99 protein-coding genes, 1 tRNA gene, 2 pseudogenes and 1 other annotated feature (1 of these 103 running past the window's edge) are annotated in these 115,343 nt (G+C 53.3%); of the genes and pseudogenes, 39 read left to right on the top strand and 63 right to left on the bottom strand.

The window, feature by feature from the left end:
* The 4 genes from nifJ to ABGT66_RS10515 all read right to left on the bottom strand — a co-directional run.
* Positions 1-3,136: the 5' portion of a pyruvate:ferredoxin (flavodoxin) oxidoreductase gene (nifJ, locus tag ABGT66_RS10530; RefSeq protein ID WP_346690708.1), read on the bottom strand. The gene continues 392 nt to the left of window position 1, outside the view; only the first 3,136 of its 3,528 coding nucleotides appear in the window; it begins with the start codon at positions 3,134-3,136; its stop codon lies off the left edge, out of view.
* Between the two features lie 257 nt (positions 3,137-3,393).
* Positions 3,394-3,669 (bottom strand): GIY-YIG nuclease family protein, encoded by a 276-nt coding sequence (locus ABGT66_RS10525; RefSeq protein WP_346690557.1) that lies wholly within the window; start codon positions 3,667-3,669, stop codon positions 3,394-3,396.
* Between the two features lie 15 nt (positions 3,670-3,684).
* The gene (locus ABGT66_RS10520) at positions 3,685-6,219 is read right to left on the bottom strand and encodes an AMP-binding protein (RefSeq protein WP_346690556.1); all 2,535 of its coding nucleotides are present in this window, start codon (positions 6,217-6,219) and stop codon (positions 3,685-3,687) included.
* The gene (locus tag ABGT66_RS10515; RefSeq protein ID WP_346690555.1) at positions 6,219-7,637 is read right to left on the bottom strand and encodes an alpha-isopropylmalate synthase regulatory domain-containing protein; all 1,419 of its coding nucleotides are present in this window, start codon (positions 7,635-7,637) and stop codon (positions 6,219-6,221) included. Before ABGT66_RS10515 ends, ABGT66_RS10520 begins: the two co-directional genes overlap by 1 nt.
* A 506-nt stretch (positions 7,638-8,143) precedes the next feature.
* On the opposite strand from ABGT66_RS10515, the gene ABGT66_RS10510 reads away from it, so the two are divergent.
* Positions 8,144-9,043: a LysR family transcriptional regulator gene (locus ABGT66_RS10510; protein ID WP_346690554.1), complete on the top strand. Its 900-nt coding sequence runs from the start codon at positions 8,144-8,146 to the stop codon at positions 9,041-9,043.
* 106 nt (positions 9,044-9,149) lie between these two features.
* Here ABGT66_RS10510 and ABGT66_RS10505 read toward each other — a convergent pair whose 3' ends face one another.
* Positions 9,150-10,379 carry an SLC13 family permease gene (locus tag ABGT66_RS10505; protein ID WP_346690553.1) on the bottom strand — a complete coding sequence of 410 codons (1,230 nt, stop codon included), beginning with the start codon at positions 10,377-10,379 and terminating at the stop codon, positions 9,150-9,152.
* A 33-nt stretch (positions 10,380-10,412) separates the two neighbouring features.
* Complete coding sequence (locus tag ABGT66_RS10500) at positions 10,413-10,976, bottom strand: HDIG domain-containing metalloprotein (RefSeq protein WP_346690552.1); 564 nt, start codon at positions 10,974-10,976, stop codon at positions 10,413-10,415.
* A gap of 291 nt (positions 10,977-11,267) precedes the next feature.
* Here ABGT66_RS10500 and ABGT66_RS10495 point away from each other — a divergent pair, with 291 nt between their 5' ends.
* Positions 11,268-11,930, top strand: a complete 663-nt coding sequence (locus tag ABGT66_RS10495; protein ID WP_346690551.1) for a GntR family transcriptional regulator — start codon at positions 11,268-11,270, stop codon at positions 11,928-11,930.
* Positions 11,931-11,935: 5 nt separating this feature from the next.
* Positions 11,936-12,367 (top strand): hypothetical protein, encoded by a 432-nt coding sequence (locus ABGT66_RS10490; protein ID WP_346690550.1) that lies wholly within the window; start codon positions 11,936-11,938, stop codon positions 12,365-12,367.
* Between the two features lie 67 nt (positions 12,368-12,434).
* Here the strand turns inward: ABGT66_RS10490 and ABGT66_RS10485 are convergent, their stop codons facing one another.
* The gene (locus tag ABGT66_RS10485; RefSeq protein ID WP_346690549.1) at positions 12,435-13,364 is read right to left on the bottom strand and encodes a LysR family transcriptional regulator; all 930 of its coding nucleotides are present in this window, start codon (positions 13,362-13,364) and stop codon (positions 12,435-12,437) included.
* A 287-nt stretch (positions 13,365-13,651) separates the two neighbouring features.
* Between ABGT66_RS10485 and ABGT66_RS10480 the strand changes: the two genes are divergently transcribed.
* From ABGT66_RS10480 to ABGT66_RS10450, 7 genes are all read left to right on the top strand, one after another.
* On the top strand, positions 13,652-14,647 hold the full coding sequence (locus ABGT66_RS10480; RefSeq protein WP_346690548.1) for a tripartite tricarboxylate transporter substrate binding protein: 996 nt from the start codon (positions 13,652-13,654) through the stop codon (positions 14,645-14,647).
* Between the two features lie 47 nt (positions 14,648-14,694).
* On the top strand, positions 14,695-15,141 hold the full coding sequence (locus ABGT66_RS10475) for a tripartite tricarboxylate transporter TctB family protein (protein WP_346690547.1): 447 nt from the start codon (positions 14,695-14,697) through the stop codon (positions 15,139-15,141).
* Between the two features lie 22 nt (positions 15,142-15,163).
* Positions 15,164-16,702, top strand: coding sequence for a tripartite tricarboxylate transporter permease (locus tag ABGT66_RS10470; RefSeq protein ID WP_346690546.1), 1,539 nt, complete (start codon positions 15,164-15,166; stop codon positions 16,700-16,702).
* A gap of 2 nt (positions 16,703-16,704) precedes the next feature.
* On the top strand, positions 16,705-17,721 hold the full coding sequence (locus ABGT66_RS10465; RefSeq protein ID WP_346690545.1) for a C-terminal binding protein: 1,017 nt from the start codon (positions 16,705-16,707) through the stop codon (positions 17,719-17,721).
* A gap of 20 nt (positions 17,722-17,741) precedes the next feature.
* Positions 17,742-18,422, top strand: a complete 681-nt coding sequence (locus ABGT66_RS10460) for an RraA family protein (protein ID WP_346690544.1) — start codon at positions 17,742-17,744, stop codon at positions 18,420-18,422.
* A gap of 126 nt (positions 18,423-18,548) precedes the next feature.
* A complete protein-coding gene (locus ABGT66_RS10455; RefSeq protein ID WP_346690543.1) occupies positions 18,549-19,511 on the top strand; it encodes a D-2-hydroxyacid dehydrogenase in 963 nt (320 codons plus the stop codon).
* Between the two features lie 368 nt (positions 19,512-19,879).
* Positions 19,880-20,464: an XRE family transcriptional regulator gene (locus ABGT66_RS10450; RefSeq protein WP_346690542.1), complete on the top strand. Its 585-nt coding sequence runs from the start codon at positions 19,880-19,882 to the stop codon at positions 20,462-20,464.
* Between the two features lie 99 nt (positions 20,465-20,563).
* Here ABGT66_RS10450 and xdhC read toward each other — a convergent pair whose 3' ends face one another.
* From xdhC to ABGT66_RS10390, 12 genes are all read right to left on the bottom strand, one after another.
* Positions 20,564-21,040, bottom strand: coding sequence for a xanthine dehydrogenase subunit XdhC (gene xdhC, locus ABGT66_RS10445; protein WP_346690541.1), 477 nt, complete (start codon positions 21,038-21,040; stop codon positions 20,564-20,566).
* Complete coding sequence (gene xdhB, locus ABGT66_RS10440; protein ID WP_346690540.1) at positions 21,034-21,912, bottom strand: xanthine dehydrogenase subunit XdhB; 879 nt, start codon at positions 21,910-21,912, stop codon at positions 21,034-21,036. The genes xdhC and xdhB overlap by 7 nt, the downstream gene beginning before the upstream one ends.
* Position 21,913: 1 nt before the next feature.
* The gene (gene xdhA, locus ABGT66_RS10435) at positions 21,914-24,208 is read right to left on the bottom strand and encodes a xanthine dehydrogenase subunit XdhA (RefSeq protein ID WP_346690539.1); all 2,295 of its coding nucleotides are present in this window, start codon (positions 24,206-24,208) and stop codon (positions 21,914-21,916) included.
* Positions 24,209-24,300: 92 nt separating this feature from the next.
* Positions 24,301-25,371, bottom strand: a complete 1,071-nt coding sequence (locus tag ABGT66_RS10430) for a DUF4392 domain-containing protein (protein WP_346690538.1) — start codon at positions 25,369-25,371, stop codon at positions 24,301-24,303.
* Positions 25,372-25,386: 15 nt separating this feature from the next.
* On the bottom strand, positions 25,387-26,721 hold the full coding sequence (locus ABGT66_RS10425) for a UbiD family decarboxylase (RefSeq protein WP_346690537.1): 1,335 nt from the start codon (positions 26,719-26,721) through the stop codon (positions 25,387-25,389).
* A gap of 21 nt (positions 26,722-26,742) precedes the next feature.
* Entirely contained in the window at positions 26,743-27,921 is a 1,179-nt protein-coding gene (locus ABGT66_RS10420) for an FAD-binding oxidoreductase (RefSeq protein ID WP_346690536.1), read from the bottom strand.
* A gap of 90 nt (positions 27,922-28,011) precedes the next feature.
* Complete coding sequence (locus tag ABGT66_RS10415) at positions 28,012-28,977, bottom strand: FAD binding domain-containing protein (RefSeq protein WP_346690535.1); 966 nt, start codon at positions 28,975-28,977, stop codon at positions 28,012-28,014.
* Positions 28,978-28,999: 22 nt separating this feature from the next.
* Positions 29,000-29,485: a (2Fe-2S)-binding protein gene (locus ABGT66_RS10410; protein ID WP_346690534.1), complete on the bottom strand. Its 486-nt coding sequence runs from the start codon at positions 29,483-29,485 to the stop codon at positions 29,000-29,002.
* A 47-nt stretch (positions 29,486-29,532) separates the two neighbouring features.
* Positions 29,533-30,744 (bottom strand): electron transfer flavoprotein subunit alpha, encoded by a 1,212-nt coding sequence (locus ABGT66_RS10405; RefSeq protein ID WP_346690533.1) that lies wholly within the window; start codon positions 30,742-30,744, stop codon positions 29,533-29,535.
* Positions 30,745-30,759: 15 nt separating this feature from the next.
* The gene (locus ABGT66_RS10400; protein ID WP_346690532.1) at positions 30,760-31,539 is read right to left on the bottom strand and encodes an electron transfer flavoprotein subunit beta/FixA family protein; all 780 of its coding nucleotides are present in this window, start codon (positions 31,537-31,539) and stop codon (positions 30,760-30,762) included.
* Positions 31,536-33,812 (bottom strand): xanthine dehydrogenase family protein molybdopterin-binding subunit, encoded by a 2,277-nt coding sequence (locus tag ABGT66_RS10395; RefSeq protein ID WP_346690531.1) that lies wholly within the window; start codon positions 33,810-33,812, stop codon positions 31,536-31,538. Before ABGT66_RS10395 ends, ABGT66_RS10400 begins: the two co-directional genes overlap by 4 nt.
* Before the next feature lie 79 nt (positions 33,813-33,891).
* Positions 33,892-35,196 carry a Na+/H+ antiporter NhaC family protein gene (locus ABGT66_RS10390; protein WP_346690530.1) on the bottom strand — a complete coding sequence of 435 codons (1,305 nt, stop codon included), beginning with the start codon at positions 35,194-35,196 and terminating at the stop codon, positions 33,892-33,894.
* Positions 35,197-35,815: 619 nt separating this feature from the next.
* On the opposite strand from ABGT66_RS10390, the gene ABGT66_RS10385 reads away from it, so the two are divergent.
* The 3 genes from ABGT66_RS10385 to ABGT66_RS10375 are packed head-to-tail and all read left to right on the top strand — an operon-like array spanning position 35,816 to position 37,694.
* Complete coding sequence (locus tag ABGT66_RS10385; RefSeq protein WP_346690529.1) at positions 35,816-36,667, top strand: hypothetical protein; 852 nt, start codon at positions 35,816-35,818, stop codon at positions 36,665-36,667.
* A gap of 36 nt (positions 36,668-36,703) precedes the next feature.
* Positions 36,704-37,264, top strand: a complete 561-nt coding sequence (locus ABGT66_RS10380; RefSeq protein WP_346690528.1) for a UbiX family flavin prenyltransferase — start codon at positions 36,704-36,706, stop codon at positions 37,262-37,264.
* 16 nt (positions 37,265-37,280) lie between these two features.
* Positions 37,281-37,694: a hypothetical protein gene (locus tag ABGT66_RS10375; RefSeq protein ID WP_346690527.1), complete on the top strand. Its 414-nt coding sequence runs from the start codon at positions 37,281-37,283 to the stop codon at positions 37,692-37,694.
* 193 nt (positions 37,695-37,887) lie between these two features.
* Here ABGT66_RS10375 and ABGT66_RS10370 read toward each other — a convergent pair.
* A pseudogene (locus ABGT66_RS10370) lies at positions 37,888-39,165 on the bottom strand (IS256 family transposase).
* Between the two features lie 433 nt (positions 39,166-39,598).
* Between ABGT66_RS10370 and ABGT66_RS10365 the strand changes: the two are divergent.
* Positions 39,599-39,856, top strand: coding sequence for a hypothetical protein (locus ABGT66_RS10365; RefSeq protein ID WP_346690526.1), 258 nt, complete (start codon positions 39,599-39,601; stop codon positions 39,854-39,856).
* 95 nt (positions 39,857-39,951) lie between these two features.
* On the opposite strand, the gene yqeB is transcribed toward ABGT66_RS10365, so the two are convergent.
* The 3 genes from yqeB to ABGT66_RS10350 form a co-directional block, all read right to left on the bottom strand.
* Positions 39,952-40,743: a selenium-dependent molybdenum cofactor biosynthesis protein YqeB gene (yqeB, locus tag ABGT66_RS10360; RefSeq protein ID WP_346690525.1), complete on the bottom strand. Its 792-nt coding sequence runs from the start codon at positions 40,741-40,743 to the stop codon at positions 39,952-39,954.
* Positions 40,744-40,818: 75 nt separating this feature from the next.
* Positions 40,819-41,547, bottom strand: a complete 729-nt coding sequence (locus ABGT66_RS10355; RefSeq protein ID WP_346690524.1) for an aspartate/glutamate racemase family protein — start codon at positions 41,545-41,547, stop codon at positions 40,819-40,821.
* A gap of 873 nt (positions 41,548-42,420) precedes the next feature.
* Positions 42,421-43,314 carry a LysR family transcriptional regulator gene (locus tag ABGT66_RS10350; RefSeq protein ID WP_346690523.1) on the bottom strand — a complete coding sequence of 298 codons (894 nt, stop codon included), beginning with the start codon at positions 43,312-43,314 and terminating at the stop codon, positions 42,421-42,423.
* A gap of 314 nt (positions 43,315-43,628) precedes the next feature.
* On the opposite strand from ABGT66_RS10350, the gene ABGT66_RS10345 reads away from it, so the two are divergent.
* Complete coding sequence (locus ABGT66_RS10345) at positions 43,629-44,501, top strand: phosphoglycerate dehydrogenase (RefSeq protein ID WP_346690522.1); 873 nt, start codon at positions 43,629-43,631, stop codon at positions 44,499-44,501.
* A 29-nt stretch (positions 44,502-44,530) separates the two neighbouring features.
* On the top strand, positions 44,531-45,493 hold the full coding sequence (locus ABGT66_RS10340) for a tripartite tricarboxylate transporter substrate binding protein (protein ID WP_346690521.1): 963 nt from the start codon (positions 44,531-44,533) through the stop codon (positions 45,491-45,493).
* Positions 45,494-45,644: 151 nt separating this feature from the next.
* Here the strand turns inward: ABGT66_RS10340 and ABGT66_RS10335 are convergent.
* The 5 genes and pseudogenes from ABGT66_RS10335 to ABGT66_RS10315 form a co-directional block, all read right to left on the bottom strand.
* Positions 45,645-46,922 (bottom strand): annotated as a pseudogene (locus tag ABGT66_RS10335) (IS256 family transposase).
* 152 nt (positions 46,923-47,074) lie between these two features.
* Complete coding sequence (locus ABGT66_RS10330; protein ID WP_346690520.1) at positions 47,075-47,845, bottom strand: SDR family oxidoreductase; 771 nt, start codon at positions 47,843-47,845, stop codon at positions 47,075-47,077.
* Positions 47,846-47,868: 23 nt separating this feature from the next.
* Positions 47,869-48,972 (bottom strand): zinc-binding dehydrogenase, encoded by a 1,104-nt coding sequence (locus ABGT66_RS10325; protein ID WP_346690519.1) that lies wholly within the window; start codon positions 48,970-48,972, stop codon positions 47,869-47,871.
* Positions 48,973-49,006: 34 nt separating this feature from the next.
* Positions 49,007-50,446: a sodium/proline symporter gene (locus tag ABGT66_RS10320; protein WP_346690518.1), complete on the bottom strand. Its 1,440-nt coding sequence runs from the start codon at positions 50,444-50,446 to the stop codon at positions 49,007-49,009.
* 436 nt (positions 50,447-50,882) lie between these two features.
* Positions 50,883-51,680, bottom strand: a complete 798-nt coding sequence (locus tag ABGT66_RS10315; protein WP_346690517.1) for an acetoacetate decarboxylase family protein — start codon at positions 51,678-51,680, stop codon at positions 50,883-50,885.
* 330 nt (positions 51,681-52,010) lie between these two features.
* Between ABGT66_RS10315 and ABGT66_RS10310 the strand changes: the two genes are divergently transcribed.
* Positions 52,011-53,582 carry a helix-turn-helix domain-containing protein gene (locus ABGT66_RS10310; protein WP_346690516.1) on the top strand — a complete coding sequence of 524 codons (1,572 nt, stop codon included), beginning with the start codon at positions 52,011-52,013 and terminating at the stop codon, positions 53,580-53,582.
* Positions 53,583-53,959: 377 nt separating this feature from the next.
* Here the strand turns inward: ABGT66_RS10310 and ABGT66_RS10305 are convergent, their stop codons facing one another.
* The 3 genes from ABGT66_RS10305 to ABGT66_RS10295 all read right to left on the bottom strand — a co-directional run bounded on the left by ABGT66_RS10305 (position 53,960) and on the right by ABGT66_RS10295 (position 57,740).
* A complete protein-coding gene (locus ABGT66_RS10305) occupies positions 53,960-54,472 on the bottom strand; it encodes a nitroreductase family protein (RefSeq protein WP_346690515.1) in 513 nt (170 codons plus the stop codon).
* 180 nt (positions 54,473-54,652) lie between these two features.
* The gene (gene recQ, locus ABGT66_RS10300; protein ID WP_346690514.1) at positions 54,653-56,467 is read right to left on the bottom strand and encodes a DNA helicase RecQ; all 1,815 of its coding nucleotides are present in this window, start codon (positions 56,465-56,467) and stop codon (positions 54,653-54,655) included.
* Between the two features lie 10 nt (positions 56,468-56,477).
* Entirely contained in the window at positions 56,478-57,740 is a 1,263-nt protein-coding gene (locus ABGT66_RS10295) for a tetratricopeptide repeat protein (RefSeq protein ID WP_346690513.1), read from the bottom strand.
* A 158-nt stretch (positions 57,741-57,898) separates the two neighbouring features.
* Between ABGT66_RS10295 and ABGT66_RS10290 the strand changes: the two genes are divergently transcribed.
* From ABGT66_RS10290 to ABGT66_RS10270, 5 genes are all read left to right on the top strand, one after another.
* Positions 57,899-58,804, top strand: coding sequence for a phosphatidylglycerol lysyltransferase domain-containing protein (locus ABGT66_RS10290; protein ID WP_303146895.1), 906 nt, complete (start codon positions 57,899-57,901; stop codon positions 58,802-58,804).
* A 43-nt stretch (positions 58,805-58,847) separates the two neighbouring features.
* Positions 58,848-59,399, top strand: coding sequence for a peptidylprolyl isomerase (locus ABGT66_RS10285; protein ID WP_346690512.1), 552 nt, complete (start codon positions 58,848-58,850; stop codon positions 59,397-59,399).
* Between the two features lie 137 nt (positions 59,400-59,536).
* Positions 59,537-61,177, top strand: coding sequence for a nucleoside kinase (locus ABGT66_RS10280; protein WP_346690511.1), 1,641 nt, complete (start codon positions 59,537-59,539; stop codon positions 61,175-61,177).
* Positions 61,178-61,255: 78 nt separating this feature from the next.
* Positions 61,256-64,312, top strand: coding sequence for a DEAD/DEAH box helicase (locus tag ABGT66_RS10275; protein WP_346690510.1), 3,057 nt, complete (start codon positions 61,256-61,258; stop codon positions 64,310-64,312).
* Entirely contained in the window at positions 64,309-65,289 is a 981-nt protein-coding gene (locus tag ABGT66_RS10270) for an SWIM zinc finger family protein (RefSeq protein WP_346690509.1), read from the top strand. The genes ABGT66_RS10275 and ABGT66_RS10270 overlap by 4 nt, the downstream gene beginning before the upstream one ends.
* A gap of 85 nt (positions 65,290-65,374) precedes the next feature.
* On the opposite strand, the gene ABGT66_RS10265 is transcribed toward ABGT66_RS10270, so the two are convergent.
* On the bottom strand, positions 65,375-67,567 hold the full coding sequence (locus tag ABGT66_RS10265) for a patatin-like phospholipase family protein (RefSeq protein ID WP_346690508.1): 2,193 nt from the start codon (positions 67,565-67,567) through the stop codon (positions 65,375-65,377).
* A 226-nt stretch (positions 67,568-67,793) separates the two neighbouring features.
* On the opposite strand from ABGT66_RS10265, the gene cls reads away from it, so the two are divergent.
* The 4 genes from cls to argH all read left to right on the top strand — a co-directional run bounded on the left by cls (position 67,794) and on the right by argH (position 73,322).
* Entirely contained in the window at positions 67,794-69,377 is a 1,584-nt protein-coding gene (cls, locus tag ABGT66_RS10260; RefSeq protein ID WP_346690507.1) for a cardiolipin synthase, read from the top strand.
* 1 nt (position 69,378) lies between these two features.
* Positions 69,379-70,566 (top strand): metallophosphoesterase, encoded by a 1,188-nt coding sequence (locus ABGT66_RS10255; RefSeq protein WP_346690506.1) that lies wholly within the window; start codon positions 69,379-69,381, stop codon positions 70,564-70,566.
* On the top strand, positions 70,547-71,794 hold the full coding sequence (locus ABGT66_RS10250; protein WP_346690505.1) for a ribonuclease H-like domain-containing protein: 1,248 nt from the start codon (positions 70,547-70,549) through the stop codon (positions 71,792-71,794). The genes ABGT66_RS10255 and ABGT66_RS10250 overlap by 20 nt, the downstream gene beginning before the upstream one ends.
* A 112-nt stretch (positions 71,795-71,906) precedes the next feature.
* Positions 71,907-73,322: an argininosuccinate lyase gene (argH, locus tag ABGT66_RS10245; protein WP_346690504.1), complete on the top strand. Its 1,416-nt coding sequence runs from the start codon at positions 71,907-71,909 to the stop codon at positions 73,320-73,322.
* Positions 73,323-73,414: 92 nt separating this feature from the next.
* On the opposite strand, the gene ABGT66_RS10240 is transcribed toward argH, so the two are convergent.
* On the bottom strand, positions 73,415-74,548 hold the full coding sequence (locus ABGT66_RS10240) for an aldo/keto reductase (RefSeq protein ID WP_346690503.1): 1,134 nt from the start codon (positions 74,546-74,548) through the stop codon (positions 73,415-73,417).
* A gap of 98 nt (positions 74,549-74,646) precedes the next feature.
* On the opposite strand from ABGT66_RS10240, the gene ABGT66_RS10235 reads away from it, so the two are divergent.
* The gene (locus ABGT66_RS10235; RefSeq protein ID WP_346690502.1) at positions 74,647-75,276 is read left to right on the top strand and encodes an SGNH/GDSL hydrolase family protein; all 630 of its coding nucleotides are present in this window, start codon (positions 74,647-74,649) and stop codon (positions 75,274-75,276) included.
* A 67-nt stretch (positions 75,277-75,343) separates the two neighbouring features.
* Here the strand turns inward: ABGT66_RS10235 and ABGT66_RS10230 are convergent, their stop codons facing one another.
* From ABGT66_RS10230 to ABGT66_RS10185, 10 genes are all read right to left on the bottom strand, one after another.
* The gene (locus ABGT66_RS10230; RefSeq protein ID WP_346690501.1) at positions 75,344-76,552 is read right to left on the bottom strand and encodes an ATP-binding protein; all 1,209 of its coding nucleotides are present in this window, start codon (positions 76,550-76,552) and stop codon (positions 75,344-75,346) included.
* Between the two features lie 432 nt (positions 76,553-76,984).
* Positions 76,985-78,427, bottom strand: coding sequence for a Rep family protein (locus ABGT66_RS10225; RefSeq protein ID WP_346690500.1), 1,443 nt, complete (start codon positions 78,425-78,427; stop codon positions 76,985-76,987).
* 428 nt (positions 78,428-78,855) lie between these two features.
* On the bottom strand, positions 78,856-80,025 hold the full coding sequence (locus tag ABGT66_RS10220; RefSeq protein ID WP_346690499.1) for a hypothetical protein: 1,170 nt from the start codon (positions 80,023-80,025) through the stop codon (positions 78,856-78,858).
* Positions 80,026-80,541: 516 nt separating this feature from the next.
* Positions 80,542-81,708: a site-specific integrase gene (locus ABGT66_RS10215; protein ID WP_294192515.1), complete on the bottom strand. Its 1,167-nt coding sequence runs from the start codon at positions 81,706-81,708 to the stop codon at positions 80,542-80,544.
* Positions 81,709-81,932: 224 nt separating this feature from the next.
* A tRNA-Thr gene (locus tag ABGT66_RS10210) sits at positions 81,933-82,008 on the bottom strand.
* 73 nt (positions 82,009-82,081) lie between these two features.
* Positions 82,082-83,716, bottom strand: a complete 1,635-nt coding sequence (locus ABGT66_RS10205; RefSeq protein ID WP_346690498.1) for a class I adenylate-forming enzyme family protein — start codon at positions 83,714-83,716, stop codon at positions 82,082-82,084.
* 76 nt (positions 83,717-83,792) lie between these two features.
* Positions 83,793-84,054: a binding site (T-box leader), on the bottom strand.
* 79 nt (positions 84,055-84,133) lie between these two features.
* Positions 84,134-84,481, bottom strand: a complete 348-nt coding sequence (locus ABGT66_RS10200) for a hypothetical protein (protein WP_346690497.1) — start codon at positions 84,479-84,481, stop codon at positions 84,134-84,136.
* 51 nt (positions 84,482-84,532) lie between these two features.
* Complete coding sequence (locus ABGT66_RS10195) at positions 84,533-84,988, bottom strand: acetolactate synthase (protein WP_294192510.1); 456 nt, start codon at positions 84,986-84,988, stop codon at positions 84,533-84,535.
* Between the two features lie 53 nt (positions 84,989-85,041).
* A complete protein-coding gene (locus ABGT66_RS10190) occupies positions 85,042-86,346 on the bottom strand; it encodes a phenylacetate--CoA ligase (RefSeq protein ID WP_346690496.1) in 1,305 nt (434 codons plus the stop codon).
* Positions 86,347-86,693: 347 nt separating this feature from the next.
* Positions 86,694-87,485: an HAD family hydrolase gene (locus ABGT66_RS10185; RefSeq protein WP_346690495.1), complete on the bottom strand. Its 792-nt coding sequence runs from the start codon at positions 87,483-87,485 to the stop codon at positions 86,694-86,696.
* 403 nt (positions 87,486-87,888) lie between these two features.
* On the opposite strand from ABGT66_RS10185, the gene ABGT66_RS10180 reads away from it, so the two are divergent.
* The 7 genes from ABGT66_RS10180 to ABGT66_RS10150 all read left to right on the top strand — a co-directional run bounded on the left by ABGT66_RS10180 (position 87,889) and on the right by ABGT66_RS10150 (position 92,028).
* Positions 87,889-88,029 (top strand): hypothetical protein, encoded by a 141-nt coding sequence (locus ABGT66_RS10180; RefSeq protein WP_346690494.1) that lies wholly within the window; start codon positions 87,889-87,891, stop codon positions 88,027-88,029.
* 44 nt (positions 88,030-88,073) lie between these two features.
* Entirely contained in the window at positions 88,074-88,913 is an 840-nt protein-coding gene (locus ABGT66_RS10175; RefSeq protein ID WP_346690493.1) for a HisA/HisF-related TIM barrel protein, read from the top strand.
* A gap of 135 nt (positions 88,914-89,048) precedes the next feature.
* Entirely contained in the window at positions 89,049-90,107 is a 1,059-nt protein-coding gene (locus tag ABGT66_RS10170) for an FAD:protein FMN transferase (RefSeq protein WP_346690492.1), read from the top strand.
* Positions 90,104-90,475, top strand: a complete 372-nt coding sequence (locus tag ABGT66_RS10165; RefSeq protein WP_346690491.1) for a NusG domain II-containing protein — start codon at positions 90,104-90,106, stop codon at positions 90,473-90,475. Before ABGT66_RS10170 ends, ABGT66_RS10165 begins: the two co-directional genes overlap by 4 nt.
* Entirely contained in the window at positions 90,475-90,969 is a 495-nt protein-coding gene (locus ABGT66_RS10160) for a Gx transporter family protein (RefSeq protein WP_346690490.1), read from the top strand. Before ABGT66_RS10165 ends, ABGT66_RS10160 begins: the two co-directional genes overlap by 1 nt.
* A 16-nt stretch (positions 90,970-90,985) precedes the next feature.
* A complete protein-coding gene (locus tag ABGT66_RS10155) occupies positions 90,986-91,690 on the top strand; it encodes a phenylalanine--tRNA ligase beta subunit-related protein (protein WP_346690489.1) in 705 nt (234 codons plus the stop codon).
* Positions 91,690-92,028 carry a DUF3795 domain-containing protein gene (locus ABGT66_RS10150; protein WP_294192494.1) on the top strand — a complete coding sequence of 113 codons (339 nt, stop codon included), beginning with the start codon at positions 91,690-91,692 and terminating at the stop codon, positions 92,026-92,028. Before ABGT66_RS10155 ends, ABGT66_RS10150 begins: the two co-directional genes overlap by 1 nt.
* A 19-nt stretch (positions 92,029-92,047) precedes the next feature.
* Here the strand turns inward: ABGT66_RS10150 and ABGT66_RS10145 are convergent, their stop codons facing one another.
* The 6 genes from ABGT66_RS10145 to ABGT66_RS10120 all read right to left on the bottom strand — a co-directional run bounded on the left by ABGT66_RS10145 (position 92,048) and on the right by ABGT66_RS10120 (position 97,358).
* Positions 92,048-92,377 carry a type II toxin-antitoxin system RelE/ParE family toxin gene (locus tag ABGT66_RS10145; protein WP_346690488.1) on the bottom strand — a complete coding sequence of 110 codons (330 nt, stop codon included), beginning with the start codon at positions 92,375-92,377 and terminating at the stop codon, positions 92,048-92,050.
* Positions 92,367-92,627 (bottom strand): type II toxin-antitoxin system prevent-host-death family antitoxin, encoded by a 261-nt coding sequence (locus tag ABGT66_RS10140; protein WP_346690487.1) that lies wholly within the window; start codon positions 92,625-92,627, stop codon positions 92,367-92,369. Before ABGT66_RS10140 ends, ABGT66_RS10145 begins: the two co-directional genes overlap by 11 nt.
* 134 nt (positions 92,628-92,761) lie before the next feature.
* Positions 92,762-94,534 carry a hypothetical protein gene (locus ABGT66_RS10135; RefSeq protein WP_346690486.1) on the bottom strand — a complete coding sequence of 591 codons (1,773 nt, stop codon included), beginning with the start codon at positions 94,532-94,534 and terminating at the stop codon, positions 92,762-92,764.
* A 196-nt stretch (positions 94,535-94,730) separates the two neighbouring features.
* On the bottom strand, positions 94,731-95,438 hold the full coding sequence (locus ABGT66_RS10130; protein WP_294192487.1) for a FadR/GntR family transcriptional regulator: 708 nt from the start codon (positions 95,436-95,438) through the stop codon (positions 94,731-94,733).
* Positions 95,439-95,688: 250 nt separating this feature from the next.
* Positions 95,689-96,561, bottom strand: a complete 873-nt coding sequence (locus ABGT66_RS10125) for a radical SAM protein (RefSeq protein WP_300264396.1) — start codon at positions 96,559-96,561, stop codon at positions 95,689-95,691.
* Positions 96,562-96,728: 167 nt separating this feature from the next.
* Positions 96,729-97,358: an NAD(P)-dependent oxidoreductase gene (locus ABGT66_RS10120; protein ID WP_346690485.1), complete on the bottom strand. Its 630-nt coding sequence runs from the start codon at positions 97,356-97,358 to the stop codon at positions 96,729-96,731.
* A 151-nt stretch (positions 97,359-97,509) separates the two neighbouring features.
* On the opposite strand from ABGT66_RS10120, the gene ABGT66_RS10115 reads away from it, so the two are divergent.
* Complete coding sequence (locus tag ABGT66_RS10115) at positions 97,510-97,845, top strand: helix-turn-helix domain-containing protein (protein ID WP_346690484.1); 336 nt, start codon at positions 97,510-97,512, stop codon at positions 97,843-97,845.
* Entirely contained in the window at positions 97,842-98,372 is a 531-nt protein-coding gene (locus tag ABGT66_RS10110; protein ID WP_346690483.1) for a GNAT family N-acetyltransferase, read from the top strand. The genes ABGT66_RS10115 and ABGT66_RS10110 overlap by 4 nt, the downstream gene beginning before the upstream one ends.
* Before the next feature lie 37 nt (positions 98,373-98,409).
* Here ABGT66_RS10110 and ABGT66_RS10105 read toward each other — a convergent pair whose 3' ends face one another.
* The 13 genes from ABGT66_RS10105 to cbiB form a co-directional block, all read right to left on the bottom strand.
* A complete protein-coding gene (locus ABGT66_RS10105) occupies positions 98,410-99,798 on the bottom strand; it encodes a TolC family protein (protein ID WP_346690482.1) in 1,389 nt (462 codons plus the stop codon).
* A gap of 22 nt (positions 99,799-99,820) precedes the next feature.
* The gene (locus tag ABGT66_RS10100) at positions 99,821-100,954 is read right to left on the bottom strand and encodes an ABC transporter permease (RefSeq protein ID WP_294192474.1); all 1,134 of its coding nucleotides are present in this window, start codon (positions 100,952-100,954) and stop codon (positions 99,821-99,823) included.
* Positions 100,951-101,949 carry an ABC transporter ATP-binding protein gene (locus ABGT66_RS10095; RefSeq protein WP_346690481.1) on the bottom strand — a complete coding sequence of 333 codons (999 nt, stop codon included), beginning with the start codon at positions 101,947-101,949 and terminating at the stop codon, positions 100,951-100,953. Before ABGT66_RS10095 ends, ABGT66_RS10100 begins: the two co-directional genes overlap by 4 nt.
* Complete coding sequence (locus ABGT66_RS10090) at positions 101,937-102,872, bottom strand: ABC transporter ATP-binding protein (RefSeq protein ID WP_346690480.1); 936 nt, start codon at positions 102,870-102,872, stop codon at positions 101,937-101,939. Before ABGT66_RS10090 ends, ABGT66_RS10095 begins: the two co-directional genes overlap by 13 nt.
* Complete coding sequence (locus ABGT66_RS10085; RefSeq protein ID WP_346690479.1) at positions 102,869-103,864, bottom strand: efflux RND transporter periplasmic adaptor subunit; 996 nt, start codon at positions 103,862-103,864, stop codon at positions 102,869-102,871. The genes ABGT66_RS10090 and ABGT66_RS10085 overlap by 4 nt, the downstream gene beginning before the upstream one ends.
* 171 nt (positions 103,865-104,035) lie before the next feature.
* The gene (locus ABGT66_RS10080; RefSeq protein ID WP_346690478.1) at positions 104,036-104,752 is read right to left on the bottom strand and encodes a hypothetical protein; all 717 of its coding nucleotides are present in this window, start codon (positions 104,750-104,752) and stop codon (positions 104,036-104,038) included.
* Between the two features lie 484 nt (positions 104,753-105,236).
* The gene (locus ABGT66_RS10075; protein ID WP_346690477.1) at positions 105,237-106,355 is read right to left on the bottom strand and encodes a hypothetical protein; all 1,119 of its coding nucleotides are present in this window, start codon (positions 106,353-106,355) and stop codon (positions 105,237-105,239) included.
* Positions 106,356-106,370: 15 nt separating this feature from the next.
* On the bottom strand, positions 106,371-106,946 hold the full coding sequence (locus tag ABGT66_RS10070; RefSeq protein ID WP_346690476.1) for a hypothetical protein: 576 nt from the start codon (positions 106,944-106,946) through the stop codon (positions 106,371-106,373).
* A gap of 12 nt (positions 106,947-106,958) precedes the next feature.
* On the bottom strand, positions 106,959-107,126 hold the full coding sequence (locus ABGT66_RS10065) for a hypothetical protein (protein ID WP_346690475.1): 168 nt from the start codon (positions 107,124-107,126) through the stop codon (positions 106,959-106,961).
* 62 nt (positions 107,127-107,188) lie between these two features.
* Entirely contained in the window at positions 107,189-107,470 is a 282-nt protein-coding gene (locus ABGT66_RS10060; RefSeq protein WP_346690474.1) for a hypothetical protein, read from the bottom strand.
* Positions 107,471-107,618: 148 nt separating this feature from the next.
* Positions 107,619-108,626, bottom strand: coding sequence for a WYL domain-containing transcriptional regulator (locus ABGT66_RS10055; RefSeq protein ID WP_346690473.1), 1,008 nt, complete (start codon positions 108,624-108,626; stop codon positions 107,619-107,621).
* A 150-nt stretch (positions 108,627-108,776) separates the two neighbouring features.
* Entirely contained in the window at positions 108,777-109,805 is a 1,029-nt protein-coding gene (locus ABGT66_RS10050; RefSeq protein WP_346690472.1) for an aminotransferase class I/II-fold pyridoxal phosphate-dependent enzyme, read from the bottom strand.
* A 7-nt stretch (positions 109,806-109,812) separates the two neighbouring features.
* A complete protein-coding gene (gene cbiB / locus ABGT66_RS10045; protein WP_346690471.1) occupies positions 109,813-110,781 on the bottom strand; it encodes an adenosylcobinamide-phosphate synthase CbiB in 969 nt (322 codons plus the stop codon).
* A 74-nt stretch (positions 110,782-110,855) separates the two neighbouring features.
* Here cbiB and ABGT66_RS10040 point away from each other — a divergent pair, with 74 nt between their 5' ends.
* Positions 110,856-111,650, top strand: coding sequence for an amidohydrolase family protein (locus ABGT66_RS10040; RefSeq protein ID WP_346690470.1), 795 nt, complete (start codon positions 110,856-110,858; stop codon positions 111,648-111,650).
* Between the two features lie 182 nt (positions 111,651-111,832).
* Here the strand turns inward: ABGT66_RS10040 and ABGT66_RS10035 are convergent, their stop codons facing one another.
* Positions 111,833-114,115 (bottom strand): DEAD/DEAH box helicase, encoded by a 2,283-nt coding sequence (locus ABGT66_RS10035; RefSeq protein ID WP_346690469.1) that lies wholly within the window; start codon positions 114,113-114,115, stop codon positions 111,833-111,835.
* A gap of 228 nt (positions 114,116-114,343) precedes the next feature.
* Here ABGT66_RS10035 and ABGT66_RS10030 point away from each other — a divergent pair, with 228 nt between their 5' ends.
* Both ABGT66_RS10030 and ABGT66_RS10025 read left to right on the top strand, forming a co-directional pair.
* On the top strand, positions 114,344-114,718 hold the full coding sequence (locus ABGT66_RS10030; RefSeq protein WP_346690706.1) for a metal-dependent transcriptional regulator: 375 nt from the start codon (positions 114,344-114,346) through the stop codon (positions 114,716-114,718).
* 192 nt (positions 114,719-114,910) lie between these two features.
* On the top strand, positions 114,911-115,343 hold a 433-nt coding region (locus ABGT66_RS10025; protein WP_346690468.1), incomplete at its 3' end, for a GTP-binding protein.

Genomic DNA, 115,343 nt, shown 5'->3' with positions numbered 1-115,343 from the left:
GCTGGTTCATGTCCGCGCCCATCGCGACCTGCGCGACGTAGATGTTGCCGTAGGTCATGAGCATCGCGCCGAGGTCTTTTTTCGCGACGCGCTTGCCGCTGATGCAGAACTGCGCGACCGCGCCGATCGGCGTCGCCTTCGAGGACTGGCCGCCGGTGTTGGAGTAGACTTCCGTGTCTACGATGAGCGCGTTGACGTTTTCGCCCATCGCGAGCACGTGGTCGAGGCCGCCGAAGCCGATGTCGTAGGCCCAGCCGTCGCCGCCGTACATCCAGAAGGTTTTCTTCGACAGGTGGTCCTTGCCCGCGAGCATTTCGCGCGCCGTCTCCGCGGCTTCGCCCGAGAGCTGCGCCGCGGAAAGTTCCGCGACGAGCGCCGCGCCCGCCTTGGGCGACTCGTCGAAGTCGTCGAAGGCCGCGAGCCAGTGTTTCAGCGCCGCGGCGAGGCCTGCGGGAATTTCCATGCCGAGGAGCTTTTCGGCGCGGAGTTTCTCCGCCTCGCGCTGCTGTTTGACGGAGAGGAACATTCCGAGGCTGAACTCGGCGTTGTTCTCAAAGAGCGAGTTCGACCACGCGGGGCCTTTGCCGGCCTTGTTCTTCGTGTAGGGGATGCCGGGCATCGCGCCGCCCCAGGCCTGCGAGCATCCGGTCGCGTTGGCCCAGTAGACGCGGTCGCCGAAGAGCTGCGTCATAAGCTTCGCGTATGGCGTCTCTCCGCAGCCGGCGCAGGCCGCCGAGAATTCGAGCAGCGGCTGGCGGAACTGGCTGCCCTTGACGGTCCACGGGTCGAAGGCTCCTTCCTTGTCGCTTATCGTAAGGCCGTAGGCCCACTGCTCTGGCAACGACTTCGACTGCTCTATCGGGACCATCTTGATGGCTTTCTCCTTCGCGGGGCAGACGGAGACGCAGCTGGCGCAGCCTGTGCAGTCGTCGCGGCTGACCTGCATCGAGAAGTGGAGGCCCTTGTTCCCCATCGCGGGCATCGTCAGGAAGCCCTGCGGCGCGGCGGCCTTTTCCTCTTCGGTGAGCAGGTACGGACGGATGACTGCGTGCGGGCAGACGTAGGAGCATCTGTTGCACTGTATGCAGCGCGCGGGGTCCCACTCTGGGACGCTGGTCGCTATCGCGCGTTTCTCGAAGGCCGTGAGGCCGAGCTCGACGGTGCCGTCCTCGTAGCCCTTGAAGGCGCTGACCGGGAGGTCGTCGCCCTGCTGGCGGTTGATGGGCTCGAGCAGCTTTTCGACGATTGCTGGCTCTCCCGCGGGGCGCGCCTGCTTCGGCTCGTCCTTCGCCTCGAGCCACGAGTCGGGGATGTCTATGCGCACGAGCATCGCGCCGCCGTCTTCTATCGCCGCGATGTTGTTGTTGACGACTTCGTCGCCCTTCGCGAAGAAGGTCTTGCGCACGGCGTCTTCCATGTAGTGCTTCGCGTCCTCTATCGGGATAAGGTCGACGAGGTGGAAGAAGGCCGACTGGAGCGGGATGTTGACGTGGCTGCCGAGGTGGTGCTTCTCGGCTATCTTCGTCGCGTTTATCGTGTAGAGCTTCGCGTGCTTCCGCGCAAGCTTGCGGCGGATGTCCGCGGGGATTTTCGATTCAAGCTCGTCCGGCTCCCACGGGCAGTTGAGCAGCAGTGTGCCGCCCTCCTTGAGCTCGCTGACTATGTCGTAGTGCTGGATATAGGTCGGGTTGTGCGCCGCGACGAAATCCGCGAGCTTGACGAGGTACGACGAGCGTATCGGCGTGTCGGAGAAGCGCAGGTGCGATATCGTGACGCCGAAGGATTTCTTCGCGTCGTACTCGAAGTAGGCCTGGCCGTATTTGCTCGTGTAGCTGTTGATGATGTCTATCGTGTTCTTGTTCGCGCCGACTGTGCCGTCGCCGCCGAGCCCCCAGAACTTGAAGGAGAGCTGGCGCGCGCCGTCGGGGTTGACGCGCGGGCCGAGCGGCAGCGAGAGGTGCGTCACGTCGTCGTTGATGCCTATCGTGAAGTTGTTCTTCGGGGTCTCCTGCGCGAGGTTGTCGAACACCGCGATTATCTGCGTCGGGTCGGTGTCCTTCGACGAGAGGCCGTAACGCCCGCCGACGATGACGGGGCGCGTGGAGCTGCCCGAGAAGGCGGTGCATATATCCTGATAAAGCGGCCCGCCGTTCGAGCCCATCTCCTTGCAGCGGTCGAGGACGGCGATTTTGCGCACGCTCTTCGGAATCGCGCGGAAGAGGTGCTCGACGGAGAACGGACGGAAGAGATGTACCTGCACGTAGCCCGTTTTGCGTCCCTGCGCGTTGAGGTAATCGACGGCTTCTTCGGCCGCGCCGCTGACGGAGCCCATCGCGATGACGATTTCCTCCGCGTCGGGCGCGCCGTAGTAGTTGAAGAGGTGGTACTCGCGGCCCGTTATCTCGCTTATCTTCGCCATGTAGTCCTCGACTATGCCGGGCAGCGCGTCGTAGAAGCCGTTGTTCGCCTCGCGCACCTGGAAGTAGATGTCGGGGTTCTGCACGGTGCTGCGCATCATCGGGTGCTCGGGGTTCAGCGCCTCGGCGCGGAACTGCGCGAGCGCCTCACGGTCGAGCAGCGAGGCGAGCGTCTCGTAGGGCATCGCCTCGACCTTGTCTATCTCGTGCGAGGTGCGGAAGCCGTCGAAGAAGTGCATGAAGGGGATGCGCCCCTTTATCGCCGCGAGGTGCGCGACGCCGCCGATGTCCATGATTTCCTGCACGCTGCCCGTCGAGAGCTGCGCGAGGCCGCACTGGCGGCAGTTCATGACGTCGGAGTGGTCGCCGAAAATCGAGAAGGCGTGCGTGCCGACGGTGCGCGAGGCGACGTGGAGCACGCCCGGGTGCCTCTGCCCCGAGAGCCTGTGAAGCACGGGGATCATCAGCATGAGCCCCTGCGACGACGTGAATGACGAGGCAAGCGCGCCGGTCTCGAGCGCGCCGTGAACCGCGGCTGCGGCCCCGGCCTCGGACTGCATCTCTATCAAAGTGACGGGCTGGCCGAAGATGTTCTTCTTCCCCTTGGCCGACCATGCGTCGGTCTTTTCGGCCATCGGCGAGGAGGGCGTTATCGGATATATCGCCGCGACTTCGGTGAAGGCGTAGGCGATGTAGGCCGCGGCCTCGTTGCCGTCCATCGTTACCAGATGTCTTTCGTTCAAAACCATGAACCCCTTTCAGATAAGAACTTCTATAAAACGTATATAAATATTCCGTATTCAATCAGATTGTATCACAGAGAAGGAGAAGAGCGAGGGACACGAATCTCGTCATGCCGGGCTTGACCCGGCATCCAGCGGCGTTAAATACCGTAACGTATGGGAACCAAAGACGCTGGATTCCGCGTCAAGCGCGGAATGACGGTTATCATGCGGCTTGTTGGAAATCATGCCCTTCACACTTCCAAGTCGTTCCAATACGGGTTTTCCTTCTCGATGAGCGCGATTTTCCACGCGCGCCGCCACTTCTTCAGCTTTTTCTCCGCGGCTATCGCTTCAAGCATCGTCGGAAGACACTCGTACCAGACCAGCCTATGCACGCCGTACTTTTTGGTGAAGCCGTCGACTATCCCGGCTTTGTGCTGGGCTATCCTCTGCGGAAGGTTCGACGTGACGTCGACGTAAAGCGTCCCGTTCCTTTTGCTCGCGAGGATATAGACGGCCGGCTCCACCTTACCGCTCCGCCTTTACGCCGTCTTCACGGCCGCGGCCTTCTGGAGACCGTATTTCTCGACGGCGTTTTCGCGCATCTTGTACTTGAGGATTTTGCCCGCCGCGTTCATCGGGAAGGCCTCGACGAAGTCCACGTACTTCGGGCATTTGTGGCGCGCCATGTTCGCGAGGAAGTAATCCTTTATCTCCTTCTCGGTCGAGGTCTCGCCGTCCTTCAGGACGATGCAGGCGCATATCTCCTCGCCGAGCGCCTCGTCGGGCACGCCGATGACCTGAACGTCCTTGACCTTCGGGTGCGTGTAGAGGAACTCCTCGAGCTCCTGCGGGTAGATGTTCTCTCCGCCGCGGATAATCATGTCCTTCAGGCGGCCCGTTATCTTATAGTTGCCGTCCGGCGTGCGGCAGGCGAGGTCTCCCGTGTGGAGCCAGCCGTCTTTGTCGATGGCCGCCGCCGTCGCCTCGGGCATCTTGTAGTAGCCCTTCATTATATTGTAGCCGCGCGCGACGAACTCGCCGTTCACGTTGTCGGGCACTTCCTCGTTCGTCTCGGGGTCTACGATGCGGCATTCGATTTCCGGCAGCGCGTGGCCGACCGTCTCGACGCGCACCTCGAGCGAGTCGCCCGTGTCGCTCATCGTGCAGCCAGGCGAGGCCTCGGTCTGTCCGTAGACTATGACGATTTCCTTCATGTTCATCTTGTTGACGACGTCGCGCATCTTCGCTATCGGGCAGGGGCTTCCCGCCATGATTCCGGTGCGCATGTAGGAGAAGTCCGTCTTTGCGAAGTCCTCGTGCTCCATCATCGCGATGAACATCGTCGGCACGCCGTGGAAGCAGGTGATGTGCTCCTGGTTGATGCAGGCGAGCGAGGCCTTCGTCGAGAAGTACGGCAGCGGCGAGAGCGTCGTGCCGTGCGTCATCGCGGCGGTCATCGCGAGCACCATGCCGAAGCAGTGGAACATCGGCACCTGTATCATCATGCGGTCCTCGGTCGAGAGGTCCATGCGGTCGCCGATGCATTTGCCGTTGTTGACGACGTTGTAGTGCGTGAGCATGACGCCCTTCGGGAAGCCGGTCGTGCCGCTCGTGTACTGCATGTTGCAGACGTCGTGGATGTCTACGGCGGCGGCGAGGCGGTGGACCTCCTCGAGCGGCGTCATGTGCGCGCGGGCGACGGCCTCCTCCCACGTGAGGCATCCCTTCATGCGGAAGTCCACGGTGATTATGTTGCGCAGGAACGGCAGGCGGCGGCAGGCGAGCGGCTTGCCGGGCGTAGCGGTCTCCAGCTCTGGGCAGAGCTCCTTCATAATCTCGTCGTAATGCGAGTCGCGGTAGCCCTTGATCATCACGAGCGTGTGCGTGTCGGACTGGCGCAGCAGATATTCGGCCTCGTGGATTTTATAGGCGGTGTTGACTGTGACGAGCACCGCGCCGATTTTCGTCGTCGCCCAGAAGGTCAGGTACCACTGCGGCAGGTTCGTCGCCCATATCGCGACGTGGCTGCCGGGTCTGACGCCGAGCGAAATCAGCGCGCGCGCGAACTCGTCTACGTCGTCGCGGAACTCGGAATAAGTACGCGTGTAGTTCAGCGTCGTGTACTTGAAGGCATACTGGTCGGGGAATTCCTCGACTATGCGGTCGAGCACCTGCGGGAAGGTCTTTTCGATGAGTTTGTCCTTCTGCCACGGATAGAGGCCGCGGCCGCGCTTGCTCTCGTAGAGGCGCTTTGACTTCACCATGCGCGCGGGGCTGCCGAAGCGGCTCATCGTATTCACGAAGTGCAGCGAAATCAGTTCGAGGTTTGCGATGTCCGGCATCCACTCGGGATTCCATTCGAGCGATATAAAGCCGTCGTAGTTCAGCGAGTAAAGTGAGCGCATCATCGCGTCGATGGGCAGGCTGCCCTCGCAGACGAGGCGGTATTCTACGGCGCCGTCTGCGATTTCGGAGTCCTTCAGATGTACGTGCTTGATGTATGCGCCGAGGTTCTTGACCGTCTTTTCCGGCGCTTCGCCCGCGTCGCGGAAGGTGTGCTGCAAGTCCCAGAGCGCCGCCAAATTGTCGCAGGCGTAGGAGTTGAGCACCTCGCAGAGCCTGTCTGTGTCGGAGAATATGCCGATGGTCTCGATGAGCAGCGTCACGCCCGCTTCCTGCGCGCAGGGCAGCACCGCGTCGAGCACGGCTTTGACGGCGTCGCGCTCTTCTTCGTAGCTCTTGCCAGCGTCCTTCGCGCCGAGGCGGACGTATGGAATGCGCAGCCCCTTCGCGGTCTCGACGTATTCTCTTATTTCCGCGCAGTTTTCCTCAAAGGCCGCCGCGTCGGCGATGTTGTGCCACGTGTCGATGCAGGGTATCGAAAGGCCCGCCTCGGTCATCTCGCGGTGCGCTGCGTTCGCCATCGCGGGGTCGAAGATGCTCGTCTTTTCCGAGAGCTTAGGCTCGTGTATGTTGTGTACCTCTATTCCGGCAAAGCCGCCGTCCTTCGCGACCTCGCAGAAATCCTGCCATGTGTAGTCGTGCCACCCGAAGGTGGAAAATGAGAGCTTCATTATCTGTGATTCTCCTCGTACGAAATCTTATTCAGCGCGTTGAAATATGCCATGATGCTCGAGCCGATGATGTCTGTCGAAATTCCGTTTCCCGCGTAGAGCTTGCCGTTCGAGCGGAGCTTGACGAGCGTCGAACCCATAGCCTCGCGCCCCTCAGTTACAGCCTGTATCTGGAAGTCGTCGAGTTCGTAGTGGTGTCCCGTTATCTGCTCAATCGCGAGGAAGGCCGCGTCGATGGGGCCGTCGCCGACCGCGAGGCCGAAGAGGTCCGCGCCGTTCTTGCGGCAGTGGATGTTCGCCGTCGCGCTGATTATGTTGCCGCTGTTTATGACGTAGCTCTCGAGCTCGTAGGTCGGCGGCACCTGAAGGGCCGTAGTCGCGATTATGGCCTCGAGCTCCTTCGTGCCGACGGACTTCTTGCGTGCGACGCTCACGAAGGTCTCGTAAACCTTCGCCATGTCCTCGTCGCTCAGGTCGTAGCCGAGGCGCACGACGGCCTTCGAAAGCGCGTCGATGTCGTCGTTCGCGTCGAGACGCACGTCAGAGCCGTCGGAAATCGCCATGCCCGTGTCGAAGGCGCTCGTGCGGCTGCGGTCCTTGCGCGTTATCCAGTTCATCTGCGCGACTGAGCGGTGCAGCTCCGTGTACTTCAGCCCGCACGCGTAGCCGTAGTCGTCGCCGCGCAGACGGATTATCTGCGCAGCCGCCTCGAGCGCCGGAGCGCAGCCGCCGCCTACCGTCACGTCCACCTCCGCGGCCCCGGCGCGCACCGCCGAAACGGCGCAGGCCGCCGCCATCGACAGCTCGTCGGAGCATTTGACGCCGAGCGTCACGTTCTCAAGCTCCGGCACGTTCGCGTAAAGCTCCTTCACGAAGCTGTTGAACTCGTAGGGCATCATCATGCCCGCCGAATCGCAGACCGTCACCGTCGACGCGCCCGCCGCTATCGCGGCGCGTATCGCGCGGTAAAGGAACTCCGGCTCGCTGCGCGTCGCGTCCACCGCGGCGAATTCCACGTCGGCGCAGAGCGCGCGGCTCTTCGCCACGAGCGTCTCAATCATCTTGATAATCCCCTCGGGCTTCTTGTTGCAGACGAACTCCATCTGCACCGCCGAGAGCGGCGCTTCGACGTAAAGGCGCGGATGCGCCGCCTCAGCGACCGCGTTCCACGCCGTCTCCACGCCCGACTCCTCGAAGCCGACCGGAATCGAAAGCGCGCTGCGCTTCACCGCCGCCGCGACAGTGCGCACGAGCAGCGAATCAATCTTCTCGTTTACAATCGGCGCGAGGCTGATGACGTCGAGGTTCAGCCTGTCGAGAATCTTCGCGGCCTCGATAATCTCCTTGAACGAGAGCGCCCCTTCGCCGCAGCGCGAAGCCTCGCGCAGCGTAATGTCCGTAAACCTGATCTGTCCCATCCTGAAATCTCTCCTTCTCCAACTTCCGGAATCCCGCCCCGGACGGCTATAAAAAAGCCCCCGAGGCACATACATGCCTCAGGGGCGAAAAATTCACTCCGCGGTACCACCCTGATTGCCGCGCGAACGCGGCCGCTCATTAGGGCCTCTGACGCGGCCGGCCGTAGCTCCTTAAAAACGGCGCGCGCCGCCTTAGGGAACTCCGCTCGGGAGCGAGACCGCTCCGCCGCCCTTCGGTTCCGGCTTTCACCTGCGCGCCGGCTCTCTGTGCCCTATCTGCGACGGTCGTAACTCCGTCATCGCGTTTATCGCTATTTACTTTTAAAAGTCTCAACACTCAAATATCAAGACTGTATTTTTAAATATTATTACTACAACTGATATATTGTCAAGAGGGCATACATGTCATTTCTCCGAACCAACGATTAAGTTATAATACAATACAAAAATAAATATACGGAATGTGGGCAAGTGACTGTAAGTATATTGTTAGGTGGTGAGCCGTTATGACAATCCGAAATCTTCAAATTTTTATTGAGGTCGCAAAATCCGGCAGCATGAGCGATACTGCCAAGAAGCTGTATCTGTCTCAGCCTACGATCAGCCACGCTATCTCCAGCTTAGAGCAGGAATACCACACGCGCCTCTTTGACAGATCTCCCCAGCGTCTTTATCTGACGCAGTCCGGACGGCTTTTGTATTCAGAAGCGTATAATGTCATTCAAGCGATCACACATTTAAACGATGTAATGCACGAACAAGAGGAGAATTCGCCTATCAGCGTAGGCGCGTCGGTGACAGTCGCGGTAAGCATATTAGATTCCGTTATAGAAGAATTCAAGAAACATCATCCGCAAATGGAGGTCAAGCTATTAATCAGCAACACCTCTGCTATAGAAACTGCGATGGAAAATAACGAAATAGATTTAGCGATAGTTTCCGGCGAAATACACAATCCTCTTATAGAAACGTGCAAAATCATACAGGATTATCAGGTGTGTGTATGCCGCAGCGACCACTATATGGCGGGTAAGAGCAACGTTACATTGGAAGAGCTGTGCAGGGAGAAGTTCGTCATGCTTCTGAGCGACAGATGGACGCGCGCCGCATTTGAAAAATATGTACACGACAAAGGGTATTCTCTCAACATCATATGCGAATGCTCCAACACAGGATTAGTAAAGGAGCGAATATTAAAGGGACACGGCATAACAATTATATCTGCGCGTGTAGTTGAAAAAGAGCTGCTCGCCGGGCAGCTTTCGTTAATCCATTGCGATGGGTGTTCATGGCAGAGGCCATTTGTGCTCGCATACAGAAAACAGAAATATTTGTCACGTGCCTTTCGTGACTTCATTCAGATTGCAAAGGACTATGACGACAACAATGTGCTGAAGCTAATATAAACTCCCTTACTGCCTTACTGCGCGTAAAAAGTCAGGCGAGTCTGCCTAACTGTGCAAACTCGCCTGACTTCACGTTGTTGGATAACTTTTAGGTATAACTTAGGGTTTAGCGATAAAGCCCCAAGAATCCCCACACGGCGGCAAGAACCGTCGACGCCAGCGCGACGATGATAAGCTGTGTGAAAAGCTTGCCTTTATCCGTTTCTTCATTCGCATTCGCCATAATCAAACCGCCCATGCCGGACATCGGCGAGTATGCGCTGAGATGCGAACCTGTGATAACGGCGGATATCAGCGCCGAAGTTGTAACGCCGCCCACTTCGGATGCAATGCCGGCCGTCGTCGGAATCATAGTCGGCATTACGACGCCGACGGCGCTTGACACCGTAGACATAAGCCCGCCGATAACAGCCATAATCGGCGACGCGGTAACCGGAGTCATAACGCTAGACAGCGTATCAGCTATCATCGCAATGCCGCCGACAAACTCGATAACCGTGATCAGCATATTGACGCCGGCTATCATAAGGAACGTCCCCCACGGAACAGACTTAATTGCTTCGTTCTGCTTCACCAAGCCAAGCGCGGCAAGTACAGTCGACGCGAGGAAAGCCATCAGATAGAGCTCATATTTCATAACGAGCACGCCGATAACAAAAAGCGCTATGACGAGAACCGTTATTTTTTGTTCTTTCGTAATTTCTATTTTTTCCCCGCGGCTCTCGACCTCGTGATTTTTAAGCTTCCAGCCGCCCAGTACGGCATATAGAATGATTCCCTCGATAAAAGCTGCTATCGTCAATCCGCAGAAAATCGGGAAATAACGAGTCACGCCGACTCCTTCGGAAAGAGTGATCGCTACGATGCCTGTCGATGAGAGCGGGAACAGCGTGCCGAAAAGCGCGCCGGAAGCCACCATCGTCCCCATAAGGAGATCGGATATTTTCTCGCGTCTTGCAACGGCCATGCCCATCGGTATCATGATCGAGTTGGCAGGCAGCGGCCCAGGCCCCAGTGCCGTAAGAATTGAATTCGCGAAGAAAAAGAAAATAGGTATAAGACGATTCTTCCCGCGGGACACGCGCTCGATAAACGCGGCGATAAGATCCATAGTGCCGTTCGTCTTTGCCATAAAGAACAGCAGAGAAACGCCTACCAGCCTCAGATAAAGCTGAAGCGGAAAGCCCTTCATTATATCGTTTGCCGACATTCCGGCAAAGAATATGCCTATAAAAAACGCAAATGATATTCCTAAAAGCCCCGTGTTGACATTTCGAAAAAACCCTATAGCGATAGCTACAATGAGCGCCAAAATCGATAAAATTTGTATATCCATAATTTCAGCTCCTATCTATGCCGCTGCATAAACTTAATAATTCTGCGCTATGCCTGCGAACGCCTTAAAAGGATCAAAATTCAGCAAATCTATCTTGTTGATGACCGCAGCTTCGGGAGATCGATATTTTTTCGTCCCGTCCTGCACATGAACCGCAATCATATGCACGACTTCATCCGGCAGTCCGTTCTTTGCCGCGAGACACGAGCCGGAAATGCAGTGGTGCATCAATTTCCCTCTCTCATTCACATATGGACGCCCGTTCTCATCCTTACCATATTCAATAATTTTGCCGACGTCATGCAGCAGAGCGCCCGCCATTAAATAATCGTAGTTCCACTTGTATTCTGGATGTTTTTCGCCGTAGCATGTCTGCATCATCTGATAAGCCTGATTTGTCATATAAGCTACTGAGCGCATATGTTCCCTCAGCGTTATAGTAACGCCGGGGATATTCACAGTGAAGGGAAGTTCTGCAAGCTCTTCCCATGTCCAACCGCCTATTTCACGCGCCTCATCAAACGTTGCCGCCACTTTCATACGCAGTTCTTGGTCGTTCAGGTATTTGATTTCCGGGATAAAGTCCTCCAAGCTCATATACATTGGCTTAACCTCCTGTTGGTAATGGAATATAATCCACATTGTTAAAGTTAACTATTTAACAATGTCATCATTATAGCTTTCGACTGTTATTTAAAAAAATGCTTTATTTTCAATATCCATATTACTATTTATCTATATGTATATGTAAAATCCATAATTGAGCAAACGCTGTCGATAAATATGCAAAAGCTCTTCTTACATATCTATTGTAATTAAATTGCGCTTGAAAACAGAGCGAAACGAGGCTATCATAGTCCAAACGTTGAAGTAAAGGGAGAGACACGATTGACCGCAGAGCGTGACTCGTCGATGCAGAATCAGGCGTACCAATTCATCCGCAAAAAAATCGAGCGCTGCGAATACGCGCCGAACGACATGCTAAGCGAGTCGCTGCTCCGCGAAGAGCTCGGCTTCTCGCGCACGCCGGTGCGCGAAGCGATAGGGCGGCTCGCGCAGGAGGGGCTCGTGCGCGTCTACCCGAAGCGCGGCATAATGGTCTCGGCCATCTCCATCGGCGACATACATCAGATATTCGAGGTCCGCGCGCTCGTCGAGCCCTACGCGCTGGCCGCGCACCACGACAAGCTTGATTTGGCGGCAATCGCGCGCTTCTCAGAGGCGTTCCACGCCTACGGAGGCGGCGGCAGCGGCGACGACATCTACGGCATCGACGACCGCTTCCACGAGACCCTCATCTCCGCGATAGAGAACGACTACCTGCTCGAGCTCTACGACAGAATACACGTCCAGAGCGTCCGCCTGCGCGTGCTGAGCGGCCGGCTCATCGAAAGCCGCATCCGCGACACGATGGCGGAGCACGCGCGCATAGCCGACGCCTGCCTAGCGCGCGACTGGCAGGGCGCGGCGCTCGCGATGACGGAGCACCTCCGCTGCTCGAAAGAATCGTCGCTCGCCGCGATACTGAAAAATTCCGGACAGGAGATATAACGCACATGAACGCACGCAGCGAAGCAGAATGCTACACGCGCTACCGCGCGACGGCGCGGCGCTTTGAACTGTTCGGCGCGGCGATACTCGCCGCCGGAGTCCTCTGCTATACGGCCTTCGGCGATTCCGTAAAATGGCCCGGCGTCGCGCTCGGCGCAGTCGGGCTCTGCGCCTTCGCGCTCGGCGCCGCGAGCCTACGCCCGCACAACGTCGTCAAATCCTTCGCGCTCCAGTGCATGCAGAACCCCAACGAAGAATACGCCCGAGGCCTCCTCAACGCCCTCACCGCCGAGCGCAGAATCCGCCTCACGATGCGCTCCATCCGCATGGTCGAAGGCGCCGTCATAACCTACGCCCGCACCGAAAACGTCGACAAAGAACTAGCCGAACGCCTAGCCGCCGCCCTGCACGAGCACGTGGTGAAGAAGACGTTTTAACATTGACAACACGTCTCAATATCCTAAGTATTATTGGACTATCGGCATAACAATAATATAATTTGCATTAGCTTTTGTTATATATTGATTTTGTTAAATTGATTAATGTATGTATCTGCTTGTTCAAGACGAAATTTTTCCTATATACAACGCCGAACAGGAGTAACTCTTCGGAATGTTCAATTGCAAAGAATTCTACGTTGTCTGGAACGAATTGGGTTTTAGCGCCCATCTCCGGCATAATAGTAAAACTCATAGTGTTAGATACCATATTTAATGCCGTAGACATATTCTCAGTTTGCCAAATCTTACGTGGGCGAATATTTTGTTGGGCCAAAAGCCTATCTGTCGCGACAGTCATATTTTGACCTGGCTGTAAAGATATGAAATGTTCATTTTCTAAAAATGTAATGTCAACATGTCGATATCCGTCTTTTTGAATGGGTATAGAGGATATCGCTTTTTTTACCAAAGGATGTTGCTTATTGCCGACCAAAATGCATTTTTCGCTCCATAGCGTTTCCTGTATAGTCTGACTAGGAAAGTGGGACGGAAAGTTCATGAGGCATATATCGACCTCTCCTTGCACTAAAGCAGTTTCCACCTGAACGGCGCGACCTTCTTTAAGTACAATATCCCATTTCGGATGGTGCTTATGGAAAGCTGGAATAAGTGTCGGCAGCATTATAGCTCCTCTCCATTGAGCAATGCCGACGCGTATTTCCCCCACCTCGTTATTACGAAGACCGCTGAGCTCTTCGCTGAATTGACGATCCATCGCTTGTATTCTTTTTATATATTCATAATAACGTTTTCCTGCATAGGTAAGCTTTAACGGTGATGCGCGATGGTCAAATAGTTCTACGCCTAAGTTTTGTTCCAAACGTTTTAGATATTTGCTGAGTGAGGGCTGCGTGAGGAACAATATCTCAGCCGCACGTGTTATGCTGCCGCATTCAACTATAGTTATAAAATTGTTATAGTTTTTGAAAAACATGATAATCTCTTCTCCTATAACATGACATAAAAGCTATATTTATCATACACTAATTGGCATTTTACGAACAAGAGTTCTCTGATATATCATGAAAATGTAGTCGGAAGAATCTTTGTTCAATTAGGGAAAAATAGCGAGGTGGTTATATGCAGTGAAGTAATGGGCAATCTTCTATTAAATAGTAAATTGTTTGACGCACACACTAGTTAGTTCATCGAATGGGGTTTTTGTTTTTTATAGCAACTTGGAATTTATACCAAAGCTTGAGATACGGAGGGTAATAAAATATGAAAAAGATCATAGCAATATCAGTCGCTTCTTTATTTATGGTAATGAGCGCTATTACGTGTGGTAATGCCGCGGCAAAGGATGATGCAAACTACCCGACGAATACCATTTCACTTTATTGCGGTTATTCTGCTGGCGGCGGTTCCGACCTTATTTGCCGCATTCTCGCTGAAAAGCTGACTGCATATTTTGGACAGACTGTAATCGTAGAGAACATAACTGGAGCCGGCGGTTGGGTTATGTGGACGCAGATGTTCCAGAATGCAAAGCCAGATGGATACAGCATTTATCAGATCAACACGCCGAACTTCAATCTTGGCGCATATGACCCCGCCAATCCGCGCAAATATACCTACAAGGATGTAGACCTGCTCTGTAACTGGGTATCTGACTACAATGCCATCGCCATTCGTAAGGATGAAAAACGCTACACCGACTGGAACAGCTTGGTGGAATACTGGAAAAATAACGAACTGATTTCGTCGGCTTCTGCCGTCGGTATACTGAGCGACGACGCCACCATAGTTCACCGTCTTACCAAATACTATGGAACGAAAGCTTCTATGATTCAGACTGGCGGAGCTGCAGACAACCAGACAATGCTGCTCAACGGCAGCACCGACTTTATGGTCGGTAACGTATCTGAAATGGCCAACGCGCATATTAACGGAGAGTATAAAATTATATGTGTCTTTGCGCCTGAGAGAGACAAAAATCTTGCCGAAGTTCCAACGTTTAAAGAGCTCACAGGAGAAAATATGATAGGAGACTCCTGCCGTGGTTTTGGTATCCCCAAGGGCGCTGACCCGAAGGTTCGCGAAATAATACTGACCGCGCTGCGTGAATGCATCAATGACGAAGCCATGATGGCTAAAATGGCTGAAATATATACGCCTGTCAACTATGTAGAAAATGAAGAATATCAGGCATTAATGCAGGATCGCCTGGAATCTGCCCTTGCGGCGTACGATCGTTCTGACGAACTGAAAAAGTAATCGGTTATGTGCGATTGTCAAGATCGTTTTAGGAAAGAGGGGAAATAATGAGTCCTAGAGCAAAGCAAGATATACTGGTCGCCGTCGTAATATACGCGGTTGTCGGATTCTTGTTTGCCGTTACGACTTCTTTGTCGTCGGATTCCGCTCTGCTTCCTCGCATGGTATTGACGCTCACTGCTATAGTTAATACGGTTGACGTCTGGTATATCATAGCCAAGGATAAGCAACTTCGTGCTGCGGGTGTAGTGGAATCTTCAAGGTTGCCGTTCGGCGATGCAAAAATGCCGATGATCGTATTCATTGGATCAATTGCTTATACGGCGTTGTTTGTTGCGACAGATTATTTTATCGCCACAGCAATCATGATCGTCGTATATATGCTGATTGAAAAGGTTAAACCTAAATGGCTGATTATCGTTATAACAGTTCTGTACCTAGCATTTATATATTACCTATTCGTGGTACAGCTGTCGGTACGGCTAATTCGTTAGAGAGCATAGGAGGGAAATACATATGGATATGTTAGCGGGTGCTTTATCAACGCTATTTACGTCTGAAGTCTTACTTGCTCTCATGGTCGGTGTGGTTGGAGGCATGATTATAGGCGCGATGCCAGGGCTGAGCGCCAGTATGGCCGTTGCGCTTCTGATACCTATTACATACGGTATGAATGCGGCAGCCGGGATTACGATGCTTACTGCTGTGTATACGTCGGCAATTTACGGCGGGTCTATAACGGCATGTCTGCTCCATACTCCAGGGACACCGTCTTCCGCTGCTACTGCAATGGATGGATATGCTTTAACGCGGCAGGGACGTGGCCTAAAGGCTATCGGATGCTCCACTATGTCCTCAATGATAGGGGGAACTTTCAGCGCAATTTGTCTGCTGTGTATAGCGCCGCCGCTGTCGAGGGTAGTTTTGTATTTCGGTTCGCTGGAATATTTCTTCCTCGGTGCCTTTGGACTGACTGTTATTGCCAGCGTTGCGGGCGATAACATGATGAAAGGGTTGATGAGCGGTTTCCTTGGAATTTTGGTCGGTTGTATAGGCCTTGATATCTTTACGGGAACTCCACGTTTTACCTTCGGCAGCATCAACCTAGAAGCTGGAATTCAGCTTGTACCTGCTATGATCGGGCTGTTCTCACTGTCACAGGTCATGATTGCAGTTGAAGACATAGTAAAAGGTAAAAAGAGCATCTTAGACGACGCAGCGTCAAGCCTCAGCGGAGAAATGCTCCTGACGCTTAAAGAGTTGAAGCAGTTAGCATTTACCATTGTGCAGTCTTCCATCATAGGCGTTTTGGTCGGTATTCTTCCCGGTGCTGGCGGAGATGTCGGAAGCTGGCTGTCTTATAATACCGCTAAAAAGACCTCAAAACATCCTGAAAAATTCGGGCACGGTTCTTTGGAAGGTATTTGCGCTTCCGAAACGGCAAACAACGCGGTCACAGGCGGTGCCTTGATTCCGATGCTCACCCTCGGAATCCCCGGCTCAGGCGTTACGGCGATTATGCTCGGCGGTCTGATGATTAAGGGAATGCAGCCAGGCTATAAGCTGTTTACTGAGCAAGGCGATATAACATATTGCATTATCTTGGGATTCTTGGCGGCTAATATTTTGATGGGAGTCATAGGACTTTGCATCGCCAAACAAGTGGTGAAAATCAGCGTAGTACCGATGACGATTCTTTGTCCGCTTATCTTGGCCCTTTCGCTGATTGGTGCATATGCAATTCGCCTGAATGTATTCGATGTTTATGTGATGCTCGCTTTTGGTCTGATAGGCTATTTCATGCGGAAATTCGGTTTTGCCACGGCACCCGTAGTTTTGGGAATGATTCTCGGGCCTATGGCGGAAATGAACTGGAGACAGGCGGTTCTGCTGTTCCGCGGGGATTTCGTCGGTTACTTCTTCTCCAGACCGATTTCGATTGTGCTTGCCATATTGACAATCGCATCCTTATTCTTCCCGCTGATTGTGAAGATTATCAATCGTAAAGCAAAAGCGGCAGAGGATACGCTGAACGATACGGCGTCGGAGGATTAGACATGAGAGCTATAGTTGTAGACAAGGATTATGGAAGTGTCTCTGCGGAGGAGCTGGAACGTGTCCAAAATGCTTATAAACAAGCCGGCATCACGCTCGAATTGGCACATTTTACAAGCGAGGATGAAATAATTAATGGATGCCGCGGGTGTAGCGCGATTCTTGGCACAGGTAATCCTCCTATAACAAGGAAGGTTATGGAAGCGCTTCCCGAGTTGCAATTTATACAGCGCTTTGGCGCCGGTGTAAATTCAATAGATCTGGACGCAGCAACAGAATTGGGGAAGATAGTACTTTTCCTTCCGGGATTTTGCGCGAAAGAACTGGCCGACCTCGCAACTGCCATGATTATGGGACTGGTACGCAACACTGCTTACTATGACCGCAAGATACGCGAAGGGGAATGGCCTAAATGCAGCTATTTGATGCCTGGAGATGTACGTGAAATGACGCTTGGGCTTTTTGGCTTTGGCGCTGCGGGGCATCATCTGCATGACATTTTCCATGGCGGTTTTGGCACTCGTATTATTGCATTTGACCCATACGTTTCCGATGCAGTAAAACGCCAGTATCCGGATGTGGAATTTGTGTCGTTTGATGAATTGCTGGAACAGAGTGATATTATTTCTATTCATTCTGTCTTGACGCCCGAGACAACACATATCTTCAACAAAGAAGCGTTTAAAAAAATGAAAAAGACGGCGATGATTATTAACACTTCTCGCGGTCCTATCATTGATCAAAAGGCTTTGGCGACTGCGCTGTTAACCGGAGAAATCCTTTATGCTGGACTTGATACCATGGAAGAAGAGCCGATTGCAAAAGATGATCCTCTCTTGAAGATGGATAATGTGATCTTGAACCCGCATAGCGGGTCCTATGGGGCCGGTTCTAAAAAGACACAAATTAACATGGTATGCAGCTTGATTCCGCAAGCGGTGCTAACGCATAATATCCCAGCTCGGTGCGTGGCGAACCGCAAGATATTAAATGAAAAAACAGAATTTACTTTTATTTAGTTTCTAGGAGGTAAGTTTTTATGGCAATTGGATGCAAGATTATTCGAGACTTTAAAAGGCCGGCGCCGGAGTTAATCGCGCGCTTTGAAGGTATGCCGGTAGCCAATATCGATGATAACATGGGCAGAATCGCAGCTGTTGATGCAGGTATTGAGCCTATCGGTTACAAAGGGCAGCTGCTTGGGCCTGCGTTTACCATCAAGGTCCCGCAGGGAGATAATTTAATGTTCCATGCTGCAATGGATCTTGCCAAGCCCGGCGATGTCATTGTTATCGATGCCGGCGGCTTTGTGGATAGAGCGATTTTTGGAGAACTCATGGCCACCTACTGCAAGGCCAGAGGAATCAAAGGCATAGTCTGTGACGGTGCCATACGCGATCGTGAGGGCCTCGCAAATATGGAAGGGTTCCATGTATATGCGCGCGCTGCTATTCCTAACGGTCCATACAAAAATGGCCCGGGAGAAATCAACGTTCCGGTCGTTATTGGTGGAAAAATAGTAAATCCGGGGGATATTGTCGTTGGAGACGACGATGGCGTACTATTTATAGACCCTGCGATTGCTGCAGAACTAGCAGACGCAACAGAAGCTACTCAGGACAAAGAAAATAGTATCATGGAGCATATAGTGAACGATAAAACATATATTCGTCCGTGGGTGGATGAAAAGCTGAAAGAAATCGGTTGCGAGATTATCTAGAAAATAGGTACGGTTGAAAGTATTGTCTAATAAATAACTAATAACTTAGGTCCCGTCAGCATACGGGACCTAGTTTTGTTGTTTCTTGGGTAGTTATTTCAAGATATTAGGATAGGGAGAAGTAAGATGAAGATTGTTGTGCTGGATGGTTATGCTTTGAATCCTGGAGATATCAGTTGGGAACGCATGGGAAAAATAGGTTCCTTGACCGTATATGACAGGACTTCTTTAACAGATTATCAAGAGATTGCCGACAGAATAGGCGATGCAGAGATTGTTTTGACAAATAAAACACCTATGCCGAACATTGTGTTAGAAAATTGCCCCAACATAAAGTATATCGGCGTTCTGGCTACAGGCTATAATGTGGTGGATGTCGCTGGCGCTAAGGCAAAAAATATCTGTGTGACAAATATCCCGTCGTACGGAACATCTGCGGTAGGCCAATTTGCTATTGCGCTACTTCTAGAAATTTGTCACCATATCGGACACCATAGTAAACGGGTCTTTGAAGGAGCCTGGGAAAACAGTTTAGATTGGTGTTTTTGGGATTATCCATTAATCGAGCTTGCTGGCAAGACAATTGGTATTATCGGCTTTGGTAGGATTGGGCAAACGACTGGGAGAGTTGCTAAGGCGCTTGGTATGAAAGTTATCGCCTACGATGCGTTCCCTAATGTTGCTGGGCGAGAGATTGCAGAATATGTTGACATTGATAGGTTATTTGCTGAATCGGATGTGATTGCTCTACATTGTCCTCTTCTTGATTCCACTAAAGGGATAATCTGTAAGAAAAATATTGAGAAGATGAAAGATGGAGTTATTATATTAAATAATTCAAGAGGGCCGCTAATTATTGAAAAGGATTTGGCAGAGGCTTTGAATTCAGGAAAAGTATATGCAGCGGGCGTCGATGTCGTGTCTGAGGAACCTATCAAAAAGGATAACCCATTGTTAAAAGCGAAGAACTGCATCATTACTCCCCATATTTCTTGGGCATCGAAAGAATGCCGTGCCCGATTAATGGATATGGCGGCGGATAATCTGATTGCATTTTTAGCAGGTAGACCACAAAATATTGTCAATTAAATTGTAGTTGGCAATAAATCATGAACATTTAAACTTTTAAATTCGTAAGGCAATAATGTTAATAAACAGTTATCGCTTCGTTGAAACACCGAATCGCCCCCCAATTCATACATCTTTTCTTGCGCTACGGAACATGGGTGAACTTTTAGGCATTCTGGCTATATTGTTTTGACGATGTAATTTTGTCTATTAAGATTATAATAACGTTTAACGCCGGACAAGTTAAGATGCCCGGCTTTTATTTTTTCTTTAAGTTCCTTGTTATACTATAAGCTTGGATGATATATATCATTAGGAGTTACTTAAAAGCAACGAATAGTGTATAATTATAAATATCATCCTTTTTAGTATAAATGTGCGGTGAGATAATGGAAAAAGAACTAGGTCAGAGAATAAAAGCAAGGCGTATTGCTCAAAAGATGACACTCAAAAAATTATCTGCTGAAACAGGTTTATCTATTAGTTTTCTCTCTATGGTAGAACGAGGTCAGACTTCTATTGCCATTGTGTCTTTAAAAAAAATTGCAGATGCTTTATCACAAAATGTTACAGACTTTTTTCTTAAAGATACAACAGAAGATGCGTCTTCGTCATATGTTATTAAACATGGATATTCGCCTAAGATTAGAAGTATAAGTGGAAATTATATATATTACAGTATTGGAAGCAATAATCCATCTTTCTGCTTAGATCCCATGTTAATAACATTACTGCCGGGGCAGTGTAAAGAAGATGTTGTCATGCTTGAGCATCGCGGGGAAGAATTTACATATGTTTTAGAAGGAATCGTATCTTTTTTTGTAAATGATCAAGAGGTCACTCTGTATCCAGGAGATAGCTATCATGGGTTAGGGAATTTCCCCCATAATTTTGTCAACTTATCTAACAATATTGCCAAGGTGCTTTATATATTAACACCGCCATTACAATATGGCGAAGAACCTACAATGTAATAATGTGTGCAGTAATAAACAAAAGCATCTGGCTCTTCTTGCACGAACTGATAGCACATCAAGTTGCGCAAGAAAAGCCAGATTGTTATAGAACAAAGTTTATGGCTTGTGAGATTCCTTGACAGCACGTTCTATAGCGTTAATGATATTTTCATACCCAGTACACCGGCATAAATGACCAGATATTAAACGACGAATCTCATCGCGCGTATAATTTTTCCTGTGGCCAACAATTTCTACTGCTGTTAAGATGAAACCAGGAGTACAGAACCCGCACTGTACGGCGGCTTCCTCTATAAAAGCTTTTTGTACGGGATGTAAAGAATTATCTTTATTTCTCAATCCCTCTACGGTAATAAGTTGTTTGTGTTCTGCCCATTCGGTAAGATATATGCAACTATTCACCACAACCCCATCAATAAGAACAGCGCATGCGCCGCATTCTCCAACAGAACATCCTTTTTTAACACTTGTAAGTCCTAATCTAATACGCAAGGTATCGACTAGTAATTCTCCTGGGTTGACCGCAATTTCATAATCCTTACCATTTACATTGAATTCAACGATTTTTAACATGATGAAGCTATCCCTTCTAATGCGCGATATACAGATGTTTTAAAAATCTCTCCAGCAATATGCTCTCTAAATGCTTTGCTGGCACGCCAAGAATCTCTCGGTTTTATTTCGGCACGTACTAAGTCAGGGCCTAATTCTAAAACATCCGCATAGTCTTTACCTCGTAAGGCTTCCTCCGCTTTCGTTAGTCTAATAGGAGTTGGCGCAGCGACGCCATAAGCAATACGAATGTCGTTTACTGTCCTACCATTTTCATTGAGCTTTACTTGTACAGCGCACCCAATTGTGGATATATCCATAGCATTCCTCATAGCGTATTTATAATAATAACCGCAATAACCGCTGTAATCATCTCTCGATATTAGAATATCGGTCATAATTTCGTTATAGGCGAGATCAACCTTCCCAGGTCCGAGATAAAAGTCTTGTATATTTACTGTACGTTTCCTCTCTTTGCTCATAAGTACAAGTTTTGCATTAAGGGTAAATAATGATGGTGCCGTATCTGCGCTTGTCGCACCATTACAAATATTGCCCCCGATTGTCCCGACAGCGCGTATCTGGGGCCCGCCAACGCTCATTGCAGCTTTTGCTATGATTGGAATATTCTGAGCAACAAGTTGATCTGATTCAAGTTCTCTGAACGTAGAAAGAGGACCGATTCTTATTATACCGTCATCTCTGATCGCAGTCCCCTTGAGCTCTGGGATTGCTCCAATGCTGACAAGTTTTGCATGAGGTATTTTCCCTTCCCTTATTTTAATCAGCACATCTGTACCGCCAGCGATGATTTTCGTTTCTGGTTCACTATTTAATATGCATAACACATCGTCAATACTGCGAGCGATATTATTCTGAACAATATCAAGCATTCTATTTTTTCTCCTGTAATAATCCGGCATCCATAAAACTCTTAATCAAATTAGGTGGATTTAATGGCAGCTTATCAATTGCAACACCTGTTGCGCAAAGAACGGCGTTCCTAATTGCGGCAGCGACAGGTATCGTTGGTGGTTCACCGAGTGACTTGTTGCCGTATGGACCACTTGGATCATTCGTTTCAAAGAAAGCAGTTTTTAATTCGGGGATGTCCATTGCTGTCGGTATTTTATAATCTAAAAGGTTTCCGTTGAGTAAATGGCCATTTTTATCATATAGCATCTGTTCGTACATAGCATATCCGATTCCCATCGCCATTCCACCATGTACTTGAGCAGAAGCCAATACAGGATTTATGATTTTGCCACTATCATGAACGTTAATAATATTTTCAATTTTTATGTGCCCCATATTAATATTAACCTCAACTTCTGCAAAGCAACATCCTAGAGCGTATGTATTATCTTTACATTGGTATGAAGATTCTGCTGTGATATGTAGCGCATGATCTCTGCTATAAAATGCTGTCATTGCAAGATCCTTTAATGAAACCACGGGCATATCATTGTTTTTATTGACTATGTGTCCATTTTTGATATCAAGGGTATTTTCTGGTTGAGCCAGCATTTCGGACGCATATTTAATCAATTTATTCTTTAATATTTGACATGTTTGTTTAAGAGCTGCACCGGAAACGTATGTTTGTCTCGATGCATATGCTCCTGTATCAAAGGGGGCATGATCTGTGTCTTGAGTACTTACTACATGTATCTGATCATATGGAATAGAAAGAGACTCAGATGCTATCTGTGTAAATACTGTGTCCGCGCCCTGACCGATTTCTGTAGCTCCCATTTCTACAAGTATTGAACCATCCTGTACAAGAATGACCCTCGCACTGCCGATTTCCATGGCACTAGGATACGCGCCGGACTTATAGCTAAAAATGGCCATGCCGATCCCTTTGCGTAAGTTGCCGGTTTGGTTCTTGTATGAAGCCCTTTTTTGTTCCCAATCAGTATATTTTTTGCCTATATCTAGACATTCGGATAAGCCATTACTGTGGCATATGATGCCAGTCTGTTTATCTAAATCACCAAGCTGCATCATATTTTTTTGTCTAAATATAATCGGATCCATATCGATCAACCGTGCAATATCATCGATGTGTGACTCCATTGCAAAATTTATCTGCGGTATACCATAACCGCGCATAGCTCCACCAGCGCATTTATTGGTATATACAGTCATAGTTTCTTGTTCTAATGCGTCCTGATGATATAAATTACGATAACCGCTAGATGCATTGGCAGCTATTGTATGTCCGTGAGACGCATAACCACCTTGGTTTGATACTACGCGGCTTTTCCTTGCGATAATCTTTCCCGTGTTATCCACCCATGTTGTAAGATAAAAATCAATAGCATGGCGTGTGCGGCTAGAGTGGAAAGTTTCCTCTCTACTCAAAGTTAATGCGACACACTTACCTCCGCATTGCATTGACAGAAATGCGTTAAGCGGTTCATATATGGCATCTTGCTTATTTCCAAAACCGCCGCCTACACATGGTTTTATTACGCGTACTAAACCATAAGATATCCCTAAAGCCTGAGCGATTATGCGTCTTATAATGTGAGGAATTTGTGTAGATGTCACGACAACTATACGTTCACCCTCCATATAAGCAAAGCTACATGCATTTTCAATATGACAATGCTGTACTGCATCTGTCTGATACAGTCCTTCGCATTTTTGTGTAGACTTATTCTCAAGCTCTTTATTGATATCTCCCTCAGAATATGCTGTCTTTTTAAGCACATTAGAGGGATATTCCTCATGTATGATATTGCCGTCATCAGCGTTGATTGCATCTTCGACGTTCATCAATGGGGGATATTCGTCATAGTCTACTTTTATTAACCTTAATGCTTTCTCTGCCGTCAATTCATCAATTGCGACAACGGCAGCAATACAGTCCCCCCAATGCCGTACACGCTGATTCAATAGTTTCCTATCAGCCACGTCCCTATGATCCAAATCCAACGACCATGGATGACCTGGGGTGGCAAATTGAATATCTGGTACGTCAAAGCAAGTAACTATTTTTTCAACACCTGGGAGGCTTGCTGCTTGAGACACATCTATAGATTTAATTAAACCATTTGCAAATGTACTATGCAGAACTTTTGCTACAAGCGCATCTGGAGGAATTAAATCTTCTGTAAACTTTGCTCTGCCTAGAACTTTATCCATCGCATCAACTCGGGGTATACTTTTCCCAATTATCATTTTCTACGCCTCCCGCCGACTTTCCTAAAAACTATAAAAAGTCCCAATGGCTGATAGCGCTATAACACTATACAGCCATTGGGAATGATCTTCTATAGATTTTTAATTACATTTTTACCTGTGCTAATATAACTTCTTGTGAAAATACTTCCTGTTGTTGCATGGCGCACGATACCTCGCAACATTTCAATAATATACATATTTGTTTCTTCTGGCTCTCCATCAACGCGAGGTATCAGCATACCACTAACAGGATCAAGAGCTCCAGCATCAACGCAAGCTCTAATCATACGCTTTTCCAAGCTGCCGTTGTGAAGGACCTCCTCTTCGCCTGCAAGTGCCGCAAGACAAGCACAAATACCATATGCACCCCAATTAGAAATATTACAGATCAGCCCGACATCTGCCGATACATCACAGGCAATACCAGCACCACATTCACAAAGACACTTGCCTCCGTTGGGGATTAACGCTTTTACTTCTTCTTTAACAACTCCCATCCCCATTTCATTGCCTAGGTCACCAACACCTATAGTAAGAATGCCTCTTTTCTGTGCTTCAAGATATAGATAATCCAGTTTCGCTGTAACAGCAGATATATTGTATCCCATGCCGCTGTGGTGCTCACGTTTCTCATTCCAGCCAGGACGCTCGACGGCAATCACTGCCTTGGGATTTAACCTATCCAAGATCTCTATTGCCTGTTTCTGAGCCTCATTATGATCGACCGGGAATCCAAGTACCATAGCTTTTCTTCCACGTCCGCCACGACGTAATTCATCTTCATTATCGCAAACGATCAATCCGGCTGCCTCGGTTGTCTTTTTTAGGTTCTCTTTCAGTATATCTTCTGTAAGAATAACCGGCACTGCCCCCAAGGACAGATCAAGACTGCGCGCAAGCGCTGCGACACCTATAGGGCCGTCTGTCTCTGGCCGATTCCAATTTAAAATAACAAATCCAGAAAGAAGAAGAACTGTATCGCCCTTGTTTACATTTTCATTTAGCAACCTTGCACTTTTTAACGTTAAGGGTTCACCGCCTGCTTTTGCTCTTGCAGCTTCGTATACCTGGGTAAGGGGCAGGCCCTTTAAAATTGTCCAATTTGACATAGGTACCGTTACAAGTCGATCAACGGCTTCTCCAATATATTTTAAATCCATCACATTCACCTCACATCAAGCTTTATAGTAGTCGTCAATATTTATGAGCGCATCCATTTTATTTGTACGGCGACGGTAGATGTGCGCTTTACTTAGTGGCGCAGTTGCATCAATCCCCAATTTACCAATATTCTCATCCTTGACATCTTCTCGCGTATAGGATGATACACCAGGGATCAACATCACGCCGGTTTGTGGACAGCAACGAGTTTGAATAGCCCAGAAAACATCATTCGGTTTTCTGACATCCACATCTTCATCAACAACAACGACAAACTGCGTCCACGCGTATGAAGCAAGTGCGGAAAGAAGGATATTTTTGGGCTGTTGCTCATTGCGCTTTTTCAGCCGGATAAAGCATCCGAATACGAAGGGTGATGCATGCACATCTATGATGTCTTCGGGGTTAGCAAACTTGCGGATATGATTGTAGATTTCTGCCTCTATCGGTAAGGCAAGCAAATTGAGATCTTCTGCCCCTCCTGCAAAAATGTCATGCCAAAACGCATCTTTACGGTGGGTGATTGCTTTGACATGGAATACATGATTTTTCATCACAGGCACATACGAGTCGGTAAATTCACCGAATGGGCCTTCATCTTCCCTGATATGAGGCATGACGATACCCTCAATCACGATTTCCGCATTCGCAGGCACTAGAACGTCGATGGTTTTACAACGCACAACTTCTAACTGTTCTTCGGCAAGGGCACCGGCAAATTCCAGCTCGTCTCGATCTATAGGAATTTTTGAAGCCCCGCTATACATAACGGCTGGGGATGCGCCAAGAACAATTGCCACTTCTAAAGGTTTATCCATTTTTTCGGCAGCTTCATAAAAAATACCAAGATGCTGCGGCGGCATCATGCGTACGCGAAGTTTATCTTTGTCAACAAGCTGGCATCGATTAAATGACGCGTTCATCATCCCTAGCTCTGGATGTCTAGCGACCAAGACTCCACCTGTAATATATCGTCCATTATTTCCATCGCTGTGAATGCAGAGCGGTAAATCAAACAGATTAGGTTCATCTACAATCACATCCTGAACGGGACCAGTGCTAACTATTTTATACGGTAGCTGTTTTTCTTCTCTATGACTCCACTGTTCAAACATTTTGCTCTGATCCATGTTTAGAGATGCTGCTATCCCTTCTCTGGAAGAAAGGGCATAAGTCAAAACAGGAAATTTAGAGCCTTTTACATGTTCAAAGTAGACAGCTTTGCCATATTTTTCATTGATTTTCTTGGCGACAGCGACGAGTTCATATTCAGGATCAACTTCTCTTGTGACGTGTGCAACACGCCCCCTTTTTTCAAGCCATTCAAGCAATGCACGTAAATCTTTCATAATATATCCACCTATTCTTTGTTAAATAATTGCTTTTTCTACAATCAACTTATTCTCTCTAAAGCGGCTAATATTCATAGCGCTAAGATCAATTGACTTATATTCACCGTATAAAATATGTTCCGCTAGCCCTTTACCGGCAGCTGGTGCTTGCATCATACCATGTCCGGAGAATCCGTTAATAAGATAGAAATTGGAAATATCAGGGTGTTTGCCAATGATAGCGTTGAAATCAATTACATTATATTCATAGCATCCACGCCAGGCTTTAATTAGCTTGAGATTATCAAGACTCTCCATCCTATCAGCAAGATCTGGCCAAATCTCAGCTTCGAAGTAAGGAATATCCGGCGTATAATTAAAACCTAATTGAAAATCAAGCTTTGTTTTTCCTGCAAGTAGCGTATCTCTATCTTCATGTTCTCTGTACCACCATGTTGTGGTTGGCAACGTAGTATATGCATGTCCGACGTTTGCATCCATAGGCATCCTTGCAACATAAAGATCATGTGCTAAAGGCTCAACTGGTATTTCAATCCCTATCATTTTGCCGACCTCTTTAGCCCATGGTCCGGCCGCGTTTACAAAAACACCTGCAGAGTACCTGTCCCCAGACTTACATGTTACAGAGCAAATTTTTTCATTTTCCATTTCTATGGAAATTACTTCGTCATTTATTAACTCTGCTCCTAATTCCTTAGCTTTGCGAATATATCCAGTTAATACTGAAGCTGGATCTAAGACGCCTTCACGAGAAGCTACTGTACCACCGACTACGCCAGTCAAATCGGTTTCTGGCAGCATGGACTGCAAATCACTAATACTCAGAAGTTTTATATCGACGCCTTCTTCTTTCTGCACTTGAGCATTTTCTAACGCGACAGGCCATTTACTTTCATCGACTAAGAACAGATATCCTCCCTGGCGAAGATCTATTTCTGGTTTACCAAACGCTTTAGTTTCCATTAACTCGCCGAAATTTTCAAATGTTTCTACACTTGAAAGCGCCATACGAATGTTTGTGCGTTCACTAAACTGCTGGCGTATTCCTCCTAACGCAAGAGGCGTAGCCGCATATTTATACGTGGAATCTTTCTCGATAATTAAAATCTTCATATCCGGTTTCAAGCAAAGCAGGGAATATGCTGTTGCATTTGCCATAATACCGCCGCCGATGAAAATAACATCATAATTCTTCATACATAAAAACCTCCCTGTGTGTTAGTTGATTAGGTATTTAGAATATACACTTTACATGTATATGCATCATCATATATGTGCCAGGCCGCTTTATTGTTTGTGTAACAAACTCTTCCACGCATCATCAACTAATTTCTGCGCAAAAGCCTTGCGGTTTTGCGTGTCAATCCTGCTGTCTCTGAACGGGAAAACCACTCTTGACGCACATTGTTTAACATCTTCTATATAATGCGTTGCCTCGTCCAGCGTTTTGCCTACCAGCATATTTTGTGTTTCAGGTACAAAACGAGGCATTACGCCCGCACTCCCCATAACGATTGTGGCTTCGCAAATTTTCCCATTATCCAGTACAATTGTAATTGCGCACCCAACCAGTGGAAAATCGAAGGAGCCACGTATCGTTTCTCTTGTATACGCGGATACAAGTTTCCCTTTATGTTTGGGGATAATCAGATGCGACAAAATTTCGTCTTTTGCTTTATCCTTTTTACCTGCATCTAAATAGATAGATGCGAGAGGAACTTTTCGTTCACCACTTTTGCTTACAAAAACAGCTTCTGCACCATAAGACATCATTACTGGAGCAACGTCAGACTGAAAAAGCGCAACACACTTTGGGCTTCCTTTGTACTGATAGCATCGATCGCCGCCTAGTTTAAAGCACGGATTTATACGTCTCCAACTGACAGATTGATTAAAATAAATACAGCGATTTTCTTGCAGTACGTTGCCGCCGATGGTGGCCTGGTTGCGTATTTGTGGAGATGCAACTTTTGAACAAGCGCAATTCAGTGCGGCGAAATCAGCGAGGATGTCAGATTCTGTGACCTCTACAAGTTTCGTTAACGCTCCGATCTTGACGTCTCCACTATCCGCTACAGAAATACCGTGCATATCTTTTATTCCCTCAATGGAAACATATACGTCGTGTCGCTCTATGCCTTGATTGACACGCGGTATAATATCAGTGCCACCGGCAACTGGATATGCGTTGGGGTATTCTTCAAATATACGCCATAACTCTTCGAATGTATTCGCTCTTTTTACTCTAAACATATGCTATACCAACCTTCCCCAATTAAGCGTCAGGATACATTTTTTCCGCGGCCAATCTAACTGCATCTACAATCTGCTTATATCCTGTGCAACGGCAAAGATTTCCGGCGAGCGCCTCTTTTATTTCCATTTCCGAAGGATGATGGTTACGATCAAGCAATGCTTTTGTGCTTAATATAAATCCAGGTGTGCAAAAGCCGCAATGTACCGCGCCTGCCTCGATATAAGCTTCTTGTATCGGATGCAACGTTCCCGGCGCGGCTAGCCCTTCTATCGTAAGCACATCTTTGTCCTCTGCCTGTAACGCCAAGACAGAACAGGAATAAACCGCTCGTCCGTTGAGCAGGACTGTGCATGTGCCGCATTCAGAACAATTGCATCCACGCTTAGTTCCAATAAGCCCTAAATATTCTCGTAAATAATCCAGCAAAGTAATATCCTCTGGAATTAAATCGTGTCTTGATTCTCCATTAACACTAATATTTAATGTAACCATATTTCTTTGCATTATGTTTTCTCCACAACATTGTTAAGGTAAAATAGTCCGATGTCGCGTCACTGTCTAGCTTTCACAGCTTCAATCAGCTTGGGAAGGAACTCATAGAGATCCGCCACTATACCGATATCAGCGAAATGGAATATAGGAGCATCTGCGTCAAGATTAATGGCGATGATTTTCTTTGCAGAACTCATCCCTACAGCGTGCTGTATGGCACCAGAAACGCCACACGCTATATAAAGTTTGGGCCCTATAGTTTTACCTGTTTGCCCGACTTGGTGTTCATATGGGATTAGGCCAGCATCAACAACTTTTCTTGACGCTCCGACAGCCCCTCCAAGCGCATCTGCCAATTCTTGAACCAGTTGCAGTCCTCTCTCTGACGACGCACCATATCCTGCGGACACTACAATTTCGGCATCTTCTATAGAGATAGTATTTTCTTGTTTTATATAATCAACGATTTCAGTCAGCATTTGATCGTTATTGGGAACGACATAGTTATTTTCAACAACAGTACCTATCCGTTTAGGATCTGGCTCCAGCGGTATCATAACTTTTGGGCGCACTGTTGCCATTTGAGGCCATGTTTTGGGGCATAATATACTCGCGAAAAGATTGCCGCCAAATGCAGGCCGTGTCTGAATTAAAATCCCATTCTCACATAAAGCAAGCTCTGTGCAGTCAGCACTTAGTCCCGTATGAAGCGCTGCTGCTAGACGTGGAGCCAAAGAACGCCCCATCGCAGTTGCAGAGAAAAGAATAGCCAATGGCATGAATTTATTGACAAGCTGCAGAATATTTGTTTTAAATGGAATGTCCAAAAAGCGTTTGAATATAGGGTTCTTCACAACATAAACAATGTCGGCGCCTCTGGCGATCAGCTGTGTAGCATACTCTTGCATTGAATCACAAAGGAGTACTGCTGCCACCTTGTGGCTACTTCCAGCTACCAGACGACGGGCCTCGCCTAAAAGTTCATAAGTGCATTCAGCAATGACTCCGTCTCGAATCTCAGTAATAACCCAGATATCATGGCATTTTTCTAAATGAGAAGTATCAATCTCAGATATTTTCCCGTTTTCAAAAGGCATGTCCTTTACTATCGCTTTAGCGGGACAATATTCGATGCAATTACCGCATAAATTACATGCATCTGTAATTTCCGGGATATTACCGTCTCCAATTGAAATTGCGTTTATAGGACACACGCCAACACAGACCTGACACCCAACACATTTATCTTTCTGAATAATTATGCCTGCCATTCTAAAATACCCCTCTTAATCTAAGTTATTGACAATATCCAATATCTCGTCAATTTGTTCTTCTGATGTCCCACTCAATATGCGGCATCCGCCCTTGACCTGAGGAGTAAATGTCCTCAAAACCATAGTCGGAGAGCCTTCCAGACCAACCGCACTTTCGTCTATACCTAAATCATTAAGTCCCCACATCGGAATCACTTGTTCTTTGGCCTTTCTCTTAAGCTTAAAAGAGGGTAATCTTGGCGTATTGATATCTTTGAGAACAGTCAACATTGCGGGAAGCTGTATTTTTAAGATTTCTACTCCTGTCTCAACCATCCTTTCACAGATAATGTATTTTTCGTTCACTTCACGAATTTTTTTTACGTATGCAACATGCGGAATACCTAAAATTTCCGCGATCTCGGGCCCTACCTGAGCAGTATCTCCGTCGATTGCCTGCTTCCCGCAAAGAATAAGATCCACATTGCCTATTTTCCGTATTGCTGCGGCTAAAATCTGGGCGGTAGCAAACGTGTCTGACCCCTTAAATGCCCGATCACAAACATGGATAAGACTGTCGGCGCCTACGGAATACGCTTCATACAAAACATCTTTGGCTTGGACAGGCCCCATCGTTATAACGCTCAAAGAGCCGCCGCATTTTTCTTTTATCAGAATACCTTCTTCAACTGCATACGCATCAAAGGGATTCATAATTGCAGGGACATTATCACGTATCAAAGTCCCCGTTTCTTTATCAATCTTAATTTCAACTGTATCTGGAACCTGTTTTACACACGCGATTATTTTCAATTTCTCACACTTCCCTTATGTTTTTTTATGGCAGATAGTACTTTTTGTGGGGTGAACGGTGCATCATTAAGCGTCATACCAGTCGCATCATAAACTGCGTTTGATATCGCTGCGAGGATTGAGACAATTGGCGGTTCCGCCAACGCTTTCGCACCATATGGGCCATGCGGATCCTCTGTCTCAACAAAATCCGCAACCAGCTCTGGGGCATCCAACATCGTAGGCATTTTATATTCAAGCATGGTCCCGCCATAGAGCAATCCGTCTTGGTCAACGCCCAAATGTTCCATTGTACTGAATCCAAATGCTTGCAGAACACCGCCATATACTTGTCCTTCCGCCATTTGACGGTTAAATATTTTCCCGCTGTCATGAACGGCGACGAGCTTCTTTACGTAAATTTTGCCTACGTTCTCATCGACTTCGACTTCTGCTGCTTGAACACCGAAAGGATAGGTCGGAGATAGGTTGCCATAGCCAGTTTCATCTAAAAGAACCGCAGCTGGTCTGTATTCGCCCATTGTAATAATAGGAGCACCGCTGCGCTTTAAACATACCTCTCGCAAAGCATCGCTGAGCGACATAATTACTTCATTGTGGAAAGTAACTATATTCCCATCTTTAATAAAAAGTTGTCCACGGCCCGTGATAAGTATAATTTCATCCAGAATAATCCTTTTTGCCTTATCACATGCGAATAGGACTGCGTTAGCCAATATCGTTGTCAGCTTGCTCCCGTGAGTTCCTGTCGCAAATGGAGAATGTTGGGTATCTCCCATACTAACATAGACCTCAGATGGATCGACTCCAAATTCCTCCGCGACTACTTGAGCCATAACGGTTTTAGCACCTTGACCGAATTCGCACTCGCCAACCCATACGGTCAATTTACCATCCATGTCGCACTGTAATAGTGCGCTGTCACCTGGGAATTCCGGATCGCCGGCTCGGCTGCCAGACGCATGGACGAGCGTCGCACATCCAACGCCGTGTCCATATCCGGCTTTGTTATCGCGGATACCATCCCAGTTGATATATTCTTTGGCTTTAGCCATGCATTCTCTAAGCCCACAGCTACTAATATGATAACCATGAATGCTGATAGTGTTAGGAGAAATATAGTTTTTCAATCTAAGCTCTGAGGGATCCATATGCAGCTCTTTTGCCAACTTATCTATTGTGGTTTCAAGAGCGAAATGTGCCTGCTGATTACCATATCCGCGATATGCGGCTGTTGGCGTCCTATTAAGACGAACGCCTTTGGTCCAGACCTCCACAGAATTAAATTTATAAGAAGTATCAGCCCGATAACTTGCGACACCTAAAACCCATGTCCCAGCGACGCCATAAGCACCGACGTCACCAAGATATTCAGTCTTTCTAGAAAGAAAATGTCCTTCCTTATCGGCTGCGATTGTCACTTTTACTATCATCTCAACTGTCGGGTGAGAATCATAAAAAACTTCTTCACGTGTCCTAGTGAGCTTTACAGGCCGATTGGTCTTCATCGCAAGAATACCAGCCAATATAGCAGTAACCTGCTCTGATTTTCCACCAAAAGCTCCGCCCATAGCCATAGGACGTAAAATTACTTTTCTATCTGGCAATCCGCAACGTTTGGCAATATCCTTTTTAAGTCTGTGCCATGCCTGTGAACCGCAATATACAGTTAGCTCGCCATTGACATAAACAGCGGTAGCGCTATTAGGTTCAAGATATCCTTGTAGTATGTGTGGAAAATGTATAGTATGTTCAACTATAATATCTGCACGTTCAAAGTCTTTGTCCACATCGCCTCGCACGGAATGCAAATCCATCAGCAGATTGGTCGTTGTCCCTGGACATACGATGGGAGCGTCTTCTTTGAGCGCGTCTTCCAAGTACATTACAGCCGGCAAAGGCTCATAATCCACGTTAATTAGTTTCACAGCTTCATTAGCTAGTTCCAGAGTCTCCGCTGCCACTATTGCCACGGGATCGCCAATATAACATGCCTCCGTCTCGGCCAGAATCCACCCTTTTTCTTCTCCTACATTAGCATTGGCATAGTCGGGCAGATCTTGGGCGGTCAGCACTGCATGCACCCCACGAAGATTCTTGGCCTGTGATGTATCTATGTTTTTAATGCGTGCATGAGCATACGGACTATGCAAAATCTTTGCGTACAACATATTCTGGAACTTTATATCGTCGCAATACCTAGCAGTTCCGTTCACCTTCTCGAATGCATCGACACGTCTGACATTTTTCCCAACGTATTTTAGTTCTTTCATTTTTCCACCGTCCTAAAAATATGCGCTTCGTATTCCGGCTATATTAAACAGGGATACGAAGCGCAGGCTAGCACAATATTTACAAATTATCTACCGCGGGTGTACCATCATCAATTCTCTTGCCAACAATACGAACAAATACTACTGCGGCAACGCATCCAACAATCAGCGATATCCAAACCGGGACTCCCATACCTGCCGGGATGAATCCAAAGACTATCGCAATTACACAGCATACAATCGCGTATACCCACTGTGTCGTAACATGGTCCATGTGGTCGCACGCCGCAGACATTGACGACATAACGACAGATTCAGAAATCGGCGATACGTGGTCTCCGAGTGTAGCGCCAGTCAAAACGCCGCCCAGTGTAGCTGCAAAGTTTGCATCAAGTCCGACTGCAGCGGGGAGTGCAAGCGGCAGCACAAGAGCCATGGTCCCCCATGAAGAACCTGTCGCGAAAGCAATAACGCCTGCGATACAGAAAACAGCAGACGGCACCAACCATGCGGGGAAGCTGGACTCGACCAATGCGCCGACCACAAACTTAGCGGTTCCGAGAGAAGAGCAGAAACCGGCTACGGTCCATGCCAAGACTATAAACACTATCGTGAACAATATAGCTTTCATGCCGTTGGTCCAAGTATCAGTAATCTCGGTCACATTCATTATTTTCTGCATTTTCATGAGCACGGCGAGGACGATTGTAGATGTCATGATAGCGACAATCATCATGTTGATTACGTCCGCGCTTCCCATGATTCCCGCTACGCCTTCAGCAGCAAACTTTTCTGCGCCGCCGCCCGTAATGAAGAATCCAATGAATGCGACAATAAAGAAAGTTATTATCGGGATAAAGAAGTTCCTCGCATAAATCGGAGTCCCTTCCGGAATTGTAAATTCTTTCTCGTCCAACCCACCCATCGGAGTAGAATCTGGCCTAAAAACTTGTCCGGTCGTGATAGCTCTGCGTTCTGCATCATACATCTTTCCGAAGTCTCTCTGCATTAACACAATCACGAATACAAAGAAGACGCTAAAGAGACAATAGAATCGATACGGAATCGAGCTTAAGAAAACCATATAGGCGCTGTCCGTAACCCCCATTGTGGCAAGTACTCCGCCGATGACGCCGACTTCGTATGCTGTCCAGTTAGAGACCGGAGCTGTAGCGGAAACGCCGCATCCGCAACTGTCAACTATATAGCTTAACTTTTCTCTGGAAATCCTAAGCTTATCAGTAATTGGGCGGGCCACTACGCCAGAAAGAATTATACTCGTATAATCATCGAAGAATAGTAAAATACTTAACAGGCATGTAGCTACTTGTCCTTTTACTCGAGAATTAACATATTTAATAGCGTAATTTACAAGTCCCTGCATTCCGCCGGACTTACCAAGTAAGCCGATAAATCCGCCTAACAACATCGTGAAAACCAGTATGCTGGCATGTGATGCATTGGCTACACTCTGAACGCAATACATAAGGGTAGTAACAAATGCCGCGACTGGATTCCACCCGACTAAAATTAACGCACCAGTAAATGCACCCAAAAATAACGAGATAACAAGCTGTTTAGTGACGATGCACAACGCAATAGCAACTAACGGCGGTAATAGCGACAAGACTCCATAGTGTTCCATTAAAAATTACACCTTCCTTTTATTAGGTTTTGAAGTACTGCTAATAACTCATTAGGCGTTGCCTTATCCTCCTTTCCCAAACATATAATTGCATTAATATAAAAAATATTTGCCCTTTATTATTGTTATACTGTAATTTTTATTCTACATGTGATAAGCAATTTGTCAATCCATAAATTCAATATTTCAGATATTAGTTGTTGTTATTCCCATTTTTATATTATTTTTATCATATAAAATTAGACAATGACAATTAAGGATTTCGTAAAATTAATATCCACTAATATTGAAATATAATTTAAGGCAATATATACTTCTATGTATACTTCATTTGTTTGTTAAAGGAGGTTGGGGTTCTATGATACTGGAATATATAAAAGTAAATCCAAGTGGAAATACTACGGTTTTTGTTACAACTAAAGTACCGAAATGCCTTTATGCGCCTATTGCAAATATCATAATGTCAAAGGAATATTTGGCCGCGGAGCAGGTTGGCTATATTGTTGAGTCAAACGCTACAGAAAGCGGTAAACGAATGGAGATGATGGGAGGAGAATTCTGTGGCAACGCATCTCGTAGTTTTGCGGCATGGCTAGTTCTTAAATCTTATACCGGTGAACTGGCCCCAGAGGTCTCGGGTAAATACTCTATCCCATTAGATGTATCTGGTTATAGTGGGACTTTGGTTGCTTATGTGGAAAAAACGCCTTGTGATCATTCTTTTTATGTAACTTTAGAGATGCCACTTCCTAGCGATATAAAAATCGGTCATCATAGTATGCTTGGAGGAGACTTCTGTATTGTGCCATTTGACGGTATCACCCATGTGATTTTATGGGATAGGATCCCAAAGTCAGATGATATTGATATCGTTAAAAAATACCTGCAAGATAATGGCATTGCAACGGATGCTTTTGGCGTTATGTTTTTCGACACCAAGACAGATGTTTTAACGCCGGCTGTCTATATTAACGATGTCGGATCTCTTGTCTGGGAAAATAGTTGCGGTTCCGGCAGTACAGCTGTCATTGCCGCTCTAACATACAAAATTAAAAGCGGCATAGAGAAAACTCTTCATCAGCCGGGTGGAGATTTGTTTGTAACATCTACATGGCAAAACAATAAGATGCAGAAGATATGCCTTAGCGGAAAAATCGACTTTACATCTGAGGGCATGTTATTTATTGACGATAATTTATTAGATATATAATGTGACTATAATGCGACAGAAGAAGAGGTATAGGGCATGAAAAACAGACTGGTTATTGGTCTCTCCGGAGCTAGCGGGGCGCCATTAGCTGTAAAATTATTATCTGTCTTGCGTAGCCTTGATGAATATGAAAGCCACGTTGTTATTACCCGTGGCTTCACAGAAACGCTGACTGTCGAAACAAATACCTCCGTGAGCGAATTATATGACTTATCTGATAAAGTTTATGATAATTCTGCAATCGGAGCTTCTATCGCCAGCGGCACTTTCAAGACATTAGGCATGATTGTAGTCCCGTGCAGTATGAAAACCCTTGCTGGTATAGCACATGGATATTCTGAAAATTTATTGTTGCGTGCTGCGGATGTAACTATCAAAGAAAGGCGCAAGCTAGTTCTTGTTGCAAGAGAAACCCCTCTCAATCCTATACATCTAGAAAATATGTTAGCCTTGTCGCGGTTAGGCGTGGTTATTATGCCTCCTATGCTGTCTTATTATAATAGACCGGAATCTATTGACGATATGTCACATCATATTGTGTGTAAAATTCTGGATGTCTTCAATATTGAACCACCAATGTTTAGAAGATGGGTGTAAGGTTGTGAGTAAATAAATGCCATCTTCTAATAGACTATATGTAAAAGAATATCACACTGGGTATGGAAGGACAAAAGTTCTTGCCGTATGTGTTAGCTGTGATAGAGGTATCAATATTTCTATTTTTGGCGGGCAGTCACTGCATGTCGGTGCTGTCGTGATGGCTTTGCCTCGCCAAAGTTTAACTGGAAACGGAAAGATTAGTTCTGATTGTTTTGTGATTCCAGTCCCAGGGCATAAAGATTATATAGTCGCTAATAAAGTCGCACATGAAGTCGCGACTCGTACCAATTTGACTACAGCTGTATCAGCTGGGATTCATAGTGATGATATAGCATCAGAAGAAATATCCTTGATTTTAAACAATATTGACTATATTGTTGCAGAAATGATTCAAGATATTGTTGTATTTCTAAAGAAAGAGTGGTGATAATATACAGCCCATTTCGAGCCTGTGAAGTTCTTTCTGTAAGTTATCCAAGACTGCCGCTGCTGTGGCAGTTGATTTTGATGTGGCGGCGTCTTTTCGCCAGACGCCGTCACGTTTCTACTATAGGGTATAGGCCGCTAAGCGTCAATTTCTCAATTTGACGCCGGTATCGTTTTTTAGCATGAAGTCACGGCTACTCAGGCAGCCTCCCCTCGTACATTATCGACAGTTCTCCGTATATTTTGCCCCAGTCGCGTATTGGAAGCCTCCATTTCTTCGTGGCTTCCATTGTGGCGAGGTACAGCGCCTTGAGTAAAGACTGGTCTCCGGGAAATGAACTGCGCTGGCTGTTCAGACGCCGGTATATGGAATTCAGGCTCTCTATGGCGTTCGTCGTATATATGACGCGTCTTGTCTCTGACGAAAATTTGAAGATTGGAGATATGGCGTCCCAGTTCTTGTACCACGATTTCATCGAGTTAGGATATTTCTGCTGCCATTTCTCAGCGGCTCGGTCAAGCTCGCCAAGGGCGAGTTCTTCGCTGGGTGCGCCGTATATCCTGCGGAGGTCGTTCGCGAACGCCTTGCGGTCTTTGTCGCTTACATATTTCAGCGTGTTCCTGACTTGATGTACAATGCATCTTTGATATTCGGTCTGCGGGAAGGCCGCCTCTATGGCATCCTTGATGCCGGTAAGGCCGTCGGCACAGACGATAAGGATGTCTTTTACGCCTCGGTTCTTAAGCTCGTTAAGGATAGAAAGCCAGTACTTCGCGCTCTCGTTCTCCCCAATGTAGATGCCAAGAACGTCCTTGTGTCCGCTCGCAGATATGCCTAGAACAATATACGCAGCCTTCCTGCGTACGCCTACCTCGTCCCTTACAGCGTAGTGAATTGCGTCGATGAAGACTACCGGATATACATCTTCGAGCGGACGTGACTGCCATTCCTGTATCTTAGGCAGAAGCTTATCAGTAACGTCTGAAATGAATCCCTCTGACACCTCAAAGCCGTATATATCCATGATAGTGTCGGAAATATTGCGTGTCGTCATTCCTCGTGCGTACATGGCGATTATCTTCTGCTCGATAGCGTTGATATCCTTCTACGGCAGACGCCCCCGCATACTGCGCCGGCTGAGGATATTTTTGAATGCGCTCCGCGCAGCCGGCTTGTAATGTCCCTTCTTCACAACCTTTGGTTCAAAGGCTGAGTCTCGATCCTGAGGAACGTCTATAGTGATGCTGCCAGCGCTGCTCATGATTTCCTTTGATTTGTATCCGTTACGGCTGTCGGGGTTGTCTGAATGTTTATACTTCTCGTACCCAAGATGCTCGTTCATTTCCTCTTCGAGCATATCCTTGATGGTGTCTCCGAGAAGGTCCTTGACGGCATCTTGGAGATCCGCCGCCGTCTTGATATCGTACATACCGACGAAATTGCGGAGGAACTTGCGCTTTTCCGGGCTCATCTCGGAACGGCGCTGCCGCCTGGTTTTCTTAGGCTCATCTGAAGAACTCTGCTGTTTGCTGATGCGTGACATAATAAACCATCCTCCTAGCAAGTCTACCATAGCAGGGTGGGATGGATTTCAACTTACAGAATTCTGTTCACACTCTCATTGTCCTTGACAGACACAAAGATGTATTTAGTATTTTGGAAGAGGAAAGCGCAGAATAGGATCTGTCCCACTTTACTGGGTACTGCGCCTCATTACTGAACCGTCTACAAAACAGGCGTAGAAGACATCTTCATAGCCTGCATCAACACGCCCAAAGGAATAAACGCTGTTTTCCAGGATATAGAGATATAGAATTGTAAAGCTGGCTACGTTTTATTGAGCATCATCCATACAACTACGCAACTCTACGAAATACGTCTCGTACAAAAACATCCAAGAACCCATGAATGATCTGAAAGCAGACTGCGCAGCTCCACACAGCAGCCTCTTCAAAAAGCTTTACATTGCGATGATAGATATAAGGGAAAAACTGACATGCCGCAACGTCTACTGTGGCAAGATATACGCGCGTATCCCTCCATGCACTCCGAGTGAATGCCGGAGCAGGAGAAACAACGCTATAACCGTCCCTGAGCCATATGTTGATAACATATGGCTCAGGGACGGTTATGGTTTCAGCATACCAACATTAAAACACTAACAATATATGACTGAAATAATTGAAACTCCATGCCGATTATTGGATTAGGAACGGCTATATAGAACCGTGGACAGATTCTATAACTTTTAAAGACTTCAATTATATTGTAACCATGATACCGCTTCTAACACACCACCGCCAACCGCTAGAACTTTATCGGATAGCGTGTGACAGTATGCTGCCTCCTGTCGCGGGTCTACATCGCCGATTTTTAATCCTTTTTTCACTGGCACTGAATGATGAATTAGACCGCGAATAATGCCATCAAACGGCGCAACAACAGGATTATCATCTATAAAAGCTATGATTTCATTTGCAACGACATGATCTCCAATTCTATGTAGCGGCTCAAGGAAGCCGTTAGATGGAGCGCGTAATACACGTTCTACACCATAACCATTTACAATCCCTGGTATACCTGTGTTAGGAATGGCTTCACCATTATAGATTGCCCTGCCTAAATAATGTCCTCGCTTAGTTTCTATAACAGCATTAACATCATCTGGAGCACGAAAACCAGGGCCTACGCCAATTACAATTGGAGCCATAGCGGATGTGGTACCAGTATTACGTTTTGCCATAATAGCATCGATAAGAATATTAGGGTGTAGTGCCTTGATGCATGTTCCACTAGGATCAATGAACACGTTAACATCGTTAGACATGATATCGATATCTTCAAGGCATTTTATGCGCTTAACATGCATATCTTCAATTTGAATTTCGCCATCAAAAACTGCAGCGGCAGCCGAAACTGTTAGGCGCACAGCCAGTGGCGCTTCGACTTCTAACATTAATATTTTATAATGAGCTTTAAATAAACGGTACGCAATACCTGTTGCGATATCACCTCCTCCGCGAATGATGATCAATTCTTTGTTCTTCAAGATAAACCCCTTCTTAATTTTATATATTCCTCAACAATACCATAGCTTGCGGCAAACTTATTCTGATGGATTAGTTTATAAATATTCGCGTAATAGTATACCACGGTCATTTATCGATATATCGTTGGGAATCGCATGCAACAGCGACCACAGACACGCGATATTACTTGTAACAACAGGTTTGCCAATCTTCTTTTCAAGGCTATCACAAATATGGAACCCTTCAACATTAGTGCAACTTATAAAAACCGCGTCCGCCTCTTTCACATCGGTTGTAACAACAAGCTTTTCTATTGTTTCAACAGATTGTGTACGCAATACTTCTGCGGGCACAATCTGCAGCCCTTTCATTGAAACGACTTCAATCCCATTCTGTTCCAAAAAATCTTTTTCTTTTAAATTTATATCATCCGTATATGGGGTCACAAGAGTAAGCTTTGTTACTCCTATTTGTCGTAAGGCATCAATCATAGCTTGCGAGGCTGTGACCACTGGACACTTGCATTGTTGTTTTATCGTCTCAATAATATTGTTATTGCCATCCTTACCGCTAATGAATGAACCGCTAGTACAGCCATATATGACCGCCTCCGGGTATACTGTCGCCATCATCTCTGCGGCTCTCAATAGATCATGTTCCATAGACTTTAACGTATCTTCTGTTGTGTTATCTAAAAGAACTCTGGTCGCATAAAAATTAAAATGTTTTATTAATTGTTCACATCTATTAAGCTCAGGCTCCATTCTAATATTCACAGACGGTAAAATAAGCCCGATCCTTCTTTTATCTACATCATTATGCATCGAAACTCGCCTCCAAATATAGTATGTCCTATATTACTAGAATATATTATAGTATAACTATAATACAAGCAACCGACTTCATCAAGAGAAAATCTTTATCGTATGTTGTTTTGAGGAAGATAACGAGCCGCGATGAAGCTGCAGAAGCCTACGTCATCAGCAGCGACACGGCATGTAACTATTATCGTGATTCCAACATCTTACTGCATAAAGCATCTGGGAATAATTCATGCAGTTATGTTTTCAAGCCTTCCGAAAGCCAGTCAGGCCAGATATTCTAGACTATGTGTAGATTTGTCAAACATCTATTACAGCGAACATAAAGCGTACGTCATGATTTTCCGGGGAGATTGTCATTCAAGGAGTCTCATCTGGAAGTTGTTGTATCAGCTGTCATGTACTACCAGCTACACGGCAAAATCTTTCAAGAATCTCAGTATATGCGTTATGAATACCGTTGAGCTATACGTGCTGTGTTCTTCAAACGCTTCAACATAGCTGGAACAGCTGTATTCGTCTATAGCAGTATATTGATAAAACTGTTTCCCAACTGCCTCTCCTACATGGCATACCTTCGGCATAAGCTTAACGTACATCTGTACACGCTGTCAGGGGTACTGCATCTGTTCGTAAGGCTGATGAGGCAATCTTGTTATACCTATAAGTTAAGGAAATATACCCCAAACCATGGACAGTATGCCTTATTGTCGCGGCAGCATAGAGAAATTTCTTTATGGCACTTTCATAACTTTTGTTTGTGGAGTTCCGATGGTGTTTGCAAAAGACAGATGTTTGGGTAATGCCAGTGCGAAAACCTGCATTATCTTTCTGAAAGCAGTTGCATAAAACTATTAAAGATAGAATTCTTAAATTCTACACCAGAGCATTGTTGTTTTGTACAAAGTCCACGAAAAGGCTTGCAGTTGTTGATAATTCTTGCCCACGATAAATCACAAAAGAGCGCTGTGCTGTTATGGGTGCCCCTAAGGATGTAACCTTGCAAGAGAGCAAATTTTTTTCTTGTGGTATCTGCTCCATATTGCAGAACAACAAAGTCACTGATAGATTGTGTCGTGTCCAAAATAAAGCTTGATTTCTAGTTGCAGCACCACATAAACAGCGAGGAGTAAAACCGCTTTGTTTACATAGGTTGTTGAGCTTGTTTTTTAACCCTATAGTGAAACTCAAGGGAATATCTTTTAATTCTGCTATATCAATAGAATCCCCGACTGAATTAAACCAAGTGGTATCCCTTGAAAAGTAAGCGACTAAGACCTCTTCCACAACAAATAGATGTTTTAAATTTGTTGGCAGGTTCTCAGAAAGACGTATAAAAGCGATGTCTAATTTATTATCAAGTAACATGTCGATATTTTTTGACGACGTGTTTAATGTAATCTCAAACCTTATTCCGGGATATTCTGCATGAAACATTAAAAGCAATGATTCAATATAGGAGTCAACAGCGGCATGCGTTAACCCCAACCGGAGTATTCCGCTGTGTCCAATTGCGATGGAATGGAGTTCCTTTTTTATGGAGTTTTCCAGAGAGCATATATTTTTCGCATATTCATAAAACACACTCCCTGCTGTGGTAAGTCCCAACTTCCGACTGCCTCTGTCAAGTAATCTGGCCCCATATTCAGATTCTAACGATTTAACTTGATTGCTGAGCACTGGCTGTGCAATGAGTAATTTTTGTGCAGCAGCCGAGAAAGTTCCATTGTCAACAATAGCAATGAAATTGCGATAATACTCAAGATTCAAAGGGATCTCCTCCTTGCACATAAAGCTTCTCTTAAAATATTATAAGTGATTATTCTGATTTTATATATTAACTACATTAAAACGATATTTTTCGCAGGAGCTAATTTCTGTTATATTACAATAAAAGATTTTCAAGCTCTGTATTTACACTAGAAACATATCTTAACAGAAAAGGAGGTAGTGTGATAATGAGCAAAAAAGTGCTTTTCTCTATGCCATACCCCCCGATCATTGTGTCTGATCTTGACCAATTCTTAGAGCAGCTGCGAGAGCATGGTTTATAGCCAATTGTTAGTGAAACCTGCGGTCGTAGAATGACCGAAGATGAATTAATACAGGCATGGACCGATGTTTACGCCCATATCTGTGGCGCAGATCCTATGACCGAACGGGCTATTTCTTCATCCGAAACGCTAAAAATCATCTCTCGTATCGGCATTGGCAGTGATTCCGTAGATATTCAAGCAGCAACAAAAAAGCGGGTCGCTGTTTGTGTTACACCTGGGGCAGGCGCGGAGGCGGTTGCAGAACATACATTTGCTATGATATTGGCCTTGTCTCGTCGCATAGTTGAACAAAATAATCTAGTCAAGGGGGGCAATTATGGGAAAAAAGTCGCTGGTTATTCTTTATATGGGAAAACATTGGGGATCATTGGTTTAGGTAACATAGGGAAACGCCTTGTTCTCAATGCTGCCGGTTTCGATATGCGTATTCTGGCGTATGATCCTTACTATCAAGATGAAAGCTTTGCTAAAAAAAATAATGTAATCTATTGTGATTTAGACACAATATATCGTGAGAGTGATTACATTTCTGTGCATTTGCCACTAACGGATGAAACACGCGGCATGATTTCTGCCAATGAAATGTCTGTAATGAAAAATAGTGCGCAAATTATTAATTGTGCTCGTGGCGGCATAATTGACGAAGTCGCTTTATACCACGCTGTCAAAAATGGTAGCATTTCAGGTGCAGCATTAGATGTTTTTGCAGAAGAACCAGTCAACATGGAAAATCCGCTCCTAACTCTTGATCGCATAATTGTTTCCCCTCATAATGCTGGGACATCCGTAGAAGGCAAAAACAAAGTTGTGGGCATGGCTGTGCAAAATGTAATCGATGTATATGAAGGAAGATGTCCTCGCGGTTTACTAAACCCAGAGGTTATGTCCCTACATCACTAATTCTAAAAAACGAAATGGAGGAATAGTTAATGAAAAAGAAAATCGTTTTATTGCTAATCGCAATGTCTCTCTTTACCGTTTATACAACGGAAGCTGCGTTTGCGTCTATTGACGCATCCTTTTACAAAGGGAAAAATATCGTCGTTAATATTCCCGGCAGCCCAGGCGGTGGCACGGATATACCGACGCGCTTGTTCTTCGCTTACATTGATAAGGAACTGGGATGCACAACAGTCCCCACTAACCTCAACGCCGCTGGTGGCATTGTCTGTTATATGAAAACGGCGCAATCTAAGGCGGATGGCATGACTATTGCCTGCACTAGTTGTCCTGTCTTTCTTAGTTCTTATCTAACAGGGGACTTAATGGCAAACCCTGAAGAGGACTATGATTATGTCGGAGGCATTTCCTCCAGCGCACAAGTTATTTGCGTTCCAAACAATAGCAAATGGGGTAGCTTAAAGGAAGTACTAGAATTTGCGAAAAACAACCCCGAGGAACTTTGCTGGGAAGGCACTGCAGCATATGGAGTGAAACAGCTGATTAGACTTTCTCTGCAAGAAGCATCAGGAGCTTCTTTCCGCTCTTTAGACACGGACGGTGACAATGATCTTGTTGTTGACTTAATGGGAGGGCATATTGACATTGCCGCAATTTCCATTAGTACTGCCGCAGGTTATGTAAAATCCGGTGAGGTAAAAGCATTGGCCGTTACTGGGTCTAAGCGTTCAGATGACTTGCCGGATATCCCTTGTTTGGCGGAATTAGGCTACGCGATTCCAATCAATGGTACAACACAGATTTTCGTCATGCCCAAAGGCGTGCCCCTTACCATTTTGCAGGAAATGCGAGATGCTTTCACTAGAGTTTGTGCTGACGAGTCTTGGATTAATGAAGCCAAAAGCCATAACTTAACACCTGAGTATATGTCAGCAGACGAGTGTATTGCTTACGTGAATAAAAAACAAGAGCCTGTGAAGTTCTTTCTGTAAGTTATCCAAGACTGCCGCTGCTGTGGCAGTTGATTTTGATGTGGCGGCGTCTTTTCGCCAGACGCCGTCACGTTTCTACTATAGGGTATAGGCCGCTAAGCGTCAATTTCTCAATTTGACGCCGGTATCGTTTTTTAGCATGAAGTCACGGCTACTCAGGCAGCCTCCCCTCGTACATTATCGACAGTTCTCCGTATATTTTCCCCCAGTCGCGTATTGGAAGCCTCCATTTCTTCGTGGCTTCCATTGTGGCGAGGTACAGCGCCTTGAGTAAAGACTGGTCTCCGGGAAATGAACTGCGCTGGCTGTTCAGACGCCGGTATATGGAATTCAGGCTCTCTATGGCGTTCGTCGTATATATGACGCGTCTTGTCTCTGACGAAAATTTGAAGATTGGAGATATGGCGTCCCAGTTCTTGTACCACGATTTCATCGAGTTAGGATATTTCTGCTGCCATTTCTCAGCGGCTCGGTCAAGCTCGCCAAGGGCGAGTTCTTCGCTGGGTGCGCCGTATATCCTGCGGAGGTCGTTCGCGAACGCCTTGCGGTCTTTGTCGCTTACATATTTCAGCGTGTTCCTGACTTGATGTACAATGCATCTTTGATATTCGGTCTGCGGGAAGGCCGCCTCTATGGCATCCTTGATGCCGGTAAGGCCGTCGGCACAGACGATAAGGATGTCTTTTACGCCTCGGTTCTTAAGCTCGTTAAGGATAGAAAGCCAGTACTTCGCGCTCTCGTTCTCCCCAATGTAGATGCCAAGAACGTCCTTGTGTCCGCTCGCAGATATGCCTAGAACAATATACGCAGCCTTCCTGCGTACGCCTACCTCGTCCCTTACAGCGTAGTGAATTGCGTCGATGAAGACTACCGGATATACATCTTCGAGCGGACGTGACTGCCATTCCTGTATCTTAGGCAGAAGCTTATCAGTAACGTCTGAAATGAATCCCTCTGACACCTCAAAGCCGTATATATCCATGATAGTGTCGGAAATATTGCGTGTCGTCATTCCTCGTGCGTACATGGCGATTATCTTCTGCTCGATAGCGTTGATATCCTTCTACGGCAGACGCCCCCGCATACTGCGCCGGCTGAGGATATTTTTGAATGCGCTCCGCGCAGCCGGCTTGTAATGTCCCTTCTTCACAACCTTTGGTTCAAAGGCTGAGTCTCGATCCTGAGGAACGTCTATAGTGATGCTGCCAGCGCTGCTCATGATTTCCTTTGATTTGTATCCGTTACGGCTGTCGGGGTTGTCTGAATGTTTATACTTCTCGTACCCAAGATGCTCGTTCATTTCCTCTTCGAGCATATCCTTGATGGTGTCTCCGAGAAGGTCCTTGACGGCATCTTGGAGATCCGCCGCCGTCTTGATATCGTACATACCGACGAAATTGCGGAGGAACTCGCGCTTTTCCGGGCTCATCTCGGAACGGCGCTGCCGCCTGGTTTTCTTAGGCTCATCTGAAGAACTCTGCTGTTTGCTGATGCGTGACATAATAAACCATCCTCCTAGCAAGTCTACCATAGCAGGGTGGGATGGATTTCAACTTACAGAATTCTGTTCACACTCTCTGGTTATTTTATTATATAACCTCCATCGACAACAATCTCAGCCCCTGTTGTATAGCTCGAGATATCGCTTGCAAGATAAATTAACGCGCCTTGCAGTTCTTCTGTTTTACCAAGTCGTCCAATAACTGTTTCTAGCTCGCAGTCATGTTGATATGTCGCGCGCCACTCGTTTGTTAACATGCCCGTGTCTATATTACCAGGACTTATAGAATTAACGCGAATGTTGTATTTCCCCCACTCATTTGCTAAATCATGCACTAATGTCAATAATCCCCCCTTACTTGCTGAGTATGCACAACTTGGCGCTTTGCTAGCTTGATGTGCACTAATTGACGTAGTAAAAATTATAGAGCCTTTTTTATGTTTAATCATGTAATGTGCTGCGGCTTGTGCGGTATAAAAAGCACCTGTTAAGTTGACATTAATTATTTTACTCCATGTTTCAGTAGACATGTTCTCTGCAGATTCGGAAATAAAAATCCCTGCATTAGCAACGCAAATATCAATACTACCATACTTCATATAAATTTCAGACATCAATTCTGCTGTTTTTTCTTGCTGTGTGATATCAACTGCATATGAAGAGGTTCTTACATTATATTTACAAGCGATTTGTTGTGTCGTGTTATAGACGTTTATTTGATCCGTATCTACAAGGCAAACGTTGGCACCGACTGAAGCCAATGCCTCAGCAAACGCTTTTCCTATATTGCGCGCAGCTCCTGAAATAACGGCTGTCTTCCCATTCAGATTCGTTTTTGAATAAAAATCCACTTGCAATCACCTCTGCACTCATATCACATATAAACAACTGGTTTAATAAGACCTTGGGGTTTATCCTTCATTAAAAAAAATGCTGTTTCAATGCTATCAAAACCTGTAAAACGATGTGTTACCAGTGCTGTAGGATCAAATCTACCGTTCATGACCATACGTGCCAAACGTTCCATTCTCATTCGTCCGCCGGGGCATAATCCCCCTCTGATAATCTTATCGGACAGTCCAGAATTCCATTCTCTTCTAGGAATAGGTATTGTAGGAACACCTGTAAAATAATTGAGGTTTGCTACTGTGCCTCCTGGGCGCACAACCGATAAACCAATGCCTAAAATATTTTCATCTCCGCCAGCGAGGATTGCAGAGTCAACCCCCTTTTTATTTGTTAAATTCATTATTTGTTCTATAGGGGAACATTCAGAAAAATTAACAACTTCATCTGCACCAAATTCTAAAGCAAGTTGCATCCTTTGCGTATTGTTATCAACAATGATTATTCGTCCAGCACCTTTAAGTCTACCACCGGCAACGGCCATTAATCCTACAGGCCCTGCTCCAAAGACGACCAACGTACTACCCAGCTGAATATCCGCCATTTCTGCACCCCAGAATCCAGTTGAGACCATATCTGTACACATCAGTGCTGCGTCTAATGTCATTTTGTCTGGTAGGTGAGCTAAATTCATATCTGCTAAATTAACGTGAAAATATTCCGCAAATGTCCCATCTTTTTTTAGGCTGAATTGTTGTCCTGATGAGAATCCTTTAAAATGTTGTGGCGGAAGCCCCCCCTGTAGTTCGTACGTCAAATAATCAGAAGTGATTGCAGGTACGATAACTTTATCGCCTATTTTAAAATCTTTCACCATACTGCCAACTTCTACAATGCATCCTAAGACTTCATGTCCCAATGCTAAACCAGCTAGATCCCCTCTGCCTCCATCTATCCCGCCATACACCATGTGGACATCCGACGTACATATAGCATGGGCTATAGGTTCGCATATCGCATCCAAAGGGCCACAAACTGGTCGTTCTTTACACATCCATGCCACTTCATTTAGAGCTTTTATACAAAAGGCTTTCATTTTTCTGATATGATCCTTTCTGGATATTATTTCCATAATGGTAAAATTGCGCAGAACAATAGTGTATCCATTATATCTTTTCTGGCGCTTTATCAATGTGACGTGTGAGGTAACTTACTATAAAAATAGCTGCAAATGCTGCGATCATGCCAGGGCATGTTTCAAAGACGATTTTTCCTAATCCGGCACTATACCAAATTGACGTCACCAATGCACCTACCACCATACCAGCTATAGCTCCCCATTTATTAATGCTACTAGGCCAAAGCAATAGCACCATTATCAGTGGCCCGAAAGCTGCTCCTAATACGCTCCAAGCATATACAACCAATAGGAATACGGTGTCTATATTAGCGACGGCCAGAAGAATTGATACAACGCCCAATAACACCATTGTCATCCTTCCCAGCTTTACGGCGCCAGCTTCCGATAGTGGCTCTCGTCTGAAACTATTAGTTAAATCGCTTGCAATAGCCTGTACATCAACAAGTAGCAGGGATGAGTATGTCGATTGAATCGCTGCGAAAATGGCACCAACTACTATACCGGCAATTATAGGATGAAAAGAAGCTTCAACCATAGCTGGGAATATATATTCTGGATCTGCGATGCCTGGCATGCGAATTCTTCCTGCTAAACCAACAATATTTGATCCAACCATCATTACGTTAAACCATACTGTAGCAATAATTGATCCTTGGCGTAATGTCTTGCTATCTTTTGCTGACAAAAAACGTTGTAAAATATGAGGTTGTCCTATTGATGCAGCACCATAAAAAAGATAGCCTACGATAATACCCAATAATGCTGAGCCTGTTGCGCCTGCACCAGGTGAGACTAAGATTGGATCAATTGCAGCTACTTGAGTGAAAAACGAAGTGAAACCACCTGACGATGCAATAAGGTAAATTGGAAAAACACCTAACACAATAAGCATGAGAGTTCCTTGAACAGTATCAGTCCATATTACAGATCGATATCCGCCCAAAAAACAATATGCCACAACAAAAATTGCACCAGATACTAAGCAGGTATTATAATCCCATCCGACAATCGTGCTTATTGTTTTTCCAGCAGCAGTTAATTGCGAAGCCATATATGGTATAAAAAATAGTATTACAACGATACTCCCTACAATTCTAATTGTATTGCCATCTCTATCTAAACGTTTATTTAAAAAATCGATTACACTTAAAGCTCCTATTTTCTTACCCTGTCTACGTAGTTTAGGCCCCAACAGAAACCAGTTCAATCCGTATCCAACGATAAAACCTGGTACCATCCAGAGCACAGAAGCACCAGCTACAAATGCCCAACCGCATGCTCCAATAAATACCCAACCACTTGAGTCTGTAGCACAAGCACTCATTGTTGTTGACCAAAAACCGAATTCTCGATCCCCAGTGTAAAATCCTTCCTCACCCTTGACTTCTCTACGTCCTGCTAAATGTCCAGTAATGAAAACGATAGCAAGATATAAGAATAAAACAATCATAATTGTTGTGTTCATTAAATATCATCCTCCTCCGGAATAATTTTTACCATGATTATGGCATTAAGAACCGATAATAACGGTAAGATCCAATACAAAAAATGAACAATAAAAGGAATCTTGCTCACGACCGACACCTCCACTTATGAATGTTGTTAATAAAAAATAGCCTCTCCACTAAATTTTCTATACTAAATGTAATGGAATATAACGGTTTAATTAAATAACAAGAAAAATCTAACGTGAGGCGTTGAATATTTTCTATATATACGTGAGGCAGAATCATAATTTTAAGGTATGATACTACCCCACGTATTAAAACAATATAATAAACATTGAGCAGAACTACCTGAGCTTGACAAAATTTAGCGAGTACTAATAAATTAGCGTTGCATTATTTGTCTTTTAAGTAATAGCTCATAGTAGAGCCAAACTCTTGTTAAGTATAATTGTTTTATTCTTTTGGTGCCGGCACAGTTGTCCCAAGGTAAAATGACCAGCCATTTTTTTCTGTAGCATAATAGTCACCTTTTTGAAATGTTCCACATATAACTTCAGCTGAAGCAAACTCATCCAGAGGGTCAACTCCACAATTCTTTAGTACCATGCTTGCATTACAGACCTGAAAGGACTTTGTAATATAGTCAGGCGTTGTATCTCGTCCGATCACTCTCTGGTAAAGTATCCCAGGCCCAATGTCATTAGGAAATGTGTGTAGCAGTAGGTGCGGAGAAAACTTTGTGTCCGGTTGTTTTTGTTTAGCTTCGTGTAATAGGTCGAGCTCTAGGTGAATAATTTCTATCCCATCTTTGACCGCCGAACATACAACTTTTTCTATTGATTCCGACATTGAAATATCTGCATATTTTTTGGGATATCCCCAAAGTTCTCTGCCTGCCGCAATGCTCCAGTCAACGTCTTCATATTCAAATAAAAAAACACCACCTATGGTATCTCCATAACGACCAGCAACAACTAAGCCCGCATCCCAAAATCCATGGCTACAACCATCACTTGAGTTAGTATTTTTGAAGTCAGAAATATAAAGTAAAATTGTATTGTCTACGTACTCAAATGGCGTTGGTGCGAGATACTTTTGCACTAATTCCGGTTCAGTCCTGGCAAAAACATTTACGTGTCTGCAATTTTTGCATTGATATGGCACAAAAGGCGTGGGAATTAATGGATTTTGCACAGGAACATTATTCCCTAGTTCTCTTATTGTAAATGGACGCTGGATTCGATCATTCATTGTAATATCCTCCTTTTAGTCTAGATATTTTATTTGAATATATGGCGCTGTAAAAATTATGACTAGCTGTAGTTTAACCTTAGATTAAAAAATAGTATATATTTTATAATAATAATATTAATATGTATTAATAATGCATAAATTACAATGAAGATTTACGTTGTGACTATATGAATTTGTATATTTGTATTATTAATACAAGCTGCAATTTATATCTTATGCTAGAACAATAAAATTAACGTTCTTTTATAACAGCATTGGCAATATTATGTTAATATGATTATTACAACTTGGCATAAATCATTCTATATGATGTAAAGAGGTGTGATAATGGCAGATGTAAAACATTTTATTGATACAATGAGTAAATATCACTTTATAGTTGCAAATATTCAAGAAAATAATACTGTATTTTCTCGAGTTGAACGTCTTAGCCAATGTAATAATAATTTTCTGCCTCAAGTTTTATACATTGGTAATGCCAGCCAAATTGCTACTCTTAATGTAGAAGTAAAAAACGGTCTTTTTTTATTAGTCAATGATGTGCAAAATACATTACAGAATACTTTTTTAAGGTCAAACACAATTCTTTTATCTGAAATTACATCAGATGCAGAATTACTTTATGCCCACACTGTTGAATGGCTCATAAAATATACAACTTTTTTAGAAAATATTAATCGATTAATGCAAATATTTTGTTCGTGTTACGACACGATGCCTCCTAATATATTTATAGAAAAAGTTGCAACAATTATAAAAAATCCGATTATAGTATTAGACGCAAATTTCAAGATATTATTCTCTTCTTCTATATACGAAGTAGAGGACTTGCTTTGGCAAGAAAATATTGTACGTAGATACTGTACGTATGAACAAATTATTGAAATGCAGAACATCTTAGGTTCAGCAAAAAAACAAAACACATCCGTTATTTTTTCCACATCCCCACTTTCAACAAGCAGATTATGTTTTATTACATTGCACCACAATCGTACAAATTTAGGGGTATTGATTATCTTTGAAGTAAATACATCATTTTCAAAAATGGATAATAGATTACTAGGAACAATATCTAATTTAATATCCTTGTTAATATATAGTTATTATGAAAAAAATAAAATGCTGAACGAATATGCTGAAGATAATATTTTTATAGAATGTCTTTCTGGAGAACTAAAAACATATACAGCATTTCGCGAAAGAATTCGTGGTACCATATTTAGCCAACATAGTAGTTACTCAGTAATAGTTGTTGATGTGGAACATTTTGAAAATTTTGATCCACGTAAAGAGGTTTTAAGGTCTTTTTTCGCCCAACTTTTTAAACGCTCATGGACTCTGTGGTATAACGGCAATGTTATCGTTATTGTTGACCTCCACTTTGTAAGTGGTGTACAGCAAACATTAAGCAAGGTAACAAATTTTTTCAAAGATAAGCGATTGCGGTTGGGTATCAGTGATACTTTTGATGATATATATTATACTGAAAGATACTACCACCAAGGAGTGCGTGCGTTAGAGTTATCACGAAATGATATAGAACCACCGATTTTTGCATACTATAACGACTATAAATTCAATGATCTTATCTTGACTGCACTTAGCGAAAAGATTAACTTGATGAATTTTATAGATGATATATTTTTTGAAATTTTAAGATATGATAAGAAGAATGGCAGCGATTATCTCAAAACTACATTGTGCTATTTTAATACAGGTAAGAACTTGGGCGAAACGTCTGATATCTTGCACGTTCATAAAAATACTGTGCTATATAGAATCAATAAGGTAAAAGAAATCTTTGCTCTAGATCTACATGAATCATCTACCATGTTTAGGTTGCTATATTCGTCATATATTTACCAATGTATTGCTCAAAATGATCAAGAAAGACATTAGCTTTTACTCTATACGTCATCTTATGCTATTGATATGTATGTGTAGGATAACGATAATTGTTATATGGGGAAAAACTGTTCCTAGTATCATAAAGATATCTCATTATCTCATTACAGTAGATACACCTACTTGTCTAACTATTTTTTTGATATACCATTTCACGATATCCTTCATCGCGTGCGGTTTCCCGTCTTTCAGCGCTTCGAGAAAAGGTCTCTGCATTTCGTAATATTTCGGGACAGGCATCAGATTACCCCCGTTACGGCAAATTTATGTTTTTCGCATGTAACGGGATAATTATAGCAAAGCGCACGACAAACAAAAAACGCGGAGCCCGTGTTTCGGAGCTCCGCGCCGGTTTTATTACGCTTCTGGATTTATTCCTTCCACGCCGACTCAAACACAAACTTTGCGTCGGCTTGTCCGTGTTCCTTATGTTCCTCCGCCGCGTGTCCTATCACAGCGATGCCTGCGCATTCCGCGCCTTCGGGGAGGTTGAGCGCGGCGCGGACTTGGGGCTCTTTGGCGGCGCGGCGGTAGACGCCGTACCAGAGTGAGCCGAGGCCGAGGGATGTTGCGGCGATGAGGATGTTTTCGAGCGCGGCGGATGCGTCTTCGAGCCAGCCCGTGCCGCCGGTGTAGCCGCGCGTGTCGGCGCAGACGGCTATCGCCCACTGCCCCTGCTCGAAGGGCTGCTTCTGGTCTATCGTTTCGGCGAGCTTCGCCATGTCGTGCTTGTCCATCAAGATGAAGCGGACGGGGCGGAGGTTCATCGCGCTCGGCGCAGCGGCGGCCGCGTCTATGAGCTGCATGACGGTCTCTTTCGTTACCGGCTCGCCGGTGAATTTCCTGACGCTTCTGCGTTTCATGATCGCTTCTATGGCTGTCATTTCGTTCGTCTCCTTTTGCGGCGTTTCCGTAAATCGCGCGGCGCGCGAATGTCTTCCTATTTTATATTGAACGTGTGAAAAGACAAAGTTCTGCCCTCTTGCGGCGCGCGGAACGGGGCCGGCGAAAACGCTGAAACGCGTCGCGGGCTTTCGGAAGTCAGCGCCGTTTTACCGGACGGGTCAGGCCCTGTGCTTCCATTCGCGAACTACGGCGAGGAACGCTTCGCCGTAGCGTTCAAGCTTCGCCGCTCCGACGCCAGGGATTTCGAGGAAGTCGTCTTCGTCTTCCGGCATCGTCTCGCATATAGCGGCAAGCGTCTTGTCGGAGAATACGACGTATGGCGGCACGCCGTTTTCCGCGGCTATCGCGCGGCGCAGCACGCGCAGCTCTTCGAAGAGGCCCTCGGAGGCCGAGGCGGAGATTTCGCGTGTGCGCTTTTTTATACGTTCGGCCTTCGCTTTGTCGCTTTCGCTGACTCGCATGACGAGCGGCGTCGGGTTTTTGAAGAACTGCATCGTGCGCGGCGTGAAGGAAAGCGTCGGGAATTCGCCGCCGACCTGCAGATATCCCTCGGCGATGAGGAAGTCCGTCATTTCGCGCACCTCGCGCGCGCTTCTGTCTTTGAGCAGGCCGTATGTAGATATTTTGTCGAAGCCGGGCGCGAGCACCTCCGCGCGCTGCGAGCCGCGAAGCACGTCGACGAGCATCGAGATCCCGTAATGTTTCCCGCCGCTCGCCTCGGACATGCGGTAGACGCAGGAGAGTATTTTGAGCGCCTCGGTCGTGATTTCGGCGCGCTCGGTGTTTTCGGTGCAGTTGCCGCAGGCGGTGCATTTCTCGGGCACATCGTGCTCGCCGAAGTAGTTGAGTATGAAGGCGCGCAGGCAGCCGGAGGTGTGGCAGTAGTCTATCATCGCGCGCAGCTTTTTGTTAGCGGCGGCGCGTGTGTCCTCCGGGCTCTGCGAGATGAAGAATTTCGCGGTGACTACGTCGCGCGCGCCGTAGAAGAGCAGGCAGTCTGAGGGCAGTCCGTCGCGGCCCGCGCGCCCGGCCTCCTGGTAGTAGGCGTCGAGGTTCTGCGGCATGTTGTAGTGCAGGACGTAGCGGACGTTGGACTTGTCTATGCCCATGCCGAAGGCGTTTGTCGCGACCATGACGGGCGCGCGGTCGTGTATGAATTCCTCCTGATTGCGCGCGCGCTCCGCGTCCGACAAGCCCGCGTGGTAGCGCACGGCCTTGACGCCTTTTTTGCGCAGCCGCTCGCAGACCTCTTCGACGGTCTTGCGCGTGGAGCAGTAGATTATTCCAGAGGCGTGCGGGAACTGGCCGACGTAGCGCATCATCGCGGCGTTTTTGTCGTCGGGGCGCTCGACGTGGAAGAAGAGGTTTTCGCGGTCGAAGCCTGTTGTGAGCGAGAACGGGTCGCGCAGCCCGAGCTGTTCTATTATGTCGGCGCGCACCTCGGGCGTGGCGGTCGCGGTGAAGGCCGCGACTGGCGGGCGCGCGGGCAGGCTGTCCATGACGGGCGCGATGTTGAGGTACGAGGGGCGGAAGTCGTGGCCCCAGTGGGAAACGCAGTGCGCCTCGTCGACGATTACGAGCTTCGGCGCTGCCTCGCGCAGGAAGTCGCCGAAGCCGCCTTCGAGCCGCTCGGGCGCGACGTAGAGCAGGCGGATTTTTCCGTTTCTCGCGGCGCGGAATACCTCGGCTGCATCTTCCCAGTCCATAGCGCTGTTTATCGTCGCGGCGCTGACGCCGTTCTCGCGCAGCGCGTCGACCTGGTCTTTCATCAGCGATATGAGCGGGGAGACGACGACGGAGAGGCCGCCCGCCATTATCGCCGGTATCTGATAGCAGAGCGACTTGCCCGCGCCCGTCGGCATGACGCCGATCGCGTCGCGGCCCGAACCTATCGCCTCGATGAGCTCGAGCTGGCCTTTGCGGAAGCTGTCGTAGCCGAATACTTTTTTTAGGATTTCGTGCGGCGTCGCCATTCCGCCGAATTTAGCCGGCGGCGCCGAAGGTCATGAGCGAGAAGCCGTTTACGCCGTCGATGCTGACGTCGCCGCGGTGGACGCGCAGCTTCGTCTCTTCCGCGGAAGCGCCGTCGGGGGCTAGGCCGTAGGCGTAGAAGGTCAGCCCGCCGCCCTTCGCGAGGCAGACAAGGACGCTGGCGCGCGTATCGCGCTTCCATTTAAGCTTGTCTTCGTTCTTCGCGAGCAGGAAGTTCGACAGGCCGAGCCCGTCCTCGGTCTTGTAGAGCGGAGAGGCGGTCTCTATCTCGTGGACCTCGCCGTCTATGAATATTATGCGCATCGCGCGCGAGCCGTCGTAGCGCCATATCTCTACGGGACGGTCGGCGATCATCGAGTTCCCGCCGACGGTGCCGAATTCCTTCGCGTCTGGCGAGCGACCGTCCATCGCGGCCTTAGCCTCGGCCTTCGTCGCGCCGAGCTTCACCGCGCCGAGCGCTTCGCCGGGCGCGATTACGAGCCGCGGGTTCGTCGGCAGGCCGAGCATCGCCTTCGCTGCGGCGAGGCCGTGCAGCGGCGCTTTGTCGTCGGGCGCGGCCTTCGCCGCGAGCTCGTAGGCGGTCATCGCGGCGCGGTAGTCGCCTATGCGCAGCAGCGCTTTGCCGCAGGCCATGATGTCCTCCGCGCTTTCGCCCATGTTCGCAGCTTCGAGCCACGCGGCGGAGGCTTCGGCCTTGTCGCCCGCTTTCTCGGCGGCGTCAGCGGTCAGCCGCCAGAGCGCGGCGTCCTTCTTCTCCTGCCTCGCCGCCTCGCGGAACCATTTCAGCGCCGCGTTGTAGTCTTTGCGGTCGAGGTAGAGCCAGCCGAGGCGCACCATGGCCTTCACGTCCTCGGGCTCGCTTTTGAGGTGTTCCTCGTAATATTTGACTGCGCCGGCCTTGTCGCCCTGCCGCTCACGGCAGTAGGCCTTGTAGTAGAACAGGTCGCGCCGTTCGGGGCGCAGCTTCTTGATTTTATCGAAAAGCTCCTCCGCGCCAGCGAAGTCCTCGGCTTTGAAGAGCTGCGTCGCGCGCATGTAATATTCCTCGGGCAGCACGTTCGTGCGGTAGTACCACCAGCCGCCGCCCGCGAATGCGGCGAGCAACAGAAGCGCCGCCGCGATAAAAACCTTCCTCGGCACGCGCGGGCGCTGCGGCTTCTGCGCGCTCCAGCTCCGCTCCGCCTCGGTCAGCCCCTTCTGCTCCTCCGGCACGGTCTCCGGACATTTTATATCTTCGTCATCGTTCAACGGCATCGTCAGCAATTTCGGGCCGCCGCGCAAATATTCCGGTAGTCGCGGCCCTCTTCCTTTCCTCCGCAGATTGTAGCAGAAATTATATATTTTTTGGCTATGACGCTTTCTATAAATGGAGTAAAATCTTAATGCTAACGAATGAGCCGGAGGTAATTTGTGTGAATCTCGAATTTCACGATATAACGTTAGACGAAGCGCCGCACTACCTGGAGCATTGGAACATGTGCGCCCAGCGCACGTCCGACTACTGTTTCCCGATAATCTGGAGCCTCGGCCCCGACTACGGGACGAAGATAGCCTACGACGAGGAGAACGACCTCTACTGGCTGCACCAGCGCAAGGAGGGGCTCAACGACCTCGCGCCGGTCGGCCGCTGGGAGCGCGACGACTGGCCGCGGATTCTGCGCGCGCACTACGGAGACGAGATAGAGATAGACCTCGTGCCCGAGACGCTCGCCGCGATATGGACGCGCGAGCTCGAAGGCTGCGCCAAGGTCGAGACGACGGACGACCGCGGCACGTGGGAGTATCTCTACGACATCCACGCGCTCGCGACGCTGGCCGGGAACAAATACATGAAGAAGCGCAACCGCGTGAACCAGTTCCGCAAGAATTACGACTACGTCTACGAGCCGCTGACCGACGCTATTCTCGACGAAATAATCGAATTCCAGCAGTCGTGGTGCCAGATAAACAACTGCGGGCAGAGCGAGGGGCTCGTCGAGGAGGACCACGCGATTCACCGCATCCTGCACCACTGGCACGACATACCGAACCTCTGCGGCGGGGCCATCCGCGTCGGCAAAAAAATCGAAGCCTACACCGTCGGCGAGCTCGCGGGCAACATGCTCGTCGTCCACTACGAGAAGGCGAGCCTCGAATACGGCGCGGCCTACCAGGTCATCAACAAGGAATTCCTCTCGCACATGGTTGCGGAGCACCCGGAGCTCGAAATAGTGAACCGCGAGGAGGACATGAACGACGAAGGGCTTCGCGCCGCGAAGATGTCCTACCTGCCGACGGGCTTCCTCAAGGAATGCCGGGTCAACATCAGATTTATATGATAAAATGCAGGAGCTGATCAACATGACGAAACGGAGGACTACCATGATGAAAATTCTTGCTCTCAGCGCAATGGTCGCGGCGGCGGCGCTCGCCCCCTTCGCGGCGAAGCCGGCGGAGGCCGCCGAGGCCGCGAGACAGACCGCGGTGTTTGAGACGAACTACGGCACGTTCAAGATCGAGCTTTACAACGACCTCGCGCCGAACACGGTCAAGAACTTCACCGACCTCGCGGAGAAGGGCTTCTACAACGGGCTCACCTTCCACCGCGTCATCGACGAGTTCATGATCCAGGGCGGCTGCCCGAAGGGCAACGGCACCGGCGGCCCGGGCTACGTCATCAAGGACGAGTTCGGCAAGGGGCTGCGCCACGACAAGCCCGGCGTGCTCTCGATGGCGAACGCGGGGCCGGACACCGGCGGCTCGCAGTTCTTCATAACGCTCGTGCCGACGCCGTGGCTCGACGGCAAGCACGCGATATTCGGGCAGGTGAAGGAAGGCATGGAGGTCGTCGAGAAGATAGGCAAGCTTCCGACGGACTCGATGGACCGTCCGCTCAAGAAGGTCGTCATCGAGAAGCTGACGATCGAGGGCTAGTTTCACCGAAATCATAAAAAACGCATGGGCGGCTCGCTGCGAGCCGCCTCTTTTTTGTGCAAATCGCGCGGCGTTGTGCTAAAATGCTTAAATGTAGTCTGATGCCTGATACTTCGCAGGCAATTGGAGGAAATGCCGTGAGCTTTGAAATAAAAATAAAAGACGCCTGTACGCTCAGCAGCGACAAAACCATTACGGCCCGCGAGGCGCTCGCCCTCTCGAACTTCCCGAAGAAGGAGGCGGTCGTGGCCTGCCGCGTGAACCGCGAGCAGCGCCCGCTCTCCTGGGAGCTCGTGATGGACTCCTACATAGAATTCATAACCACGGACAGCATAGAGGGCATAGAGGTCTACACGCGCACGCTGGCCTTCCTGCTCACCGCCGCGGCGACGCGCGTGCTCGGCGTCCGGCTGCACCTCACGCAGTCGATGCTCTACTCGTATTTCTACGAGTCGCCGGAGCGCGAGCTGACCGAAGAGGACTGCGCCGCGCTGCGCGCCGAGATGCGCCGCATGGTGGAGGAGGACGAGCCGATACGCCGCGAGGTCTTCCCGATAGACGTGGCGCGCGCGATGATGTCGGCGCTCGGCTACAGCGACAAGGAGGAGCTGCTGCGATACGCGGGGACGGACCCCGTGATTCTCTACAGATGCGGCGGCGTCTACGACTTTTTCGGCGGCGCGCTCGCGGACCGCGCCTCGCTCACGCCGACCTTCGAGCTGCATCCGTACCGCGGCGGCCTTTTCATCTCCGGCCCGACGCTCTCCGACCCGTGCAAGACCATGCCCTTCTCCGAATCGCCGAAGCTTTTCAGGCTCATACAGGAACACACCGCGTGGCTGAAAAATCTCGACGTCAGCACATGCGCGGGAATTCATAAAATCGTCACGGACGGCGGCTCGCGCGACCTCATCATGCTCTGCGAGGCTCTGCACACGAAGATGCTGAGCCACATCGCAGAGGAGATAGAGGCGCGCCCCGAGGTGCGGCTGCTCTGCCTCGCGGGGCCGTCTAGCTCCGGCAAGACCACCTCGTCGCGCCGGCTGCGCGTGCAGCTGCTCGCCTCGGGCATACGCTCGAGGACGCTCGAGCTCGACAACTATTTCGTAGACCGCGAGCGCACGCCGCTCGACAGCGACGGCAGGCCGGACTTCGAGGCGCTCGAAGCGCTCGACCTCGAGCTGGTCAACGAACAGATTTCCGCTTTGCTTGCGGGCGAAGAGGTGGACGTTCCGAAGTTCGACTTCCTCACCGGCAAGCGCACGAAGGGGCGGAAGATGCGCCTCGCGCCGAACGAGCTGCTCGTCATCGAGGGCATCCACGGCCTCAACAGCAGGCTGACGCAGAGCGTCCCCGCGGATAAAAAATACAAAATTTTCATCTGCCCGCTGACGGGCACGAACATAGATTTCCACAACAGGCTCGGCACGACGGACACGCGGCTCATCCGCCGCCTCGTGCGCGACGCGCGGACGCGCGGACATTCCGCCGAGGCGACGCTGAAGCAGTGGCCCTCCGTCGTGCGCGGTTCGTTCCGGCACATCTTCCCGTATCAGGACAACGCGGACGCGATATTCAACACCGCGCTCGCCTACGAGATTCCCGTGCTCAAGGGCTACGTCGTCCCGCTGCTGAAGACGGTGCCGGAGGATTCCCCTGTATACGGCGAGGCGCAGAGGCTCCTCGCGATGCTTCATTTCGTCCCCGTCATTCCGTCGGACGACGTGCCGAACCTCTCTATCATCAGAGAGTTCATCGGCGGGAGCTGTTTTGAATAGGTAAATAACGAAGGCGCGCGGCGCGGAAGAGCCGTCCGCCTTTTTTATGCAGCGAGGTTTCAGATGCTGATTCTACATTTGGCGTACGAACAGAATTCAATATATCTCTGGGGCGAGGTCTCCTTCGACAGGCTGCGCCGTCCGAAGCCCGGCGAGGACGGATACGCGGCGCTCCCGTGGGGCGCGAAGCCCGCGGAGCTGCGCGCCGCGCTCAAGGAGACAGGCGTGCGGAACGCGCGCAAGACCAACGAGCTCGCGACGCACATATACATATTGCTCCCCGCGAAGGACGGCGTCCCCGCGCCGTCGGACGGCATACTCGGCGACGCGCCGCAGCCAGCGGGCGAGGCGAAGCTCGAAATTTTCCGCGTTCCCGCGCTTCCGGTCGAGTTCGCGGAGTTCGCCGCGATGCTGCGCATGATGCGCGAGTGCGGCGAAAGGATACCGGCCCCCGGAATAATCCTCGCCGACGATTTCAAATACCTCTGCCGCGCGCTCGAGTACGCGGCGGCGCTCGTGCAGCGCGGGACCTACATCCCCGACATGGAGCCGTTCCTGGAGACCTACGCCTCGCAGTGGCGGCCCGTCATACTAGCGAAATATCAGGACGAATTCTCGGCCTTCGCTAAGGCCATGCCGCCCGTCCTCTGCGGCGTATTCCTCGACGAGCCGCAGGAGACGCCGCGCCGCAAGCGCGAGAACGCGATGCTGATACTCGAGGGGCTCATCGACTCGATGATACGCGCATCGCAGCACGGCGCCTCCGAGATGGGGCGGCGCATAAACTCCGGCAACCCGCACGAAATCTGGATACGCTCGCTGATATGGAAGCGCGCCCCGCTGCTGCAGTGGCACGACGAGATGGCGGCGCTCTATCCGCAGATACGCGACTGGGCCGACTCGCTCAAAGCCGTCACAGCGCAGCCGTGGCGTCTCTTCATGCGCATAGAGGAGCCCTCGACCGACGAAAACGTCTGGCGGCTCTCGTGGCATCTTCAATCGACGCAGGACCCGTCGCTGATAATCCCCGCAGAGCGCGTGTGGAGCCCCGGCGACGCGGAGCGCGCGTGGTTCGACCATACGCACACGAATCCGCGCCGCTACATGCTCCAGATATTGGGGCACCTCGCCTCGCACATACCGGTGATAGCCGAGAGCCTCGAAACGCCCTTCCCATGCGAATGCAGGCTCGACGCGGACGACCTTTTCGACTTTTTACAGAATCACGTGACCTCGATAATAGACCAGGGCATTCAGGTGCAGCTCCCCTCGGCGTGGGGGCAGCTCTCCGACCGCCCGCGCCTCTCGGTGCGCGCCGAGCTGCGCGACGCAAACGCATTCGTCCCCGGCGGGCAGATGAGCCTCGACGACATGCTCGATGTCGACTGGTCCGTCGCGCTCGGCGGAGACATACTGACGCAGGAGGAGCTCGCGACGCTCGCCGAGCTCAAGACGCCGCTGACGAACCTGCGCGGGCGCTGGGTCATCATCTACCGCGACGAAGTGGAGAAGATAACCGCGGCCCTCAAGAAAATGCCGCAGAAGATAGAGCGCCGCGAAGCGCTGCTCTCCTCGCTGCGCCAGGACTACAACGACGCGCCGCTCTCCGCCGTCACGGGCTCGCCGTGGATAGACTCGGTGCGCGCGCTGCTCTCGGGCTCCGCGCCGCTCGAGGAGATGGACGCGCCCGAGGGCTTCTGCGGACGGCTGCGCCCCTATCAGGCGAAGGGGCTCGCGTGGCTCGTGCGCCTCATACGCCTCGGCATGGGCGCGTGCCTCGCCGACGACATGGGCCTCGGCAAGACGGTGCAGACGCTCGCGCTCATCAAAAATCTGCGCGTGCGCGGCGAAAAGCGGCCGATACTGCTCATCTGCCCGACCTCCGTAATGGAGAACTGGCGGCGCGAGACGGAGAAATTCACGCCCGGCACGAAAACGCTGATACACCACGGCATAAAACGCAGCCGCGGCAACATCTTCACGGACGGCGGCCTCGAGGATACGCTCGTCATATCGTCCTACTCGCTGCTCCACCGCGACAGCGCGCTCTTCTCGAAGATAGAATGGGCCGGCGTCATACTCGACGAGGCCCAGAACATAAAGAACCCCGACACCTACCAGTCGCGCGCCGCGCGCTCGCTCAAGGCGGACTGGCACATAGCGCTGACTGGCACGCCGGTCGAGAACCACGTCGGCGACATGTGGTCGCTGATGGAATTCCTCATGCCCGGCCTCATGCCGAACCGCGCCCGCTTCGCGCGCGAAATCCTGCGCCCCGTGCAGGCCGGCGAGAAAAAGGCGATGGACCGCGTGCGCCGCATGACCGCGCCCTTCATCCTGCGCCGCCTCAAAACGGACAAGGAGATAATCGACGACCTTCCGGAAAAAATAGAGACGAAGGAATTCTGCACGCTGAGCCGCGAGCAGGCGAGCCTCTACAGCGCCGTCACGACCGCGCTCGCGCAGGAGCTCGAGGGCGCGGAGGGCATCAAGCGCAAGGGCGTAGTCCTCGGCGCGATAACGGCGCTCAAGCAGATATGCGACCACCCGCTGCTCTACGTCAAGGACAAATCCGACTACAAAAACCGTTCCGGCAAAATGGCGCGCCTCGCCGAAATCGCGGAAGAAATGCTCGCCGCGGGCGACCGTGCGCTCATCTTCACGCAGTACGCCGAGATGGGCGCGATACTCAAAAAATTCCTCCAGGAGATGTTCGGCCGCGAGGCGCTCTTCCTGCACGGCGGCGTGCCGCGCGAGAAGCGCGACGAAATGGTGCGCCGCTTCCAGGAGGATGAGAACGCGCCGCCCTTCTTCATACTCTCGCTCAAAGCGGGCGGCACGGGGCTGAACCTGACGCGCGCTAACCACGTCGTCATGTTCGACCGCTGGTGGAACCCCGCCGTCGAGCAGCAGGCCGTCGACCGCGCGTACAGGATAGGCCAGCGCAGCAACGTGCAGGTACACTACTTCTGCTGCCGCGGCACGCTCGAAGAAAAAATAGAAGCTTTGATTGAATCGAAAAAAGAGCTCGCCTCGATGCTCGTCGGCACCGGCGAAAGCTGGCTCACCGAAATGAGCGACAGCGACCTTTGCGAGCTCTTCTCGCTCGAAAAAGAGGCGGTGGAAAGCATATGACGCAGTTCGAACGCGAAGAAAAATTTTACCGCTACAAAAAACCGCGCGAAACGCGCTGCGGCATAAAGTCGCGCACCGCGCGCGGACACGCCTACGGCACGAACTGGTGGTCGCGCCGCTGGGTCACCGTCATAGAACAGTGCATCGACGCTGCGCGCATATCGCGCGGCAAAAGCTACGCGCGGCGCGGGCAGGTCGTCAGTATCTCCATAGAGCCCGGCCTCGTCACCGCCTTCGTGCAGGGCACGCGCAAAACGCCCTACCAGATACGTCTGGGCTTCGAGACCGTGACGCCAGACGCGCGCGAGCTGATACTCTTCCGCTTCCGCGAGCGCGCCGCCTTCACCGCGCAGCTGCTCGCGGGCGAAATGCCCGACGAAATAGAACAGATATTCAAGGAATCCGGCACGCCGCTCTTCCTCAACAAAAACGCGCTGCGCCGCTTCAAATGCTCCTGCCCCGACGACGCGACGCCCTGCAAACACATCATCGCCGTGCTGCTGCTCCTAGGCGAAGAGCTCGAGGACGACCCCTTCATCCTGCTCAGGCTGCGCGGCCTCGACAAAGAATCGCTGATAAACCTGCTCACGCTCGAAAGCCCGCGCGACGACGGCCCGCTGCCCATCGACGAGGACGACGCCGAGCCGTGGAGCGCGGAGGCAGGCGAAGAGCCCGAAAGCGTCACGGGAGGCGCGGAAACGCCCGAAGAGGACGAAAGCGCCGCCGTCTCCGAAGAGCCGCCGCAGCCCGGCGAAAGCTGGTTCGCCGCGGGCGACTTCACCTTCGAACAGCCCGAAGCCGACCGCACGCGCCGCGCCGCCGCCCTCGACGTAATGAACGATTTCCCCTTCTGGCGAGGCGAACACCCCTTCCGCCAAATGCTCGCCCCCTGCTACGAACAAGCCGCCATCTTCGCCGGCGAAATCCTCACCGGAGAAAAGAAAAAACCCGTCGGCAGGCCGCGGAAGCTGATATAGAAAATTTGTCGGCAGCGCATTGTGGGCATATAAAAAATCCCCGTCCGAGATGGCGGGGATTTTTCGTATCTTTATGCCGCGCGCTTTACGGCAGCGGGCCGTCCCAGAATCTTGGGAGGCCGACGGAGTAGCCGACGGTGAAGCCGCCCTCCTGGTCGTAGACGAAGATGAGCTTCGAGTTGAAGTTGTTGGTCGGGACAGAGAAGGCGACGCCGGCTTCCCAGCGGCTCTGCTCGTCGTGCATTCCGCCCATCACTCGGCCGTAGTTGCCGAAGAACTCGATGTTTACGCCGCCCCACCACGAGCGGTTGAAGACGCGCTCTATGCCGAGGTGCAGCCAGTAGGCCTGGTCGCCGGCGAGCGGGTGCTGGCCGAGGCTGTAGAGCTCGTTGTGTATGCCGAGCATCGCGGCGTATGAGAGCGAGTCGCCGTCGCCGGTTTTGAAGCCGCCGCCGAAGATTACTTTGTTGTCCTTCATTATCGGGATGTAGCTTGTGAAGCGCGTGCTGGAGACGACTTCGCGCCCGAAGGGGAACCACACGTCGCTCGCGACTTCGAAGCCGCGCGTCGGCAGTATAGGGTCATCGAGGTTGTTGAAGGTGAAGGAGAGGTACGGGCCGTGCTCGCCGTCGTCGTCGGGCGCGTAGGAGGTTATCATCTCGCCCGCGTAGCCTACGCCGACTCTCATGCGGTCCGTTATCGTCTTGTACCACGCGAGCTTCGCGACGTATCTTTCAAGCTCCGTCTCGCCGTTCGAGGCGAAGGGCTCGTATTTCTCGCGCCGCGCCGCGAGCGTCAGCCCCCACTGGTCGCGGTTGACGCTGACGGGCGTGAAGTAGCGCAGCATTCCGCCCCATGTGGTGCCGAGGCGCACTTCGGCCGCGGCCGTGTCGCCGTCCATGAAGGTGTCGCGCGCCGTGCCGCTGACGGAGAACCAGCGGTTCGCGTTGAGGTTGCTCGCGTAGCCGTCGAAGCCTATTTCGTATTTCGCGGGGCGCTCTATGCGGAAGACGACCGCGACCGTGCCGCGCGTTATGCGCTCGGTGTAGCCGTCGACGGAGCGCACGTCGTCGTATTTCGACATTTCGGAGACTGCGTCGGAGACGGCCTGCATGTCGAGCGGCTCGTCTATCCATTCCGAGTATTTTTTATAAAGCCTGTCCGCTATGCCCTGCGGCACGCCTTCGAAGCGCACTTCTGCGACGGTCGGCGGATGCGGCGGGCGGCGCAGCTCGAGCTCGTGGTCCCATACGCCGCACTTTTCTTTCACGAGCTTGTGGAGCGCCGCGACTTTTTCCTCGGCGGCCTTCGTGCCCTCGTCGATTATTCGGTCGTAGCCGCCGGCCTCGAAGGTGCTGAATTTCTTCACGTCGGGCGTGATTACCAGGTCCGCGGCAGCGGCGTTGTCGCGTATCTGCTGGATCATGAGTATGTCGAGCGTCTGCCCCGCCACGTCGAACATCGAGCGCATCTCGCTGTCTTTTTTCGTTATGTCCTCGGGCGAGAGGTTGACGGCGACTATCGGATGGCCGGGGAATATTTTCTTCGCTTCGAGCACTGGGAGGTTTGCCTTGAGGCCGCCGTCGACGAGCAGCATGTCGTCCATCGGCCACGGGTCGAAGACTATCGGTATCGACATGGAGGCGCGCAGCGCGGAGGCGAGGTTTCCGTTGCGCAGCACGACGGTGTCGCCGTTGAGCAGGTTCGTCGCTACGGCCGCGAAGGGGTATCTGAGGTAGTCGAAGTCGGTCACGGTCACGTCTGCGGTCAGCTCGCTGAGGAAGGCGTAGAGGTTTTTCGCGTTGAGCGCGGCTCGCCGTCCCTGCGTCTGGTTGTCGCTGTTGACCGTGACGGAGAAGAGCGCGTCGTTCGGCGAGGGCGCTCTGTTGAAGGCTCCCTTGTCGCCCTCCATTACGGCGCGGCCTGACATTATCTCCATGAGGTCGACCTTTGCGAGCAGCTCGCGCATTTCGGCGGGGGTGTAGCCGGCGCTGTAGAGCCCGCCCATTATCGCGCCCATGCTGGTGCCTATGACGGCGGCGACGGGGATGTTTTCGCGTTCGAGCACCTCGAAGACGCCGATGTGCGCGAGCCCCTTCATGCCTCCGCCGCAGAGGACGAGCACGACGCCGTCCTTGTGCGGGAAGCCCCAGCTCATGAAATGGTCGCGCGTCTCGGGGCTGCGGGCGGGGTAGCGCGCCGCGAAGGACGCGGAGGGCGCGAGCACGGCTATGAGCGCCGCGCATATAAGCGCTGTGATTTTTGACGGTACGGACAACGAACTCACCTCTGGCGCGGGCTGCGAAAAATGAAAAAACAAAACCATTCGGGTTTAAGCCCTGCTTTGATATAGCAACGATTATACCATTGCGCGGCGAAAAAAGCGGAAAGCAGTTTCCATTATACGCGCGGCTGCGCCTCCGTCGCGCGGCGCGCGCGTTTGGAATATAATAGCGTCGGGCGCGCGTGCGCTCTCACTCTGCGAAACGAAAGGCGGCGGCTTTATGCACAAGATCGGACGGTGGATTCTTCTCGCGCTGTTTGTCGCTTTCCTCGCCGGCCTCATGCCGACCATCTTCGAGTGGTGCGACAGGTTTTTCGTATTCACCGAAGAGGGGCTCGGCGTCACGCGCCACTTCACGCATACGGTCGATTCCGTATTCCTCACGCTCAAGGACTACGCGTGGCACATCACTATAATCTACGCCGCGGTCATCGCCTTCGTCATATTTATGGAAGGGCAGAACCCCGACCGCACGATACTCTGGATGCTCGCGCTCATCTTCCTGCCGGTCTTCGGCGTCGTGCTCTATCTCGTCATCGGGCCGGACTTCCGCAGCCTGCGCAAGCGGAGGCTCTTCCGCCCGTCGAAAAGATACGGCTTCGACGACACGCCTTTCCCGAAGGACATGGAGGAGCAGTTTTTCATCGGGCGTATGCTTCACGCGTGCAGCGGCGCGGAGCTGCTGATGCGCAACCGCGTCGAGATACTCATCAACGGGGACAAGACTTTCCCAGCGATTGAAAAGGCTTTGCGCGAGGCGAAGAATTATATCCACATGGAATTTTTCATCGTGCGCAGCGACGAGCTCGGCGCGCGCATCGGCGCGCTGCTGAAAGAGGCGGCGGGCCGCGGCGTCAAGGTGCGGCTGCTCTACGACGCGGTCGGGAGCTGGAGCCTCAAGCGCTCGTTCGTCAAGGATTTGGAGGATGCCGGCATCGACTGCCGCTCCTTCATGCCCGTCGCGCTGCCTATATTCCGCCGCCAGATGAATTTCCGCAACCACCGCAAAATCGTCGTAATCGACGGCGCGGTCGGCTTCACGGGCGGGCTCAACCTCGGCACTGAGTACGAGGGCAAGGGACCGCTCGGCTTCTGGCGCGACACCTTTGTGCGGCTCGAAGGCGAGGCAGTGCCGGAGCTGCATAAAATTTTCCTTAACGACTGGTGCGTCAGCTCGGGCGAGGAGCCGCGCGAGGGCTGCGAATGCGAGCGCGATTTCTACGACGGCGGCGCGGAGGGCCGCGGCGCTCTGCCGGTCCTGCCGGTGCAGGTCGTCGCGAGCGGCGTGGACAGCGTCTGGCATTCCATTGCGAAGGGCTATTACGGCATGATTTCGCGCGCGAGGGAGCGGGCGTGGATAACGTCGCCCTACCTCGTGCCGGGGCCGGAGCTGATGAACGCGATGATAGCCTCGTCGCTTTCGGGCGTGGACGTGCGCGTTATGATTCCCGAGAAGAAGGACCATTTCCTCTCCTTCTGGGGCAGCCGCAGCTACATCGAGCCGCTGCTGCGCTCGGGCGTCCGCGTCTTTATGTATCAAAAGGGCTTCATACACACGAAGTCCGTGCTCACCGACTGCTGCTGCGCCTCGGTCGGCACCTGCAACATGGACGTGCGCAGCCTCGACATAAATTTCGAGAACCAGCTTTTCATCTACGACAGGAAGATCACGGCGTCCTTCGCGGAGCAGTTCGAGCGCGACATGGAGGACTGCCGCGAGCTGACCATATCGGAATGGGAGGAGCGCCCCGTGTGGCAGAAGGTGCTGGAGTCCTTCGGCCGCCTCTATTCGGCGCAGATATAGCATGACGGACAGAGTTTACGAAAAACGTTTCTCCGAGCGAGGGGCCTTCTGGGGGCTCTGCGCGGCGCTGCTCTCCGCCGTAGTCATATACATCTATATAAAGATATTCGAGGAGAGCTATTTCCACGCCGCGGCTGGCGCTCTGTGGGTCGCGCTCTGCGCCGCGGCCGCCGCTATGACGTTCGCGGCGCGGCGCACGAATCTGCTCGCGCGCAGGCCGAAGCTGCGCCTCTTCGCGGACTGGACGGGCGGGCTGTGGCTCGTCTTCGTCATGTGGACCTTCGCGATATTCATGATTTTGACCGCGGCGGACGGCCTTCTCGGCCTCGGGCTGACGGACGGGACGGGCGCTGCGCGGGCGCTCGCGGCTTCGTTCGCCGCCGCCTTCTGCGTCGTCGCGGCGGGCGTCTACAGCGCGCTGCACCCGGGGCCGACCTTCATAAAAATCGAGACGGACAAGCTTCCGCCGGACGCCGGCAAGCTCCGCATCGTGCAGCTCACCGACCTGCACCTCGGCCCGTCGTCGGGCGCTTTCCTGCTCGCGCGCGTGCTGCGCCGCGTGCGCGAGGCGAAGCCGGACATGGTAGTCGTCACGGGCGACGTGACGGACGGCAGCCTCGAGGGGCGCAGGCGCGAGACGGCGATGTTCCGCCGCTTAAAGCCGAAGTACGGCGTTTTCGCAGTCACGGGAAATCACGATTTTTACGACGATATAGAAGAATCCCTGAAGTTCATGCGCATGTCGGGCATGACGGTGCTGCGCGGCGAGGCGGCCGAGGCGGGGGGAATCGTCGTCGAGGGCGTCGACGACGGTGACCATCTCGCGGAGGACAAATGGGGGCTGACGCGCTCCGAGACGCTCATCGTGAACACGAAGAGCCGCTTCCGCGACAAATTCATCCTGCTGCTGCGCCACCGACCCGTCGTCGAAATCGGCACCGAGGGCTTCTTCGACCTGCAGCTTTCGGGCCACACGCACGGCGGGCAGGTCTTCCCGATGTTTTCGTCGCGCCTCTTCGTGCGCGGACATTCGCGCGGCTTGAAAAAGCTCAAGCGCGGCAGCCTGCTATACACCAGCAACGGCGCGGGCTACGTCGGCCCGCCGGTGCGGCTGCTCGCGCCGCCGGAGATAGTCGTGATAGACATAGTGCGGAAGGAAGGCGCGTCCGGTGCCGCGTCCGCGCGGTAAATTCGACTCCGAAAGATTTGAAAAAACGGGCGGCGCGCCGGAGCCGCGCCCCGCGCCGCGCGAGACCGTCCTGCCCAAAGAGCTCGACGTTACGGGGCTGCCCGATGGCGAGTGGACGGCGCGCGGCGTTTACCGCATGGAGCGGCGCTTCCGCTACGGCTCGGCCTACGGCAGAAACGTGCTGACGCCGCCGCAGGAGAGCGGCGCGGCGCTGAAACTCTGGGGCGGCAGCGAATGCCCCGTATTCCTCGACACGGAGACGACGGGCCTATCGGGCGGCACGGGGACCTACGCCTTCCTCATCGGCCTCGGAATATGCGCCGAGGACTGCCTGCGCGTCGTCCAGCTCTTCCTCGCGGGCCCCGCGTGGGAGCGCGCGTGGCTCGAAGCCGTGGAGAACGAGCTGCCGCGCGGCTGCGGCCTCGTCACATACAACGGCCGCGCCTTCGACCTGCCGCTGCTGCTCACGCGCTACACGCTCGCGCGCAGCGTGCCGTCGTGGCGTTACGCGCCGCACATGGATCTGCTTCTGCTCGCGCGCCATTTTTACCGCGGGCGGCTCGCCTCATGCTCGCTCTCGTCGATGGAGCGCAACGTCCTCGGCTTACAGCGCGGCGGCGAGGACGTGCCGGGCGGCGAAATCCCGTGGATGTACACGCAGTTCCTGCGCGACTCCGACGCTTCGCCTCTGCGCGGCGTCTTCTACCACAACACGCTCGACATAGTGTCGCTCGCCGTGCTCCAGCGCAAAATCGCCGCCATGGCCTCCGGCGACTGCGCCTGCGCCGCCGACATGGTGCGCGCCGGGGACCTATGGGCCGCGAAGGGCTGCGCCGGCAAGGCGCGCGAGACGTGGGAAGCGGCGCTCGAATTCACGCGCGACCGCCACGTCGCGCTGCTGCGCCTCGCCGAAAACGAGCGCGCGGCGGGCAACTACCGTGCCGCCTACGACTACTACAACGAGTCGCTCGCGACCGAACGCCGCCCCGTGCGCACGCTCGAGACGATGGCGAAGATAGAAGAGCACCGCTTCCGCCGCCCCGCCGACGCGCTCGTCCACGCGCGGGAGGCTCTGCGCTGGCTCGAACGCCACAGAATATTCAAAGACAAAAACTGGGAGGCCGACCGCGCCTCGCTGCGCCACAGAATAGAGCGCCTCGAAAGAAAAATCGCGCGCGGCCCCGGCGAGGAACAGGGCGAAATCGGCCTGGACGGCGAAGAAATCTAACGCCGCGGCGTCCGCGCGCACGAGAAAACGCCGCGCCGCCGAAAAATGCTATAATTGCGGACGAATATACAAATTTAATACCGGCTGATTTATCGAAAGGGGAAAACATAAAATGTGGAAGGGACGTTTCTCTCAGGACATGGACGCGGCGGTGCTCGGCTTCACGCAGTCGCTCGACCTCGACTGGCGCATGGCCACGGCGGACATACGCGGCAGCATCGCGCACGTGCGCATGCTCGGACACACGGGGCTGCTCAGCAAGGACGAGGCCGAGACGATAGAGAAAAACCTGCGTGAGATAGCGGAGGAGATAAAGAGCGGCGAATTCCAGCCGAAGCCCGCGCTCGAAGACGTACACATGAACATCGAATCGCGCCTCATCGAAAAATGCGGCGCGACCGGCGCGCGCCTCCACATGGGACGCAGCCGCAACGACCAGGTCAACACCACAGTCCGCCTCTACCTGCGCAAAGAGCTGCTCGGGATATGGGACGGCCTTGAAACGCTGATAAACGTCCTGCTCGCGAAGGCCGAGGAACACGCCGACGTCGTCGTCCCCGGCTACACCCACCTCCAGCAGGCGCAGCCCGTCTCCATGGGCCACTTCTGGATGGCGCACGCGCAGGCCTTCATGCGCGACGCCCGCCGCCTGCTCGCAGCCTACGACGCGGTGGACGAATCGCCGCTCGGCTGCGGCGCGCTCGCCGGCTCCACGCTGCCGCTCGACCGTGAATACACGATGCGCGACATGGGCTTCCCGCGCCTCACCGAAAACAGCATGGACACCGTCGCCCACCGCGACCACTTCCTCGACATACTCTACTTCGCCGCCGTCTTCGGCGACCACGTCAGCCGCCTCTCCGAAGACCTCATCATATACTTCACGACAGAATTCGGCTGGGTCAAGCTGCCCGACTCCTTCTGCACCGGCTCCAGCATCATGCCGCAGAAAAAGAACCCCGACGTGCTCGAACTGCTGCGCGGCAAGGCGGGCCAGCTCACCGGCGCGCTCGTCGACCTCCTCACGATGATGAAAGGCATCCCGCTCACATACAACCGCGACCTCCAGGACGACAAGCGCGGCCTCTTCCGCACGCTCGACTGCCTCAAGCTCATCTTCTCCGTCCTTCCGCCGCTCCTCGCGCACGTCGACGTCGACGAAGAAAAGGCGAACCGCGGCTTCGCCGACGGCCTCATCCTCGCGACCGACGTCGCGGAATACCTCGTACTGCGCGGCGTGCCCTTCCGCAGCGCGCACGAAAAAGTCGGCCACGCCGTCCGCTGGTGCATAGAGCACGACCGCCCGATGCACAAGCTCACGCTCGCCGAATGGCAGGCCGTCATCCCCGAGGTTGGCGAAGACCTCCTCCCGCTGCTCTCGCCGCGCCGCTCCATGGAACGCAGAAACACCTACGGCGGCGCAGCCCCCGAGCAGGTGCGCGGACAAATCTCCCGCGCGAAAGAAAAACTCGCGGGCTTTGAGCGCGAGATAAAAGAATACAAAGACGCCCTGCCGGATATGCTGTAAAGCATAATCACGGCGCGAAGCATAAAACAAGCGGCCCGGCGATGTGTCCGGGCCGCTTGTGTGTTCTTTATGAAGGGCTGCGCGCTTCGCCGCTATTTCTTCTCGTTCAGCAGCGCGTCGAACTTTGACATGACTTCGGAAATTTTTATCTGCTGCGGGCAGACCTGCTCGCAGCTGCGGCAGCCGACGCAGGCCGAGGGCTTTTTGTCGTCGGCGAGTGACGAGAGCGCCATCGGTGCGATGAAGCCGCCGCCCGTGAATACGTGCTCGTTGTAAAGCTCGAGCAGCCACGGGATGTCGAGCCCCTGCGGGCAGTGCGAGACGCAGTAATGGCAGGCCGTGCATGGAGCCGTTTCCGCGCCCGCCTTCATAATCTCGTCCGCCGCGCGCATGAGCAGCGCCTGTTCGTCGTCGGTCAGCGGCCTGTCCTCGGCGAATATCCTGAGGTTCTCCTTCATCTGCTCCATGCTCGACGCGCCGGAGAGCACGACTGTGACGCCCGGCACGCTTTGCAGGAAGCGGTAGGCCCATTCGACCGGCGGCATGCCGCCGAGCAGCGCGGCCGCCTTTTCGGGCAGGTTCGCGAGCAGCCCGCCGCGCAGCGGCTCCATCACCCAGATGGGCAGGCCGCGGCGGTGTATCAGCTCGGCTTTCTCCTTCGCCTTCTGGAAGCTCCAGTCTACGTAGTTGAGCTGGAGCTGGCAGAACTCCATGTCCTCGCCGTAAGCGTCGAGGAAGCGCTCTATCACTTCGAGCGAGCCGTGCGACGAAAAGCCGAGGTGCCTGATGCGCCCGTTCCTCTTCTGCTCCATGAGATACTTGTGTATGCCGAACCTCTCGTCGAGATAGCCGTCTATGTTCAGCTCGCAGACGTTGTGGAAGAGGTAGAAGTCGAAATATTCCACGCCGCACTTCTTGAGCTGCGTCTCGAATATCTCTTCGACCTTGTCCATGTTAGCGAGGTCGTAGCCGGGGAACTTGTCCGCGAGGTAAAACTTTTCGCGCGGGTGCCTCGCGAGCGCGCGTCCCATCACGAGCTCGGAGTTCCCTCCGTGATAGCCCCACGCCGTGTCGTAATAGTTCACGCCCCGCGCCATCGCGAGGTCCACCATCTCGAAGGCCGCCGCCTCGTCTATCGCGGCGTCGTTCCCGTCAACGACGGGCAGCCTCATCGCCCCCATCGCCAGATTCGACAGCTCGATATCCTGAAATTTTTTATAAATCATCTTTTCCCCTCCGATATAAAAATTTTTCCGAACCGCACAGCGTAATTATATCCGACATAATAGTATGATAGTGGCAGATGCGGAAAGGGTGATATCAAATGATTAACATTCTGTGCTTCGGAGATTCCAACACAAACGGCACGAACCCGGCGGGCGGCCGCTGGCCGCGCGACAAACGCTGGCCCGGCATTCTTCAGCGTCTGCTCGGCGAGGATTATTACGTTATAGAGGAAGGCTGCGGAGGGCGGACCACGGTTTTCGAGGACTGCATCGAGCTCGACAAAAACGGGCGCACGCAGCTGCGCGTGGCCCTGCGCACCCACCGCCCGCTTGATCTGGTCGTCATCATGCTCGGAACGAACGATATGAAGCAGCGCTTCAATCTCCTGCCCGCGGACATAGCCTGCGGAGCTGCCGAGCTGGGCAAGCTCGTGGAGAGCTTCGACTACGGCGCGGGCTTCCCGACGCCCAAGGTGCTGCTGGTCAGCCCTATTCACCTGGGCGAAGGCATTGAGAACAGCTGCTACACAGGCTTCGCCCCCGGAGCCGTCGCCGTCTCCAAAGCCCTCGCCCCCTATTACAAAGCGCAGGCCGATGCGCACGGCTGGCTCTACTTCGACGCTTCGACCGTTGCGGGGCCGAGCGAGAAGGACAAGCTGCACATGGAAGCGGAGGACCACGAAGCGCTGGCGAGAGCCTTCGCAGATATCATCAAGGAAAACTTATAAAGAAGCCCGCCCGGCGGCGCGTCAGGCGGTTTGACGCGCTGACAGACGGTTTACCGGCGGGCTTCTTTTACAGCGACGCTCGTCCGGTCAGCCAGTCAAGCGCATATATCTGCTTGATTCCGTTGTGCGAGACGACGGGGCCATAATCCATCGTCAGGAGGAATTTCGGATTGTGGTCTCTGATTGAGTCGAGCGGCGCGAGCTCGCGTTCCAGCGTTTTCCTGTCGGCGTCCACGAGAGTATAGGCTACCTGGTAATACTCTTCGCCCTCATCGCCGATGGCCACGAAATCAACCTCCGCGGCTCCGACCTTGCCGACGTAGACCTCGTACCCGCGGCGCAGCAGCTCAAGGCACACGATGTTCTCCAGTATATGCCCGGCGTCGGCCATTTTCGCGCCAAGCACGGCGTAGCGCAGCCCGACGTCGGCGGCGTAATATTTGTCGCCCGTTTTCAGATACTGCCGCCCTTTAACGTCGTACCTGCCGATTTTGTAGAATATAAAGCTCTCCGTAAGGGCGTCCAAGTAATTTTCGACGGTGTGCACGGATATCTTTCTTCCTGCGGAGGTCATCGTGTCGGCGATCTTCTTCGTAGAGGTTATATTGCCGATATTGTCGAACATGAATCTGGCGGTACTCTTAAGCATTTCGACGTCGTTGATGCGTTTGCGCGTTATGATGTCCTTGACGATTATCGTATTGTATATGCCGTCGAGATATTGCCTGACATCTTTCGGCCTGTTCAGCTCAAGCGCGTATGGGAACGAGCTGTTGTGAATATAGTCCTGATACAGACGCTCCGGTGCGAGATTCTCTCCGCGTGCCGCGGCATACTCCTTGAAGGAAAGCGGCAGCATCTTTATCTCGACATAGCGCCCCGAGAGCAGCGTCGCGAGCTCGCCGGAGAGTAAATATGCGTTGGAACCAGTGATATATACGTCGCAGTTCTTCTTTATATACAGTGCGTCCACGGCCTTCTGGAATTCTTCGACGCGCTGCACCTCGTCGAGGAAGATGTAGTTCATCCACCCGCCGTCCAGCCGGGCGTTCACGTAATCATAAAGAGCCCTGCCGTCGGCGATGTCGGCAAATTCGCCGGCCTCAAGATTGACGGAGATGATCTGCCCTGCGTCGACGCCGTGCGTGAGCAAATAATCCTGATATAGCTCGAACAAAGTCGACTTCCCGCATCTCCTGACGCCGGTGACGACCTTGATAAGCCGCTTATCCTTGAAGCTGATTAGATTGTCCAGATATTCGTCTCGTGGTATCATGCCGGCCCCTCCATTTGCAGTCATTATACAATAATATGTTTATGACATAAAGTTATTGCGGTGTAATGCAAATAAATGAGAGGCGTCCATGCCTATGATTGGGCGGTTGCTGCGCCGGCAGGCAAATTTTTTGCGGAATTTTGTTTTAGGTGGGTTTGAATAAAAGATATAGAAAAAGGGTTTTCGAGAACATCCCGAAAACCCTTGATATCTCTGGAGCCGGCGAGGGGATTCGCAACAGTCCGATGGATAGTGTATATTACTGATGTTGGATAGTCAAAGATAATTTTATAGTTACAGTTATAGTGTAGTTTTTACCTTATATGTACCATAAAAATGAGCCTATATGCCTATTTAATTTTACACCAACAATTAAAAAGTTTACCTGAGCAAACGATGAAAGAATAAATCATCTATCTGATTCAGTCGCTTTCAGTCATATGTTATCTTTACAGGTTTAGGATCTTGTTTGTCTTTACACTCTGCTTCTTGCTTGGGCTTAACATCTGGCTCAGGCTCTGGCGTAAGTGCAGTATCGATTATTTCGCACCGCCCCCAGCCCTCTGCGTCAAGTTCGTCGTCAGCCGCCTTTAGCATTGCCGCATAATCTACCCCTGCATCCTCTTCGGGCGGAATTAGAGAGTTAATCTTGGCAATCGCAGGAGCTAACATTTCCGCCTCGCGTTCTCGCGCACGAGGCTCATATATACTAACTGGTAGCCCTTTGTATTTATTTCTCAGTTGCCACATACCACAGACGAAACGCATTGTCTCGGCGAATTCCATATATTCCTGATTCCCGACAAGCCACCCTTTATTCATCAACATGACAAAATCGGACAAATCAAGCCGAAAAATGACAGGGAAGCGGCGATATGACTGTGTACGACTTTCGCTCTGTACCAGATTCCCATACTTATCCTGATATTGTCCCGCCAGACCGTCCAAAAAGGTCTCATAAGATGTGACCGTAGTGAAGATATTTATGCGATTGACTAAATTTACGACGCCATACTTGATATTTTGTAGCGCCTCTGTTGGATGCGAATCTAGCACTTTTAGCAGATTATCTCTGTCACCAAGGGTCTCCAGCAGTGTAGGGACGCGCGCATCGTCCCAAATGACAACCGGCTGTCCAGTGTATCCATCAAAAGGAGTCTTAGTCGACCCAACAACATGATAGCAGTCACGGTCTCTAATACCCGGAAACATACTACGCGCCAGAGCTTTCGCTAACGTAGATTTCCCCATCGAACTATCACCGGTAATAGCAAAGTTTAGACGTATCGCGGGAGCGGGCAAAGAACGCAAATACTCACTCTGCGCGTTGCGCAACTTTTGCAAGTTTAAGATATATAACACGCTATCTTGATCGCGACAAGCGTCAAGGCTCAGTTGCCCCTGCATAATATCCTTAATCCATCCCTCAACAATCACGCGGCGGCTATCCAGCGAAGCACAGCTAGGCGACGAAACGAAGGAACGCCAGTCAAAGTTGGCGTGGACAGCTTCGTCGGGATACGTCCCTCTTTCGGGAAATTTTTCGTGCGTAAGATATGCAACACAGTCGCGAAAATTGTCCAGACCTCGCCCCTTATGACCTTTAGGTACGTCGACAAAATTATCGGCTATACCAAACCAGCGGGCAACGTCGGACGTATCCTTGACCGTGCTGCCCAGGTACAGCACAATATGATAGTGTAACGGTTTAATCTTGCCAGTATCGTCAATGTCATGATCATGGGTTATCCATGCCCATTGCTTGATACTCCGGTATTTATCCAACGCAGATTTAATTCTCTCCTCTGTGAGAAGAGCCTCACCTGTATCCTTGTGGCAAGCGTATTGCACGATATTAAAGATTCTACTCCGCATCGTTATATCCTCCGTAGACACAATTTATTGGGATAAAACGAACATATCGGAAAAATTATCTGTGTCCAAAATGGCTTTGTCTGCCTCGCCTGCCGCTTCGCGGGAGCGGCGAGGGAGCGACAAAATGTTGCTATCACTGGATTCGCAAAAGCGGACACAGAAAACACAATTAGACACAGCACCAAACACAAGCCCAGTTTGGTGCTGTGTCCTTGAAAAGTATTGGTATTACTGGATTTATAAGATAGGTATATTTGTAGACACAGAAAACACAGTTTTTTAATGTGTTTTTTTGCCTGATATATCAGAGATATATTTGTGTCTGGATAAAAAATAGAGCGGCGACGGGTCTGCCTACCGTCACCGCTCACAACCTTAAATAATTAAAGGAGTATTATCATTATAGTGGGAAATTTATTTGCTTTCTATTAGCGACCGTAGTCGCGCCAGTCCAAATTATTTATTTCGCGCTCCGCTTCGCTTGATACATCTCTGAGATAGTCTTGATAGTGTTCCCAGAGACTTTCTCCTCCGTCGTCAAGCTGCCATTTCATATAATTCTCCATGCTGTTTTCTCGGTCTGTGCCTGTTTTCCGAAAGATCTTTGCTACAATATCGTGGAATTGCTGTTTTATAGTTGCTTGCCAGTCCTTTATTTCAGCAATCATCGATTTTAGTTTTTTGTGTTCATCTAGCGTAATAATTGCCAGCTTGTTAACATTAGCTTCTTTCTTGGCGAGATCTGATTCTTTTTGTTCTAGTACCAGTTCTTTACTTTGTAGATCTAATTCTCTCTTTATCAGTTCATCGGTCTGCTGTTGCAAATCTACTTTTATCCGTTCCGCTTCTGCCTTCGCTTGCTCTAACTTCTCCTGCTCTTGCTTCGCCTTATACTCGTCTAGTGACAGCCCTGTCTTAGATTTTTCAAGCGGTTCAATCTCAATTTCAATACCATAAGAACGGCAAACCTCTATTAAGTGCTGACGACAATCGCGCGTGTATGTCATTTTCGGATTGTTGTAACGATTCTGAGGCTTGCTAAGATCAGGACGTTCAATTCCCATTTCTGCAAGAGCGCCGTTTTGATTCACTCTTAGATTCCCGTTTGGATCATGCGCAATCCAGACCTTGCGCGCATGGACATGAGGCGCGCCTTGCTCATCTAAGTGCAAGGCATAGTTAAGAATCCGAACGTTAGGATATGTCTTAGCCTCCCACGCAATTTGCTTCGCAACTATGTTGCTTAATAACTGAGGCGAGATTGTGTCGTCCTTTTTCCCGATCTGGTAAATTGTTTCTTCCGGGCAAGTTCTTGGGCTACGGCGATACTCGTCCATTGTTTTCTGATCCCGCTTGTTTCGGTTCTTTTGATATTTTGCATTCTGACAATCGAGAAATGCACGGAAGTGCTCTTCATAATATTTTTTCTCGGATTCTTCGAAGCTGATCCCTGTCCTTGTCCATTCTCCTGTGATGTTCTGACTTGTCTTCTCTTTATTGATATGTTCGGCATTATTCAAATCAAAATTCCGATCATTATGCTTAGCCGAGAACGTTCCGTCTTTTCCAGTTCGTGCATTATGAGATGTCGCCCTCACTTTCAACTCCCTCCATGTTCATGCTATAATCAAACAAATAAATAGCTTTTGTTTCCCAAAGATGTTCATTGCTTCTAAATAGTAAGTATAATAATACCCCGTACAAAATTACCGCTACGCAGTAATTTCACGGGGCCCGGTTGCTGCGCCCGGGACCAGCTCGCAGACGGAGAACCCGTCTGCCATGAGCCTTCGGCTCATCAATTTTCTACGCTCGCATTTGCGCGGCTCGCTCCGAAAATTAAAAACAAAAACATAAAACCAAACTCAAAACATATTTATTTCTTTCTCTCTAGTTACAACAGCAAGCGTAGCGTAGATGATACCTTGCTACTGTCTCTAAAAAAATATATTTGAAAAAATTAGAGAAAACAAACAAAGCCGGGAGATTGGAGTGCGCTATCGCCGCCGAGATAATCCCGACAAGCAGGATTTTCCCGGCGCTCCAATTCCGGCATAATTAAGGCTTGCGCCTGTTGGCAACCTCTGGGGTAGCCGTGAGTGCTTTTGTTCTGACTATATACCGTTCTTCGTTGCGAGTCGATCTAGTTCATCAGCATACCACTGCATCATCTTTGTTCTTTCCGAAAGCATTTTCGCCTCATTGTATGCCGCCCGCACTGAGTTGCTTTCAACATGAGCGAGCTGTAATTCTATAGCGTCAACATTCCACAAACCGGATTCGTTTAACAACGTTGACGCCATTCCCCTAAAGCCGTGAGCCGTCATGTCGTCGGCTCCGTATCCAAGAATACGTAAGGCCAACCGGACAGTATTCTCACTCATACAACGTACCGAACCTCTCTCAGAGGGAAAAACATATTTTCCAGCAAGCCCCGATTTTTCAAGACATATTTGTTGATTCTTAAGTAGATCAATCACTTGAGATGCTAAAGGCACGATATGCGCACGTCTCATTTTCATCTTTTCAGCTGGTATTTTCCAAATAGCTCTATCTAGATCTATTTCAGACCATTCGGCGCGCCGTATCTCGCCCGGGCGACAAAAAGTATATGCAGACATCAATAATGCATTTCGAACTCGTGGACGAGGATATTGTAAGATTGCATACATGAGTACACCAACATCACGAGGATCTGTCAGTCTCGCGAAGTGTTTAGTTTTTCTCGGAACAAGTTTTCCGGCAATAGCAACTGTTGGATTTGTCTGCACATAAAACGGCATTGCATAATGGAATATCTGACTATAGAGATTCAATACTCTATGAGCAATTTCGTGCATGCCTTCATTCTCGATTGCCCTACATACTTCAAGAATTTCCGGGCTTGTAATGGAATTTATAGGACGGTTCTTGAACTTCGGTAATATATAATTATTCAGCCATCTGCGCACACGTTTTTTATATCCGTCGGAGAAGTTAGATATTTTTACCCTAAACCATTCTTCCGCTATCTCCGACATGAGCACATCTTGGACTTTAGGCGATAGCGCCGCTATTTTTGTTTCTCTCTTTGTCGTAATAAGAAGTTCCCTAGCGTCTTTCAGCGATAGTTCGGGCCATTTGCCTAATAGTTTTTTCTTACGTTTCCCATTGATCTGGGCAAAATACCACCAATATTTATGCCCCGCCGGTACGACTTCGATATAGAGTCCGTCTTTGTCTGCCTTCATATAGCGTTGAGTTTTAGGCTTCAAGTTTTGCACTGCTAATTCAGTCAACATCTATGTTTTCCCCCTTTTTGTTACTACAAAATCCACGATAGTAACAGATTTACCAGATTGTAGTGACACTTTTGGCTTGACTAACTTTGAATAGCTTTGGATAGTCAAAAATAGCTTTGGATAGTCAAAGCCGTCGTTAAGATGGATTATAACAGGATTTTTGAATAACTTTGGATAGTCAACGAGCAAAAAAAAGAGCCCCTAAAGGGGCTTGGATAGTCAAATGGAGCCGGCGAGGGGATTCGAACCTCCGACCTACTGATTACAAGTCAGTTGCTCTACCAGCTGAGCTACACCGGCATCGGCGCTCCGAAAGAGCGACGCAAAATATTATAGCTGATTTGATTGCCTTGTCAAACCGCGCGCGGCGGCGCTAGGCGTTCGTCTGGCGCGCGACGAGGTTGTCGGCGCGGTACATCTGGCGCAGCTTCGGCTTTTCTATTTTGCCGGTGGGGTTGCGCGGGATGTCGGCGAAGATTATGCGGCGCGGGCGCTTGTAGCGCGGCAGCGCCATGCAGAAGTCTTCGATGTCGGCCTCGGTGCACTGCGCGCCGGGCTTGAGCTCTATTATCGCGGCGGCTATCTCGCCGAGGCGCTTGTCGGGAAGGCCGATGACGGCGGCGTCCTTTATCGCGTTGTTGGCGCGCAGGAAGTCCTCTATCTGGACGGGGTAGATGTTTTCGCCGCCGCTGATGATGACGTCCTTCTTGCGGTCGACGAGGTAGATGAAGCCGTCCTCGTCCTGGCGCGCCATGTCGCCGGTGAGCAGCCAGCCGTTTTTGAGGACGGCGTCGGTCGCCTCCGGGTCGTTGTAGTAGCATTTCATGACGCCGGGGCCTTTGACCGCGAGCTCGCCGACGCTGCCGTCGGTGATCGCGTCGCCCTTCGCGTTCACTATCTTGACGCGCCAGCCGTAGCCGGGGACGCCTATCGCGCCGACCTTGTCGATGTTGCCGATGCCGAGGTGGACGCAGCCGGGGCCGATGGATTCCGAGAGGCCGTAGTTCGTGTCGTACTTGTGGCGCGGGAAGACGCGGCGCCATCTCGATATGAGGCTCGGCGGCACGGGCTGCGCGCCGATGTGCATGAGCCGCCACTGCGAGAGCTCGTAGTCTTCGAGGTTGATTCTGCCGTCGTCTATCGCGTCGAGGATGTCCTGCACCCACGGCACGAGCAGCCATACGATGGTGCATTTTTCGTTGGATACGGTCTCGATTATCGTCTTGGGGTCTGTGCCTTTGAGCAGGATGCCTTTGCTGCCCGATATGAGGCTCCCGAACCAGTGCATCTTAGCGCCGGTGTGGTAGAGCGGCGGTATGCAGAGGAAGACGTCGTCGTGCGTCTGCCCGTGGTGGGCCTGCTCGACCTTCGCGGCGTGCATGAGCGCGCGGTGCGTGTGGAGTATCGCCTTCGGGAAGCCCGTCGTTCCGGAGGAGAAGTATATCGCCGCGTCGTCGTCGTCGGAGAGCAGTATGCGCGGCGGGTAACTGGAGAGGTTCGCCGCGAGGTGCATGTAGTTTTCCGCGAAGCGCGGGCAGCCGTCGCCGATGAAGAAGCGCAGCTTGACGCGCGGTATCTGGTCGCAGATGTCTTCGACGCGGCCGATGAACTCGGGGCCGAAGAAGAGCGCGTCGACGTCGGCGAGCTCGAGGCAGTATTTAATCTCCTCCGCGGTGTAGCGGAAGTTGAGCGGCACGGCGAGCGCGCCTGTCTTGAGTATTCCGAAGTAGAGCGGCAGCCATTCGAGGCTGTTCATCATGAGGATGGCGACCTTGTCGCCCTTTTTGATGCCGCGCGAGAGCAGCAGGTTCGCGCAGCGGTTGGCCTTCTCGTCGAAGACGCCCCACGTTATTTCGCGGCGGTAGCTCTCCGTCGGGCTGGATTCTATAAGTTCATATTCTTTCCACGTGACGCGGCGTATTTCTTTGACTTCGGGGTTGATCTCGACCAGCGCCGTTTCGTGGCAGAATTCGTGCGCGTTCCTCTCAAGCAGGTCGGTAATAGGCATTTCTGTTCTCCTCCTAAAAGTTTTCTTGTTCTTCTTTTTCTGGAGCGGCGGCAATAAAAAAGCCCGCCCTCCCTAATCAGAGGACGGGCTTGGATTCCCGTGGTACCACCTCAGTTTGGCGCTCCCTCGCGGGACGCGCCCTCGTCGGGTACGGGCCGGAGCCGGATACCCTGTCCGCTTTTACGGGCGGACCCGTCGCAGCCTACTGAAATTCCGTGATTCGTTCGGTGCGCCGCTCTTGGAATGTATTTCGGCCCGTCCCTCCGCCGCCTTACACCGACCGGCGGCTCTCTGCGGGAGCGGATGCGGACTTACTTCTTTCCCGTCATTGCGTTTGGCCTATATCACCGGATGATATTCTTGCGCGTAATGGGCGGAATGTCAAGTGCGGCGCGCGGGCGAAAACTGTGCGGGATTTTAAAATTCAAAGGGTTCTCTGAGGTTGTGGCGGCGGATGATTTCGTCTTCAAGGCGGAAGTATGCGTCCATGTCTTCCGGCTGCGCCGGGATTCCCTTTTCCCAGTACATACCGCCGTAATATAGGCTCATTGCCCAGAAGTACGGATACTCGTGGCTGAAGAGGCAGGCTGACATCGCGTCGGCGATGGGCTCTGCGAGGTGCGAGCCGTCCACTAATTTTGAGGCTTCCGCATACGAGGCGCCGGCGTAGTGGACGAGCAGATGTTTTATAAGCTCGCAGAAGCTGTGTTGGTTTACCGTGACTTTTCCTTCGTTGTTTTCGAGAACGACGCCGTCTTTCAGCATGGGTTCATACGAAAAAGCCCCGCCTCTGCGCGAGGCGGGGCGGGGCGTGCTTTACAGCTTGTATATATCGTCCTGAGCGACGATTTTGATGTTGTGCTTTTCGAGGAGCTTCACGGCGTCGTCGATGGATTTGTCCGCGACGCGGAAGACCATGTATGCGCCCTTGTCGGTGCGCGTCGTGAAGGCGTAGGTGTATTCTATGTTGACGGAGCCTTCGCGCATCGCTTCGAGCATCTCGTAGAGGGCGCCGGGCTGGTCGGAGACGGCGACGGCGAGGACCGGCGTGACGGAAGATATGAAGTGCGCCTCTGCAAGCACCTGCTGCGTCTTGTCGGGGTCGTCGACTATGACGCGCGCAATGCCGAAGTCGGAGGCTTCCGCGAGCGAAAGCGCCCTCATGTCTATGCCGTGCCCGCGAAGAACTTCGACGAATTCGGCGAGCTTGCCGGGCTTGTTCTCAAGAAAGACGGAAATCTGTTTGATTGTCATCTCTTTTTCCCCCTTCATGATTTTGTTCCTCCTTTATTATATTCAAAAAAGTCCCTGTTGTGTCCCGTCGGTTATATTTTGCGCTTGTCGATGAGGCGGACGGCCTTGCCTTCGCTGCGCGGGATGCTCTTCGGCGCGACGAGGTGGACTCTCGTGTATATGCCGAGGAAGCCCTTGAGCGCGTTGACGAGTTCTTTCTCGCGCGCGGTGATTTCGCCGAGGTTGTCGCTGAACATGTCGGGGTTCATCTCGACGTTGATGTCGAGCGTGTCGGAGTTGTTGACGCGGTCGACGACGAGCTGGTAGTTCGGCGAGTAGCCGTGCTCGATGAGGACGGTTTCGACCTGCGACGGGAAGACGTTGACGCCCTTGATGATGAGCATGTCGTCGCTGCGGCCCATCGGCTTGGACATGCGGACGTGGGTGCGGCCGCAGGAGCATTTCTCATGCGAGAGGACGCAGATGTCGCGCGTGCGGTAGCGCACCATCGGGAAGGCCTGCTTGTTGAGCGAGGTGAAGACGAGCTCGCCCTTCTCTCCGTCGGGAAGGACTTCGCCGGTGTTCGGGTCTATTATTTCCGCGATGAACTGGTCCTCGCAGATGTGCATTCCGCGCTGCTCGCAGCACTCGTAGCTGACGCCCGGGCCTTCGAGCTCGGTGAGGCCGTAGATGTCGTAGGCTTTGATGCGGAGGTTCTTCTCGATGTCGCGGCGCATCTCTTCGCTCCACGCTTCCGCGCCGAAGATTCCGGCCTTGAGCTTGATGGTGTCCTGAAGGCCGCGCTCGACTATCGTCTCGCCGATGTAGGCGGCGTATGAGGGCGTGCAGCAGAGTATCGTCGAGCCGAGGTCCTGCATGAACTGTATCTGGCGGTCGGTCGAGCCGGAGGACATGGGCAGCGTCAGCGAGCCGAGCTTATGCGAGCCGCCGTTGAGTCCCGGGCCGCCGGTGAAGAGGCCGTAGCCGTAGCAGACCTGGACGACGTCGTCGGGGGTTCCGCCCGCGGCGACTATCGCGCGCGCGCAGGTCGCGTCCCAGAGGTCGATGTCGTGCTGCGTATAGAAGGCTATGACGCGGCGTCCCGTCGTGCCGCTCGTGGACTGGATGCGGACGCAGTCGTGCAGCGGCATGCAGAGGAGGCCGTAGGGATAGGCTTCGCGGAGGTCGTCTTTGCAGATGAAGGGCAGCTTTGTGATGTCGGCGAGGCTCTTGATGTCCTCGGGCTTCACGCCGTGGTCGTCCATCTTTTTGCGGTAGTAGGCGGAGTTTTCGTAGGCGTGCTTGACCGTGCGGATAAGTCCCTCGGTCTGCCATTTCGTGATCTGTTCGCGCGACGCGCACTCGATCTCGGGCTGGAAGTAGTTCTGCTTTTCCATTTTTCTCTCAATTCCTTCCGTGAATATTTTGTTAAAGTTATAAAAAAAGCAGGCCCCGCATCAAACTGCGAGCCCTGCTTCTACGACAAATACGCGGAGTGCGATTCCGAAGGTGCTGTGTTCAGAATCAAGCCGATTTCGCGCAGATCCCGTGAAGAGGACCCGCGCCGGTAAAGGAGAACCGCGTGACATGAATATCGTCAAGCCTCTTATGCATTTCTGTCATGTCCGTGCCTCCCTTTGCCGTTCAAGCGGCTGCATCATCAAACGCGGAAAATTTTAGTTACAAAATTTTGCGTTGTCAAGCCCGCGCCGCGCGAATGCGTATTTTACGCGGCGCCGCACGTTCACGCGCGCTTCGGCGCGAAGGCGTCGACGGCCTCTTCAGTCGTCTCGAATCTGAACTCCGCCTCCGGCAGCAGGCGGCCCACCGCGGCGAAGCGCCCGCGCCCGAAAGCGGCCTGCGCCTTCATGTCGCTCGCCGTGTCGCCGAAGAATACCGGCGACGACGCGCCGATGCGTTCGCAGAGGATTTCAAGCCCCTTCGGCGACGGCTTCTCTATGCCGTGGTCGTAGTGGATTATGCGGTCGTCCGGGAAATCTTCCCAGCCGAGGCTCTTCTTCGCCAGCTCCCACTCGTAGGCGTTACGCCCCGAATATATTGCAACGGGCAGGCCAAGCTCGTCCCAGCGGCGCGACAGCGCGGGCTTCTCCAGCTTGTAGAGGCCGCGCTCCGGGTCGCCGTAGAGCTCCGCGCACATCGCGCGGCTCTCGCTCCGCGGCACTAGGCCGCCGTACTTGCCGAGCACCCATTCGACGAGCGGCGCGCGAAAGTCCGCGAGCTCCTCCGTAAGCCGCTCCGGCGACGGCAGCGCGTGCGAAAGCAGCTTTTCGCCGCTCGCCGCGGTCATGGAGAGCAGCGTCCACGCGAGGTCGTAGTCGTCGTTGAAGCTGCCGTGGCGCTTCATCACCCACTCGTGCTCCGGGCCGTAGCCCGCGCAGTCCGTCACGCCGCCGCAGAATTTCTCCCAGCCGTCCGCGACGCAGCGCCGTATGACCTCGGGGAAGGATTTCGTAACGTCGAGAAGCACCCCGTCGATGTCGAAGATCAGCGCGTCGGCCTTGAATTCGTCTTTCATGTTTATTCCTCCGTCGTCGTTTGCAAAAATGACAAACCCGTGATATTATAAGGCCCGTGATGAAAATCATCAAGCTAGCACTTTAACAGAGCAAAGCTTGAAGGAGGATGGGAAAATGAAGACGCTGTACAAATTTTCGGCTTCTGCAAAACGCACGGAGGAGCGCCGGCTCCACGTTTCCCGCCATCATCACACGCCGCGACATTGCGGGCCATGCGCCGCCGCCTCCCGCTAGGGACGCGCTGGCACAGCATGGCGAAAGCTTTTCTTTTACGATAATTTCACAGTTTCTTAATATTTCCTGAAAACGCCGCAGCGCCGCGCGCCATATCAGCGCGCCGCGATTTTTGCGGCGGGGTGCGCCGGAGCCCTCCGGCGCGCGAACGAAACGGGGAGAGATAAAATGACGGACTGCGGCGAAGCGCGCCGCCTCCGCCGCGCCATGCGTCCCGCGCCGCGCTCAGCGCGCTTCGGACGCGCCGCGGCGCTCGGCGGGACGATATTCGGAAGCCATCGCGGCTTCGCGAATCCGCGCGGAATTTAGGCGCCGCCGCCGGAGCTGCGGCGGGCGGATGAAACGTAAAACTTTTGAAAAATCTGAGAAAGGTGATAGATATGTTCGGTAAAAAGATAATTCCATGCGTGAAGGTAATAAACGGAAAAACGGCGGAAGGTCCGGTCTACTGCGGAAAGCGCGGCGCAGGCGACCCCGTCGGGTGCGCTGCGGCCTACGCGCGCGCTGGCGCGGACGGCGTGATGTTCCTCGACGTTTCGGCGCGCGGCGAAGGCGTCGCGGAGGTCGTGCGCCGCGCGGCGGCGGAGCTCGTCGTCCCAATCGCGGCGGGATGCGCGGGAAGCCCGCGCGAGCTGCGCGAGCTGCGCGAAGCGGGGGCCGACGGCGTCGTGCTCGGCGACGCGGCGGTGCGCAACCCCGGCCTCGTGCGCGAGGCGGCGGCGGTGTTCGGCCGCGGCGGCGTCACCGTCGCGATATGCGCGCAGCAGCGCGGCGAGGGCTACTGGGAGGTCTGCACCGAGGGCGGCGCGAAGGCCGAGCGCATGGACGCCTACGGCTGGGCGCTCGCGGCCGAATGGCTCGGCGCGGGCGAGCTGCTGCTCGTCAGCATGGAGCGCGGCGGGCGCGTCAAGCCCTGCGACGCGGACTTCGTGAAGCTCATCGCCCCCGCCGTCGGCGTGCCCGTAGCCTCCGCCTGCGGAGCCGCCGACTGCCGCGAGCTCTACGGCCTGCTCTCGTGCGGCATGGCCTCGTCGGTCGTCTCCTCGACGCTCTTCCGCCGCAGCGAGACCTCGATACTGACGCTCAAACGCTTCCTCAGCACGATGGGGCTGAGCGTGAACGGCGCGGAAGAGCTGCTCTGCGGCGACGTTTCAGCCGACGCGCCGGAGCTCCGCCTCTGCGCCGAGGCGTAAAAAATCGTCCTTACAACGCTTTCGGGGCCGCCGTCCTTTGCGGGCGCGCGGCCTTTTGTATGCCCGCGCGCGAAAGGGTGCGCCTTTGTAATATAATTGTCGCATGACGATTTTTTTCGGAGGGGGCGGAATTTTATGACGAAGCGCACGCTTTGCCTGCTTGCCGCCGCCGCGGCGCTTCTCTGCTTCGCGGCGCTTTTCGTCTCGCGCCCGGGCGGCGGCGCAGAGCCCCCCGTCTCCGAGAATTTCCGCCTCGGCACCTTCGTCCGCCTCTCTCTCTACGACTGCGGGAACGCGGACGAAGAGCTTGCGAAGGGCGACGAGCTTATAAAATCCCTTGAAAACCTCTTTTCCGTCAACATTCCTACGTCGGACGTCGCACTCCTGAACGCGGCGGGCGGCGCGTGGACGCGCATAGACGCGCGGACGGCGGAGCTGCTCGAGACCTCGCTCGCGCTCGCGGAGCTGACGGGCGGCGCTTTCAGCCCCGCGCTCGGCGGCGTGACGGCGCTGTGGAGGATAGGCACGCCCGAGGCGCGCGTGCCGTCGGACGGCGAGATAGCCGAAGTGCTGAAATATACCGACTATTCGAAGATAGAGCTGCGCGTCGAAGACGGCGCGCATTTCGCGCGTCTGCCGCGCGGCATGAGGCTCGACCTCGGCGCGATAGCGAAGGGTTACGTCGCCGACGCGCTGAAGTCGCGCTTCGCCGCGGACGGCGTGCGCCGCGCGATGATAGACCTCGGCGGCAATCTCGACTTCGTGGGCGAGTCGCCGCGCGGCGGGCCGTGGCGCGCGGGGCTTCAGCAGCCGGACAGGCCGCGCGGAGAGTATTTCGGCATAATCGAGGCCGAGGATGTCTCCGTCGTCACCTCCGGCCCCTACGAGCGCTATTTTGAAAAGGACGGCGTGCGGTATCATCATATAATCGACCCCGCGACGGGCCGCCCCGCGCGCTCGGGGCTGTCGTCGGTCACGGTCGTTGACGCGAACTCCGCGCGCGCCGACGCGCTCTGCACGGCGCTCTTCGTCATGGGCTCGCGCCGCGCGCCGGAATTTCTCGAACGCCGCGGCGACGTCATGGCGGTCCTCGTGACGGACGACAAAAGAGTCTTAATCACTCCATCGGCTGAAAAGATATTCCGCCTCACGGACGAGAGCCTCGCGCTCTCCGTCATAGGAGCGGGCGAATGAAGCGGCTCGACCGCGCCGCGGCGCTCGCGACGGCCGCGGGGCTCGCGCTCTGCGCGCTTCTCGCCTTCGTCAATAAGGACGCGCTCGATTCGCCGGAGGTTGAAATCGTCGTAAACGGCGAGGTCGTCGAGCGCCTTTCGCTCGCGGGCGAGCCGCGCGACATAACGGTACGTGCGGGCGGCGGCTTCAACGTCGTGCGCGTCGGGGAGGGGCGCGCCGCCGTCGTCTCCGCGGACTGCCCCGACCGGACATGCGTGAAAAACGGCGAAATTTCTCGCCCCGGCGAGGGCTCCGTCTGCCTGCCGCACAAACTCGTCGTCCGCGTGACGGGCGGCCGCGGCGGGGAAGTGGACGCGGTGAGCCGCTGATGAAAACGCGCCGCCTAGTCCTCACCGCCCTGCTGACCGCCTGCGCGCTCGCCGTAAATCTCGCCGAGAGCGCGCTTCCGATGCCCGCGCCCGGAATCAAGCTCGGCGCGGCGAACGTATTCTCGCTCGCGGCGCTCGTCCTCATGGGCGCGCGCGAGGCCTTCGCCGTCACGCTGCTGCGCGTCTCGCTCGCGTGGCTTGCGACGGGAAACGTCTTCGCGCTCTTCTGCGGCCTCGCGGGGGGCCTCGCCGCGACCGCCGCCATGACGCTTATGTATAAACGCTGGCGCGGCGCGCTCTCGCTGCCGTGGGTCAGCGTCGCGGGCGCGTGGGCCTTCAACATAGGGCAGGTCGCCGTCGTCTCGTTCATAGTCGGAGACCCGCGCGTCGGCCTCTACATACTGCCGCTCTTCGCCGCCGGCAGCGCGGCGGGCTGGGCCGTCGGCTGGCTCGCCGGTAAAATCTGCGCGCGGCTCGGAAACGGCGGCTTATAAGAAAGGATTTGAAAAAATGAAAATCTCGATAGACCCGAAAATCCTCGAAAGCTTCCCTGACGCGAAAATCGGCTGGCTGCGCGCGGGCGTCGCAAACGCGGGCGGCGCAGCGCACGTGCGCGCGCTCAAGGCGGGCCTCGAAGCGCGGCTCAACGACATAGGAATATCCGCCGACACGATGATGATGCACCCCGACGTGCGCCGCTGGCGCGAGGTCTACTCCGCGATGGGCGTCAAGCCGAGCAAATACCGTTCGTCGCTCGAAGCGCTGCTGCGCCGCATCTTCAAGGGCGACCTCTGGGAGGTCTCGCCCGTCGTAGACTGCTACGACTGCGTCTCCGCGCTCAGCCTTCTGCCGATGGGCGCGCACGACATGGAAAAGCTGCGCGGCGGCCTCACGCTGCGCTATGCGAAACCCGGCGAAAAATTCTACCCGCTCGGCGCTGGCGACTCAGTCGTAGAATGCGCGGAACGCCACGTCGTCTACGCCGACGGCGAAAAAGTCTGCTGCTGGCTCTGGAACTACCGCGACACGCGCGACGCGAGCGTGGACGCGGAGACGAAAGAGGCGCTTTTCCTAGTCGACTGCGCCTTCGAGACAGAGTGGCGCTCCGTCGAAGAGGGGCTTTCGGCGCTCGCCGCCGAGCTGTCCGCGATAGGCTGCACGGTGCGCAAAAGCGGCGTCGTCAGCGCCGCCGCGCCCGAGGCGGAGACGGAATAATGGCGAACACAGGCTGCTGCGGAATGGACTGCGACGGCTGCGAGGCGCGCCGCGCGACCGTCCGCCGCGACAACGAAGCGCTCGCCAAAATCGCCGCGCACCTCGAAAGCGCGGGGCAGGGCTCCTTCATCCTCCCCTCGCGGCTGCGCTGCACCGGCTGCCTCGCGCCCGGCGTCAAAAGCGTAAACTGCGCCGAATGCGCGATACGCGAGTGCGCGCTCGAAAACCAGATCCCGCACTGCGGCTTCTGCCCCGAGTTCCCCTGCGAGCTCGGCTCCGCCGTCTGGGAAGCCGTGCCGGAATATAAGCATAATCTGGAAGTGCTGAGGAGCAGGTAAAAAACGCTCCGAAACGGCGCTATTCAGCCTGCTCTCCGACGTCAAAGAGTATGCGCATATAGTCGCGACGCCCGTGCAGTATGCGGTCGATATAGACGCAGCCGCCGAAGCTTCGGTAAAAGAGTGTGTAGCCGCGCACTGCGATAAAGCGGTAATCGCTTTCCATGTCCGTGACGGCGCGCAGCGGCGTTCCCATGTTCGGAAAATCTTCAAGCTTTTCCGCCGCGTCGAGAATGCCGCCTATAACGTTCCTCGCCGCGGCGGGGCTGCAAAGCTCGCCCGCGATGTATTCGTTTATCTCCTCAAGGTCCGCCGCCGCGGCCGGCGAGTAGAGAAGCTTATATTTCATCTTCGGCGCGGAGGAGGCGCGCCCTGACAGCCTCGGGCGAAAGCCAGCCTTTTTCCTCTCCCGAGCTCCTGCCCTTCGCCAGCTCGTTCATCAGCGCGGCTGCCGCGTTCGCCTTCTCGTAGTCGCTTATGTCCAATATCGCGTAGCGTCCGCGCCCGTTTTTTGTGAGGAACACCGGCGAACCGGCGGAGACCTCGCGCAGGACTTCGGAGTAGTTGCGCAGGTCGGATATAGGCTTGATGTTCGGCATGAGAGATTCCCCCTTCCGTTCCTGCGTCAAGCATATAGTCTTTTGCTGTAAAATTCAACATAAAATTTTACAGCAAAGCGCGCGGCGCTGCGCGGAGACGAAAATCGCGGCGCTTGCGCGCCGCGACGCTCGGGTCAGTTTTTTACGAACTTCTTGACGTATCGTTCGAGCAGGTAGCAGACCTGCGAGTTGAGGAAGGAGACCGCGGCGGGCTCGCCGTCGTTTTTGGCTACGTAGACGGCGGAGCCCTCTTTTACTATCAGGTCGATGGTCGAGAAGGGCATCGAGGCGCGGCGAAGGACGCGGTAGTTCGCGCGCTCGAAGGCGAGGCGGTCTAGCGCCGCCATGTGCGCGGCGTATTCATCGGGCGTGTACGAGGCGGAGAAGCCCGCCTCCCAGGGCAGCGCGAGCTGCGCCTCGCCGGAGTCTATCTCCCGCTGCGTAAGCTGCGGAAATATCTCCGTGACGCCGACGTGCGATAGCGAGTCGAGGAAAACGGCGCGGCGCGTTTCGTATCGGCGCTTCAGCAGCTCGAAGCATTCGCGCGAGGGCGCGACGCGCGCGAATATGCGCTCCGCGAGATTTTCCGGCATCGACTCCATCGTAGGGCGGCGCGTGAGCTTTATCACGTCGCCGTCCGCGCCGCGGCAGTTCTCGGCGGCGGAGTAGAGCCTCTCCGTGTCCTCTTTTCTGAAAAATGTGACGAGCGGCTTCGAGTAGGCGGCGAGCCCCTCGACCTGCTCGCGGACGAATGCCGCCTCCTCGCCGCTCTCGGAGAAGAAGGCGCGCGGGCGCACGGAGCCGCCGCGCAGCGTCGAGAAGCGCACGGAGCAGTTTCCCGCCGCGCCCATGAATTCGCTGAAGAGCGAGCGGTTCGGCCTCGTCAGGTAGCGCGCCTCGACCTTGCCCGTGAGGAAGAGCGGCAGCCACGTCTCTATCATTTCAAAAATTTCGTCGGCGTCGAAGCCGATGTTGTGGACGCTCGTTATTTTATGTCCGCGCTCCATCATGCCGCGCATCAGCTCCGCGCAGGCTTCCGCGAAACGCGGCTCGCGCGAGAACCAGCTGAGGTACGAGGTGTAGACGTAGACGTCGCGCGGCCTGCCGTCGCCGCCCGCCTCTCGCGCGAACTCGCCGACCGCGGCGAGCAGCCCCTCCGCGCCGGAGTAGACGCGCCCGCCAGTCTCGACGCCGCCTTCTGCTGCGGGCGCGGCCTCGCGCGCGGGAGCCGCGGCAGAATCCGCGCCTTCGAGCAGGCCGCGCGAGAGCCACGGCCTTTTTGCGGAATCCTCGCATATCCATTCCAGAAGCCGCGCCGCGAGCGCCTCGCACTCGCCGCAGCCGCCGTCCGAGGCGTTCAGCTCTCCGGCGAGGGCTTCCGGCACGCCGCGCGATTTGCATAGTACGGCGAAGTATGAGCAGAAGCTGCGCAGTATCGGGTCGTCGCTGCGGACGCTGCGTTTGCCGCTGCGGTAGCGAGAGACGGACGAGCCGTCGAGGTTCGCGTAGCGCGCGAGCTCGGCGTTCGATGTGCCGAAGGAGTCCATGAGCAGCGCGAGCTTCGCGGCTATGCCGACGCGCGCCGCGGGCGCGTGCGTCTCCTGCGGCTTCTTCTCGCGCAGTCCGGAATCGGGCGCGTTGAGCCACCGCTCGACCGCGTCCGCGGTTTTTTCGTCCGCGCGCGCACCGGCCGCCTCGCGCAGCGCGTTCAGCTCCCTGCCGCCGGGCGCGAGCGCAGCCGCGGCGCGTGACAGCCGCGTCACGGCCCCGCCGCCGCGGAAGGGCGAGTTCTTCGCCGAAAGATAGCGGCAGACGCACGACGGGGCGAGCCCGGCCTCCCTCGCGAGCGCCGTCCCCGTGACGGAGATTATTTCTTTTATCAAGGCAAGTTTTTCGTGAAAAAGCATCGCGGCATCCTCCTGTGCGAAACAATTATCACGTGAACGCGCTGAAAAAACAACGCGGAATTGCGTGCTTCGCGCCAAACGGCAGTGCCGCGCCGCGTGTCCGCGCAATCGCGCAAGCTCCGGGCCGCGGCGCAAAAAAACGGGAAGCGCATCCGTGTCTCCCGTTCTTCTCCGTTTTTGCAACGCTTCCGCCGATTTACTCGCCGCGCCGTTCCTTCGCGCCCGCGGAATCGCCGAGCGTGCGGCGGAAGGCGCTCATAGATTTCTCGACGGCTTCGTCGAGGCCGTCCGTTTTGCCGGAGCAGAATATTTCGAGTATCTTTCCGTGATTTTCGAGCGCCGTCTCGTCGAGCATCCCGCTGCTCTTGGTCATGTGCGGGCGGCAGAGCTCCATTATCATCACGCCCGTCTTGATGATGAACTCGTTGCCCGTCGCCTCGAGAATCGCGAGATGGAAATCGCGGTCGAACTCCTCCGCGCCCGGGAGCGACTCGCGCTGCGCGCGGCTCAGCCCCTCGAACGCCTCCCGCGCGCGCCGCTTCAGCTCCTCCGTCGCGCGCGAGGCGGCGAGGCGGATGTAGGCGCGGTCGAAGAACAGGCGGAATTCGTAAAGCTCGTCGGCGCTCGTGCGCAGCAACATCATGTCGAGCAGCAGCGGGCGCAGAATCTGCGGCCCGACGGAGCGGCGCAGGTACGTCCCGCGCCCCTGCGCGGTCTCTACGACGCCCAGGACCTGCAGCATCTTCACCGCCTCGCGTATGCTCGACTTGCCGACGCCGTAGCGCTCCGCGAGCTCGCGCTCCGAGGGCAGCGCCTCGCCGGGGCGGAACTCGCCGTCCCTTATCGACTCCTGTATGCTTTCGAGTACGAGCTGTGAAAGAGTCCCTTCTCTTTTCAGCGTCATAGCGACCCCTCCCCGCTGCCGCACGCCGGGGCTCGGCGTTGAGAAATAGATATTTTAGTTACGATAATATGATAGCATATAATAGTAATAAATTGTAAAAAAACGTTCCGCACGCGCGCGGAAAAGGCGGGGACTTTGCGCGCGGCGGCGGAGCGCGGAGCCGCGGCATAAAAAACGCGCCGCGCCCGCGCCGCTCTGCTGCGGCTTGGACGCGGCGCTTTCGCCGTCAGTCTGCGAAACGGCGCAGGCCTTACGACGCGTAGACGACGTACATCTCCGCGCGCTCGCGCTTCCGTTCTATCTCCATGTCGAGGCGCGCGAGCATCCTTTCGCGGTCCTGCGGCAGGCGCCCCTTCGTCCGCACCTCCATGTAGTCGTGCAGCCCGTCGTAGAAATCGACGGGAACGGCCAGCAGCTCCAGAAGCCTTCGCTCCTCGAGCATATTTTCGAGCTCCGTCGCGGGGGTGAAGCGTCCGCTCTCGATGTCCGAAAAGAGCGGCGCGCTGCGGTGGATGAATAGCGACGTGTTGACTATCCTGTGCGGGCCGGTCTCGTTCAGAAAGCGCGCCGTCGCCTCGGCGTTCTCGATTCCGCGCCCCGCGCCCGCCGTGCCGCACATTATGTGCGCGCTGTACATAATCCCGGCCTCCCTGAGACGCGCTATCTGCCCGCGCGCCTCTTCGGAATTGTGGTCCTTCCGCATAAACGCGAGCACGTCCTCAAGGCCGCACTCGATTCCTACGTAGAGCTCGCTCACGCCGTTATCGCGAAGCGCGCGCAGCTCTTCGCCGCTCTTCTCCGAGACGTTCGTCACTGTCGCGTCCATGCTCACGTCGCGGCAATCGGGGAAATATTTGTGAATCAGCGCGAGCACATCGAGCAGCCGCTCCGCGCTCAGGCCGAACGGGTTGCCGTCGCCGAGGAAAATTTTCTTCGGGCTGCCGCCGAGGTTCTTCACGCGCAGAAGCTCCGCCTCGACCTTGTCGAGCGGAAGCTCGCGGAATTTCAGATGCTTGAAGAGCGTGCAGAAGCGGCAGGCGTTATAGGAGCAGCCGACCGCGACCGGCAGCATGAACCTGCCTATCTCCATCGGCGGCTTGCAGATCTGTCCTTCGTAATCCATCGTCAACACCCCTTCCTTATCCCTTTATTGTAGCGGCACGCGCCTCCGCCCGCCAGCGGCGCGGGACGGCAATTTTGAAAAATTTCACAAAAAGCGGCGGCTTCCGAATCCGCGCGCCGCGCCGCGCGCGTTCGGAGGCCGCCGCAGATTCGCCGCGGGCGGAAATTTTACTCCGCGTACACCGATATGCGCTCGTCCGCGTATTTGCCGCTCTCTATCACGTCGAGCATCGCGGAGGCGTAGTCGGCGTAGCTTATGAAGCTCTCGCCCTTCGCGTTCGTCGCGAACTCCTCGCCCGCGAGCTTGTAGCGGCCCGTGCGCTCGCCCTCGGCGCGGAAATCGGCGGCGGGGGATAGGTACGTCCACGTTACGTCGCGGCGTCCGCGCAGCTCGTCGAGCGCCGCGCCCATGTTCGAGGCGAGCGGCTTGTAAACGTCGGGGAAGTTCGGCGCGTCCATCAGCCGCGTCTTATGCTCCGCGTCGAGGTACAGGCTTCCCGCGCCGCCGACGACGTAGAGGCGCGCGGACGAGCCGGCGAGAACGCCGCAGATTTTGCGCAGCGACGTAACATGATGCGGCAGAGCCTCGGGCGTCCACGCGCCGAAGGCGTCTACGACCGCGTCGAAACCTTTCAGGGCGTCCGCCGTGAGGTCGAACAGGTCCTTGATTATCGCGCTCTTCGCCGCGCTGCGGTTCTCACCGCGCACGACCGCCGTCACCTCGTGGCCGCGGCGCGCGGCCTCCTCGACGATAAGCTTGCCCGCTTTTCCGTTGGCGCATATAACTGCAATTTTCATGAGAAATTCCTCCAGGTTTTTCAATTTCGCCGAAGTCCCTTGCGTTCCCCTCGACGCCGTTATAATATGTCCGTAGGGAGAATTTATAAAGTAAGCACAAATTTGTGCCGTAGTAACCTAAACGATACTATTGTGAAGGAGACCGGATAAATTGGATAAAACACTGCCCGCCTGCCCCGTCGAGACGACGCTCTCGCTCATCAGCGACCGCTGGAAGGTTCTGATAATCCGCGACCTGCTCGGCGGGACGAAGCGTTTCGGCGAGCTGCGCAAATCGGTCGGCAGCGTCTCGCAGAAGGTGCTGACCGCGAACCTGCGCTCGATGGAGGAGGACGGCCTGCTGACGCGCCGCGTCTACGCCGAGGTGCCGCCGCGCGTCGAATACACGCTCACAGAGACGGGCATGAGCCTCCGCCCCGTGCTCGACGCGATGCAGTCGTGGGGCGAGAGCTACAAGGAGAAGCGCGCGGGAGGCGAAACGGCGTGAGGTTCGAGCGGCTGACCGATACGCATGACGAGAGATACAACGCGGCGCGCGCGCTGTACGCTGTGAGCTTTCCGTACCACGAGCAGCGCGGCGACGGCGCGCAGGCCGCGGCGCTCGCTAGCGCGGACTACCGCTTCGAGCTGATTTACGACGGCGATGAGTTCGCCGGGCTGATGTTATGCTGGGAGACGGAGGATTTCATCTACGTCGAGCATTTCTGCACCGCGCCGGAAATTCGCGGGCGCGGCATAGGCGCGGCGGCTCTCGCGCTGCTCGCGCAAAGCGGCAAAAAAATAATTCTCGAGATAGACCCGCCGGTTGACGAAATCTCGCGCCGCCGTAAAAATTTCTACGAGCGCGCTGGCTTCGCGGAAAACCCCTTCGCGCACGTCCACCCGCCCTACCACGCGGGCTTCCCGGGCCATCCGCTCGTCGTCATGTCCTGCCCGCGCGCGCTGACGGACGCGGAGTATCGCGCGTTTGACGGTTATTTGAAGGACGTTGTGATGAAAGACGTGAAAATATAAAAAGAGCGGCGGCTTCGCAGGGCCGCCGCTCTTTCGTCTATTTCCCGACCGCGTAAATCAAATCCGCTTCGGCGGTCTTTATGTCGTAGAGCGCCGCCGCCGTTTCGGAGAGCGCGTTTACGAGCGCTACTCGCGAGTCGGATTCTTCGAGCGCCGTGCCTACGTTTTCCTCGTAGCGGCGCACGGCTATGCGGTAGTCCTCGCGCGCCTGCTCCGTCTGGCGAAGCGCGACTTCCAGGCGGCTGCGCGCCGAGGCCAGGTTCTGCTCGGCCTGCACGATCTCCATGCGGACGGCGTTTTTCATGTCCTCGAGCTGGAAGAGCAGCTCCTTCGCCTTGGCCTTGGCCTCGCGCGTCTTTGCGCGCATCTCGCCGCCGTCGTAGAGGTTCCAGTACATTCCTATCGCGGCGACCGCCTCGCCGTCGCCGGGGAAGAAGCTGTCGTCGGCCGCTACGTAGCCCGCCGCGCCGAGAATCTGCGGCAGCGTCCGCCCCTGCGCGGCGCGCGCGAGCTTTTCGGCCTGTTTGCTCAGCAGCGCGTAGGCCTTGAGCTCCGCGCGCGCTTCAAAGGCCTGCGCCGTCCTGTCTCCGCTCGGGACGCGAGGCAGGATTTTCGCGAGCTCCGTGTCTCCGTCCTCCGAGAATAACTTCTGCGCGAATATGTCGGGCGCTTCGAGCTCGGCTTTAATCAGCTCCGTGCCTACCGCGCGGCGCAGCGCAGTCAGCGCGTTGGCCTCGGCGCTCTGCGCGCGTATCAGCGCAAGCTCGGCCTCCGAGACCGCTACGCCGCCGCGCAGCACGTCGTTCTTCGCGACGACTCCGGCCTTGAAGAGCTTCTCCGCGCGCGCGAGATGTTCCTTCGCGAGCGACAGAGCCTCGCGCGCTACGCGCGCCTTGGCCTGCGCGGCGCGCAGCGCGTAGTAGGCGCGGCGGACGGAGTTTTCGACCGCCTGTTCGGTGCGCAGCTCCTGCGCCTGCGCCGCGCCGAGCGCGAGCCGCTCCGCCTCCTTCTGCGCCGTCAGCGAGCCGCCCGCGTATATGACCTGCGACAGCCCTATCGCGGCGGCGTATGTGTTAGAGCCGATTACATTGACGGATGCAGGCAATGTAATCGCGCCGAGGGATACGTTCGGGGTCAGTGTCACGCCGTCCTCCTGCCACAGGCCGCCGAGCCCCGCGAATACGTCCGGCCCGAGTCGCGCGGCGGCGGCCTCGACCTTCGCGCGCGCCGCCTCGGTGCGCTGTTTCGCCGCGGCTATCTGCGGGTTCTCCTCGCCCGCCGCGATAAGCAGCTTCGCGAGCGCCGCGTCCTCTATGTAGTCGATTTCGACGATTGGCGAGGTTTCCGCCGTTCCGGCTCCCGCGCAGGGCGCGCAGGCGAGCGTCAGCGCGGCGAGCGCGGATATAAAAATTTTCATCTTCGGCATTTTTATCATTCCTTTCACGCGCCTACGGCACGAAGCGGCGTTTGAACATCACGACCGAGGCCGTGAACATCACGGCGATGTAGGCCGCGAGCGCGAGCGTGTCGCGCCACACGTATTCGAGGCCGCCGCCCTTGAGGATTATCTGGCGCGAGATATTTATGTAATAGGTTATCGGGAAGCACTCGCCGAGGTAGCGGAAGCCCGCGGGCATCGATTCGAGCGGGAAGACGAAGCCCGAGAGCAGGACGCTCGGCAGTATGATGAATACGGACATCTGGAGCGCCTGCGTCTGGTTCTGCGCGAAGCAGGAAATCATGATGCCGAGCGAGAGGCTGGCGACGACGTAGAAGAAGGTCAGCGCGTAGAAAAGCGTCATGCTCCCGAGGAACGGCATGTTGAATACGAAAATCCCTATGACTATCGAGATGAATATCTGCACGTAGCCGACGATGATATAGGGGATTATCTTCGCGGTCAGCAGCTCCCATATCTTCATCGGCGTCACGAGAAGCTGTTCGAGCGTGCCCTGCTCGCTCTCGCGCACAATCGCCATCGACATCATCGATATGAGCGTCAGCGTCAGCAGCAGCCCCATGATGCCCGGCACGATGTACCACGAGGTTACGAAGTCGGGGTTGTACCAGAGGCGGATGCGCATGTCTATCGCCTGCCCCGGCACGCGGATGCCGAGGCGCGAGAATTTCTCCGCGAGTATCTCCTGCGACTTGAGCATCCCTATCGTCTGCGCCGCCGAGAGCGCCGACGAGGCGCTCAGGTTGTCCGTCGCGTCCACTATGACCTGCACGGAGGTCTGCCGCCCGCCCTGTATGTCGCGCGCATAGTCGGGCGGGAAGACGATGCCGACCTTCGCGCGGCCCGACTCGACGTTCTCGTTGACCTCGCGCACGCTCGCGGCGAACTTTATCACGTCGAAGTAGTTGCTCGCCGTGAGGCTGTTTATCATCTCGCGGCTCTCCTGCGTCCGCGACTGGTCGAAGACGACCGTCTTCAGGTGCTTTATGTCGGTGTTTATCGCGAAGCCGAAAATCAGAAGCTGCGCGAGCGGCATGAACAAAATTATCGCGAGCGTTATCTTGTCGCGCATGACCTGGATGAACTCCTTGACGATCAGCGCGCGCATACGGTCCCAGTTCATTTCTTCGCTTCCTCCTTCGCTGCCTTCGCGTTCGCCGCGGTCGCGCTTCCTAGCCCCGATATGCGCCCCGCGCCGAGGTCGTCGTGCGCGTGCGACTTCACGAGATATACGAAAACGTCCTCCATCGACTGCTCTATGCGCGCGACGCGGCAGCCCTCGAAAATCCCCTCTGCGCGCAGCTCGCGGCCGGCCGGCGCTAAAATATGCACCTTGTCGCCGAAGAAGTACGAGTCGATGAATTCTCCGCCCGCGCCCTCCTGCACCTTCGCGAGCAGCTCCATCGGCGCGGGGCATGAAATTTCGTAAAGCCTGCCGGGCAGCTTCTGCTTCAGGTTGTCGGGCGAGTCGTCTGCGATGAGCCGCCCGTAATATATGAATGCGACCTTGTTGCAGTGCTCGGCCTCGTCCATGAAGTGCGTCGTCACCATCACCGTCGTGCCGTTCGCCGCGAGGTCGTAGATTATCTCCCAGAAGAGCAGGCGCGCCTTCGGGTCTACGCCGCTCGTCGCTTCGTCGAGGAACAGGATTTTCGGCCTGTGCAGTATCGCGCAGCCGAGCGCGAGCCTCTGACGCCAGCCGCCCGAGAGCGAGGCCGTCGGCACGTTTTCGCGCCCCGTCAGCCCCGCGAGCTCCAGCATCTCGCCGATGCGCTTTTTCTTCTCCGCGCCGCGCAGGCCGTAGAGGCCGGAATATAGGTTGAGATTTTCGATGACGGACAATTCGGGGTAGAGCGAGAACTTCTGCGACATGTAGCCGATTTTCTCCTTGAGCTTCTGCCCGTTCGAGGCGAGGTCCATCCCCAGGACGAGGCCGCGCCCCGAGGTCGGAGCCAGCAGGCCGCAGAGCATCCGTATCGTCGTGGACTTCCCAGCGCCGTTAGGGCCGAGGAAGCCGTAGACCTGCCCCTCCTCAATCGACATGTTGATGTCGTCGACGGCGGTGAAGGAGCCGAACTTCTTCGTAAGGTGCTCCGTCTGCACGACTACCGGGGGCATTGCGCCGCGCTCCTTCCCGCGAAGGCCACGAACAAATCTTCGAGCCCCGGCTCGATTTCGCGCATCTCCGGCATTTCCGCGCCGTGTTCGCGGAAGGCCGCCGCCGCGGAATCGCGCGCGCCCTGCGCGTCGTCCGTGACGACGTGGTACTTCGAGCCGAACATATTCGCGTCCACGATGTGCGCGCGCCCCGAGAGCCACGCGCCCGCCTCGCGCGCGCCCGTCGCGAGGCTCATAATCTTGTACGGATAGCGCGAGAGCAGCTCGCCCGTCGTGCCTATGTCCAAAATGCGCCCGCCGTTCAAAAACAGTTTGCGCGTGCAGAGCTCCGCCTCGTCCATGTAGGGCGTGCTGACCGCTATCGTCAGCCCCTCGTGGTTGAACTGGTAGAGCAGCGCCCAGAATTCACGCCGCGCCACGGGGTCTACTCCCGTCGTCGGCTCGTCGAGCAGAAGTATCTCGGGCGTGTTCAGCAGCCCTATCGCGAGGGCGAGCTTCTGCTTCATGCCGCCCGACAAATTTCCCGCGAACCTGTCGCGGAAGCCCCAGAGGCCGACGCGCGACAAGATGAACTTCGCGCGCTCCTCGACAGCCTTTTCCGGCTTGCCGTAGAGCGAGCCGAAAAGCCGTATATTCTCCATGACGCTCATATTCGTGTAAAGGCTGAAAAGCTGCGGCACGTAGCCCGCGCGGACGCGCGCCGCGCGCCTGTCCGCCGAGCCGAGCAGCAGGCATTCGCCCCCGTCGGGGTTGATGATGCCCATCGCCATGCGCATCATCGTCGTCTTGCCCGCGCCGTCCGGCCCGATGAATCCGAAAATTTCGCCGCGCCGTATCTCCAGCTCCACGCCGTCGAGCGCGCGCGCCGCGCCGAAGCTCTTCGTCACGTTATGGTAGGAGAGGACGACCTCCGCCGCCGTCATAATATCGTAACGTCCGCCGGCATTCCGGGCTTTATGACGCCCTCCGTATCCTTTATTGAAACTTTAATCCAGAAGACCATGTTCGCGCGCTCGCTCTGCGTCAGCGACATGCGCGGGTTGTACTCGGCCTGCTGGTTGATTTCCGTCACCGTCGCCTCGAACGCCTTGTTCGGGAACGGGTCCACGAAGACGCTGCATTTAGCGCCGAGCTTGACGAGCGACAGCTGCGTCGAAGGAATGTAGAGCTTTACCCAGCAGTCCGTAAGGTCGCCGAGCGTCGCGACGGGCGCGCCCGCCGCTATCACGTCGCCCTCCTCGTAGTTCTTCGTCAGCACAGTGCCCGCGACCGGCGAATAGAGCGTCTTGTAGCTCACGAGCGTCTTGGCCTTCTCGTATGCGGCCTCGGCGCGCGCTGCGTTCGCCTCCGCTGCGGCTATCTGCTCCGGCCTCGGGCCGTTTTCGAGCAGACGCAGCTGCTCGGCCGCGGCCTTCATGACGTTGTAGGCGGCCTTCGACTGCTCCGACGCGAGCTCCGCGTCGCGCGCCGCTACGACGCCGTCGGCCGCGAGCGCAGCGAAGCGCTCCTCGTCGCGCTTCGCCTGCTCGTACTGAGCGCGCCGCGCCGCGACCTCGGCCCTCGCGCGCGCTATATCCTCTTTACGGAAGCCGCTGCGCAGCTCCGCGAGCTGCGCGCGCGCCGCGGCGAGCGCCTGCTCCGCCATCATCACGTCGTCGTCCGCGCCGTCCATCGAGAGGCGCGCGACGAACTGCCCTTTTTCAATTTTGTCGGACTCCTCAATCGCGAGCTCGAGAATGCGCCCGCCCGCAAGCGGCGCGAGCTGCACCTGCGTCACCTCGACCGTCCCCGACGCGCGCACGTGCGACGTGTCCGGCCTCTCTTTAAGATAAATCGCCGCCGACGTGCCGACTATCAGCAGCGCGGCCGCCGCGGCTAAAATTCCCTTGCCTGTGAAAATTCCGGAAAGCTTCACAACATCGTCCCCCTTTACAGGTACTTACCGTATTATCCTCGCAGCGTATGAAAAAGTCAAAACGCGAAGGCAAGGCGAGCCCCGCCGCGCGCACAAAAAACGGCGGCCTCCCCGAACGTGGGTAAGCCGCCGTAATATCGTACTTGCAGCCTTATCGCAGTGTGACAGTCTCTAGCCTCTCAGCCGCGCGTCGAGATACGGCTTCCACTTGTAGGCGTAGAAGTCGCAGGCAGAATCGTCGGTGTCGCTTTCGACGAAGATTATGTGCCGGACTATACCGTCGAGGCTGCGCAGCTCGCCTGCGGCGAGCCGGTCAAGGTACTTTTCCTTGATCGCGTCGAAGGACACGCCGGACTCCAGTTCCGCGATAAGGTCCGAGCGCTCCGGCTCGCCGAGCATCTCTTCGTCAATGTCTGTCTCCGGGGCGAAATATCCGACATGCGCTCCTATCGCGTACAGCGCGCATATCCTCGCCGCGTGCTCCTCTTCGCTCTCGCCGTCGCGCCTGCTTAGAACATAGCTCACAGTACCGCCCGACTTGCCGCAATCTTCGCCGTCGTCCTCCTTTTCTTCGTCCGTGAAAGTCTCTTCGTCGTTGTCGAGCAGACCGGAGCCGCCGAAGGTTTTCTGTTCGTCCTCATCGTTGTACTCCGAACGCGAGCCGAAAGCGGCCCGCATATTTCGCCGCTCCTCTTCAAGACGCTCGCGCTCCCTCGCTATTTCGAGCCATGCGGCTTTCTCCTCCTCGAGCCTCGCGCGCTCTTTTTCCGCTTTCTCCTCGAACCTCTTGCGTTCCTTTTCCGTTTCCTCCTTGGCCGCAGCGTCCGAGCCTACTACGCCGAGCACCAATCCTAAGAATCCCGCTGCCAACAACGCCGGTAATGGCATATTTCATTCCTCCTGTGTGTGACTTATTTTCTATACGCGGCTCCGCCGCGTATATCTATCAACCGCTCTGCCGCAGCTTGCGCGCGCTGCGTCCGCTTTCGTCCTTCGCCGTCATTCCTCCCCTCCGTTTTGCAATTTACTGACGTCCGCCATTTGACCTCATTATAAAAATAGCCCCGGACAGAAGTATGTCCGGGGAAAATAGCAATATATGTTATTTAACTTCATTCGGGAAACTGTTCTCACGTCATGCCGGGCTTGACCCGGCATCCAGCGGCGTTAAATACCGCAGCGCGTAGGAGCTTGAAGACGCTAGATTCCGCGTCAAGCGCGGAATGACGATTAACAAGCGTTTCCTTAAAAAATTGAATGAATGTAATTTTTGATTAGCGTGCTTGCTGCTGACATAAAAAACGGCCCCGCTGTGAAAGCGAAGCCGTAAATTGAACAAAAATTGTAAAATATTGTCAGAAATCAGCTTTGGTTAAATGCGATAACCGTACTGAGCTAGCTTCTCGTTGATTTCGTCTTCTTCTTTCTTTAATTCGTCGCTTAAAGTCTTCTCTATAAATTCGGCGCGAATTTGGCGAATCTTTGCCGTGTCTGTAAAGAGCCGCCACAAAGCGACGGCTATGCCCCCTATGTCAAGCTTACGGAAATCTTTAGTGACAGCCACATACCCGGCATTCAGCACGGACGCAAGCGTATTGGAATACACGATTATTTTTCTTGTCCTCACCTCGTACAGGCGCTCGTTGTCGCGGTTTGGGTCGAACCATAGACGGTGGAACATCTCCACAAGCTTGTTGATAACCATCGCTAGCACGGCGCCTTTTGTAACGCTCCAAAGGTCTATACGCGCGTTCGGCCCCATCAAGATCCGTGAGGCCTCAGGCGATACTAAGTTTATCACCGGGAGCGGAAGCCCCTGCCTAGTAAATACGTCGCTTCCGAAATGGACAGCTTGCTTTAGGAACGATATGCCGATTATCTCCGGCTTATTGGAAAATTCATCCTTTAGATTCGACATAATTTCCGGCATACTCGTCTTTTCGTCAATCTGATTTACAGAATTGATATAATACGACGGATACAGCAGTTCCCAACTGTTCAGCGTCATGGTATTTGTTGCGATGTTGGCGGTCCCGAAAATCCACCCTGCTAACGGGTCGTGCCCAAGCGTCTTAAATCTGTGATTTGCTCCGCTTATTCCGACCGATTCTCCGGGATATTTAAGCATGAACTGCCCCGAACGCTGTATAGCGTCATACGGAACAGGACCGGCTACAACGTCGTAAACGCTTTCGGGCAAATATCCTTTTACCAGCTTGTCAGCCTGCGCCGCAGAGTCAAATTTCAGTCTTTCGTTCGATAGAATCGCCCAGCGAAGCACCTGCAAGCCCGCGCAGAAAGTTAAAACGCTCAAATCCAATCCGGTCAGCGCGGTCTTTTCCTTGAACTCCGCGACCAGTTCGTCGTAGCGTTTCATGTACTTAGCCGTGGCAAGCCCAACCTCTTTTTCTGTCGGGAGCAGTATTTCATCTAATGTTCTGTGGTGCCTGTCACTGCCAAAAAATTTTCGCACATCGGACATATCAGCCATGGCGCGCAGCCCCCTCTACACTCTGTCGTTGTAATAAGGCTTCCATATCCTTGTATAGAAACTGCTTACGTCGCTGCCCCTTCTGCGGAACGCTTCAACAAATTCTTTTATTATCGCGTCGCAGTCTTTTAGCCCTTCAGCGTTAATTTCATTCAGATATTTTGTTGTAATCACCTTTATATCTGCTTGTTTCATGTTGATCACTTTGTCTAACTCTGCCCGTACATATTCAGGCTGCATCTTATGACTGCCAAGCACTTCAACGATAACAGCAGCATCGTCTTTGTCGAACCTATTATCCATTAAGGCCATATAGAACCCTAGCGCATACATGCCGCAGACTCTTGCTATATGTTGGCTTACCGTCTCATAGAATTTCTTTTTCATATCGATATAGCATTGCCTGTAACCGTGTTGAAATCCTTTCTTCTCACCTTCGCGCTCAGCGTCCTCCAGCATACTCCCTATAGTCCCTAACGCAACAACACCTGCACCAATATAAAGTACCGGGGCAGAAGTAATCACAGCCCATGCACCAGCGGCCGCACTTCCTACGGTTGTCAAAGCAGCTATTATGAACGGTAATGGCATTTTGATTTCCTCCTAATCTTTTTTACTGACATTTTTGTCAGTATCTTTAATCATATTTCCGCTCTCTTCTTTATCCTGCTTCTTATTGTTGTTGCTCGCGTTCCCTGCGTTAGCCGCGGCAACAGCTGCAGCTGCACCTGCCACGGTCGTCATCGCGGCTACTATGAATGGTATCGGCATTTCTGTATCCTCCTTAACAAACTAAAAAATAAACCTTCCGGGGCCGTAGAGCGTTTTTTAAGTTATCTTTCCCCATTAAATTCCCCCTTGCCGTATCGCTCTTTCAGACTTTCGCAGCACCTCATGTTAAGCCGTATGTATTCCTCATACGTGTAGGCGTCTGCAAAATATTTGTACATCTTCTCTACGTTGCATTTCTCCGGCCTGTTCGTGTAAATCGTGCAGAGCTTCGTCGTCCTGTCGAAGTATCTGCATACGCCCGTACCGTCGTCCAGGTCTTTGTATAATTCCGCCCCTTTCAGGGACTGGCAGCATATTCCGCATTTGTCGCAAACAAATTCCATCTTGTTTCTCCAAGCTTCGCAATACAGCCTTTGTATTTCTTTTCTGATTTATCAAAACTACTACACAATCGGTGATTATAGGCTCTTTTATCTTACTGTGCAAGTATATGTTCATCTCTTGCGCGTGTATCTTTACTTTTTAAACTTATCAAATGTTTGTTCCGTTGTTCGGGATTTCCTGTCTTTCCGCGTACAGCGCGCTCATCGCCGCAATTTCTTTTTTCATCTCTTCTGCAAACTCGTCGGGCGCGGTTACTTTTACCCAGCTGCCCTGGCTTAGGAGCCACATTTTTATGCCGTCGCCGTAGACTTCGGCTTCGAGCGTGTATTTGCCGCCGCTGCGTTCGATTATTTTCGCGGTCGGCAGTTTGTCGAGGACTGCCTGCACGGAGGGGCCGGAGAATTCGAAGCGTATCGTCCTGAGTTTTCCGGGCCACATGAAGAGGCTGCGTTTGCGGAGGAGGCCTTCGTCGAATTCCGGCGTTTCTTCTTCGTTCCGCGTCCCGCGGTGTTCCACTATGCGTTTTATGCGGTCTGCTCGGAAGTATAGGGGCTTGTCGCGTTCTTCGTCTTCTCCTGCGAGGAAGGCTATGAGGTAGAAGTAGTAGTCGGTGAACATGACGGAGGCGGGGCGGATGCGGTGCGTTTTGCAGGCGCGGTCCATGCGGTAGTATTCTATGGTTATCTCGCGTTTTTCTGCGATGCAGCCGACAAGCTTCCACAGCGTTTCCTGTACGCTTTCGCAGTCGTGTTTGACTTCCGCGTAGTGGTACAGCTCTTTGCGGATGAGTTCGTTGAGCTTCGGGCGGTCTTCCGTGGTGGTGAATTTTTTGAGCTTGCCGGTGAGGGTGAGGAGCTCTTCTTTGGAGAAGGCGCGCGCGCCGATCATTACTTCGACGAGCGCGAAGAGCTCTTTGTTTGTGAGGAATTCGTCCATGTAGAGCCGGTAGCATTTTTCCTGGCTGCTGTATTCGAGCTCCGTGTTGCCGGCGAGTTCCCGGTGGTCTGCGAGAAAGGCTTTGAGGTCGCCTATGTCGCGGCTGACGCTTTTCGTAGATACGCCGTATTCCGCGGCGAGTTTTTTGACGGAGAGGTCTTCCCCGCGCAGGCTTCGGAAGAATATTTCAAGCAGCCTTCCCTGTTTCGTGTTGTCCATCCCATGCGCCCCCGTGTTTATCGTATGAGGACATTATACGTAACGGACGGGACAGACGGGTGTCCGGGCAAATGACGAGGGGGAAATTAAATTATACGTGGATAATGTTTTATATTTTTTAGTTGTTTATATTATGATTATAATTTAACTTTATTTTATATTATGGGCCGCCGCGTACTCGCGCGCCGCGGCAATCAGCAAATCGTCCTCGTCCTTTGTCCGCGCCGCTATGCGGACGAACTTTCCGTCGAGGCCCGCGAAGTTCCGCGTGTGGCGGACGACGATGCCGCGTTCGAGCATGAAGCGTATGAAGTCCTCGTCGTCCGGCGCTTCGACAAGGAAGAAGTTCGCGCAGGTCGGGCGCACGGCGTAGCCGGCTTCGCGCAGGGCCGCGGTCAGCCGCGGGATTTCGCGCGCGTAGTATCCGCGCGTGCGTGCTTTGAGCGTTTCGTCGCCCGCGCGCCAGAGCGCCGCCTGCTGCGCGAGGCCGCTGACGCTCCATTCGGGCTGGCGCGCCTTTATCTTTTCGACGGCGGCCTCGTGCGACACGAGCGCGCCGACGCGCGCGCCGCAGAGGTCGTATATCTTCGTCAGCGAGCGCAGCCGCACGACGTTGGGCAGAATTTTCGGCGCGACCGGAAGCTCCTCCGTCCAGACGAAGTCGCGGTAGGCCTCGTCGATTATGAAAATCGTCTCGGGATTGCGCTCCGCCGCGGCGTCGAGCTCCGCGCCGGGAATCAGCGCGCCGGTCGGGTTGCAGGGGTTGCAGAGCCAGACGGCGGCTCCGCGCGCGCCCTCGGCCTCCGCGAGCGAAAAGATGTTCCGCGTCCGCGCGCCGTATCCGTCGAGCGCTTTTTTGTATTCGCCGTAGACGGGCTGGAGGATGAGATTTTCGCGCGCCGCCGCGTAGGAGGCGATTATGTAGATGGCTTCGTTGGAGCCGCTCGAAACCAATATGTTTTTCGCCGGTGCGCCGAACTCTCGCGCGAGCGCCTCGCGCAGCGCGAGGCAGTCGCCGTCGGGGTAGTCCTCGAGCGCGGCGCGCAGGTCGGGAACGAAGCCCTCGCGCTGCGGCACGGCGTTGGTGTTGGTGCTGAAGTCGTAAATTTTCGCGGGCGTCGGAAGGCCCGCGGCGGCGTAGAGCTTTTCGGGGTTCGCCCCGTGCGCGCGGAATTCCATTATTTTTCTACCTTATCGCGAAAATCAGGACGGCGCATATCGCGACCGAGATGTTGAGAATGTAGTGCGCGCGGAAGATGTCGTCCGGCTCCGGCTCGCGCAGGTCGTCGCCGAGCGTGGGCCGCGGCTCCCACTCGCCGCCGTAGAACGCGCCGCCGCCGAGCTGTATGCCGAGCAGCCCCGCGAAGATGCTTTCGCCGTGCGCGCTGTTCGGGCTTTTGTGGTTGTGCCTGTCGCGCAGGAAGATGCGCCACGCGCGCTTGTAGTCCATGTTCGCGAGCGCGCCCGCGGCGACCGCTATGACGCCGCCGAGGCGCGCGGGGATGAAGTTGAGCGCGTCGTCGAGCTTCGCCGCCGCGTATCCGAAATCGTGATAACGTTCGTCGTCGTAGCCTATCATCGAATCCATCGTGCTCGCGGCCTTGAAGAGCCACGCGAAGAGCGCCGCCTGCCCGCAGAGCGAGCCGAGCGCCATGTAGAAGAGCACCGATACTATGCCGTCGATGTAGCTTTCCGCTATCGTCTCGACCGCCGCGCGCACGACGCCGCCCTCGGAGAGCCTGTCCGTGTCGCGTCCTACGATGCGCCCGACCTGGCGGCGCGCGCCTTCTAGGTCGCCCTCGGAGAGCAGCCGCGCGACGGGCGCGGATTCGTCCTTGAGCGACTTGAAGGCTATCGCCGCGTAGAGCAGATAGATGTTGACCGCCGCGTATGCCCACTCGCCTATGAAGGCCGCGAACGACAGGACAAGCGACACAGCCGCGCCCACGGTGACGAGCACCGCTGCGCAGAGCATCGCGCCGCCCGCCTTCGAGCCGCCGCGCCCGTAGAAAAATTTCTCGTAAAAGCTTATCAGCCGCCCGATGCCCGCGACGGGGTGCGGAATACCGCGCGGGTCCCCGAAAATCGCGTCGAGCAATAAAGCCATGATTATCTGCAAAGCGACACCTCCGAGCCGGAATTCTTCGTACCGCATTATATTACAACAGCCGCGTAAAAAATTCCCGCGCGGCTGCGTCGTTGGCGCGAAAACGTGGTATAGTTTTTTGCATGATTATAGATTTTCATACTCACGTGTTCCCCGATAAGCTTGCGCATCCCGCGATGCTGAAACTCCACGAGCAGAGCGGCGTACCATATTCGTCCGAGGCGGCGGTCTCCGACCTGCGCGCGGCGATGAAGAGCGCCGGGATAGACAGGAGCGTCCTGCTGCACATAGCGACGAAGGAAAGCCAGCACAGGCACGTGCTGGAATTTGCAAAGGAGACAGATAAAGACCCGTTCATTTCCTTCGGCTCCGTCGTCCCAGGCTCCGAAACCGCGCTCGAATACATCTGGCGCATATCCGACGAAGGGCTGCGCGGCGTAAAATTCCACCCCGCGCTCCAGCGCACGGACGCCGACCTTGAAAGCGCGATGCCGATGTACGACCTCATCCGCGCGCTGAACCTCGTGGTAGTATTCCACGCGGGATGGGACGCGACCTACCGCGACGAAGAGCGCTGCTCGCCGCGGATGCTGCTGCACATCCTGAAAAACTTCCCGGGCATCAAGATAGTCGCCGCGCACATGGGCGGCCTGCACATCCAGAACGAAGTGATGGAACAGCTCGCCGGCAAGGCCGATTTGTATTTCGACACCGCCTACACCGCCGACCCGTGGATGGATAAGGCGACGATGGAAAAGATGATCCGCTTGCACGGCGCGGACAAGATACTATTCGGCAGCGACTTCCCGTGGCACCTGCCGCTGCATGAGCTCGAGTTCATTGACAGCCTCGGCATCAGCGCCGAAGAAAAAGAGCTGATAACGGGCGGCAACGCGCGGCGGCTGCTGGGAATTTAGCCGGAGCCGCAAATTCCGGAGAAAAACGAAAAATCGCCGCCCGCGCGTGAAATCTGCGCGGGCGGCGGTCTTTTATGCCTGATTCAAGCTTTGCAGCTGCGCCTGTGCCGCCGCTGCCTCCGTCATAGAACGTCAGAGACGGCAAAGCGCCTTATACGTTCCATTTCTGCCTTTCATATTTTTTATTTCTGCCTTCCGCTCAGAATTTCTTCCGCGAGCGAGCGCACCGCGCCCTTTACGTCGTATTCGCCGCCGAAGACGCCGACGCAGGCGGGGCAGCCGTTTTTGCACTGGCAGGCGTTCAGCATCCCGAGCGCGGCGCGCACAAGCTCGTCCTTGACTTCGAAGGTCCCTTCGGCGAGCCCGACGCCGCCGGGAATGTTGTCTATTATGTATATTGCGGGACGGCGCAGCTGCGGATCTTTGACGCGGCTTGTCACTCGGATGTCGCCTCTGTCGCACATGAGGAATAGCGGGGCTGCGTTGCGCAGCAGGTGCTCCAGCCCCTCCATCGCGACTTTCAGCTCCGCGTCCTCGGCGCGGCTCTCCGGCATCATTATCCAGCATGCCGTCGTGTGCATCTGCTCCTCGGGCAGATTTATCTGCCCGAAGCCCGCGTTTTCATGAGTTGCGAGCTTTATCTTCTTGAATATCGTCGGCGTCTCCGTCACAAGCACCTCGCCCCAGCCGTAATTTCCCTGCGTTTCGAAATCGTCGGTGATGTTGATGCGCAGCGCGGCGTCGCCGTCCGTATAGTATTCCGCGTCTATTTCGCGGATGAAGCACTGCATCTTCTCCGTGTCGAGGCTTTCGACGATGTAGGAGCGGCCGCCGTGGAAATATATCGCGTCGGGGAATATCAGCGTCGGCGCGGAGCGGCGGTCCATCGTGCCGACGACCTTCGGCTTCTGCGGAATCGTGATGTCCGTTATCGTGTAGTTCTCGCTCGTCGCGCTGCGCAGAGAGAGGCCGGAGGCGGGGTAGGAGTCGTCCTGCCAGTAGTAGCGTCCGCCGTCGGCTTCGGAGACCTTATGCAGCACGCCGTGCTCCGCGAGGTAGTCGAGTATCTCGTCGACATTCTGAGCGCCGAACTTTTCGCCCGCCGCGAAGGGCAGCTCGAAGGCCGAGCACTTGACGTGGCTCACCTGTATATAAGGATTGTACGGGTCGATGCGCGCCTTCTCCGCGGGCGCGCCGTAGAACCACTCGGGGCGCGATGCGAGGAACTGGTCGAGCGGGTCGGCCGACGCTACAAGCACCGCAGCCGAAAGGCCGCCGCGCCGCCCCGCGCGCCCTATCTGCTGCCACGCGGAGGCGATGCTGCCCGGATAGCCGTGCAGCACCGCGAGGCCGAGCGAGCCGATGTCTATGCCGAGCTCGAGCGCGTTTGTCGAGACGACGCCGCGGAGCGCGCCGCTGCGAAGGTCGGCCTCGATTTTGCGCCGCTCCTTCGGCAGGTAGCCGCCGCGGTAGCCCATAATCATCATCGGGTCGGCTCCGCGCTTCGCTAGCCCGCCGCGTATCGAGGTCAGCAGCAGCTCGACGTTGAGGCGCGAGCGCGTGAAGACGATCGTGCTGATGCCGAGCGAGAGCGCCTCCGTCGCTATGCGCGCCGTCTCGAAGAGCGACGAGCGGCGCATACCCGTGTTGTAGTCGACAATCGGGGGATTATATATAATGAGCTCCTTTTCGGAGAGCGGAGCGCCGCTCTCGGTTATCAGCTTCATCCTGCGCCCCGTCAGAGCCTCCGCATGCTCGGCGGGGTTTGCAATCGTCGCGGAGCAGCATATAAATGTCGGGCGCGAGCCGTAGAATTCGCAGATGCGCGCGAGGCGGCAGAAAAGGTTCGCGAGGTGCGAGCCGAAGATGCCGCGGTAGGTGTGCAGCTCGTCGACGACGATGTATTTGAGATTCTGGAAATAGTCGGACCATTTCGTATGGTGGGGGAGGATGCCGGAGTTCAGCATGTCGGGGTTCGTGATGACTACGTGCCCCTCGGTGCGCGCGAGGCGGCGCTTCACCGGCTCAGTGTCGCCGTCGTAGACGAAGCCGTGAATCTTGCCGTCCGCGAACGACGAAAGCTCGCCGAGCTCCGCAAGCTGGTCCTGCGCGAGCGCCTTCGTCGGGAACAGATAGAGAGCGCGCGCCGAAGGATTTTGCAGCACTGCGTGCAGCACCGGAAGGTTGTAGCAGAGAGTCTTGCCAGAGGCCGTCGGCGTCGCGATGACGCAGTCCTCGCCCGCGAGCGCGCAGGCGACAGCTTCGCTCTGATGCGAATAGAGCGCCTCGACGCCGCGGCGCTTCAGCGCGTTCACTATCCTTTGGTCGAGCGCGCCGAACGAGCCGAAAGCCGCGGGCCGCGCCGGAAAACGCTTCACCGCGGGCCGCCGTCCTCCGAGCTCCGTCACATAGCGCACGATGTCCTCAACGTCCGGCTTCTTCTTTGAAAAATAATTCTCAAGCATAATTCATCCCCCGTTCCCCGCCTCAAGTATAGCCCAAAAGCGCGCGCGGCGCGCGCCGCCGCCGCGCCGCAATTCACATTTATGCGTAAGCCGCCGCTTATGCCGAAACGCGGTTTTTCCAGTTAGCGACTGCATATCTTTGCCCTTCGCCGTTGCGCCTGCGGCGGCGTTTAGGTTAGAATAAAGCCGTGTCGTCGATACGATGGGTGAATTTATTGAACGGCGGTGATTTCAATGCAGGAATCCGGCGAGATGTATCTTGAAACCATATTGGTACTTAAAACTAAAAACGGTTCGGTCCGCTCCGTCGACGTCGCGCGCGCCCTTTCGTTCAGCAAACCCAGCGTGAGCCGCGCCATCGGCATACTGAAGGACGACGGATATGTAAAGGTGGAGGACAACGGCGAGCTCAGCCTCACCGAAGCGGGCCTCGAACGCGCTGGGGCCATCTACGAGCGCCACCGCTATATAACGAAGTTCCTTTCCGAGGTTCTCGGCGTCCCACACGAGACGGCCGAGGCCGACGCCTGCCGCATAGAGCATATCGTGAGCCAGGAGACTTTCGAAAAAGTAAAGGAATACCTCGCGCGCGGCAACTATTAAGGTATTGCAAGAAGAATAATTGTAAGCTATAATCCCTGTACATATCTTGTAGAGATCCGGCTCTGTCTCCCGGGTCTCTTTTGATGTTGAGATATGCGGAGCGGGAGCGCGGCTTTCGCATCCGAAGACGAATACGAGCCCCAAAGGGGCATAACAAAACGTAGAAACAAATACAGGGAGGCATTCTCAGTTATGGCAAAGGAACATTTTGTACGTAATAAGCCGCATCTTAACATCGGTACGATAGGACATATCGACCACGGTAAGACGACGCTGACGGCTGCGATCACGAAGACGCTCGCCCGCCACGGCCAGGCCGACTTCACGCCGTTCGACATGATCGACAAGGCGCCTGAAGAGAGAGAGCGCGGCATCACCATCAACATCGCGCACGTCGAATACGAGACGGCGACACGCCACTACGCTCACATCGACTGCCCCGGCCACGCCGACTACATCAAGAACATGATCACCGGCGCCGCCCAGATGGACGGAGCCATCCTCGTAGTCTCCGCCGCCGACGGCCCGATGCCCCAGACCCGCGAGCACGTCCTTCTCGCCCGCCAGGTCAACGTTCCGGCCCTCGTAGTCTTCATGAACAAGTGCGACATGGTCGACGACCCCG

Source organism: uncultured Cloacibacillus sp., assembly GCF_963926575.1.
GTDB lineage: Bacteria > Synergistota > Synergistia > Synergistales > Synergistaceae > Caccocola > Caccocola faecigallinarum.
This window is presented reverse-complemented; position numbering and strand designations above follow the sequence as displayed.

Excerpts from the sequence above, each read along its gene's own strand:
- xdhC (WP_346690541.1), bottom strand. The coding sequence starts at position 21,040 with ATGTTAAAAATCGTTGAATTCAATGTAAATGGTAAGGATTATGAAATT.
- ABGT66_RS10410 (WP_346690534.1), bottom strand. The coding sequence starts at position 29,485 with ATGCAAAGAAATATGGTTACATTAAATATTAGTGTTAATGGAGAATCA.
- ABGT66_RS10485 (WP_346690549.1), bottom strand. The coding sequence starts at position 13,364 with ATGTTTTTCAAAAACTATAACAATTTTATAACTATAGTTGAATGCGGC.
- ABGT66_RS10225 (WP_346690500.1), bottom strand. The coding sequence starts at position 78,427 with ATGCGGAGTAGAATCTTTAATATCGTGCAATACGCTTGCCACAAGGAT.
- ABGT66_RS10195 (WP_294192510.1), bottom strand. The coding sequence starts at position 84,988 with ATGAAGGGGGAAAAAGAGATGACAATCAAACAGATTTCCGTCTTTCTT.
- xdhB (WP_346690540.1), bottom strand. The coding sequence starts at position 21,912 with ATGCTTGATATTGTTCAGAATAATATCGCTCGCAGTATTGACGATGTG.
- ABGT66_RS10140 (WP_346690487.1), bottom strand. The coding sequence starts at position 92,627 with ATGCCGAACATCAAGCCTATATCCGACCTGCGCAACTACTCCGAAGTC.
- ABGT66_RS10135 (WP_346690486.1), bottom strand. The coding sequence starts at position 94,534 with ATGCTTTTTCACGAAAAACTTGCCTTGATAAAAGAAATAATCTCCGTC.
- ABGT66_RS10095 (WP_346690481.1), bottom strand. The coding sequence starts at position 101,949 with ATGCCCCCGGTAGTCGTGCAGACGGAGCACCTTACGAAGAAGTTCGGC.
- ABGT66_RS10160 (WP_346690490.1), top strand. The coding sequence starts at position 90,475 with ATGAAAACGCGCCGCCTAGTCCTCACCGCCCTGCTGACCGCCTGCGCG.
- ABGT66_RS10055 (WP_346690473.1), bottom strand. The coding sequence starts at position 108,626 with ATGGACAACACGAAACAGGGAAGGCTGCTTGAAATATTCTTCCGAAGC.
- ABGT66_RS10315 (WP_346690517.1), bottom strand. The coding sequence starts at position 51,680 with ATGAATGATCGAATCCAGCGTCCATTTACAATAAGAGAACTAGGGAAT.
- ABGT66_RS10515 (WP_346690555.1), bottom strand. The coding sequence starts at position 7,637 with ATGGGACAGATCAGGTTTACGGACATTACGCTGCGCGAGGCTTCGCGC.
- ABGT66_RS10470 (WP_346690546.1), top strand. The coding sequence starts at position 15,164 with ATGGATATGTTAGCGGGTGCTTTATCAACGCTATTTACGTCTGAAGTC.
- ABGT66_RS10425 (WP_346690537.1), bottom strand. The coding sequence starts at position 26,721 with ATGAAAGATTTACGTGCATTGCTTGAATGGCTTGAAAAAAGGGGGCGT.
- ABGT66_RS10090 (WP_346690480.1), bottom strand. The coding sequence starts at position 102,872 with ATGACGGCGGCGGAGGTCGTCCTCTCCTACCATAACGTGACGAAGAGC.
- ABGT66_RS10390 (WP_346690530.1), bottom strand. The coding sequence starts at position 35,196 with ATGCAGGGACTTGTAAATTACGCTATTAAATATGTTAATTCTCGAGTA.
- ABGT66_RS10475 (WP_346690547.1), top strand. The coding sequence starts at position 14,695 with ATGAGTCCTAGAGCAAAGCAAGATATACTGGTCGCCGTCGTAATATAC.
- ABGT66_RS10340 (WP_346690521.1), top strand. The coding sequence starts at position 44,531 with ATGAAAAAGAAAATCGTTTTATTGCTAATCGCAATGTCTCTCTTTACC.
- ABGT66_RS10080 (WP_346690478.1), bottom strand. The coding sequence starts at position 104,752 with ATGCCATTACCGGCGTTGTTGGCAGCGGGATTCTTAGGATTGGTGCTC.
- ABGT66_RS10415 (WP_346690535.1), bottom strand. The coding sequence starts at position 28,977 with ATGTTTAGAGTAAAAAGAGCGAATACATTCGAAGAGTTATGGCGTATA.
- ABGT66_RS10215 (WP_294192515.1), bottom strand. The coding sequence starts at position 81,708 with ATGTTGACTGAATTAGCAGTGCAAAACTTGAAGCCTAAAACTCAACGC.
- ABGT66_RS10395 (WP_346690531.1), bottom strand. The coding sequence starts at position 33,812 with ATGAAAGAACTAAAATACGTTGGGAAAAATGTCAGACGTGTCGATGCA.
- ABGT66_RS10165 (WP_346690491.1), top strand. The coding sequence starts at position 90,104 with ATGAAGCGGCTCGACCGCGCCGCGGCGCTCGCGACGGCCGCGGGGCTC.
- ABGT66_RS10200 (WP_346690497.1), bottom strand. The coding sequence starts at position 84,481 with ATGCTGAAAGACGGCGTCGTTCTCGAAAACAACGAAGGAAAAGTCACG.
- ABGT66_RS10190 (WP_346690496.1), bottom strand. The coding sequence starts at position 86,346 with ATGGAAAAGCAGAACTACTTCCAGCCCGAGATCGAGTGCGCGTCGCGC.
- ABGT66_RS10125 (WP_300264396.1), bottom strand. The coding sequence starts at position 96,561 with ATGGATTACGAAGGACAGATCTGCAAGCCGCCGATGGAGATAGGCAGG.
- ABGT66_RS10375 (WP_346690527.1), top strand. The coding sequence starts at position 37,281 with ATGCCATCTTCTAATAGACTATATGTAAAAGAATATCACACTGGGTAT.
- ABGT66_RS10480 (WP_346690548.1), top strand. The coding sequence starts at position 13,652 with ATGAAAAAGATCATAGCAATATCAGTCGCTTCTTTATTTATGGTAATG.
- ABGT66_RS10465 (WP_346690545.1), top strand. The coding sequence starts at position 16,705 with ATGAGAGCTATAGTTGTAGACAAGGATTATGGAAGTGTCTCTGCGGAG.
- ABGT66_RS10035 (WP_346690469.1), bottom strand. The coding sequence starts at position 114,115 with ATGCTTGAGAATTATTTTTCAAAGAAGAAGCCGGACGTTGAGGACATC.
- ABGT66_RS10430 (WP_346690538.1), bottom strand. The coding sequence starts at position 25,371 with ATGGATTTAAAATATATTGGAGAAGCCGTTGATCGACTTGTAACGGTA.
- ABGT66_RS10355 (WP_346690524.1), bottom strand. The coding sequence starts at position 41,547 with ATGCATAATGATGTAGATAAAAGAAGGATCGGGCTTATTTTACCGTCT.
- ABGT66_RS10130 (WP_294192487.1), bottom strand. The coding sequence starts at position 95,438 with ATGACGCTGAAAAGAGAAGGGACTCTTTCACAGCTCGTACTCGAAAGC.
- ABGT66_RS10230 (WP_346690501.1), bottom strand. The coding sequence starts at position 76,552 with ATGATACCACGAGACGAATATCTGGACAATCTAATCAGCTTCAAGGAT.
- ABGT66_RS10500 (WP_346690552.1), bottom strand. The coding sequence starts at position 10,976 with ATGAGCTTGGAGGACTTTATCCCGGAAATCAAATACCTGAACGACCAA.
- cls (WP_346690507.1), top strand. The coding sequence starts at position 67,794 with ATGCACAAGATCGGACGGTGGATTCTTCTCGCGCTGTTTGTCGCTTTC.
- ABGT66_RS10150 (WP_294192494.1), top strand. The coding sequence starts at position 91,690 with ATGGCGAACACAGGCTGCTGCGGAATGGACTGCGACGGCTGCGAGGCG.
- ABGT66_RS10505 (WP_346690553.1), bottom strand. The coding sequence starts at position 10,379 with ATGGATATACAAATTTTATCGATTTTGGCGCTCATTGTAGCTATCGCT.
- ABGT66_RS10345 (WP_346690522.1), top strand. The coding sequence starts at position 43,629 with ATGACCGAAGATGAATTAATACAGGCATGGACCGATGTTTACGCCCAT.
- ABGT66_RS10180 (WP_346690494.1), top strand. The coding sequence starts at position 87,889 with ATGACGGACTGCGGCGAAGCGCGCCGCCTCCGCCGCGCCATGCGTCCC.
- ABGT66_RS10385 (WP_346690529.1), top strand. The coding sequence starts at position 35,816 with ATGATACTGGAATATATAAAAGTAAATCCAAGTGGAAATACTACGGTT.
- ABGT66_RS10325 (WP_346690519.1), bottom strand. The coding sequence starts at position 48,972 with ATGGAAATAATATCCAGAAAGGATCATATCAGAAAAATGAAAGCCTTT.
- ABGT66_RS10100 (WP_294192474.1), bottom strand. The coding sequence starts at position 100,954 with ATGAACTGGGACCGTATGCGCGCGCTGATCGTCAAGGAGTTCATCCAG.
- ABGT66_RS10060 (WP_346690474.1), bottom strand. The coding sequence starts at position 107,470 with ATGGAATTTGTTTGCGACAAATGCGGAATATGCTGCCAGTCCCTGAAA.
- cbiB (WP_346690471.1), bottom strand. The coding sequence starts at position 110,781 with ATGCGGTACGAAGAATTCCGGCTCGGAGGTGTCGCTTTGCAGATAATC.
- ABGT66_RS10255 (WP_346690506.1), top strand. The coding sequence starts at position 69,379 with ATGACGGACAGAGTTTACGAAAAACGTTTCTCCGAGCGAGGGGCCTTC.
- ABGT66_RS10285 (WP_346690512.1), top strand. The coding sequence starts at position 58,848 with ATGATGAAAATTCTTGCTCTCAGCGCAATGGTCGCGGCGGCGGCGCTC.
- ABGT66_RS10065 (WP_346690475.1), bottom strand. The coding sequence starts at position 107,126 with ATGCCGATACCATTCATAGTAGCCGCGATGACGACCGTGGCAGGTGCA.
- ABGT66_RS10145 (WP_346690488.1), bottom strand. The coding sequence starts at position 92,377 with ATGAAATATAAGCTTCTCTACTCGCCGGCCGCGGCGGCGGACCTTGAG.
- ABGT66_RS10310 (WP_346690516.1), top strand. The coding sequence starts at position 52,011 with ATGGCAGATGTAAAACATTTTATTGATACAATGAGTAAATATCACTTT.
- ABGT66_RS10050 (WP_346690472.1), bottom strand. The coding sequence starts at position 109,805 with ATGGAATTCCGCGCGCACGGGGCGAACCCCGAAAAGCTCTACGCCGCC.
- xdhA (WP_346690539.1), bottom strand. The coding sequence starts at position 24,208 with ATGATAATTGGGAAAAGTATACCCCGAGTTGATGCGATGGATAAAGTT.
- ABGT66_RS10305 (WP_346690515.1), bottom strand. The coding sequence starts at position 54,472 with ATGACAGCCATAGAAGCGATCATGAAACGCAGAAGCGTCAGGAAATTC.
- ABGT66_RS10365 (WP_346690526.1), top strand. The coding sequence starts at position 39,599 with ATGAATGATCTGAAAGCAGACTGCGCAGCTCCACACAGCAGCCTCTTC.
- ABGT66_RS10320 (WP_346690518.1), bottom strand. The coding sequence starts at position 50,446 with ATGAACACAACAATTATGATTGTTTTATTCTTATATCTTGCTATCGTT.
- ABGT66_RS10295 (WP_346690513.1), bottom strand. The coding sequence starts at position 57,740 with ATGCCGTTGAACGATGACGAAGATATAAAATGTCCGGAGACCGTGCCG.
- ABGT66_RS10420 (WP_346690536.1), bottom strand. The coding sequence starts at position 27,921 with ATGAAGAATTATGATGTTATTTTCATCGGCGGCGGTATTATGGCAAAT.
- ABGT66_RS10120 (WP_346690485.1), bottom strand. The coding sequence starts at position 97,358 with ATGAAAATTGCAGTTATATGCGCCAACGGAAAAGCGGGCAAGCTTATC.
- ABGT66_RS10040 (WP_346690470.1), top strand. The coding sequence starts at position 110,856 with ATGATTATAGATTTTCATACTCACGTGTTCCCCGATAAGCTTGCGCAT.
- ABGT66_RS10170 (WP_346690492.1), top strand. The coding sequence starts at position 89,049 with ATGACGAAGCGCACGCTTTGCCTGCTTGCCGCCGCCGCGGCGCTTCTC.
- ABGT66_RS10380 (WP_346690528.1), top strand. The coding sequence starts at position 36,704 with ATGAAAAACAGACTGGTTATTGGTCTCTCCGGAGCTAGCGGGGCGCCA.
- ABGT66_RS10270 (WP_346690509.1), top strand. The coding sequence starts at position 64,309 with ATGACGCAGTTCGAACGCGAAGAAAAATTTTACCGCTACAAAAAACCG.
- ABGT66_RS10235 (WP_346690502.1), top strand. The coding sequence starts at position 74,647 with ATGATTAACATTCTGTGCTTCGGAGATTCCAACACAAACGGCACGAAC.
- ABGT66_RS10205 (WP_346690498.1), bottom strand. The coding sequence starts at position 83,716 with ATGCCTATTACCGACCTGCTTGAGAGGAACGCGCACGAATTCTGCCAC.
- ABGT66_RS10490 (WP_346690550.1), top strand. The coding sequence starts at position 11,936 with ATGAACGCACGCAGCGAAGCAGAATGCTACACGCGCTACCGCGCGACG.
- ABGT66_RS10155 (WP_346690489.1), top strand. The coding sequence starts at position 90,986 with ATGAAAATCTCGATAGACCCGAAAATCCTCGAAAGCTTCCCTGACGCG.
- ABGT66_RS10455 (WP_346690543.1), top strand. The coding sequence starts at position 18,549 with ATGAAGATTGTTGTGCTGGATGGTTATGCTTTGAATCCTGGAGATATC.
- ABGT66_RS10450 (WP_346690542.1), top strand. The coding sequence starts at position 19,880 with ATGGAAAAAGAACTAGGTCAGAGAATAAAAGCAAGGCGTATTGCTCAA.
- ABGT66_RS10070 (WP_346690476.1), bottom strand. The coding sequence starts at position 106,946 with ATGCCATTACCGTTCATAATAGCTGCTTTGACAACCGTAGGAAGTGCG.
- ABGT66_RS10520 (WP_346690556.1), bottom strand. The coding sequence starts at position 6,219 with ATGAAGCTCTCATTTTCCACCTTCGGGTGGCACGACTACACATGGCAG.
- argH (WP_346690504.1), top strand. The coding sequence starts at position 71,907 with ATGTGGAAGGGACGTTTCTCTCAGGACATGGACGCGGCGGTGCTCGGC.
- ABGT66_RS10510 (WP_346690554.1), top strand. The coding sequence starts at position 8,144 with ATGACAATCCGAAATCTTCAAATTTTTATTGAGGTCGCAAAATCCGGC.
- ABGT66_RS10105 (WP_346690482.1), bottom strand. The coding sequence starts at position 99,798 with ATGCCGAAGATGAAAATTTTTATATCCGCGCTCGCCGCGCTGACGCTC.
- ABGT66_RS10075 (WP_346690477.1), bottom strand. The coding sequence starts at position 106,355 with ATGGCTGATATGTCCGATGTGCGAAAATTTTTTGGCAGTGACAGGCAC.
- recQ (WP_346690514.1), bottom strand. The coding sequence starts at position 56,467 with ATGGCGACGCCGCACGAAATCCTAAAAAAAGTATTCGGCTACGACAGC.
- ABGT66_RS10460 (WP_346690544.1), top strand. The coding sequence starts at position 17,742 with ATGGCAATTGGATGCAAGATTATTCGAGACTTTAAAAGGCCGGCGCCG.
- ABGT66_RS10185 (WP_346690495.1), bottom strand. The coding sequence starts at position 87,485 with ATGAAAGACGAATTCAAGGCCGACGCGCTGATCTTCGACATCGACGGG.
- ABGT66_RS10240 (WP_346690503.1), bottom strand. The coding sequence starts at position 74,548 with ATGATTTATAAAAAATTTCAGGATATCGAGCTGTCGAATCTGGCGATG.
- ABGT66_RS10405 (WP_346690533.1), bottom strand. The coding sequence starts at position 30,744 with ATGGCAGGCATAATTATTCAGAAAGATAAATGTGTTGGGTGTCAGGTC.